Source organism: Terribacillus sp. AE2B 122 (genome assembly GCF_902497585.1).
Classification (GTDB): domain Bacteria; phylum Bacillota; class Bacilli; order Bacillales; family Amphibacillaceae; genus Terribacillus; species Terribacillus saccharophilus_A.
In genome coordinates, this window is sequence record NZ_LR700947.1 from 43526 (window position 1) to 157972 (window position 114447).

Annotated in this window: 127 protein-coding genes, 1 pseudogene and 4 riboswitches (1 of these 132 running past the window's edge); of the genes and pseudogenes, 38 read left to right on the top strand and 90 right to left on the bottom strand. The window is 43.7% G+C overall.

Going from position 1 to position 114447, the window contains the following annotated elements; genetic code table 11:
- Position 1: 1 nt before the first annotated feature.
- Positions 2 to 205 carry a helix-turn-helix transcriptional regulator gene (locus AE2B122_RS14160; RefSeq protein ID WP_095269555.1) on the bottom strand — a complete coding sequence of 68 codons (204 nt, stop codon included), beginning with the start codon at positions 203 to 205 and terminating at the stop codon, positions 2 to 4.
- Positions 206 to 508, bottom strand: coding sequence for a hypothetical protein (locus AE2B122_RS14165; protein ID WP_095269557.1), 303 nt, complete (start codon positions 506 to 508; stop codon positions 206 to 208). It lies immediately after the preceding gene.
- Between the two features lie 156 nt (positions 509 to 664).
- Here AE2B122_RS14165 and AE2B122_RS14170 point away from each other — a divergent pair, with 156 nt between their 5' ends.
- Positions 665 to 1111, top strand: a complete 447-nt coding sequence (locus AE2B122_RS14170; protein ID WP_175074484.1) for an NUDIX domain-containing protein — start codon at positions 665 to 667, stop codon at positions 1109 to 1111.
- 40 nt (positions 1112 to 1151) lie between these two features.
- Positions 1152 to 2702 carry a glycosyltransferase gene (locus AE2B122_RS14175; protein ID WP_175074485.1) on the top strand — a complete coding sequence of 517 codons (1551 nt, stop codon included), beginning with the start codon at positions 1152 to 1154 and terminating at the stop codon, positions 2700 to 2702.
- Here AE2B122_RS14175 and AE2B122_RS14180 read toward each other — a convergent pair.
- Both AE2B122_RS14180 and AE2B122_RS14185 read right to left on the bottom strand, forming a co-directional pair.
- Complete coding sequence (locus AE2B122_RS14180; RefSeq protein WP_095220104.1) at positions 2668 to 3336, bottom strand: class I SAM-dependent methyltransferase; 669 nt, start codon at positions 3334 to 3336, stop codon at positions 2668 to 2670. The two genes, AE2B122_RS14175 and AE2B122_RS14180, sit on opposite strands and share 35 nt — an antisense overlap.
- A 114-nt stretch (positions 3337 to 3450) precedes the next feature.
- Positions 3451 to 4164, bottom strand: coding sequence for a TraR/DksA C4-type zinc finger protein (locus AE2B122_RS14185; RefSeq protein ID WP_095269563.1), 714 nt, complete (start codon positions 4162 to 4164; stop codon positions 3451 to 3453).
- Positions 4165 to 4270: 106 nt separating this feature from the next.
- Here AE2B122_RS14185 and AE2B122_RS14190 point away from each other — a divergent pair, with 106 nt between their 5' ends.
- On the top strand, positions 4271 to 4936 hold the full coding sequence (locus AE2B122_RS14190; RefSeq protein WP_175074486.1) for a Type 1 glutamine amidotransferase-like domain-containing protein: 666 nt from the start codon (positions 4271 to 4273) through the stop codon (positions 4934 to 4936).
- A 17-nt stretch (positions 4937 to 4953) separates the two neighbouring features.
- Here the strand turns inward: AE2B122_RS14190 and AE2B122_RS14195 are convergent, their stop codons facing one another.
- Positions 4954 to 7170, bottom strand: a complete 2217-nt coding sequence (locus AE2B122_RS14195) for a ribonucleoside-diphosphate reductase subunit alpha (protein ID WP_095220101.1) — start codon at positions 7168 to 7170, stop codon at positions 4954 to 4956.
- Between the two features lie 480 nt (positions 7171 to 7650).
- On the opposite strand from AE2B122_RS14195, the gene AE2B122_RS14200 reads away from it, so the two are divergent.
- Positions 7651 to 8529, top strand: coding sequence for an NAD(P)-dependent oxidoreductase (locus AE2B122_RS14200; RefSeq protein WP_095269568.1), 879 nt, complete (start codon positions 7651 to 7653; stop codon positions 8527 to 8529).
- Between the two features lie 26 nt (positions 8530 to 8555).
- Here the strand turns inward: AE2B122_RS14200 and AE2B122_RS14205 are convergent, their stop codons facing one another.
- The 4 genes from AE2B122_RS14205 to AE2B122_RS14220 all read right to left on the bottom strand — a co-directional run bounded on the left by AE2B122_RS14205 (position 8556) and on the right by AE2B122_RS14220 (position 10639).
- A complete protein-coding gene (locus AE2B122_RS14205) occupies positions 8556 to 9458 on the bottom strand; it encodes an AEC family transporter (RefSeq protein WP_175074487.1) in 903 nt (300 codons plus the stop codon).
- A 19-nt stretch (positions 9459 to 9477) separates the two neighbouring features.
- Complete coding sequence (locus AE2B122_RS14210; protein WP_175074488.1) at positions 9478 to 10053, bottom strand: xanthine phosphoribosyltransferase; 576 nt, start codon at positions 10051 to 10053, stop codon at positions 9478 to 9480.
- Position 10054: 1 nt separating this feature from the next.
- On the bottom strand, positions 10055 to 10360 hold the full coding sequence (locus AE2B122_RS14215; protein ID WP_175074489.1) for a hypothetical protein: 306 nt from the start codon (positions 10358 to 10360) through the stop codon (positions 10055 to 10057).
- 81 nt (positions 10361 to 10441) lie between these two features.
- Positions 10442 to 10639, bottom strand: coding sequence for a cold shock domain-containing protein (locus tag AE2B122_RS14220; RefSeq protein ID WP_038558067.1), 198 nt, complete (start codon positions 10637 to 10639; stop codon positions 10442 to 10444).
- 462 nt (positions 10640 to 11101) lie between these two features.
- On the opposite strand from AE2B122_RS14220, the gene corA reads away from it, so the two are divergent.
- A complete protein-coding gene (gene corA, locus AE2B122_RS14225) occupies positions 11102 to 12070 on the top strand; it encodes a magnesium/cobalt transporter CorA (protein ID WP_175074490.1) in 969 nt (322 codons plus the stop codon).
- Between the two features lie 114 nt (positions 12071 to 12184).
- Complete coding sequence (locus AE2B122_RS14230; protein ID WP_095269577.1) at positions 12185 to 13147, top strand: rhodanese-related sulfurtransferase; 963 nt, start codon at positions 12185 to 12187, stop codon at positions 13145 to 13147.
- Here the strand turns inward: AE2B122_RS14230 and AE2B122_RS14235 are convergent.
- Positions 13121 to 13543, bottom strand: a complete 423-nt coding sequence (locus AE2B122_RS14235; RefSeq protein ID WP_175074491.1) for a VOC family protein — start codon at positions 13541 to 13543, stop codon at positions 13121 to 13123. The genes AE2B122_RS14230 and AE2B122_RS14235 overlap by 27 nt on opposite strands.
- Positions 13544 to 13647: 104 nt before the next feature.
- Between AE2B122_RS14235 and AE2B122_RS14240 the strand changes: the two genes are divergently transcribed.
- On the top strand, positions 13648 to 14136 hold the full coding sequence (locus tag AE2B122_RS14240; protein WP_175074492.1) for a glutathione peroxidase: 489 nt from the start codon (positions 13648 to 13650) through the stop codon (positions 14134 to 14136).
- A gap of 61 nt (positions 14137 to 14197) precedes the next feature.
- On the opposite strand, the gene AE2B122_RS14245 is transcribed toward AE2B122_RS14240, so the two are convergent.
- Positions 14198 to 14401 carry a hypothetical protein gene (locus AE2B122_RS14245; protein ID WP_095220092.1) on the bottom strand — a complete coding sequence of 68 codons (204 nt, stop codon included), beginning with the start codon at positions 14399 to 14401 and terminating at the stop codon, positions 14198 to 14200.
- 172 nt (positions 14402 to 14573) lie between these two features.
- Between AE2B122_RS14245 and AE2B122_RS14250 the strand changes: the two genes are divergently transcribed.
- Positions 14574 to 15344, top strand: a complete 771-nt coding sequence (locus tag AE2B122_RS14250; RefSeq protein ID WP_095220091.1) for an SDR family oxidoreductase — start codon at positions 14574 to 14576, stop codon at positions 15342 to 15344.
- Between the two features lie 28 nt (positions 15345 to 15372).
- On the opposite strand, the gene AE2B122_RS14255 is transcribed toward AE2B122_RS14250, so the two are convergent.
- The 7 genes and pseudogenes from AE2B122_RS14255 to ribE (AE2B122_RS14285) all read right to left on the bottom strand — a co-directional run bounded on the left by AE2B122_RS14255 (position 15373) and on the right by ribE (AE2B122_RS14285) (position 19382).
- Positions 15373 to 15999 (bottom strand): hypothetical protein, encoded by a 627-nt coding sequence (locus AE2B122_RS14255; RefSeq protein ID WP_095220090.1) that lies wholly within the window; start codon positions 15997 to 15999, stop codon positions 15373 to 15375.
- Positions 15996 to 16445, bottom strand: coding sequence for a permease prefix domain 1-containing protein (locus AE2B122_RS14260; protein WP_175074493.1), 450 nt, complete (start codon positions 16443 to 16445; stop codon positions 15996 to 15998). Before AE2B122_RS14260 ends, AE2B122_RS14255 begins: the two co-directional genes overlap by 4 nt.
- Positions 16445 to 16741, bottom strand: coding sequence for a PadR family transcriptional regulator (locus tag AE2B122_RS14265; RefSeq protein WP_255212179.1), 297 nt, complete (start codon positions 16739 to 16741; stop codon positions 16445 to 16447). Before AE2B122_RS14265 ends, AE2B122_RS14260 begins: the two co-directional genes overlap by 1 nt.
- Before the next feature lie 140 nt (positions 16742 to 16881).
- A complete protein-coding gene (locus AE2B122_RS14270) occupies positions 16882 to 17457 on the bottom strand; it encodes a DNA topology modulation protein FlaR (RefSeq protein WP_254593518.1) in 576 nt (191 codons plus the stop codon).
- Positions 17458 to 17533: 76 nt separating this feature from the next.
- Positions 17534 to 17998 carry a 6,7-dimethyl-8-ribityllumazine synthase gene (gene ribE / locus AE2B122_RS14275; RefSeq protein ID WP_095220086.1) on the bottom strand — a complete coding sequence of 155 codons (465 nt, stop codon included), beginning with the start codon at positions 17996 to 17998 and terminating at the stop codon, positions 17534 to 17536.
- A 107-nt stretch (positions 17999 to 18105) separates the two neighbouring features.
- Positions 18106 to 18723 (bottom strand): annotated as a pseudogene (gene ribB, locus AE2B122_RS14280) (3,4-dihydroxy-2-butanone-4-phosphate synthase); the annotation flags it as partial.
- Between the two features lie 11 nt (positions 18724 to 18734).
- A complete protein-coding gene (ribE, locus tag AE2B122_RS14285; protein ID WP_095269591.1) occupies positions 18735 to 19382 on the bottom strand; it encodes a riboflavin synthase in 648 nt (215 codons plus the stop codon).
- A gap of 335 nt (positions 19383 to 19717) precedes the next feature.
- Positions 19718 to 19858: riboswitch (FMN riboswitch) on the bottom strand.
- A 155-nt stretch (positions 19859 to 20013) separates the two neighbouring features.
- Between ribE (AE2B122_RS14285) and AE2B122_RS14290 the strand changes: the two genes are divergently transcribed.
- A complete protein-coding gene (locus tag AE2B122_RS14290) occupies positions 20014 to 20634 on the top strand; it encodes a winged helix-turn-helix domain-containing protein (protein WP_095269594.1) in 621 nt (206 codons plus the stop codon).
- A 2-nt stretch (positions 20635 to 20636) separates the two neighbouring features.
- Entirely contained in the window at positions 20637 to 21905 is a 1269-nt protein-coding gene (locus AE2B122_RS14295) for an MFS transporter (protein WP_175074495.1), read from the top strand.
- Here the strand turns inward: AE2B122_RS14295 and AE2B122_RS14300 are convergent, their stop codons facing one another.
- From AE2B122_RS14300 to ddlA, 10 genes are all read right to left on the bottom strand, one after another.
- A complete protein-coding gene (locus tag AE2B122_RS14300; protein ID WP_095269598.1) occupies positions 21906 to 22478 on the bottom strand; it encodes a VanZ family protein in 573 nt (190 codons plus the stop codon).
- Between the two features lie 148 nt (positions 22479 to 22626).
- Positions 22627 to 23577 carry an ornithine carbamoyltransferase gene (argF, locus tag AE2B122_RS14305; RefSeq protein WP_175074496.1) on the bottom strand — a complete coding sequence of 317 codons (951 nt, stop codon included), beginning with the start codon at positions 23575 to 23577 and terminating at the stop codon, positions 22627 to 22629.
- The gene (gene carB, locus AE2B122_RS14310; protein ID WP_175074497.1) at positions 23574 to 26777 is read right to left on the bottom strand and encodes a carbamoyl-phosphate synthase (glutamine-hydrolyzing) large subunit; all 3204 of its coding nucleotides are present in this window, start codon (positions 26775 to 26777) and stop codon (positions 23574 to 23576) included. The genes argF and carB overlap by 4 nt, the downstream gene beginning before the upstream one ends.
- Positions 26770 to 27855, bottom strand: coding sequence for a carbamoyl phosphate synthase small subunit (locus tag AE2B122_RS14315; protein WP_175074498.1), 1086 nt, complete (start codon positions 27853 to 27855; stop codon positions 26770 to 26772). Before AE2B122_RS14315 ends, carB begins: the two co-directional genes overlap by 8 nt.
- Positions 27856 to 27944: 89 nt before the next feature.
- Complete coding sequence (gene argH / locus AE2B122_RS14320) at positions 27945 to 29360, bottom strand: argininosuccinate lyase (RefSeq protein ID WP_175074499.1); 1416 nt, start codon at positions 29358 to 29360, stop codon at positions 27945 to 27947.
- Positions 29357 to 30616, bottom strand: coding sequence for an argininosuccinate synthase (locus AE2B122_RS14325; RefSeq protein ID WP_175074500.1), 1260 nt, complete (start codon positions 30614 to 30616; stop codon positions 29357 to 29359). Before AE2B122_RS14325 ends, argH begins: the two co-directional genes overlap by 4 nt.
- Positions 30617 to 30802: 186 nt before the next feature.
- Complete coding sequence (queE, locus tag AE2B122_RS14330; RefSeq protein WP_095228799.1) at positions 30803 to 31534, bottom strand: 7-carboxy-7-deazaguanine synthase QueE; 732 nt, start codon at positions 31532 to 31534, stop codon at positions 30803 to 30805.
- Positions 31524 to 31961 (bottom strand): 6-carboxytetrahydropterin synthase QueD, encoded by a 438-nt coding sequence (gene queD / locus AE2B122_RS14335; protein ID WP_095228796.1) that lies wholly within the window; start codon positions 31959 to 31961, stop codon positions 31524 to 31526. Before queD ends, queE begins: the two co-directional genes overlap by 11 nt.
- A complete protein-coding gene (queC, locus tag AE2B122_RS14340) occupies positions 31958 to 32617 on the bottom strand; it encodes a 7-cyano-7-deazaguanine synthase QueC (RefSeq protein WP_095220073.1) in 660 nt (219 codons plus the stop codon). Before queC ends, queD begins: the two co-directional genes overlap by 4 nt.
- 105 nt (positions 32618 to 32722) lie before the next feature.
- Positions 32723 to 32767, bottom strand: a riboswitch (PreQ1 riboswitch).
- 293 nt (positions 32768 to 33060) lie between these two features.
- Positions 33061 to 34167 carry a D-alanine--D-alanine ligase gene (gene ddlA / locus AE2B122_RS14345; protein WP_095269613.1) on the bottom strand — a complete coding sequence of 369 codons (1107 nt, stop codon included), beginning with the start codon at positions 34165 to 34167 and terminating at the stop codon, positions 33061 to 33063.
- Between the two features lie 143 nt (positions 34168 to 34310).
- Here ddlA and AE2B122_RS14350 point away from each other — a divergent pair, with 143 nt between their 5' ends.
- Genes AE2B122_RS14350 through AE2B122_RS14360 form a run of 3 tightly spaced genes read left to right on the top strand, consistent with a single transcriptional unit; the run spans position 34311 to position 36595 of the window.
- Complete coding sequence (locus AE2B122_RS14350) at positions 34311 to 34766, top strand: DUF4385 domain-containing protein (protein WP_371809655.1); 456 nt, start codon at positions 34311 to 34313, stop codon at positions 34764 to 34766.
- A gap of 58 nt (positions 34767 to 34824) precedes the next feature.
- Positions 34825 to 35451: a metal-dependent hydrolase gene (locus AE2B122_RS14355; RefSeq protein ID WP_095220069.1), complete on the top strand. Its 627-nt coding sequence runs from the start codon at positions 34825 to 34827 to the stop codon at positions 35449 to 35451.
- A 13-nt stretch (positions 35452 to 35464) separates the two neighbouring features.
- Positions 35465 to 36595 carry an MBL fold metallo-hydrolase gene (locus AE2B122_RS14360; protein ID WP_175074501.1) on the top strand — a complete coding sequence of 377 codons (1131 nt, stop codon included), beginning with the start codon at positions 35465 to 35467 and terminating at the stop codon, positions 36593 to 36595.
- A 39-nt stretch (positions 36596 to 36634) separates the two neighbouring features.
- Here the strand turns inward: AE2B122_RS14360 and AE2B122_RS14365 are convergent, their stop codons facing one another.
- Entirely contained in the window at positions 36635 to 37813 is a 1179-nt protein-coding gene (locus AE2B122_RS14365; protein WP_175074502.1) for a pyridoxal phosphate-dependent aminotransferase, read from the bottom strand.
- Positions 37814 to 37919: 106 nt separating this feature from the next.
- Positions 37920 to 38022: riboswitch (SAM riboswitch) on the top strand.
- A gap of 76 nt (positions 38023 to 38098) precedes the next feature.
- Here AE2B122_RS14365 and AE2B122_RS14370 point away from each other — a divergent pair.
- From AE2B122_RS14370 to AE2B122_RS14380, 3 genes are all read left to right on the top strand, one after another.
- Positions 38099 to 39193 (top strand): iron-containing alcohol dehydrogenase family protein, encoded by a 1095-nt coding sequence (locus AE2B122_RS14370; RefSeq protein ID WP_175074503.1) that lies wholly within the window; start codon positions 38099 to 38101, stop codon positions 39191 to 39193.
- A complete protein-coding gene (locus AE2B122_RS14375; protein ID WP_175074504.1) occupies positions 39190 to 39972 on the top strand; it encodes a carbon-nitrogen family hydrolase in 783 nt (260 codons plus the stop codon). The genes AE2B122_RS14370 and AE2B122_RS14375 overlap by 4 nt, the downstream gene beginning before the upstream one ends.
- 94 nt (positions 39973 to 40066) lie before the next feature.
- Complete coding sequence (locus tag AE2B122_RS14380; protein WP_095220064.1) at positions 40067 to 40360, top strand: DUF3817 domain-containing protein; 294 nt, start codon at positions 40067 to 40069, stop codon at positions 40358 to 40360.
- A gap of 29 nt (positions 40361 to 40389) precedes the next feature.
- On the opposite strand, the gene AE2B122_RS14385 is transcribed toward AE2B122_RS14380, so the two are convergent.
- From AE2B122_RS14385 to AE2B122_RS14400, 4 genes are all read right to left on the bottom strand, one after another.
- Positions 40390 to 40878, bottom strand: coding sequence for a DUF456 domain-containing protein (locus tag AE2B122_RS14385; protein ID WP_245840401.1), 489 nt, complete (start codon positions 40876 to 40878; stop codon positions 40390 to 40392).
- Between the two features lie 63 nt (positions 40879 to 40941).
- Complete coding sequence (locus AE2B122_RS14390; protein ID WP_175074505.1) at positions 40942 to 42018, bottom strand: glycosyltransferase family 2 protein; 1077 nt, start codon at positions 42016 to 42018, stop codon at positions 40942 to 40944.
- 66 nt (positions 42019 to 42084) lie between these two features.
- Complete coding sequence (locus AE2B122_RS14395) at positions 42085 to 42447, bottom strand: hypothetical protein (protein ID WP_254593519.1); 363 nt, start codon at positions 42445 to 42447, stop codon at positions 42085 to 42087.
- A 22-nt stretch (positions 42448 to 42469) separates the two neighbouring features.
- Positions 42470 to 42979, bottom strand: coding sequence for an NUDIX hydrolase (locus AE2B122_RS14400; protein WP_175074506.1), 510 nt, complete (start codon positions 42977 to 42979; stop codon positions 42470 to 42472).
- Between the two features lie 71 nt (positions 42980 to 43050).
- Here AE2B122_RS14400 and AE2B122_RS14405 point away from each other — a divergent pair, with 71 nt between their 5' ends.
- The gene (locus AE2B122_RS14405; protein WP_175074507.1) at positions 43051 to 44094 is read left to right on the top strand and encodes a helix-turn-helix transcriptional regulator; all 1044 of its coding nucleotides are present in this window, start codon (positions 43051 to 43053) and stop codon (positions 44092 to 44094) included.
- A gap of 4 nt (positions 44095 to 44098) precedes the next feature.
- Positions 44099 to 45295, top strand: coding sequence for an MFS transporter (locus AE2B122_RS14410; protein ID WP_175074508.1), 1197 nt, complete (start codon positions 44099 to 44101; stop codon positions 45293 to 45295).
- Between the two features lie 49 nt (positions 45296 to 45344).
- On the opposite strand, the gene AE2B122_RS14415 is transcribed toward AE2B122_RS14410, so the two are convergent.
- The 4 genes from AE2B122_RS14415 to thiE form a co-directional block, all read right to left on the bottom strand.
- The gene (locus tag AE2B122_RS14415) at positions 45345 to 46607 is read right to left on the bottom strand and encodes a S8 family peptidase (RefSeq protein WP_175074509.1); all 1263 of its coding nucleotides are present in this window, start codon (positions 46605 to 46607) and stop codon (positions 45345 to 45347) included.
- Between the two features lie 243 nt (positions 46608 to 46850).
- Positions 46851 to 47921 (bottom strand): copper resistance D family protein, encoded by a 1071-nt coding sequence (locus AE2B122_RS14420; RefSeq protein WP_175074510.1) that lies wholly within the window; start codon positions 47919 to 47921, stop codon positions 46851 to 46853.
- Positions 47922 to 47927: 6 nt separating this feature from the next.
- Entirely contained in the window at positions 47928 to 48482 is a 555-nt protein-coding gene (locus tag AE2B122_RS14425; RefSeq protein WP_095220056.1) for a copper resistance protein CopC, read from the bottom strand.
- Positions 48483 to 48597: 115 nt separating this feature from the next.
- Complete coding sequence (thiE, locus tag AE2B122_RS14430; protein WP_175074511.1) at positions 48598 to 49236, bottom strand: thiamine phosphate synthase; 639 nt, start codon at positions 49234 to 49236, stop codon at positions 48598 to 48600.
- Positions 49237 to 49420: 184 nt separating this feature from the next.
- On the opposite strand from thiE, the gene AE2B122_RS14435 reads away from it, so the two are divergent.
- Positions 49421 to 49735, top strand: a complete 315-nt coding sequence (locus tag AE2B122_RS14435) for a YckD family protein (RefSeq protein ID WP_254593524.1) — start codon at positions 49421 to 49423, stop codon at positions 49733 to 49735.
- Between the two features lie 40 nt (positions 49736 to 49775).
- Here AE2B122_RS14435 and thiM read toward each other — a convergent pair whose 3' ends face one another.
- From thiM to AE2B122_RS14485, 10 genes are all read right to left on the bottom strand, one after another.
- Positions 49776 to 50576 carry a hydroxyethylthiazole kinase gene (gene thiM / locus AE2B122_RS14440; RefSeq protein ID WP_175074513.1) on the bottom strand — a complete coding sequence of 267 codons (801 nt, stop codon included), beginning with the start codon at positions 50574 to 50576 and terminating at the stop codon, positions 49776 to 49778.
- The gene (thiD, locus tag AE2B122_RS14445; RefSeq protein WP_175074514.1) at positions 50560 to 51396 is read right to left on the bottom strand and encodes a bifunctional hydroxymethylpyrimidine kinase/phosphomethylpyrimidine kinase; all 837 of its coding nucleotides are present in this window, start codon (positions 51394 to 51396) and stop codon (positions 50560 to 50562) included. The genes thiM and thiD overlap by 17 nt, the downstream gene beginning before the upstream one ends.
- Positions 51389 to 52087: a thiaminase II gene (gene tenA / locus AE2B122_RS14450; protein ID WP_095220052.1), complete on the bottom strand. Its 699-nt coding sequence runs from the start codon at positions 52085 to 52087 to the stop codon at positions 51389 to 51391. Before tenA ends, thiD begins: the two co-directional genes overlap by 8 nt.
- Before the next feature lie 115 nt (positions 52088 to 52202).
- Positions 52203 to 52303, bottom strand: a riboswitch (TPP riboswitch).
- Between the two features lie 60 nt (positions 52304 to 52363).
- Positions 52364 to 53392 carry a spore photoproduct lyase gene (gene splB, locus AE2B122_RS14455; RefSeq protein WP_095220051.1) on the bottom strand — a complete coding sequence of 343 codons (1029 nt, stop codon included), beginning with the start codon at positions 53390 to 53392 and terminating at the stop codon, positions 52364 to 52366.
- Positions 53385 to 53630, bottom strand: a complete 246-nt coding sequence (locus AE2B122_RS14460) for a transcriptional regulator SplA domain-containing protein (RefSeq protein WP_038557971.1) — start codon at positions 53628 to 53630, stop codon at positions 53385 to 53387. The genes splB and AE2B122_RS14460 overlap by 8 nt, the downstream gene beginning before the upstream one ends.
- 190 nt (positions 53631 to 53820) lie before the next feature.
- Complete coding sequence (locus tag AE2B122_RS14465) at positions 53821 to 55533, bottom strand: methyl-accepting chemotaxis protein (protein ID WP_175074515.1); 1713 nt, start codon at positions 55531 to 55533, stop codon at positions 53821 to 53823.
- A 201-nt stretch (positions 55534 to 55734) separates the two neighbouring features.
- Entirely contained in the window at positions 55735 to 56766 is a 1032-nt protein-coding gene (locus tag AE2B122_RS14470) for an EAL domain-containing protein (protein WP_254593520.1), read from the bottom strand.
- Complete coding sequence (locus AE2B122_RS14475; RefSeq protein ID WP_175074516.1) at positions 56766 to 57179, bottom strand: secondary thiamine-phosphate synthase enzyme YjbQ; 414 nt, start codon at positions 57177 to 57179, stop codon at positions 56766 to 56768. The genes AE2B122_RS14470 and AE2B122_RS14475 overlap by 1 nt, the downstream gene beginning before the upstream one ends.
- A 120-nt stretch (positions 57180 to 57299) precedes the next feature.
- The gene (locus tag AE2B122_RS14480; RefSeq protein WP_095220134.1) at positions 57300 to 57764 is read right to left on the bottom strand and encodes a flavodoxin; all 465 of its coding nucleotides are present in this window, start codon (positions 57762 to 57764) and stop codon (positions 57300 to 57302) included.
- Between the two features lie 78 nt (positions 57765 to 57842).
- Entirely contained in the window at positions 57843 to 58046 is a 204-nt protein-coding gene (locus tag AE2B122_RS14485; protein WP_095220048.1) for a hypothetical protein, read from the bottom strand.
- Positions 58047 to 58143: 97 nt separating this feature from the next.
- Here AE2B122_RS14485 and AE2B122_RS14490 point away from each other — a divergent pair, with 97 nt between their 5' ends.
- Together AE2B122_RS14490 and AE2B122_RS14495 are read left to right on the top strand one after the other, a co-directional pair.
- Positions 58144 to 58536: a CrcB family protein gene (locus AE2B122_RS14490; protein ID WP_175074517.1), complete on the top strand. Its 393-nt coding sequence runs from the start codon at positions 58144 to 58146 to the stop codon at positions 58534 to 58536.
- Positions 58533 to 58877 (top strand): CrcB family protein, encoded by a 345-nt coding sequence (locus tag AE2B122_RS14495; RefSeq protein ID WP_175074518.1) that lies wholly within the window; start codon positions 58533 to 58535, stop codon positions 58875 to 58877. The genes AE2B122_RS14490 and AE2B122_RS14495 overlap by 4 nt, the downstream gene beginning before the upstream one ends.
- Before the next feature lie 35 nt (positions 58878 to 58912).
- On the opposite strand, the gene AE2B122_RS14500 is transcribed toward AE2B122_RS14495, so the two are convergent.
- The 7 genes from AE2B122_RS14500 to AE2B122_RS14530 all read right to left on the bottom strand — a co-directional run bounded on the left by AE2B122_RS14500 (position 58913) and on the right by AE2B122_RS14530 (position 64236).
- Complete coding sequence (locus AE2B122_RS14500) at positions 58913 to 59338, bottom strand: DUF4064 domain-containing protein (protein ID WP_175074519.1); 426 nt, start codon at positions 59336 to 59338, stop codon at positions 58913 to 58915.
- Positions 59339 to 59359: 21 nt separating this feature from the next.
- Complete coding sequence (locus tag AE2B122_RS14505) at positions 59360 to 59773, bottom strand: DUF4064 domain-containing protein (RefSeq protein WP_175074520.1); 414 nt, start codon at positions 59771 to 59773, stop codon at positions 59360 to 59362.
- 26 nt (positions 59774 to 59799) lie between these two features.
- Positions 59800 to 60222, bottom strand: coding sequence for a DUF4064 domain-containing protein (locus AE2B122_RS14510; RefSeq protein ID WP_175074521.1), 423 nt, complete (start codon positions 60220 to 60222; stop codon positions 59800 to 59802).
- A 20-nt stretch (positions 60223 to 60242) separates the two neighbouring features.
- The gene (locus AE2B122_RS14515) at positions 60243 to 61166 is read right to left on the bottom strand and encodes an ABC transporter permease (RefSeq protein ID WP_175074522.1); all 924 of its coding nucleotides are present in this window, start codon (positions 61164 to 61166) and stop codon (positions 60243 to 60245) included.
- Entirely contained in the window at positions 61159 to 62085 is a 927-nt protein-coding gene (locus AE2B122_RS14520; protein ID WP_095269662.1) for an ABC transporter ATP-binding protein, read from the bottom strand. The genes AE2B122_RS14515 and AE2B122_RS14520 overlap by 8 nt, the downstream gene beginning before the upstream one ends.
- A 126-nt stretch (positions 62086 to 62211) precedes the next feature.
- Positions 62212 to 63576, bottom strand: a complete 1365-nt coding sequence (locus AE2B122_RS14525) for a processed acidic surface protein (protein ID WP_175074523.1) — start codon at positions 63574 to 63576, stop codon at positions 62212 to 62214.
- 153 nt (positions 63577 to 63729) lie between these two features.
- Positions 63730 to 64236 carry a GNAT family N-acetyltransferase gene (locus AE2B122_RS14530; protein WP_095220040.1) on the bottom strand — a complete coding sequence of 169 codons (507 nt, stop codon included), beginning with the start codon at positions 64234 to 64236 and terminating at the stop codon, positions 63730 to 63732.
- A gap of 160 nt (positions 64237 to 64396) precedes the next feature.
- Between AE2B122_RS14530 and AE2B122_RS14535 the strand changes: the two genes are divergently transcribed.
- Positions 64397 to 64774 (top strand): hypothetical protein, encoded by a 378-nt coding sequence (locus tag AE2B122_RS14535; RefSeq protein ID WP_095220039.1) that lies wholly within the window; start codon positions 64397 to 64399, stop codon positions 64772 to 64774.
- Positions 64723 to 65505 (top strand): membrane protein insertase YidC, encoded by a 783-nt coding sequence (gene yidC / locus AE2B122_RS14540; RefSeq protein WP_175074524.1) that lies wholly within the window; start codon positions 64723 to 64725, stop codon positions 65503 to 65505. Before AE2B122_RS14535 ends, yidC begins: the two co-directional genes overlap by 52 nt.
- A gap of 46 nt (positions 65506 to 65551) precedes the next feature.
- Here the strand turns inward: yidC and AE2B122_RS14545 are convergent, their stop codons facing one another.
- From AE2B122_RS14545 to AE2B122_RS14575, 7 genes are all read right to left on the bottom strand, one after another.
- Entirely contained in the window at positions 65552 to 65968 is a 417-nt protein-coding gene (locus AE2B122_RS14545; protein WP_175074525.1) for an organic hydroperoxide resistance protein, read from the bottom strand.
- Between the two features lie 99 nt (positions 65969 to 66067).
- Positions 66068 to 67012, bottom strand: coding sequence for an ABC transporter permease (locus AE2B122_RS14550; protein WP_095269672.1), 945 nt, complete (start codon positions 67010 to 67012; stop codon positions 66068 to 66070).
- The gene (locus tag AE2B122_RS14555; protein ID WP_095220132.1) at positions 67005 to 67925 is read right to left on the bottom strand and encodes an ABC transporter ATP-binding protein; all 921 of its coding nucleotides are present in this window, start codon (positions 67923 to 67925) and stop codon (positions 67005 to 67007) included. Before AE2B122_RS14555 ends, AE2B122_RS14550 begins: the two co-directional genes overlap by 8 nt.
- A 43-nt stretch (positions 67926 to 67968) precedes the next feature.
- On the bottom strand, positions 67969 to 68658 hold the full coding sequence (locus AE2B122_RS14560) for an ABC transporter ATP-binding protein (RefSeq protein WP_095269674.1): 690 nt from the start codon (positions 68656 to 68658) through the stop codon (positions 67969 to 67971).
- Complete coding sequence (locus AE2B122_RS14565; RefSeq protein WP_095220035.1) at positions 68651 to 69028, bottom strand: GntR family transcriptional regulator; 378 nt, start codon at positions 69026 to 69028, stop codon at positions 68651 to 68653. The genes AE2B122_RS14560 and AE2B122_RS14565 overlap by 8 nt, the downstream gene beginning before the upstream one ends.
- Before the next feature lie 3 nt (positions 69029 to 69031).
- Positions 69032 to 69817: a hypothetical protein gene (locus tag AE2B122_RS14570; RefSeq protein WP_095220034.1), complete on the bottom strand. Its 786-nt coding sequence runs from the start codon at positions 69815 to 69817 to the stop codon at positions 69032 to 69034.
- Positions 69818 to 69941: 124 nt separating this feature from the next.
- The gene (locus tag AE2B122_RS14575) at positions 69942 to 71051 is read right to left on the bottom strand and encodes a glycerol dehydrogenase (protein ID WP_141233220.1); all 1110 of its coding nucleotides are present in this window, start codon (positions 71049 to 71051) and stop codon (positions 69942 to 69944) included.
- A gap of 156 nt (positions 71052 to 71207) precedes the next feature.
- On the opposite strand from AE2B122_RS14575, the gene AE2B122_RS14580 reads away from it, so the two are divergent.
- On the top strand, positions 71208 to 72110 hold the full coding sequence (locus AE2B122_RS14580; RefSeq protein WP_175074526.1) for an SDR family oxidoreductase: 903 nt from the start codon (positions 71208 to 71210) through the stop codon (positions 72108 to 72110).
- 44 nt (positions 72111 to 72154) lie between these two features.
- On the opposite strand, the gene AE2B122_RS14585 is transcribed toward AE2B122_RS14580, so the two are convergent.
- Together AE2B122_RS14585 and AE2B122_RS14590 are read right to left on the bottom strand one after the other, a co-directional pair.
- Entirely contained in the window at positions 72155 to 73321 is a 1167-nt protein-coding gene (locus tag AE2B122_RS14585; RefSeq protein ID WP_095220031.1) for an iron-containing alcohol dehydrogenase, read from the bottom strand.
- 99 nt (positions 73322 to 73420) lie between these two features.
- Positions 73421 to 74278 (bottom strand): dimethylarginine dimethylaminohydrolase family protein, encoded by an 858-nt coding sequence (locus tag AE2B122_RS14590; RefSeq protein ID WP_175074527.1) that lies wholly within the window; start codon positions 74276 to 74278, stop codon positions 73421 to 73423.
- Between the two features lie 131 nt (positions 74279 to 74409).
- On the opposite strand from AE2B122_RS14590, the gene AE2B122_RS14595 reads away from it, so the two are divergent.
- Positions 74410 to 74832: a pyridoxamine 5'-phosphate oxidase family protein gene (locus AE2B122_RS14595; protein ID WP_175074528.1), complete on the top strand. Its 423-nt coding sequence runs from the start codon at positions 74410 to 74412 to the stop codon at positions 74830 to 74832.
- Between the two features lie 13 nt (positions 74833 to 74845).
- Here the strand turns inward: AE2B122_RS14595 and AE2B122_RS14600 are convergent, their stop codons facing one another.
- The 7 genes from AE2B122_RS14600 to AE2B122_RS14630 all read right to left on the bottom strand — a co-directional run bounded on the left by AE2B122_RS14600 (position 74846) and on the right by AE2B122_RS14630 (position 79073).
- The gene (locus tag AE2B122_RS14600; RefSeq protein WP_175074529.1) at positions 74846 to 75607 is read right to left on the bottom strand and encodes a hypothetical protein; all 762 of its coding nucleotides are present in this window, start codon (positions 75605 to 75607) and stop codon (positions 74846 to 74848) included.
- On the bottom strand, positions 75594 to 76241 hold the full coding sequence (locus tag AE2B122_RS14605; RefSeq protein WP_175074530.1) for a B12-binding domain-containing protein: 648 nt from the start codon (positions 76239 to 76241) through the stop codon (positions 75594 to 75596). The genes AE2B122_RS14600 and AE2B122_RS14605 overlap by 14 nt, the downstream gene beginning before the upstream one ends.
- Positions 76242 to 76253: 12 nt before the next feature.
- Entirely contained in the window at positions 76254 to 76631 is a 378-nt protein-coding gene (locus tag AE2B122_RS14610) for a hypothetical protein (RefSeq protein ID WP_175074531.1), read from the bottom strand.
- The gene (locus tag AE2B122_RS14615; protein ID WP_095220025.1) at positions 76628 to 76933 is read right to left on the bottom strand and encodes an antibiotic biosynthesis monooxygenase; all 306 of its coding nucleotides are present in this window, start codon (positions 76931 to 76933) and stop codon (positions 76628 to 76630) included. Before AE2B122_RS14615 ends, AE2B122_RS14610 begins: the two co-directional genes overlap by 4 nt.
- A gap of 127 nt (positions 76934 to 77060) precedes the next feature.
- Positions 77061 to 78236, bottom strand: a complete 1176-nt coding sequence (locus AE2B122_RS14620; RefSeq protein ID WP_371809662.1) for an MFS transporter — start codon at positions 78234 to 78236, stop codon at positions 77061 to 77063.
- Positions 78237 to 78317: 81 nt separating this feature from the next.
- Positions 78318 to 78722: a MarR family winged helix-turn-helix transcriptional regulator gene (locus AE2B122_RS14625; RefSeq protein WP_051747913.1), complete on the bottom strand. Its 405-nt coding sequence runs from the start codon at positions 78720 to 78722 to the stop codon at positions 78318 to 78320.
- Positions 78723 to 78839: 117 nt separating this feature from the next.
- Positions 78840 to 79073, bottom strand: a complete 234-nt coding sequence (locus AE2B122_RS14630) for a hypothetical protein (protein WP_095233479.1) — start codon at positions 79071 to 79073, stop codon at positions 78840 to 78842.
- A gap of 110 nt (positions 79074 to 79183) precedes the next feature.
- Here AE2B122_RS14630 and AE2B122_RS14635 point away from each other — a divergent pair, with 110 nt between their 5' ends.
- The gene (locus tag AE2B122_RS14635; protein ID WP_175074533.1) at positions 79184 to 79681 is read left to right on the top strand and encodes a GNAT family N-acetyltransferase; all 498 of its coding nucleotides are present in this window, start codon (positions 79184 to 79186) and stop codon (positions 79679 to 79681) included.
- 174 nt (positions 79682 to 79855) lie between these two features.
- Here the strand turns inward: AE2B122_RS14635 and treR are convergent, their stop codons facing one another.
- The 3 genes from treR to treP are packed head-to-tail and all read right to left on the bottom strand — an operon-like array spanning position 79856 to position 83685.
- A complete protein-coding gene (gene treR, locus AE2B122_RS14640; protein ID WP_095220021.1) occupies positions 79856 to 80569 on the bottom strand; it encodes a trehalose operon repressor in 714 nt (237 codons plus the stop codon).
- 13 nt (positions 80570 to 80582) lie between these two features.
- Positions 80583 to 82256 carry an alpha,alpha-phosphotrehalase gene (treC, locus tag AE2B122_RS14645; RefSeq protein ID WP_175074534.1) on the bottom strand — a complete coding sequence of 558 codons (1674 nt, stop codon included), beginning with the start codon at positions 82254 to 82256 and terminating at the stop codon, positions 80583 to 80585.
- A gap of 19 nt (positions 82257 to 82275) precedes the next feature.
- Entirely contained in the window at positions 82276 to 83685 is a 1410-nt protein-coding gene (gene treP, locus AE2B122_RS14650) for a PTS system trehalose-specific EIIBC component (RefSeq protein WP_095220019.1), read from the bottom strand.
- Positions 83686 to 83896: 211 nt separating this feature from the next.
- On the opposite strand from treP, the gene coaA reads away from it, so the two are divergent.
- Positions 83897 to 84820, top strand: a complete 924-nt coding sequence (gene coaA / locus AE2B122_RS14655) for a type I pantothenate kinase (protein ID WP_095269692.1) — start codon at positions 83897 to 83899, stop codon at positions 84818 to 84820.
- A 24-nt stretch (positions 84821 to 84844) separates the two neighbouring features.
- Positions 84845 to 85711 (top strand): MurR/RpiR family transcriptional regulator, encoded by an 867-nt coding sequence (locus tag AE2B122_RS14660; RefSeq protein WP_095231848.1) that lies wholly within the window; start codon positions 84845 to 84847, stop codon positions 85709 to 85711.
- A gap of 9 nt (positions 85712 to 85720) precedes the next feature.
- Here the strand turns inward: AE2B122_RS14660 and AE2B122_RS14665 are convergent, their stop codons facing one another.
- Genes AE2B122_RS14665 through AE2B122_RS14680 form a run of 4 tightly spaced genes read right to left on the bottom strand, consistent with a single transcriptional unit; the run spans position 85721 to position 90295 of the window.
- Positions 85721 to 86365 (bottom strand): lysozyme family protein, encoded by a 645-nt coding sequence (locus AE2B122_RS14665; RefSeq protein WP_175074535.1) that lies wholly within the window; start codon positions 86363 to 86365, stop codon positions 85721 to 85723.
- Positions 86349 to 88961, bottom strand: a complete 2613-nt coding sequence (locus AE2B122_RS14670; protein WP_175074536.1) for a YfhO family protein — start codon at positions 88959 to 88961, stop codon at positions 86349 to 86351. The genes AE2B122_RS14665 and AE2B122_RS14670 overlap by 17 nt, the downstream gene beginning before the upstream one ends.
- Entirely contained in the window at positions 88951 to 89355 is a 405-nt protein-coding gene (locus AE2B122_RS14675) for a GtrA family protein (RefSeq protein ID WP_095220011.1), read from the bottom strand. Before AE2B122_RS14675 ends, AE2B122_RS14670 begins: the two co-directional genes overlap by 11 nt.
- Complete coding sequence (locus tag AE2B122_RS14680; protein ID WP_095220010.1) at positions 89333 to 90295, bottom strand: glycosyltransferase family 2 protein; 963 nt, start codon at positions 90293 to 90295, stop codon at positions 89333 to 89335. Before AE2B122_RS14680 ends, AE2B122_RS14675 begins: the two co-directional genes overlap by 23 nt.
- A gap of 156 nt (positions 90296 to 90451) precedes the next feature.
- On the opposite strand from AE2B122_RS14680, the gene AE2B122_RS14685 reads away from it, so the two are divergent.
- Complete coding sequence (locus tag AE2B122_RS14685) at positions 90452 to 91300, top strand: Cof-type HAD-IIB family hydrolase (RefSeq protein WP_175074537.1); 849 nt, start codon at positions 90452 to 90454, stop codon at positions 91298 to 91300.
- 9 nt (positions 91301 to 91309) lie between these two features.
- Here the strand turns inward: AE2B122_RS14685 and AE2B122_RS14690 are convergent, their stop codons facing one another.
- Positions 91310 to 92311, bottom strand: coding sequence for an NAD(P)/FAD-dependent oxidoreductase (locus AE2B122_RS14690; RefSeq protein ID WP_095220008.1), 1002 nt, complete (start codon positions 92309 to 92311; stop codon positions 91310 to 91312).
- A gap of 127 nt (positions 92312 to 92438) precedes the next feature.
- Between AE2B122_RS14690 and AE2B122_RS14695 the strand changes: the two genes are divergently transcribed.
- Positions 92439 to 94499 (top strand): bifunctional diguanylate cyclase/phosphodiesterase, encoded by a 2061-nt coding sequence (locus tag AE2B122_RS14695; RefSeq protein WP_175074538.1) that lies wholly within the window; start codon positions 92439 to 92441, stop codon positions 94497 to 94499.
- A gap of 15 nt (positions 94500 to 94514) precedes the next feature.
- Here the strand turns inward: AE2B122_RS14695 and AE2B122_RS14700 are convergent, their stop codons facing one another.
- The gene (locus tag AE2B122_RS14700) at positions 94515 to 94985 is read right to left on the bottom strand and encodes a nucleoside deaminase (RefSeq protein WP_095220006.1); all 471 of its coding nucleotides are present in this window, start codon (positions 94983 to 94985) and stop codon (positions 94515 to 94517) included.
- A 180-nt stretch (positions 94986 to 95165) separates the two neighbouring features.
- On the opposite strand from AE2B122_RS14700, the gene AE2B122_RS14705 reads away from it, so the two are divergent.
- Both AE2B122_RS14705 and AE2B122_RS14710 read left to right on the top strand, forming a co-directional pair.
- Positions 95166 to 95498, top strand: coding sequence for a helix-turn-helix domain-containing protein (locus tag AE2B122_RS14705; protein ID WP_095220005.1), 333 nt, complete (start codon positions 95166 to 95168; stop codon positions 95496 to 95498).
- Positions 95499 to 95650: 152 nt separating this feature from the next.
- Positions 95651 to 95953 carry a hypothetical protein gene (locus AE2B122_RS14710; protein WP_095220004.1) on the top strand — a complete coding sequence of 101 codons (303 nt, stop codon included), beginning with the start codon at positions 95651 to 95653 and terminating at the stop codon, positions 95951 to 95953.
- A gap of 218 nt (positions 95954 to 96171) precedes the next feature.
- Here AE2B122_RS14710 and AE2B122_RS14715 read toward each other — a convergent pair whose 3' ends face one another.
- Entirely contained in the window at positions 96172 to 97533 is a 1362-nt protein-coding gene (locus AE2B122_RS14715; protein ID WP_175074539.1) for an FAD-binding oxidoreductase, read from the bottom strand.
- A gap of 349 nt (positions 97534 to 97882) precedes the next feature.
- Between AE2B122_RS14715 and AE2B122_RS14720 the strand changes: the two genes are divergently transcribed.
- Together AE2B122_RS14720 and AE2B122_RS14725 are read left to right on the top strand one after the other, a co-directional pair.
- A complete protein-coding gene (locus AE2B122_RS14720) occupies positions 97883 to 99574 on the top strand; it encodes an NAD-dependent malic enzyme (RefSeq protein WP_095220002.1) in 1692 nt (563 codons plus the stop codon).
- 106 nt (positions 99575 to 99680) lie between these two features.
- Complete coding sequence (locus AE2B122_RS14725) at positions 99681 to 100646, top strand: AEC family transporter (RefSeq protein ID WP_095220001.1); 966 nt, start codon at positions 99681 to 99683, stop codon at positions 100644 to 100646.
- Positions 100647 to 100683: 37 nt separating this feature from the next.
- On the opposite strand, the gene AE2B122_RS14730 is transcribed toward AE2B122_RS14725, so the two are convergent.
- The 6 genes from AE2B122_RS14730 to AE2B122_RS14755 form a co-directional block, all read right to left on the bottom strand.
- Complete coding sequence (locus AE2B122_RS14730) at positions 100684 to 100830, bottom strand: hypothetical protein (RefSeq protein WP_170937651.1); 147 nt, start codon at positions 100828 to 100830, stop codon at positions 100684 to 100686.
- 154 nt (positions 100831 to 100984) lie between these two features.
- Positions 100985 to 101584, bottom strand: a complete 600-nt coding sequence (locus AE2B122_RS14735; protein WP_095220000.1) for a nitroreductase family protein — start codon at positions 101582 to 101584, stop codon at positions 100985 to 100987.
- Positions 101585 to 101746: 162 nt separating this feature from the next.
- Positions 101747 to 103309, bottom strand: a complete 1563-nt coding sequence (locus AE2B122_RS14740; protein WP_175074540.1) for an AbgT family transporter — start codon at positions 103307 to 103309, stop codon at positions 101747 to 101749.
- Positions 103310 to 103331: 22 nt separating this feature from the next.
- Positions 103332 to 104771: a M20 family metallopeptidase gene (locus AE2B122_RS14745; protein ID WP_175074541.1), complete on the bottom strand. Its 1440-nt coding sequence runs from the start codon at positions 104769 to 104771 to the stop codon at positions 103332 to 103334.
- Between the two features lie 220 nt (positions 104772 to 104991).
- Positions 104992 to 106707 carry an ABC transporter ATP-binding protein gene (locus AE2B122_RS14750; protein ID WP_175074542.1) on the bottom strand — a complete coding sequence of 572 codons (1716 nt, stop codon included), beginning with the start codon at positions 106705 to 106707 and terminating at the stop codon, positions 104992 to 104994.
- Between the two features lie 144 nt (positions 106708 to 106851).
- Entirely contained in the window at positions 106852 to 107736 is an 885-nt protein-coding gene (locus AE2B122_RS14755; protein ID WP_249275153.1) for a Cof-type HAD-IIB family hydrolase, read from the bottom strand.
- A 188-nt stretch (positions 107737 to 107924) separates the two neighbouring features.
- Between AE2B122_RS14755 and AE2B122_RS14760 the strand changes: the two genes are divergently transcribed.
- Complete coding sequence (locus tag AE2B122_RS14760) at positions 107925 to 109271, top strand: sugar porter family MFS transporter (protein WP_175074543.1); 1347 nt, start codon at positions 107925 to 107927, stop codon at positions 109269 to 109271.
- 30 nt (positions 109272 to 109301) lie between these two features.
- On the opposite strand, the gene AE2B122_RS14765 is transcribed toward AE2B122_RS14760, so the two are convergent.
- The 3 genes from AE2B122_RS14765 to AE2B122_RS14775 form a co-directional block, all read right to left on the bottom strand.
- On the bottom strand, positions 109302 to 110006 hold the full coding sequence (locus tag AE2B122_RS14765; RefSeq protein ID WP_175074544.1) for an ABC transporter permease: 705 nt from the start codon (positions 110004 to 110006) through the stop codon (positions 109302 to 109304).
- Positions 110003 to 110848, bottom strand: a complete 846-nt coding sequence (locus AE2B122_RS14770; RefSeq protein WP_175074545.1) for an ABC transporter ATP-binding protein — start codon at positions 110846 to 110848, stop codon at positions 110003 to 110005. The genes AE2B122_RS14765 and AE2B122_RS14770 overlap by 4 nt, the downstream gene beginning before the upstream one ends.
- A 155-nt stretch (positions 110849 to 111003) precedes the next feature.
- A complete protein-coding gene (locus AE2B122_RS14775; RefSeq protein WP_095219992.1) occupies positions 111004 to 112020 on the bottom strand; it encodes a LytTR family transcriptional regulator DNA-binding domain-containing protein in 1017 nt (338 codons plus the stop codon).
- Between the two features lie 79 nt (positions 112021 to 112099).
- On the opposite strand from AE2B122_RS14775, the gene AE2B122_RS14780 reads away from it, so the two are divergent.
- Genes AE2B122_RS14780 through AE2B122_RS14790 form a run of 3 tightly spaced genes read left to right on the top strand, consistent with a single transcriptional unit; the run spans position 112100 to position 114086 of the window.
- Positions 112100 to 112543 (top strand): YueI family protein, encoded by a 444-nt coding sequence (locus AE2B122_RS14780; RefSeq protein ID WP_095219991.1) that lies wholly within the window; start codon positions 112100 to 112102, stop codon positions 112541 to 112543.
- 59 nt (positions 112544 to 112602) lie between these two features.
- Positions 112603 to 113223, top strand: coding sequence for a flavin reductase family protein (locus tag AE2B122_RS14785; protein ID WP_175074546.1), 621 nt, complete (start codon positions 112603 to 112605; stop codon positions 113221 to 113223).
- Positions 113224 to 113243: 20 nt separating this feature from the next.
- Positions 113244 to 114086 carry an SDR family oxidoreductase gene (locus AE2B122_RS14790; protein ID WP_095269727.1) on the top strand — a complete coding sequence of 281 codons (843 nt, stop codon included), beginning with the start codon at positions 113244 to 113246 and terminating at the stop codon, positions 114084 to 114086.
- Here the strand turns inward: AE2B122_RS14790 and AE2B122_RS14795 are convergent, their stop codons facing one another.
- Positions 114087 to 114447: the 3' portion of a transcription repressor NadR gene (locus AE2B122_RS14795; protein WP_095219988.1), read on the bottom strand. 182 nt of this gene lie beyond the right edge of the window; 361 of the gene's 543 nt are visible here — the last part of the coding sequence; its start codon lies off the right edge, out of view; the stop codon is at positions 114087 to 114089.

The window sequence follows — 114447 nt, forward strand, 5'->3', positions numbered from 1 at the left end:
ATCACTTGCTTAAAGAACCACTGATGAAAAGCTCATCTACTGTGGTCTGCAATACAGAAGCTATATCAAACGCTAATTGTAAAGTGGGGTCGTATTTATCATTTTCAATTGCATTTATTGTTTGTCTGGAAACCTTGCAGCGTTTAGCCAATTCCTCCTGGGATAATTTCGCGGATTTTCGTAATTCCTTAATGTGATTTTTCATTTAATCACCATATTTTTTTCTGTAAATTAGCAGTGTTATCAAATAAGTAATTAGAAGCAATGTCAGAGAAATTAACGGTGAAATCCCATTACCATTATAATAAGTATTCCCCTGAACAGTTAAATAAATTGTTTCTACAACATGTAAGAGTAGCGTACCTATAACTATTGTAAACGCATATGATTGAGCTTTCATCTTGATAAACTTCTTTCTTTCATCATCTTTCTTAGAAAATGTTGCAACAATAATCCCAATTCCGCAAACTAACAATATGAGTGAATACACAAGTTTTACCCAATCCATTTTTAAGTTTCCTCCTCATTAAAAATGTAAAAAGTATTTGACATTAATTATTGTAGCATCAGCTTCAAAAATGTCAAATACTTTTTACATCACAACATATTTCTATACAATTCAATTTCTTAGAAAACAATTATATATTAAATGAGGTGAGATAATTTGGTCGAAAAAGTTCTAGCTTACATCATATCTATCCGTAACAATACCTATCAGATGCTTGTCCATGAACATAAGGATATTCCCGAAGCAGGGTTACAGGTTCCAGGAGGCACAGTTAACCCAGAGGAAGACTTGGTAACCGCGTTGCAGCGGGAAATCTATGAAGAGTCTGGATTGTGTAATCTGCCTCTCGGTGAATTAGTTGCGTGTGCACCATTCCTTCATCCAGACAAACAAGAGCTCCAGCTTCGGCATTTCTATTTGATTCAAACAAAGCAGCAGCACCCTGCCACATGGGAGCATCATGTCCTTGGAAATGGAGTAGACAACGGATTGGTGTTCCGTTACACATGGTACGATCTCACTTCTATTCCGCCACTTGCCGCTTCACAAGATCAGTTTCTGCATTTGGTCAGGAAAATAATACAGGCACATCCTCGCTCCTAATAAATACATTATTAACAGACTACATAAAGGAGCATGGTGCATGTATAAGGTATTGATTGGCACAACAGTGAAACAAGACCCCGACATATTAGAAGCCTATTTGGATTCCCTCAAACGTCTGCAAGCAAAGGATAATCCGATTTCCTACTGTTTCATTGATGATAATGATGACCCTAAATCCAGTTCCCTAATTTCCGCTTTTGCCACTGAACATGATGCTGTCATCCTGCCATCGGAAGCTGCCGATACCTACCAGAAGGATGAACATACCCACTACTGGACGGAAGCTCTTATTTGGAAAGTAGCAGCTCTGAAAAATAAAATAATCTCCTATGCAATCGAGCAGAAGATGGATTATATCTTTTTCATCGATTCCGACATTGTGCTCCACCCCGCTACATTGGAACAATTGCTTGCCAGTCAAAAAGATATTATCTCCTGTGTTTTCTGGACCCAATGGCAGCCCGGTACGCAAGCTCTGCCTCAAGTCTGGTTAAGGGATGAATATGAACAATTCATCCACCATCGCGGCGAATCGTTATCAGATGCTGGACGCGCAGAGCGGCACCAGGAATTTCTAGAACAGATGCGGAAACCCGGAATATATGAAGTAGGTGGTTTAGGTGCCTGTACGCTTATCAGCAGTGAAGCTTTATATAAAGGCGTCCATTTCGGAGAGATACCTAACCTCTCCTTTTGGGGAGAAGATCGCCACTTTTGTATCCGTGCAGCGGCACTCGGGATCCCCCTTTATGTTGATACACATTACCCTGCCTTCCATCTTTACCGCCAGACTGATCTGGCAAAGCTTCCTGCATTCAGATGGGAGCATAATTGGCCAGGATATAACCGTCGCAGTACGGAGGAAACGAGGAATACCCTCACTCTATCCATGATTGTTAAAAATGAATCTGGACGCTTTCTGGAGCGTTCGCTAAGATCCGCTTTACCCGCGGTTAATCAAGCCATCATCATTGATGATCACAGTACAGATAATACGATAGCCATTTGCCAGAACCTGTGTAAGGAATACAATGTTCCACTGAAATTGATTGAAAACCCTCAGTCTGAATTCAGCAACGAAGTGCAACTGCGGAAACAGCAGTGGCAGGAAACTATTGCAACACACCCTGATTGGATTCTAAATCTCGACGCGGATGAAGTACTGGATAGCGTTTTTCTCATAGAAAAAGACCAGCTGTTGAACCAAGCTGGCCTCGATTTATATTCGTTCCGCTTATACGATTTCTGGGATGAAGAACATTACCGGGAAGATCAGTACTGGCAAGCACATAGATTTTACCGCCCGTTCTTGCTGCGCTATCAGCCTGCTTTCCCGTATGAATGGCGGGAAACGCCGGTTCATTGCGGCCGCTTTCCCGAAAATATCTTTCAGCTGCCAAATAGTATAAGCACCATTCGTATCAAGCATTTTGGCTGGGCCAGAGCGGAGGACCGTCTCCGAAAATACGAACGTTATCGCCAGCAGGATCCAGAAGCAATCTACGGCCAAAAGGAACAATATGAAAGTATCTTGGATCCTAACCCGAATCTAATCAAGTGGATGGAGGTTTCTTCTTTCGAAAGATAGCTCGGTAACAATACAGTCTTCCCCACTGATCATTGAATAGCGCATCTGCAGGCATTTCCGTTTCAACTGGTCCGGCATAGTCAAAGCCACCCAGTTCTGCCAACGTTTCAAGAATGCTAATATCAACTGTTGGGTAGTCGAATGTCATGATGACATAACCATCCGGTTTCAAGATACGGCTGAATTGCTCCCAAGCACGTTTTTGCACGCTAACATCCAAGTGCTCCATTACTGAGATACAGAAAACTTTATCGAAAAAAGCATCTTCGTATGGCAGCGAAGTCAGATTTGCTTCAGCACGATGGATATTCCGGAGCAAGTCTTCAGGTAAACGCGCCGATTCCTCTGGGCCAAAGTCTTTGATCACATCCTCCATAATCGCCTGATCATCTGTAATCCGGCTATCTATATCACATGCATAGACTGTTTTAGCTGAAGTCGCCAAATGAAACTTAAACGGATGACTGATTCCTGATGCAGCATCCAATACGATATCTTCTGCTTCCACAAAAGAAGCTGCCCATCCATATTCATAGCTGCGGCTCCACCAAGCATCCGGTAATTTCAGCACAAAATCGCGCTCCTTGCGATCATCATGCTTGAAAAATCTCGAAGTCCATGCTTCTGTCAACATGCTTCAACCCCTTTTTTAGAATACGTAGCTTGTAGTACAACGTATTCCGCTGGATAAGCATGTATGCAAGTTTCTCTGTACAGCAAAAGAGCCGGGCATGGAAGCCCGGCTCTTTCACTCGTCGTAGAGAATTGATTTAACGTCTGCATCCTCCAGATAATCCTCATACTTTTCATGATCCTCGTTTACACCGTCAAACTTTCCGTTAATGTCCGCAATCAGGAAATTCTCGATATCTTGTGCTCCGCCTGTCTCTTCATCGGAATTTACCGCCATATAATCATAATCCTTTTCTGTGTTGACAAAATCGGACGGAGTTTCGGATGAGCCATACGCTTGCAGCTCCTGCAAGGTGTCTTCTCCGTCATAAAAATTATGCTCCGTGTCCTCTTCATCATCTTTCCCTTCCAAATCTTCAAGTCGGGGATGGATGACAGCTTCCTCAGCTGGACGGTCATGCAGTGTCATTCGCTGCGGCTTGTATTCTACAAGCGTTTCTGCTGTCGGCATCGCCAACAGCCGTTCTTCCGGAATCGGTTTTCCTGACTTCTTACAAATCCCGAAAGATCCATCTTCTATTCGTTTTAAAGCTGCTTGAACGTCCTTCATCTCCTGCTCTAGATGATCATTCAGCGCAATATCCTTCTCCCGTTCAAATAACTCTGTCGCTGTATCCCCAGGATGGTTATCATAGTTGCTCAATTCGCCCATAGCATCCTTCGTGTAGGACATCTCGACACCAAAATGGTCTTTTAGCGCCTGTTTCAATTCCTGCAAACGATTCTCAAGCATTTCCTTACAGGCATTCACTGTCTCTTGTCTAACCATGCAATTTCCTCCTGTTCATTTCCTGCTGTCAGTAGTATGTGACAGAAATCGCATCTCTATTAAGACGGTACCTATTGTATAATCAGGAAAATGGAGGCGACATTTTATGCAAACCCGAAAACTGTATCTGCTCGGAGGGAATACCTCACAGGAAGAAGCAAATAGCCACTTTGCCAAAGCAACAGGCGGAGAAAACGCCCACATCGCTTTATTGATTGTATATCGGGAAGGCTATGAAGCATTCCTGCCCCGTTATACGAGTCATTGGATCGCTCAAGGAGTACATAAGAAAAATATATCCGTCATCGTACCGAATGAAAGGGGTGAATTAGCTACAGAAGAAGCAACTGATATTGTTTCAAATGCTACAGGAATTTTCATCGGAGGCGGTCATTCGGAAACATATTATAGCTTATATGCCAAAGAGCCATTTAAGCAGCTATTAAGAGAAAAATATGCTGCGGGTACACCGCTGGCAGGTAATAGCGCTGGAGCATTGCTTATACCAGAAACTGTCCTGCTTTCCCCACACGATACGGACAATCAGCAAGCTTGGAGCGGGCCAGGTCTCGGTATCCTCCAAAACCAGCTGATTAGTGTCCATTTCTCCCAATGGCAGGATGAACCGAACCTCATTTCCGGCTTACATCTTCACAATATCCCATTCGGATATGGCATAGACGAAGATGCTTGTTTATATCTAGAGAACGAGAAGCCAACAGCCGTTTTCGGAAACGAACAAGTAAAACGCATAGAAAAAGGGACCCTGTAAACAAGGTCCCTTTTGTATTAGTTGGATGTAGAACGCAAATAGTAAGATGTCTTGATACCGGAATCCCAAACAGCAATATGCAAATCAAGCAATTCTTTTGCTTTGATGGAATTCGGAACATACATGTTGAAAGAGATTGCCTGGTCAATATGCTTTTGGCGCGCTGCATTTTGCTTCACACTCCACTGCTGATCGATTTCATAAGCGGATTTATAGAAACGATCTGTTTCTTCATTCAAATCAGGTGCAGTGACCGGAATCTTGTAATCCTTCTTCTCTTCAGAATAGAACTTACTGAAGATCGGGTCTGTTGTAGCTGTGCTTCCTGCAATCAACGCAGTAGAAGAGTTCGGCGCTACCGCCATCAAGTACGCGTTACGCATACCATTTTCTTTTACTTGCTCCTGCAGACCTTTCCAGTCAAGCTCAGAATCGCCAGTTGTATAGCCTTTATTATCGAAGTAGCTTCCATTTGCCCAATCAGAACCTTCGAAAACAGGGTAAACACCTTTTTCCTTTGCAATTTCCATACTGGATTGAATTGTCAGGTAAGCGATTTTTTCATATAGTTCATCTGCATATGCAACAGCTTCATCACTTTCCCAATCAATCTGTTTCAATGCAAGCAAGTGATGCCATCCAAATGTTCCGAGTCCAATGGCACGGTATTTCTGGTTAGTAATCTGCGCTTGTAATACAGGAATCGTGTTCAAATCAATAACATTATCCAGCATACGAACCTGAATAGGAATCAGGCGCTCCAAAACGTCTTCTGTAACTGCCTTCGCCAAAGAAATGGAAGAAAGGTTACATACGACGAAATCACCTGGTTCTTTTGTAATGATGATTTTACCGTCTTGAGTTACTTGCTCTGTCATGATAGTCGGACTTTGGTTCTGCATGATCTCCGTGCAAAGGTTACTGGAGTAAATCATACCAGCATGCTTGTTGGCATTCTGACGGTTGACTTCATCACGGTAGAACATGAACGGGCCGCCTGTTTCCAGCTGGCTGCGCAGGATACGCTTCATTACGTTGATAGCTGGAATCTCTTCTTTGTGCAAGTCCGGACTCTCTACACATTCCCAGTACTTCTCACGGAAGGAACCATCGCCTCTAGTCTCATCATAGAAATCTTCCAAAGAGTAACCCATTACTCGACGGACTTCATGCGGATCGAAAAGATACCAATTACCGCGTGATTGTACTTGCTCCATGAAGATATCAGGCAGACAGACACCTGTAAATAAATCATGTGTACGCTGACGCTCATCACCGTTATTCAGCTTCGCATCAAGGAATGGGAAAATGTCTTTATGCCAAATATCAAGATATGTGGCAATTGCTCCTTTACGCTGGCCAAGCTGGTCAACACTTACAGCTGTATTGTTAAGCTGTTTCATCCAAGGAAGCACGCCTGAAGAAGCACCTTCGAAGCCTTTGATTGCACTGCCGCGGCTGCGGATCTTACCTAGATAGACACCGATACCCCCGCCATTCTTAGATAGATTCGCGATGTCTGTATTGCTGTCGAAGATTCCTTGCAAGCTGTCATCAACCGTATCAATAAAGCAGCTGGAAAGCTGACCATAGCTCTTTCCGGAGTTGGACAATGTTGGTGTTGCGACTGTCATGTAAAGATTGCTCAATGCCCAGTAAGCTTCTGTTACAAGCTCTTTGCGCGTTTCTTTAGGCTCTTTGCTCATGACTGTCATTGCGATAATCATGAACCTCTCCTGCGGAAGCTCGTACGTTCCGCCTTTATGGTCAGTCGCCAGATAACGATCTGCCAGCGTACGCAGACCAATATATGTGAACAGTCCGTCTTTCTTATAGTCGATCAAGCTATGGAAATGATTGATCTCATCTTCACTGTATGTGTCGAGAAGGAATTTGTTATAGATACCGATCTCAGTCAATTGCTGAATCAAGCTGTAGAATGATCCGTATTTCTCTTCGAAATTGTAACCTCTGTTTTGTGAAGCTTGGAAATAAAGCTGTTCAAGATACAAGCTAGCAGCGATATATGTCCATTGTGGCTCTTCTTCATCCAGCTGTGACAAACCTTCCAATATAAGTTGGTTCAACCACTCTTTATCGGATGACCAGGCCTTCTGCTCTATCAGGCGCTCACCATATTGAATCAGATGTTTTGCATCAGCTTCTGCAAAGCGTGATTCGAGCACAGCTGTCACGTGCTCTTTCCAATTGACTGTTTGTGTCGTATCTAACATGTTGAAACTTCCTCCTCCAAAATACAGGTGTAATTGTAAGTACTTCTTTCCCTTAAACGCACAAAGTGAGCAACTACCAGGAAACTGCCTATTCTGTCCGTCCTACTAGATACAGTAGTAACATAGATCAGAATCGACAAATAAAAAGTGTCTGAGAACACTGTCTATCAGGCAAATGAAGCGATTTCTCATCTACCTGTCGATACCCGGCTTGCTCGCCTTCGAAACTATATATAGTATTAAATTATGCCTTCGCTAACAAGATGTTGTATAAATGACTTTACCATATATCCATAACTCTTTCAATCTCTACTTTTTTCACCGGCCGTATTTCACAATCTATCGCAAAAAAGAAACTGCCATCTTTCGAGGTTTTTTGCTGTCGAAAAATTGTTTGTGATTTTTGGCGATTCTATCTCCAGCACTCGACATTCCAGAAGCATAAAGGTACGATAAAAGTGCATGCTAAGGAGGGATTATATGGGAACTATCAAAAAGATAGGATTCATCGGTACAGGCGTTATGGGAAAAAGCATGAGCCGCAATTTAATGCAGGCAGGCTTTGAACTGGCAGTCTATACACGAACGCAAGCGAAAGCAGAAGAATTGATTGATGCTGGAGCAGTTTGGCACGATACACCTGCGAGTCTCGCTGCCAGTGTGGATGCAGTAATTACGATGGTCGGCTACCCAAGCGATGTTCGGGAAGTCTACTTTGGCGAAAACGGCATTATTCATCACGCACGCCCAGGCACTTATGTAATTGATATGACGACCTCGAAGCCAGCGCTTGCCGAGGAAATCCATTCTGAAGCGAAAGATAAAGGTATTTTCGCATTAGATGCTCCTGTTTCAGGTGGGGATATTGGTGCGCAGAACGGAAAGCTGGCCATCATGGTCGGTGGTGATGCAGATGCATTTCAAGCTGCCCTTCCAGTATTCGAAGCAATGGGTGAAAACATTATCCTTCAAGGGCCTGCTGGTTTCGGGCAGCATACGAAGCTGATTAATCAGGTAACCATCGCAAGCAATATGGTCGGTGTTTGCGAAGCGATCGCTTATGCAGAGCATGCAGGCATGGACCCATCAAAGGTGCTCCAGTCGATAACGACAGGTGCTGCCGGTAGCTTTAGCTTGAGTAACCTTGCTCCCAGGATGATCAAAGGAGATTATGATCCTGGTTTCTATGTGAAACATTTCATCAAGGACATGAAACTCGCTTTGGAAGCAGCCAATGAAATGGGCATGACTACACCAGGACTGGAACTGAGTCTCTCCTTATATGAACGGCTTGCCGAAAATGGCGATGAGGATCTCGGGACACAAGCACTGATTAAATTATTTACTAAGAAAGCATAAGAAAAGAGGCCAGGAAACTGGCCTCTTTATATTAATATATACAATAAGACAGGTAAGGTAATAAGACTAAGCACCGTACTGATTAATGTTGCACTCGACACATAATCAGGTTTAGCACCAAATTCGAGTGCGTATAAAGTTGTATTCGCCGCTGTAGGCATCGCAGCGACCAGAATCATGATCTGTTTGACCATGTCATCCACCGGCAGAATGAGTGTGAATAAATAAGCGATGACCGGTGAGATAAGCAACTTCAAAACGAGCGCATAAGAAAGACGCTCATATTCAAAGGATTTTAATGAGATATTAGCAAGCTGCATACCAAGCACGATCATTACTGTGGGGATTGCCGCATCCGCCACAAGATGGACAGCCTCGGTAATCGGTCCGCTAAGCGGAATCGATAAGACTTGGAACAAAATACCGAGTATCGCTCCATAGATGATCGGTATTTTTAAGACAGAAAGGAAGGTGGCACGAGGCGACAGCACAGCCCCTCCGCCCTTAGCTGCTATAAAGACACCAATCGTCACCATCACGAGTTGCTGCAATACAAGCAGAATAACCGCATAATCAAAGCCGGCTGCACCGAATACAAATAAAACAAGCGGAGTTCCGTAATTGCCATTGTTCATGAACGAAGCGCCAAGCATTAAGCTATATGTATCCTGTCGGTCATAGCCGCGCAAAAGACTAATCACATAACAGATCAATACCAATGCCAGACAAATACCGACAACGAAAATGGCCAAATAGATATAATCTACACTTAGCCGGTTCTCATAAAACGTTTGGAAAGCCAATACGGGTGACAGAAGATAAACCGACATTTTCGAGATGCTTCGGATGTCGAATTTCAAAAGCTTCTGTCCAACAAAACCAAGAAGAAAAATACCGAAGATTGGCAATAAGGTTAATATGTAAGCCACAAACTATCATCCTATCAAGTTATGAATTCAAGAATTCTATTTTCCCTTCACCAATACGTGCAATACGAGCAAGGGATACTACTTCAATACCTAGTTCTTCCAGACGCGACCTTCCTCTTTGAAAGCTTTTCTCGATAACAATCCCGATACCAGCAACCGTAGCACCGGCCTGATTAAGAATACTAATTAAACCAGCAGCTGCTTCTCCGTTCGCAAGGAAATCATCGATAATCAACACGTGATCTTCTGGCGATAATCTATCCTTTGAAATCGTCACATTTGAATGTACCTGTTTTGTGAACGAATAGACAGACTCGATATAAACATCACCCTTCATTGTCAGCGACTTTTGTTTTTTTGCATAAACAACGGGGACGTTGAAAGCAAGACCAGCCATAAGCGCTGGAGCAATTCCACCCGCCTCAATCGTTACGATTCTCGTTACAGGCTTGTGCTGGAATTGACGACGGAACTCCTGGCCTATCTCATATAAAAGGGCCGTGTCCATTTCATGATTCAAAAAGCTATCTACTTTGACGATTGTATCCCCGATAATCGTTCCTCTTTCTTGAATTGCTTTTTGGAGCAGTTCCATCTTATTGCTTCCCCCTTCGTTCCTCTGCCACAGATGCTGCAACGAATGCCAAATCATCATTACCAAAGAACTGAAGCACTTCCACTACCATCTCATCTGAGATATCAGAGGCTTCTTCTTTAGGAAGGACTTCTTCCAACGCTTCTTTAAGTGCTTCATTTTTTCCTTGGTTCGGATAAGCTTGTTCATATAAGGAAACAGCATCAAGATTATGATTCGTACACCATTGGGCAAAGATCCGGATCATCATCCGTTCATCTTCTTGGTATTTTTCAATGATCTTCCTTGAAAGCTCGTCTTGACTCATCAGCTCTCATCTCTCCTTAAAAATGATAAAAGACGCATCCTGGAAAATTCCAGAATGCGCCTCTGTCGTCGTTGTATGAAATTACAGACGAGTTACGTTAGCAGCTTGTGGGCCGCGGTTGCCTTCAACGATTTCGAATTCAACTTCTTGACCTTCGTCAAGAGTTTTGAAACCTTCAGATTGGATAGCAGAGAAGTGTACGAATACGTCGTCTCCGTCCTCTCTTTCGATGAAACCAAAACCTTTGTCTGCGTTAAACCATTTTACTTTTCCAGTCATTTAAATGACCTCCTTACAATAGAAGTACAAAAGTACAGGTATTGAATCGTTATACCTTTACACCACTTATTGTGAAAGAGATCGTAAAGATTATTCAACCGTACCGTTTCCTTTTGCTACTTAAGAGTACCTTTTTTTGAATAAGAATGCAAGTCAATTACAACTATTTTTCCAAAAATAGTTCATAATGAGTCGCACGCCCTATAAAAACGCTTTCTTTAACGATATTACTCGCAGAATACGCTTACACAGAGACGTATAAATACCTGTGACTATAGTCACGGTTTTCGCTCCAGAATTCGACAAACAAGCTTATTCACTTCCAGTTTAACCACTGCATTTCTTTTTCATACCCGCTTTTAAGAAGAAATATTCCTGTTGACAGTTCTTACCCCATTTTTTTATAGTGACTATAGCTTACGAACATTGTGAAAGAATAAACGTAACGGAAGGGGTGGCACTATGATTAAGACGTATCTTTATGATCATCAGACTGACACGATGCATACAAATATCTCTTTGAAAAACAGTAATCGTCATTTGGAGGATCCTGACAACCTTCTGTGGATTGATGCCTATGATGTACAGTCTCATGAATTGCATGAAATTGCGGGGATATTCGATTTCCACCCGCTTGCAATCGAAGACTGCCTGCATGACAGCCCTCGCGCTAAAGTCGATGATTATGATGCATACAAATTCTTCGTCTTCCATGCCCTGCGTTACAACGAGGAAAGTGACAATGAAATCACCACACTGGAACTAAATGTTTTCCTGGGCCCGAATTATGTAGTGACTATCCATAAGCATAAGCTTCGCTGGCTCGGGCAGATGGATGCCATTTGCTCGCGTTCTTCCCGATTCATGAATCAAGGAGCAGACTTCCTTCTGTATGCACTCGCAGATGGCATTACAGATGAATACTTTCCTGTTTTGGATCGTATCGGAATCCGGATCGAGGAACTGGAAGATGAAATGTACAGTGAAGGTGTTAAAGAGGTAACGGAGGAATTCCTTGCCTTAAAACGGACGATTATTCTGATCAGAAGGGTAATTCTGCCGCAGCGGCGGATTTTCCTGAATGTGAACAACAAATGGAAATTCGATATTAAAGAAGAGAATGTGCCCTTTTATACAGATCTGATTGATCACTTGGAACGTATTGTCGACTCTACCGAAACATTCCGTGATTTGGTAAACAGTGCACTGGATACGTATTATTCCATTATCAGTGCCAAATCTACGGAGAAGTTGAACGTCCTGACAATTATCTCGACAGTCATGCTTCCGCTTACGTTCGTAACAGGCTTCTTCGGGATGAATCTGCCAATACCGTATGCTGATAGTCCATGGACGACAGCTGGTGTAAGTGTCCTTCTTGTTTTGATTACTTTCGGCATGTGGCATTATTTTAAGAACAAGCTGTTTTAAAATTCCATTTGTACTGGGCTTCCTTTCGTGTTAAAATATTTGATTGCAAGAGTATAAATAACGACATATCGCCTAATTTTGTATCTTGCAAATATAAATGACAGGTGGAAAAAGATGATGAGTGATTATCGTGTATTGTTGTATTACAACTATGTAGATATTGAAGATCCGGAAGTTTTTGCCCAAGAACATCTAAAGGCATGTAAGGAACTCGGACTTAAAGGCCGTATCCTTGTAGCAAAAGAAGGTATAAATGGTACTTGCTCCGGAACAATCGAACAGACACAAGCTTATATGGACATGATGCATGCGAAACCAGGTTTTGAAGAAATGGTCTTCAAAATCGACGAAGCGGATGAACATGCTTTCAAAAAAATGCATGTGCGCGCACGTCCTGAATTGGTAACGCTGCGTCTTGAAGATGATATAGACCCTCGCGAGGTGACAGGTAACTACCTATCTCCGCAGGAATTTTACGAAGCGATGCAGGACGAGAACACTGTCGTTCTGGATGCACGGAATGATTATGAATTTGATCTTGGTCACTTCCGCGGCGCAATCCGCCCTGACATTGAAACATTCCGCGACCTGCCAGACTGGGTCCGCGAAAACAAAGATATTTTAGAAGGCAAACGCGTTCTGACATACTGCACAGGCGGTATCCGTTGCGAGAAATTCTCCGGCTGGCTAGTGCGCGAAGGTTTTGAGGACGTCGGTCAATTACATGGTGGTATTGCCACTTACGGAAAAGATCCTGAAGTACAAGGCAAGCTTTGGGACGGCCGCATGTACGTGTTCGATACACGTATCTCCGTACCAATTAACCAAACAGAACACGTTATCGTTGCCAAAGATTACTTCGATGGACAGCCTTGTGAACGTTATGTTAATTGTGCAGATCCTTCCTGTAACCGCCAGATTATCTGCTCTGAAGAAAATGAGCACAAATATCTTCGCGGCTGTTCCGACAGCTGCCGCCGTTCTCCTCGTAACATGTACGTTGCAGAACACGGCTTGACTGAAGAAGAAGTGGAAGCGCGCCTTGCAAAACTAGATAACGAAACAGTAGCAAACTAAAAAGAACCCCCCAGTGGGGTTCTTTTTTTGATGCCATTCCAAGAATTCCAATCTGTTGCCGAAAGGGTCATTCACATAAATTCGATCAGCACCCGGCAGGTCAGCATCATCAATGAAATCCACATTGCGTTCGTCCAAATGACGTCTGAGAGACAGCAGCCCTTCAACTTCAAAAGCAGGATGGGCTTTCCGTGCAGGTGAAAAAGGTTCCTCAACACCCATGTGAACGATGATATCGTTACAGGTGAACCAAACACCGCCTCTTGCTCGTAAATTAGCTGGCTTCTCAATTTCTTCAAAACCGAAAATACCCACGAAAAACTCCCTTGCTTGCTCTTCGCTGCTCTTTGGACAAGCAAGCTGCACATGATCAAATCGCTTCAGGAAAAACTCCATCGAAACACCCCCCTTTTTTACATTCTACCATTAAAGGGCTGATTGTTATCTCTTCTTCACTGTTTGTGCTACATTGGAAATGCAGACAAGAGGAGGAGAACGACATGACAGTATACGATTATTCAGCTGTTACTATAGACGGGAAAGAAGTTAGTTTAAAGGATTACGCTGGAAAAGTACTCGTCATCGTAAATACAGCAAGCAAATGCGGATTTGCACCTCAGTTGGAGCAACTGCAGGAGCTGTATAAAGATTATCAGGACAATGGACTCGTGATACTCGGTTTTCCATGCAATCAATTTATGAACCAAGAACCCGGCAGCAGTAAAGAAATTGCCGCTGTATGTCAGCGCAATTACGGCGTCAGCTTTCCAATGTTCGATAAAGTAAAAGTGAATGGACCAGACGCTCACCCACTTTACAAGCATTTGACCAGCCAGGCAGGCGGATTATTCTCCAAGAGTATCAAATGGAACTTCACAAAGTTTCTCATAGATGCGGATGGAAATGTCGTAGAGCGATTTGCACCTAAGACCAGTCCAATGGATATGAAACCCGCCATCGAAAATTTGCTCCAACAGCCTAGCAGATGATGTCTACATGACGCATCTGCTTTTTTTTACATAAAAAAACCCGCATCCACTTGATGCAGGTTCATTCTTCCGGATCAGAATTGGAAGCTTGCTTAGTCCGATGTTTATGTCGATCATCTTGTAGATCTCGCTCTACTTCATCCACAGGTACATCGTCTACCAGCATATCCTGTTTATTTTCAAGCTGCTTTTCCCGATTCTCACTTTCAGCCTTAGAGAAGCCATGTTTGTCTTTGTCGCCTCTCGCACCGTTTTTCTGTACCATCAGTTTCCCTCCTTCTTCCTTTGTAAGCCCTTTCCCTTTCTTCAGTAAAGAAAAACCTCGCAACCAGTTGGTAACCAAACGGCGCAAAGGGTATACTAAAAGCATATAGCGTTTCTTCCGCCCGGCAACAGGGTACATATTTATAAAGATTGTCAAAATGAGGTGAAGCACAATGAAACCAACCGCTCTAATTACAGGAGCTTCCAGCGGAATTGGCTACCATATAGCGAAATGGTTCGCCAAAGCGGGCTATGATCTAATCATCGTAGCGCGTTCCAAGGATAAACTCCTATCCCTGCAAACAGAACTGCAAGATTCGAATGTGACTGTCATTCCTCATGATTTGTCCGTACCTAACAGTGCATATGAACTGTATCAAAAGATTCGTGATGAAGGAAAAACTGTTGAAGTGCTTGTGAATAATGCTGGCTTCGGACTTAGCGGCAAATTCGAGGATACGAGCTTTGAGACCCAGCAAAAGCTGCTGCATCTGAATATGGTTTCATTGGCAAACCTGACTCGTCTGTTCATCGATGATATCATTCACTCCCCATTCAAGAATGTACCGAATGGGATATTGAATATTTCCAGCATGGCCGCCTTCCTGCCTGGGCCATATATGGCTGCATATCACGCATCCAAAGCATTCGTGCAGCGGTATTCAGAAGCACTTTCAGAGGAATTGAAAGATAGTGGCGTAACAGTTACGGCACTTTGCCCTGGTCCTACGCAGACCGAGTTCTTTAAACGTGCCGGCAACGACAAAATCATGTCATCGTTCCGTGATGCACCCGAGGATGTTGCAAAACAAGGATTTCTAGGATTCGTAAAAGGTAAACGGGTCGTGTTCCCATCTGCGAACATCCACGCAGCCGTTCTACTCATGAAACTAATGCCAAGCAGTCTGCTGGGCAAGATAACCAAAAGTATGTATTCAAAATAAGTAAAAGACACCCTTCAGGGTGTCTTTTTTAGTTACTGATATGGCGGCGATAACTGTAAAAATAAGCTGCTAACGGCCACCATGCTGCGGCGAAAATAGGGTAGATCGCCCAGATTACCGAAGGCGAATAGGCTATATTCACAAACAGGAAGAACACACTGAGTGCACCAAAGCCCAATACACTGAAGAATAAATTGGAGCTGCGATGTCCTATGATAGACAGCGGCCACCAGCTCATCGCGAAGATAACGAAGCCATACCAAGGTGTTTCATGACCAAAATACTGATGCAGGCCGAAATAATATATACAGATTGCCAAGCTGACAACAAGAGCTACTCCCATATTCGCCAAATGTCTTCGAAGCATAACAGCAGTCACCCATAGCCCCAAGGCACCTAATGTGTATAAATACCAAGGTGTAGAAGGTGAATCAGACATATTTTCATTCACCAGCACTGCACCCACAACAATTGCCGACAGCCACGTTACCACAGTCAATTGATTCGGGAACAGAATCTGTAAAGCAACGATAACACTGACACCTAAACTATACGTATACCAAATCTCCTCTGGTGTGGTCATCAAGTTAATATAAACGGAAAATCCACCTAGACTGAGCAGCATAAATGCAAGGAACAATCTCCATGGCTTCATCGCTGCATCACCTTTCTTTTCCTAACCTTTAGCCAGACGAAAGACATACTTACGGGCCACCAAAGGATGGCGAATGTTGGGAAGACAAACCAAATCTCTTGTGGTGTATAATACATGTTAACAAAAACAAGCAAGGCAATAATCAATCCGCTTCCACAGATTGAAAACCCAAGATTCAATGTGCTCATATCCTCTTTCTGCTTCTTCTTTTTACCTGACGTTTCTTGCGGTGCATTCTGAAGCTGGAACTCCCTCTTGATTTCTGCTAAATTCCCGAAATCAACGATCGCCTTGTTGACTGCATCCTCTTCCGCTTTTCCCTCCAGCATGAAATCCGCAGCCTTCTCTTCCATCGAATCCTTTATCTCTTCCTTCAAAGCCACAACTTGTTCCGTTTCCGGCAAATCAGCAAACTGTTCTTCTACATACGTATCAATCTTTTGCATCAAACACCCTCCATAAATACATCGATTAATTGTTTCGCTTCTTTCCACTCTTTCGCCGCTTCATGAAAATACGCCTTTCCAAGCGTCGTGATCGTATAATATTTACGCTTGCCCCCATGGGATTTTTCCCCTTGATAGGACTCAATTAATTCTCGGCGTTCCAGTCGCTGGAAAACCGCATAAAGCGTCGCTTCCTTGATTTGAAATGCTTCGTGCGTCCAAGCTGCTATGTCTTTCGATATCTGGTAACCATACTTATCCCCATCCATCAGCAGACGAAGGATAATGGAATCCAAATGTCCTCGAATTGTATCACTCCGAATGTGCTATCCCTTCTTTCACGATTACTCTATCTGATAAAGTAATCATAAAACATATTACTCTGCGTGTCAAAGTAATTTCTGCATCTTTTTACCAAAAATAAAAAAACAGGCTATTAACCTGCTTCAAACTTCCTTTCTATAAAGGACAAATATTCGATTACATCTAATTTACTTTCCGCAATGATTATCTTATGACCGTATGCAGAGAACCTGTCAAAGATAAATGGCTTAACCGTACGCTCAAAATAACGATTCCACTTGAACATTCTCAGAAAAATACGAATTGAAGGCTTGTAATTAGCCATCTCCATTTTTAATTTTTGGCGCAGAAATCGTTTGATAATCCGGATATTTCTTATCCCATAAGACGGATCCAGCAAAATAATCAATTCTGCATTCAGAAGGCTGTCTTCTATCCAATCATCTGTATGGACACCCTCGATAATCCAGGCATCCGAATCGATGATATCTTTTATGAACTCCATCTTCTCCTTGTCAGAGCGGCGGGTGTCTCCCTCCAAAGAACGCTTCCAAACTACGTTATCAAGCTCGTGATGGGAAGCACCAAGAAGTTGCGATAAATCTTTGGCAAGAGTCGTCTTCCCGCTGCCCACAGAACCGATGATATGTATTTTGCAGGGTAATTTGACTTTATTCATATCACCCATTAATTCATAGTGCATTTTCATGCAAGCACCCCCACCAAAAATATACATTATTTTCTTAATACAAAAAAGAAGCAGAGGTCACCCTCTGCTCCTTTGCTTAGATTTGTTTTAGTAAATTAGCCATTTCGATCGCGGAAACCGCTGCTTCAGCGCCTTTGTTGCCTGCTTTCGTACCTGCACGCTCAATTGCTTGTTCGATTGTATTAGTTGTCAGTACTCCAAAGATAATCGGAATACCGGCCTTACTGGCAGCACTTGCTACTCCTTTTGCCACTTCATTGCTCACATAATCAAAGTGAGGTGTAGAGCCTTTGATAACTGTGCCTAATGTAATGACAGCATCGTATTTTTTGCTTTCAGCAAGTTTGTCAGCAACAAGAGGTATTTCAAATGCGCCAGGTACCCACGCTACATCTACCTTCGCTTCATCGACACCGTGACGCTTTAACGTATCAATCGCGCCGCTCAATAGCTTGCTCGTGATGAATTCATTAAACCTTCCTACAACAATCCCAATCTTCAAATCAGATCCTACTACATTTCCTTCTAATACGTTAACCATATGATTACTCCTTTGTATAAGGGACTTTATTTGTCCTCATCTTTTTTTATTTCTAGGTATGCTTTACTGATATTGCAAGCTCCACAGCCGTTTCAGCTTACTGTTTATTTCTCTACCTTAACCTCATGCAGTTGTCTATACGTAATCAAATCAGCAATCGTGATGATTGGCAGTTCGTGCATTTTTGCTAGTTTCTCGAGTTCCGGCATACGTGCCATTGTGCCGTCCTCATTCATGATTTCGCATATATAGCCAGCTTCTGCGCTCTCGGCCAACCTAGCCAGGTCAACCGCGGCTTCCGTATGTCCAGGACGCTCTAGCACACCATTTTGCTGGGCAATTAGAGGGAATATATGTCCCGGACGCTGGAAGTCAGATGCAATGCTCGTGGTATCTGCTAGTTTCGCGATTGTATGGGCTCGCTCGAATGCACTTATACCAGTGGTAGAATCGATATGATCAACACTTACAGTAAAAGCTGTCCCATGTGGATCAGTATTATTAGCTACCATCGGGGGCAAATCTAATCTTTCGGCAATTTCCCGGGAAATAGGCGCACAGATCAGACCTTTTCCGACAGAAGCCATGAAATTCACTGTATCGGGGCTTGCATACGCCGCTAGAGCCAGCAAATCTCCTTCGTTCTCTCTTGCTTCATCGTCTGTGACAATGATCGGCTTACCACTTTTCAGGTATTCTATGGCATTATCTATTGTCGTCTTCATTCATTTTCCTCCTAATCCAGGAATCCGTGCTGTGCTAATGTCTCTGTCGTAATGCCTGAAGGCTGTGGGCTTTTTCGATGCTCCAGCAGCCGTTCCATGTATTTGGCAAGCTGGTCAAATTCGATATTCACTAAATCTCCAGCCTTTTTATCGCCTAAGATTGTCGCTTTCCTCGTTTCCGGAATAAGCGAAATAGTAAATGTATCTTCCCGAACTTCAAACACAGTTAACGAAACACCATCAACCGAAATGGAGCCTTTGGACATCAAGTACTGCAGTCCTTTTGTTACAGCAATGTCAATATAACGAGCATTTGACTCATCTCGTATTGATAGGATAGATCCTGTCGTATCTACATGACCACTCACAAAATGGCCGCCCAATCTTCCATTAGGCTGCAGTGCAGGCTCCAGATTCACAGCTTCGGAACTTTGCAAATTGGACAAGGAACTGTAGTGAAACGTTTCCGGCATAACATCTACCTGAAAAGTATGTGGAGTAAAGCTAGTAACCGTAAGACAGACACCGTTAACAGAAATACTATCTCCAACGTGCATATCTTTCGTCAGTTTTTCACTGGCAATTGTTAGTTGCATCGCCTTATCCTGCCTTTTCACGTCAATCATGCTGCCTACTTCCTGAATAATTCCAGTAAACACTTTTCTCCTCCTTTACTTCTAAGAGCTTCTCAAGGATACAAGAAGTTATCTTATGCTTTGTCATGCTTTACGAATGGGAATATTACCGCCTCGGGGCTGTGTGACGGTTAATCGGGGATGTAACTTTCTAGAATCTCTTTTATCAAAATTCTTAATAAAAATAAATGACTCGAATAAGGTGCAAGCTGGTTGCTGCCAATTTGCTCCTTCATAGCGCTAACTTCATATAAAAAGCCCCAGAATATTGGATTCTGGGGCTTTGGCTTTAAAAGTATAGCGAAACAAGCTATCGTTCATTGACGAAATAGCTGCTTTTGGCATGTGGATAGTACGCCGTTTCCTCTTTCCCATCCAGACTATACTGTCGGCTTTGGAATCTCACCAAATCCACCGTTATAATAACGGGTCACGGACTGAAGACAGCTAAGCTGCCTATCACCGCCGGTCGGGAATTTCACCCTGCCCCAAGAGAAAACCTATTCGATTGCTACCACCTTAACATATTTTTTATGTCGTTGTACAGCAGGAAAAAAGTCTGAAAATTGGATTGACAATATGTGGAACTAATTATAAACTTAAGCCGTAAAATAAATCTGACCGTTCAAGAATTGTTAACCGAGGAGGAAATCAAATGAAACAGGCAATGGCATTAACAACCTTTGAGCAGCTAAAAGCAATTAGTGATCCGCTACGCGCGGAGATGATCATGAAGCTAGTTGAAACCTCTTATACTGGTCAGCAGCTTGCTGTCTTGCTGGAAACAAGCAGACCGAAGATTCACTATCACTTGAAAGAGCTCGAGAAAAACGGTTTGATCGAAGTGATACGCACCGAGGAGAAAAATGGCATCGTGCAAAAATTTTATAGAGCTGCGGCTAGAGGTTTCTTTCCATCAGAGAATTTACTTCCCTATGCAGAAGAATTAAGCGAATCTACGAGACAGCTTTTTGTACAAATGTCTCATAAAACACGATCAGCCGTCCTTACAGCACCCGAGTCATCCTTTGCCAAAGCAGCCGGCTCTACCGATCCAAAAGACTGGGATGCAATTGGGAGCATTTGGGAAATTAGCGCTACCGAAGATGATTTCAAGGAGTTCATACAGGGTTTATTCGGTTTGATGCAAAAGCTACGCGATAAAAGTGAGGCAGCTGAAGATGATCCCAATGGTAAGCTGTATCATTTTTCCGCCTACGGTTTCGAAATTGACACACCGTCATTTGATCACGTAGAGATGGATGAGGAGGATTGAAGATGTTCGCTATCCTGAAACAGCGCAATTATGGTTTGCTTTTCTCCGGGCGAATTGTCAGCAATATTGGAGACAGTATTTATTTCATAGCCGCGATGTGGCTCGTTTATGATCTGAGCGGCAGCGCATTTTATTCCGGTCTAGCCGGGGCACTGACACAAATTCCGAATGTATTGCAGTTCCTCATAGGTCCGCTAGTTGACCGATGGCCGATACGCAACACACTGATTTGGACCCAAGCTCTCCAAGCAGTGCTTATACTGCTAATTCCACTTGCAGCTTGGCTGGACTTTCTGTCTGTTACGCTGTTGCTCGTCATCATGCCGATTCTGACCTGTATTAATGCATTTGCATATCCGACAGAAACAAAGGCATTGCCGCTCGTTCTTAAGAAAGAAGAATTACCTGCTGGTAATGCATTATTCTCATTTGCTTACCAAGGTGTCGATCTTATCTTTAATGCCATCGCAGGTGTTATGATTGCTGTCTTTGGAGCGACATTATTATTCATCATCGACTCTTTTGCCTTCTGTATTGCTTTCCTTTTATTCAGCTTCTTAAGAATTCCACACCAAAAAGCGCAAACCGGTGAATCCGATACTACGCGTTCTGTCTTCAGCACTTACATCACTGAACTAAAAGAAGGACTCAAAATCTTATTCACAACCATACTGTCTGCTGCACTCATGGGAGCAGTATTATGTAATCTGGCAATAGGCGCAGCCATGGCTGTTATGCCTGCTTTCGCGGATGAGCGTCAAGGGCCTGCTGTATATGGTTTGTATCTGGCCGCTATGTCTTGCGGCGCTTTAATAGGTGCGCTACTAGCATCTTCCTTCAGTAAACTACCCATTGGGAAAGCGACAATATGCTCCATGTTTCTGGCTTCTGCAATCTGGGCAGTCGCTGCCTTCGTTCCATGGACTTGGTTGAGTGTGATTCTTTACGGACTCGCTTGGATACCAGTCGGCTGTATCAATGTCACCTTCGCAATAATGTTACAAACTTTGGTTCCCGTTTCCTTGATCGGCAGGGTGACAAGCGCAAGTGCAAGTTTCAGTACAATAGCAATGCCCATCGGTTCATTAGCTGGCGGATATGTAGCTACGCTTATTCCTGTATCTTGGGTCTTTTGCGCTGCGGGTAGCGGTCTTGCATTGCTTTCTGTAACATGGCTTCTGTATCCGAAGCTTCGCAAATTGGGACCGCTTGGCTCCCTGTCACCGGAACTGCTCGGATTCAAAGACTATTCCCAGCAGGAAACAAGCTGATTATAGCTTGCCCCTTTTCAATAACGGACGCAGAGCAATCCAGTAAAATGCATAGCCCAGCATAGCTCCCAATACATTCAGGATAATGTCGTCAATATCGACAGAGCGGTAATTATAGCCAACAAAATAATTAAGCAGCCCCTGTGTTGATTCAATTGCTGTACTGAATACAAGACCGCAGAGAACCACGATAAAGAACGATCTGGTCCGGCGAACGAGCAAAGGCAAATAAAAGCCGAGCGGCACGAATAAAAGGATGTTACCGCCTAGATTTTTAAGGGCAAGTCCATAACCGAAGCCATCGATTTGTGTTGTATGCCAGATTTGCATAATGGAAGTGAGCGGCGATGTGTTCCAGCGGTAGCTTGTTTCCAGCTGCTGATTTTCTTCGATAAGGTTCTGATCCACAGGCAATGGGAAAAATGTAAGGCAGATGACAGCGATCACATAGATAGCGAAGGATGCCATCAATAAATGTTGTTTCTTGGTAATACCAACCGTCTGATGAAACGGAATAATAGACAATAAATAGACAAACGCCAGGAATATAGCTGGCGCTACGTAAGTTAACATAGTAATTATTCTCTCCTGTATCCTAGAAGTCCCTTACGTAGAGTAAGTGGACATATACTCTTTAGTCTACATGATTTTCCAAGCCTTGTGAACGCATAGATAAAGAAAAGAAACCGCCTTTTTTCAGACGGTTTCTTTTCATTCCCTTTTATTTCCCCATAACTGCAAGCATAAGCGCTTTTTGGGCATGCAGGCGGTTTTCAGCTTCCTGGAATACTGCCGATTGCGGACCATCAATAACAGCTGCTGCCACTTCTTCACCCCGATGTGCCGGCAGACAGTGCAGGAAGATAGCATCTGACGCAGCAGAATCCATTAGCGTTTCGTTCACTTGGAATCCCTGGAAAGCTGTCAGTCTAGCCTGTGCCTCTTCCTCCTGCCCCATACTCGTCCAGACATCTGTATAAAGTACATCTGCACCTGCGGCAGCTTCTTCCGGACTCTCTGTAATAAGAAGAAAATCTGGATCATCGCTGATTTCTCTCGCTTTTTCAACGATTTCAGTCAGCGGCTGATATCCAGCAGGAGATGCAATTCGAATTTGCATCCCTGTTTTCGCTGCTGCAATCATTAAACTATTAGCAACATTGTTAGCATCACCGATATAAGCTAGCTTCACGCCATCCAATGTTCCTTTATACTCCAAGATCGTCTGCAAATCAGCCAGAGCCTGACATGGATGGAACAAATCGGTTAAGCCATTGATCACCGGGATAGTAGCATGCGCTGCCAGTTCTTCCACCATCTTATGGGAATTGGCACGAATCATGATAGCATCCAGATAACCAGATAGAACCTTCGCTGTGTCGGCAACCGGTTCGCCCCGACCAAGCTGCAAATCTTTGGAGTTCAAGTAAAGCCCCATACCACCAAGCTGATAAATACCTGTTTCAAAAGAAACACGCGTCCGTGTCGATGACTTTTCAAAAATCATTCCTAAGGTTTTCCCTGCCAGCGGCTGAATCAGCTCGCCTTTTTTATTCTGTTTTTTCAACTCGGCAGCCAGATCCAGCACATACAGAATTTCTTCCTTCGTCAAATCCTGCAGTGATAATAGGCTTTTGCCTGCCAGGGATTGCTGTTCTATCGTCTGTTTCATTGCACATGCTCCTTTTCCGTTTGCTCCAAGTAATCCGACATCGATAGACTGTCAGAGAATTTTTCCTGACTAGCCAACCAGTAGCTTTGCATCGTCGACAAACTTGTCATACACGGTGTTTCTGTCTTCCATGCCGATTCGCGAATACCTTGGAACCCTTTTCTCGTACTGCATACAGCTGTCATCTTTTGATCTTCAATCAAAAGGATAGCTTCTTCATAGGAAACGACCTTGAATGAACCACTATCAGGAAGAAGTGCTGCAGTCTGCTCTGTCAGTACAACATGCGCTTGCAGCTGTTCAAGTAATTCCTCCAGACCTTCCAAATCGGAGGATTCTACATCTAAAAGGACTTGGGCATCTTTTGTCAAAGACCGGAGTGTTTTTTCCTTCCAGCCAAATGCCTTATTCAATGCCTCCGTAACCGTCTTGCCTAATCCAATTGCCTCTCCTGTCGATTGCATATCCGGTCCAAGAAGCGGATCAATACCTGCCAATTTAGTAGTGGAAAAGACAGGCAGCTTAACCGCATAAAACGGTATTTCTTTTTGCAGGCCGAGTGGATAACCAGAATCCTGCAAAGCTTCTCCCATCTGTATTCTGGTAGCTAAGTCTACCAATGGGATTCCCGTCACTTTACTGGAAATAGGAACGGTACGGGACGCGCGCGGGTTAACCTCCAAGACATATAAAATGTTACGGTCTTCACTAAAGACAAACTGAATGTTCATGATGCCTTTCACGTTAAGAGAATCTGAGATTCGACTAGCATAGCTGACAATCATATCTTTCTCTGATTCACTCAAGCTAGGTGCAGGGAAAATTGCTGTACTGTCGCCGCTATGGATTCCAGCTGGTTCGATATGTTCATAGATACCGGGGATAAGGATGTCAGCACCATCACAAACAACATCTACCTCTACCTCCATGCCAGGGACATATTTATCAAGAAGCAGCGGAAACAGGCGTGATGTGTGAATCTGCTGCTGAAGCGCTTCTAAATAAGATTCCAGCGCATCTTCTGAATGCAAGATGACCATCCCTTGACCACCAATCACATAAGATGGGCGAATCAGAATCGGATAACCGATTCTGCGGGCTTCGTCATGCAAGGAAGCGGTATCCATCACAGTCGTGCCCGGAATATGCGGGATGTTCAGCTTATGCAGCAAATCATAGAAGGCTTCTCTATTCTCTACGCGATCTATGGAAGATGTACTCGTTCCAGCAATTGTTACACCTGCTTCCTCCAAATCTGCCGCTAAATTAATCGCTGTCTGCCCTCCGAACTGAACGAGCACCTCGTCTGCTTGTTCTTTTTCAATAATGTGCAGCACATCTTCTTTTGTGAGAGGCTCGAAATACAGATGATCAGCTGTATTGAAATCCGTACTGACAGTTTCGGGATTATTGTTAATAACAATAGATTGAATACCTTGCTCTCTCAAAGATAAAGCCGATTGTACAGAGCAGAAATCGAATTCCACACCTTGCCCTATCCGTATTGGACCAGAACCGAGCACCACTACTTTCTTATTTGCTGCAGATAAGGCTTCGACCTCATCTTCTTCCTGCCAGCTGGAATAGAAATATGGAGTTTGCGCAGAGAATTCAGCTGCACATGTATCAACCATCTTGTAGGAAGGCTTGATTTCCTGCTCCTTAATTAATCCTTCCACTGCTGCTAAAGGCTGATTGAGGACTCTGGCAAGGGCAACATCGCTGAACCCAAGAGTCTTTGCTTTTCGGAGAAGTGCCTCATCCGGCTGCCAGCCGCCTTCTTTTAACTCTTGCTCAACATCGATAATCCGCTTCATCTCATGAAGGAAGAATGTTGTAATCTCTGTCCAGTCATGCAACGTCTCGATTGAGACTCCCCGGCGCAGTGCTTCAGCAAGCAAAAACAGTCTGCGATCATCTGCATCTTTAAGACCTTGTTCCAGTTCAGCATCAGTCCATGCTTCAGCGGATGGCAAACGGAATTCCTCCAAGCCGATTTCCAAGGAACGGATCGCTTTATGCAGACCGGCTGGCAGGTTACGGGAAAGCGCCATAACTTCGCCTGTTGCTTTCATTTGTGTTCCAAGCAGACGATCAGCCTGCGTGAACTTATCAAATGGCCAGCGCGGTATTTTCACAGCTACATAGTCGATAGCAGGCTCGAAGCTGGCAAATGTATCTCCTGTAATCGGGTTCGGCACCTCATGCAGATGGTAGCCAAGTGCTAGCTTTGCAGCAATACGAGCAATCGGATAGCCTGTCGCCTTGGAAGCTAAAGCACTGGAACGGCTTACCCGAGGGTTCACCTCGATGATGACATACTCATCACTATGCGGATTTAGCGCGAACTGGATATTACAGCCTCCAACGACACCTAGCTCACGGATGACTTTACATGATACAGTCCGAAGCATTTGATACTGCCTGTCTGTCAGTGTTTGGGAAGGTGCGACAACGATACTGTCTCCTGTATGTATTCCGACAGGGTCGATATTTTCCATATTGCAGACGATGATGCATGTATCATTGGCATCCCGCATCACTTCGTACTCAATTTCCTTCCAGCCCTTCACACTCTGCTCGATAAGCACCTGATTTATCGGGCTTGCCTGCGTTCCGCTCTTTACATAACGCAGCAGTTCCGGCAGGTCGTTTGCGATTCCTCCTCCAGCTCCGCCTAATGTATAGGCAGGACGGATGATGATTGGAAATCCTGTACTCTCTGCAAAAGCTTTTGCTTCCTCAATTGAAGTAATCGGAAGACTTTCCGGGACAGGCTCATTGATATCCTGCATCATCTGCTTGAATAGCTCCCGATCTTCTCCGCGCTGGATTGCATCAAGCGGCGTACCTAGCAATGTAACGCTGTATTTTTCCAATACGCCTGCCTGATCCAAGCTTACCGCCAGGTTAAGGCCGGTCTGGCCGCCTAAAGTAGGCAGCAGGCCATCCGGTCTTTCTTTTTCAATGATATTGGTCAAGGATTCACAGGTGAGCGGCTCCAAATACACCTGATCGGCAAATGCCTGATCCGTCATAATTGTCGCAGGGTTATTATTGACGAGGATGACCTCTACGCCTTCTTCTTTTAAGGCAAGGCATGCTTGTGTGCCCGCATAATCAAATTCTGCTGCTTGCCCTATTACGATCGGGCCAGAACCGATAACAAGGACTTTCTTGATGTGAGCTTGCTTAGGCATATGCTGTCACTCCTCTATTACGTACCGAATTCAAAAATTGTTCGAACACATCATACGTATCGCTCGGGCCAGGATGTGCCTCTGGATGGAATTGAACGCTCATAATCGGTTTTGAGCAATGCTGCAGCCCTTCTACCGATCCATCATTCACATTACTGTAAAGGATATTCCACCGGGACTGAGAAATAGAAGCTTCGTCGACGACATAACCATGGTTTTGGGAAGTGATCGATACCTTTCCGCTAGGCAAATGCTGGACCGGATGATTGCTCCCTCTATGCCCATAAGGCAGCCGCATTGTATTACCGCCGAATGCAAGCGCCAAAAGCTGATGCCCAAGACAAATTCCTAAAGTTGGGTAATATTCTGCTATCCGTTTGATTTCGCCGGCTAAATAGTGCAGAGATTTTGGATCTCCAGGACCATTCGACAGCAGCACACCATCTACTTTTGCATCTCTCAGCTCTTCAAGAGTCGTTTCAAAAGGAAAGACTGTGACGTCACATTTATTATCTAGCAGCATATCCCGAATCGAATGCTTATAGCCGTAATCAATGATGGCCACATGAGCTGCCGACTGACCTTCTGCCGGGTGGAACTGCGCCTTTTTCACCGATACACTTTCTACAATCTTTTCAGATACTTTCACTTTCTCCGGAACAGCTCCTGGTGATTTGGTCATCTTTCCATAAACGTCCCCATGCTTACGGATGATTTTCGTCAGTTTACGTGTATCCACCTGCGCCAGAATCGGAAAGTTATGCTCATTGGCAATATCCTGCAATGTCTGGGTTGCTTGGTAATGAGCCGGTGTTTCACATGGAGTTGAAATGACAAGCCCATGAATAGACGGTGTATGACTTTCTTTATCATGCGTATTGAAACCATAGTTTCCGATCAATGGGTACGTCATCGTAACTATCTGGCCGGCATAGGAAGGATCAGTCATAACTTCCTGATAACCTGTCATTGCTGTATTGAAAACCATTTCCCCATCTGATTCTGTTTTTTCCCCCAGCCAGACACCTTCCAAAATATCTCCTGTACTGAGCATCAAATAACCCTTTGTCTCTTCCATTCATGCTGCTCCTTTCCGAAACGAACTTTATTTTTATTCTTCGAAACTCATAAATATACATCAATAACAAAAGAAAGGTGAGCAGCTGCTCACCCCTCCAGTTTAGCAGCCTGCTCTTCTGTCCACTGTCTATTCGTTTCCAGCAAGGCTTCTATATCATCTACTTGCTCTTGAACCCGAACTCTCGCCGTACCACCAGGGATATTCCTGGCTGCAACGACCGTCTCCGGTGCAAGTGCTTCGTAGATATCTTCTTCTATCAGATTAGAAAACTGCTGAAGCTCTTCAAGTCCAAGATCCAGCAAATATTTCCCCTGCTCGATACTATACAGCACTGTCTGCCCGACAACAGCATGCGATTCCCGAAACGCCATCCCTTTTGCTACAAGATAGTCAGCTAAATCTGTTGCATTCGAGAAATCATTCCGAACAGCTTGATACATATTATCCTGCTTCACATGCATCGTCTCGATCATTGGCGCAAAAAGACCAAGTGCACCCTTCAATGTCTCAACTGTATCGAACATACCTTCTTTGTCTTCCTGCATATCTTTATTGTAAGCAAGAGGCAATCCTTTCAAGGTTGTCAGCATCCCCATCAAATGTCCGAAGACACGGCCGGATTTACCGCGGACAAGCTCCGCTACATCAGGGTTCTTCTTCTGCGGCATCATGCTGCTGCCTGTAGAAAATGCATCATCCAATTCTATGAAATTGAACTCTGCGCTAGACCATTGAACCAATTCCTCCGAAAGACGTGAAAGGTGCATGCTGATCAGACTCGCAGCAGACAGGAACTCCACTACGAAATCACGGTCACTTACACTGTCCAGGCTATTTTCGGTAATTCCATCAAAATGCAGCTGCTCTGCTACGAAATGCCGATCAATCGGGAAAGTCGTACCAGCTAAGGCACCTGCTCCAAGCGGCATTTTGTTCACACGCTTCCAGCTATCCTGAAGCCGCTCCACATCACGCTGCAGCATATATGCATATGCCATAAGATGATGGCCGAACAGCACCGGCTGAGCCCGCTGCAAGTGCGTATAGCCAGGAAGAATTGTATCCAGATGCTGTTTTGCCTGTTCTGTCAGCGCTGACTGAACAGCACCAAGCAGCCCGATAATTTCTACAATTGCTTCCCGTAAATACAGACGCATATCCAATGCTACCTGGTCATTACGGCTTCTGCCAGTATGCAGCTTCCCCCCTACAGGACCGATTTGCTCAATCAATAATCGTTCCACATTCATATGAATGTCTTCATCTGCCTGCGAGAGCGTTGCCTCTCCTGCCTGGATTTTGTTCAGAACATGCTTTAATCCATCAGCAATAGTTTCTGCTTCATCTTGTTCGATGATGCCGCATTTGCCGAGCATTGCTACATGCGCCAGGCTGCCTTGAACATCGTATTTAGCCAGTTTCTGATCAAATCCGATGGAGGAAGTGTAGGCGTCTACTAATTCATTGGTCGGCTTCGTGAATCTTCCTCCCCAGAGCTTCATTGTTTCACAGCTTCTTTTTTATCAATTTTAAGCAGCGATGGTGCCTCCGTTTGTACTGTCAGCTTGCGGGCAACTTCTGCCTGAACCTTTGTTGGCAGACCCCAAAGCTGGATGAAACCGAGTGCTGCATCATGATCGAATTTATCTTCTGGTTTGTATGTTGCCAGATCAAAGCTGTATAGAGATTCAGCAGATTCTCTGCCGACAACAAGTGCATGTCCTTTGTACAGCTTCACTTTGACATTACCGGAGACTGTCTGCTGCGTTTCCTCAATGAATGCTTGCAGCGCTTTTGTAAGCGGAGAATACCATAGACCATCATAAATTGTCTGTGCAAGTTTTTGCTCGACAATCGGTTTGAATTGGGAAATTTCACGTGTCATCGTCAAAGCTTCCAATTCCTGATGTGCAGCAATTAGAGTCACTGCTGCCGGGCATTCATAGATTTCACGAGATTTGATTCCTACCAATCTATTTTCCACATGATCAATACGTCCGACGCCATGCTTACCTGCAACTTCGTTCAATTTCAGGATAAGTGCATCCAATGGATAAGCTTCCCCGTCAATTGCGACTGGTTTTCCTTTTTCAAAGGTGATCGTTACGATCTGCGCTTCATCCGGCGCATTTTCCGGATCAACTGTCAGTCCAAAAGCATCACTTGGCGGCTGCTCCCATGGATCCTCTAAAATACCGCACTCATTGGAACGTCCCCATAGATTCTGATCGACACTGTATGGGCTCTCTTTCCCAACAGGAACCGGTATACCGTGCTTTTCCGCATATTCAATCTCTTCATCACGGCTCATTGCCCATTCACGGACAGGAGCAACAATCTTCAGATCTGGATCCAATGCTGTGAAGCTCACATCAAAACGTACTTGGTCATTTCCTTTACCAGTACAGCCATGTGCTACTGCTACGGCTCCTTCTTCTTTCGCAATGTCTACCAGCACTTTTGCAATTAAAGGACGGCTAAGTGCAGAAACTAGCGGATACTTCCCTTCATAAAGCAGATTCGCTTTCAAAGCTGGAAGCACATATTCCTCTGCATATGCAGCTTTTGCGTCCACTGTATAAGATTTAATAGCTCCAACTTGAAGTGCCTTCTCCTGAACGAAATCCAAGTCCTTGCCTTCACCGACATCCAAACCAACTGCGATGACATCATAATTATATTTATCCTGCAGCCATTTGATTGCTACAGAAGTATCTAAACCACCAGAGTATGCGAGTACGATTTTATCTTTTGCCATTATGAATCTCCCTCTCCGTGCTGAATGATCGATTTATTTATGTGAATTATTATGCATTATTATTAATATAAATTCAAGCATTTTTTATTAATTTAACGACTTGGTATACTATTAATCTAAAGAATAGAAGGTGCCTGCCCACTTTTAGGCATAAAAAAAGACGAGTCTAAAAACTCGTCTTTTCGTTTATACACCGCGTTTATTTCCCCATACAAGTGTATGAAGCTGCGGCAGGACACGCACATGATTCAGCTCATTGGAAGCTGATACCTGGTCAATCAGCCATTCATACTTAGACAGCAATGCATCCTTCAATGCTGCATCATCCAAAGTAGCTGTATCATGATTACCGACTTGTACATAAAAACTCACATCTGGATAACGTTTATGAACATTCGTTGCATAACGCAAGTCTTCTTCGTCGAATATAACAACCTTCAGGCTCACATGCATGAGACGCCCTGCTTCTCTCAGATTGTTAATTATCTCATCAAGACGATGAAAATCGGTCTTCATCAACGAACTTGGCGGTTTAGGAGATATAGTGAGATCGTCGATTTCCAGGAACCACGGCTGATACCGGCTTCCCTGAGTCTCCAAAGCTACTTTCACTTCTTTCTTTTTCAGAAGCTCTGTGAACTCTCCTAGATTCTTAAGTAATGCAGGGTTTCCTCCAGAAATAGTCACGTGACGGAAACGATCTCCGCCTACTTCCTCCAATTGATTCCATATCTCTTCGGCAGTCAATTGCCTAATGTCATCCTTGGCTGATCCATCCCATGTAAAAGCAGAATCACACCAGCTGCAGCTATAGTCGCAGCCTGCTGTACGTACGAACATCGTCTTTTGTCCGACAACCATGCCTTCCCCTTGTACGGTAGGACCAAATACTTCTAAAACCGGAAATTTACTTGCCATTCTCTGTTCCTCGCTTTGGTCGATATACGCAATAGCTGGTCGGCGTCTCACGCAAGAAGACTTGCAGGCACTTCGGCTGATGAGGCAGCTGATCCAGCTCTTGTTGAATCAATTCATATATTTTACGTGCCATCACTTCTGTCGTCGGAAAATCGTCTTTCCCGAATACGTCTGTGTGATCATTTAATAAGGTGTGGTCAAATTTCTTATGAATCAATGCTTTGATGGTGGAGAAATTGAATAAAAATCCACTGTCATCCAATTCATCTCCGGCAATCGTAACATTGGCAAAATACGTATGGCCATGCACTTGCTGACATTTACCGGCATCCGGATGCTGGATACTGTGTGCTGCAGCGAAATGCAGATCCTTATTCAATTCATAGCTATAGTCATGCTGCACTTGCGGATAAATTTGCTGAATCATACTTGTGCCGCCTTTTTCGCTTCATATTGGTCAAGTCCGTTTTGGCGCAGCTTACAAGCCGGGCACTCTCCGCAGCCTTCGGCAACGATGCCGTTGTAGCAAGTAAGTGTTTTTTCTTTTACATAATTAAGCTGACCTAGCTGATCTGCCAATTCCCATGTTTCTGCTTTATCCAACCACATAAGCGGTGTATGGATGACAAAATCTTTATCCATTGATAGATTGAGAGATACATTCAATGATTTCACAAAGATATCCCGGCAATCTGGATAGCCACTGAAGTCTGTTTCACAAACACCAGTCACAAGATGCTTCGCCCCTACTTGATGCGCCAAGATCGCTGCAAAGGATAGAAATACTAGATTACGCCCCGGTACGAATGTGGACGGTAGTTCCCCTTCTTGCTGTTCAATTTCGATATCGTCTCGGGTCAATGCGTTTGGTGCAAGTTGATTCAATAAAGACATATCCAATACGTGATGTCTGATGCCTTGTTCCTTGGCTATCTGTTCGGCTACCTCGATTTCCAAACTGTGGCGCTGATTATAATTGAATGTAACAGCTTCCACTTCCTCAAACTGCTCCATTGCCCAAAACAAACAAGTTGTACTATCTTGGCCGCCGCTAAATACGACGATGGCTTTACCCTTCTTCATTACGTTTCTCCTTTTTTCCAGACAATCCAATAAAAAAGCCTCTTCCAATAGGAAGAGGCTGCCAATTATCCATAAAAAAATAAAAAAGACTATACCCAAGGATATAGTTCCTTAGTTTTTTATAGAGGGTTGTGCTAGAACCTCTCCCAGGATGGCCTGGATTTTTTATTCTATTCTGCAGTTCATTGTATCACAAGCAAACGCTTTTGCATATGGAAATAGCTTTGGGCAAAAGTGTTATGGTCAAACAAAAATCCGAACGAAGCAAATTTCACAGTGAATTTACATCGTTCGGATTTTTTATTTGAATTGCGAGTAAGAATCCCGCTCCGGCAGAATACTTCGCTTCCGCGGGCACAGCCTCAGCCTCCTCGCGGAAAGCGCAGTGTATTTTTGGAGCGGCGATTCAAACTCCTAACTGGAAAGTCTTTGCCTTTACTCTATCAAAACTGCTGAAAAGCAGCGTTGCTAAGTTCGTTATCTCGTTTATGACGTTCAATTGCCAGCTGAATCAGACGGTCGATTAGATCAGGGTAGGAAATACCAGTGATGTCCCAAAGCTTCGGATACATACTGATTTTCGTGAAGCCTGGTAGTGTGTTTACTTCGTTTACGACAAATTCGCCTTCTTCTGTCAGGAAGAAGTCAACACGTGCAAGCCCTTCGACATCGAGTGTCTGGAATACTTCGACTGCCAGCTTTCTTGCTTGTTCTGTAACAGACTCGGAAAGTTGGGCTGGTATTGCCAGCTCTGCTCCTGATTCGTCGATGTACTTGGATTCATAAGAATAAAATTCTGTTTTCGGCAGAATTTCTCCCGGTAAGGAAGCGATCGGCTCTTCATTGCCAAGTACAGCCACTTCGATTTCACGGCCGACAATTGCTTCCTCGACAAGAACCTTCGTATCATAGCGGAAAGCTTCTTCCAAGCCTTTGTAGAACTCATCTTCTGTCTTCGCTTTGCTTACGCCGACAGAGGAGCCTTGGTTTGCAGGCTTGATGAAGACTGTAGTGCCCAACACTTTTGCTACCTCTTCATAACGGATAGATCCAAGCTGGCGTTTTTTGAATGTGAAGCCATTCGCTACTCGAATGCCCGCTTCCTTCAGTAAACGCTTTGCAACATCTTTATCCATGCATACAGCTGAACTTAGTACATTCGGGCCTACATATGGGAGATTAGCGATACGCAGCATTCCTTGCATGCTGCCATCCTCACCAAGTGTACCGTGGAGGATACTGAAAATAACATCCACTTGATCAAGGACAGCACCTTGACTTGGATTGACGAGCTGTTTCTCCTTCAAACCAGGTACAACAGCGATTCCTTGCTCGGAAGGCTTCAGTTCGATATTTTTTGGATCATGTGCGTTCAGCAGGTAGTCTGCCTTGTCATTCAGCTGCCATTTTCCATCTTTATCGATTCCGATTAGGACAACATCATATTTATCTTTATCAATTGCATCGGCAATATTTTTTGCAGATTGTAAGGACACTTCATGCTCCGCGGATTTTCCGCCGAAGACGATTCCTACTTTTGTTTTACCCACCTGTAACCATTCCTTTCTGACGTGAAACCATTGCTTTCATTTTATCACAAACGAGTACGGCTGCCTCTATGTCCATAAGAAAAAATTGCGTTTCACATGGAGCACATTCGGTAACTATATACATTAACAACAGAGACAGGAGGATGGGAATGGGCTATTACGATCATTTTGATGCCTCGACTGATTTTCGTAAACATCCAGAAAAGTACCGCGTCGGCCGCGGTGAGCAAGGTGTGCTGATGGTCGAGCCTTATAAAAGTGAAATCCTTCCCCATTGGCGCTTCAAGACACCAGAAATTGCTAAGGTATCCTGCCAGAAAATTTCGGAGATGTTTGAGGAATACCGTAAGCAAGACGATTTCGTCGGAATGGATATGGCCAGGAAGTACATCCAGATGGGCTATACCCGTGCTCGCCGCTACGCTAATTATAAAGGCGGCAAAAAATATAAGGATGCAGACAAGACAGAAAGGCATGACCGCCAAATTGATGAAGAAAAAGCAGCTTCTGCACAGATTTTCAAAAAAAGATGGGACGAAATAAGAGAAGATGAAGATTATCTTTCCCGTAAGAAAGCGCATCAGAAACAATACGGATAGCCATGACATAAAGATTCTAGTATGCTTTTAAAGACTAACTTTTGGAGGCACAGCTAGAATGAAAGGAATCACACATCTATTAATCGGAGCTGGCACAGGTTTCGCCAGTGCCACCGCCTTGAATGCAGAAGGCGCTGTGACGGTCACAATGACTTGTACGGCAGCTGTCGCAGCTCTTGTACCAGATTTGGATACAGGCGGAATCCTCTCTAACCGAATTACTTTTTCTCACAAAGCCATCCGCAATATTACAATTTTTATCGGATTATTGCTCATTCTATATAGTATGTGGAATTTATTCGGCCAAGATCGTTATATCGGGTTAGCGATTGGAGCAGGAATTATGGTTCTCTCCCGCGTAATCAATAAGAAGTTCATGCTGCTGATTACAGGCATCGCTGTTCTGCTGACCGGATTGTACACGGGGCATACATGGGTTGTCATGAGCGGATGTTATATCGGAATTGCATCTTTCCTTGCCCACCGGTCATACACTCACTCCTTGATCGGACTGATCTATTTCTACATATTGATGACATTCTTTGAACAAGAGACCGCTCTATTCGGCACCCAGCTTGCCGGCACAGCCGGTTATGCAAGCCACCTGCTCGCTGACAGCAGAATATTCCCAGTGAATAAGAAAGGAGTCAAACTGCTCCTTCCTATAATCAAAAAAGATTTCTAAAGGAGACGATTGCATGAATCCATTGCACACAGCAGAACTGGCAGAAAAAATAAAAGCGAAAGATACCGTTCATCTTCTTGACATCCGGCAAGAAGCGGATGTTCAGGACTGGTCAATTACAGCCGATAGCGTTAAAAGATATGATATTCCGTTTGCCGCTATCAAAGCAGACCCAAATAAGGCCCGTAAAGAACTGCCAGAACAAGATCCTGTCTATGTCATGTGCTATCGGGGCAAATCAGCTCAGACAGCCGTCTCCCTCTTACAAGCAGCCGGAATGGATAATATCGTTCATGTCGTTGGCGGCATGCAAGCTTGGGGAGAAACACTCAGTCCCCATAAAGTCGGCGATCTCACATATGGCGGGGAGATTTATCAATTCATGCGTATTGGGAAAGGCTGCCTATCCTACATGGTCGTCTCCAATGGAGAAGCAGCTGTAGTAGATCCGGCAAGGTTCACCGAAGCCTATTCAACCTTCGCTAAAGAAAACGGATGGACGATCAAACATGTACTTGATACCCATCTTCACGCGGACCATTTGTCCGGCGGACGGAGACTGGCAGAAGAAACAGGAGCGACATATTGGTTCCCTGCTGATGATGGAAAAGAAGCGACTTTCACCTTTTCTCCTTTACAAGATGGTATGACGATTCCATTCGGAAAAACGGAAGAAGGCATGCGCAGCATTGCCTCACCAGGTCATACAGAAGGAAGCATCAGTTTTGTCGTTGATGACACTTTCCTGCTGTCTGGAGATACGCTCTTTACCGAATCAATCGGCCGCCCAGATTTAGCCGGTCAAGCAGAACAATGGGTAAAGAATCTGCACAACACTTTATATGAAAAGTTTCCATTATTGTCGTTGGACTTGATTGTCCTTCCTTCCCATTTTTCCGAGCTGTCAGAGATCGAAACGGACGGTACAGTTCAAGCTCGTATGGAAGATTTATACAGAAAAAATCCCCGATTGCAGCTGCAGGATGTGAGCCAATTTGCTTCCTCCGTTTTGGATAGCATTCCTTCCCAGCAGCCGAATAGCTACCAGCTGATTCGGGAAGCCAATCAAGGAAAAGCCACCATTGATAGCACAGACGAAGCCGATATAGAATCCGGCCCAAATCGCTGCGCAGTGACAAGCTGACAGACAAAAGAGCCAGTCCCATATAGGACTGGCTCTTTCTTATGCTTTTGAAAAGATACCGAGCTTTTCGATTCGTTTTGCCGCTTCCAGCAATCTTTCCTCCGTATCCAATAAACCTGCGCGAACATATCCTTCTCCATATTCGCCAAAACCATTCCCCGGAGCAACTGCCACATGCGCCTTTTCCAGCAGCAAATCAGCGAATTCCTCAGAAGTAAATCCGTGCGGAACTGGCAGCCAAACGAAGAAAGTACCTTTTGGTTCGGGTACATCCCAACCGATAGCACGTAAATGGCCGATGAAAGCATCTCTTCTGCTTTCATACGTGCGGACGAGTTCTTCCACGCATGTCTGATCCGTTGTCAGAGCGTAAGCAGCCGCCTCTTGCATGCCGCCAAACAAACTTACATAAATATGATCCTGGATTAAATTGATGCTTTCAATCACAGAGGCATTACCAACTGCAAAAGCGATGCGCCAGCCGGCCATATTATACGTTTTGGATAAGGTGTACATTTCAATGCCAACTTCTTTGCTGCCTTCGGATTGCAGGAAGCTTTGTGGTTTTTCACCGTCAAAGCCTAGTGCACCATAAGCGAAATCATGCAGCACACAGATTTTATGTTTCTTTGCCAGTTCCACTGTTTTATCGAAGAACTTCTGATCCGCTGTTGCAGCAGTGGGATTGTTTGGATAGTTCAAGAACATCAGCTTTGCTTCTTCCAGATCACGAGCAGGAATAGCATCATAATCAGGCAGAAATTCATTTTCAGCGGTTAATGGCATGAACGATGTTCGTGCTTGCGCAAGTTCGATACCGGACATATAATCCGGATACCCCGGGTCCGGAAGCAGTGCCAAATCACCAGGATTCAGCAGACATTGGCTGATTTCCACCAAACCTGTTTTAGAGCCGAACATGATGGCCACTTCTGTTGCGGGATCCAATTTTACACCGTATTCCCGATCATAAAAGTCGCAAACTGCCTGCTTAAGAAAATCAAAGCCTCTGAATGGTGAATATTTATGATAAGCCGGATTATCGGAAGCTTCCTTCAGTTTCTCTACGATATGCTGCGGCGTCGGCAAATCAGGGTTTCCCTGTCCGAGCTTGATGATATCGTGCCCCTCTTTCTCCAGCAGACCTACCTTATGTACTAAGCCGGCAAAAAACTGTTCCGGCAGTCGTTTCAATGCATCCGAAAACGGAAAATCCATCTTACTCACTCTCCTGTTGTTTCACTCTTCTTATTCTGACTATTACCAATCTTGACAGTCTTGGAAATAGAATGCGATAATGAACAAATCATACATGAATCACACACTCTTATCAAGAGAAGGCGGAGGGAATTGGCCCTATGAAGCCCGGCAACCGGTGCATTTGCACACGGTGCTAAATCCAACAGCGAAACGCTGAGGGATAAGGGGACTAGACACCGCCTTTCCCTCTTCCATATTCGTCTGGAAGAGTTTTTTTATGTAAAAAATCAATGAGGTGACAACATGACCATCAACATAAAAGGCGCTCCGAATTATTACGTCTGTGAGGATAATATACTGGAAAGTCTTCCAGCAAGGCTTTCGGAATTGAATTGGACAAATGGTTTGCTTATTCACGGAAATGCTTCCTGGAAAGCGGCTTCCCCATTCTTGGATCCGATTGATTTGCCAGTAAAACGAGTCGCTTATAACGGCCAGTGCACACATGCAGAAGCAGCTAGATTAGCAAACATCGCAACAAACGAAGCTGCTCAATTCATAATCGGTGTCGGCGGCGGAAAAGTGTTAGATACTGCCAAAGCCGCTGCCAATGATGCAGGGCTGCCAGTCATTCTAATTCCGACAATCGTTTCTAACTGCTCCCCATGGGCTTCACTCAGCGTTTTTTATGATGAAGCAGGTAATTTTGTCGAATATACCGTATTCCCACGCAGTGCATTTATGCTGCTTGTTGAGCCGAAACTTTTGCTCACAACACCTGTACCTTATCTGATTGCCGGAATCGGAGATACATTGGCCAAATGGTACGAAGCAGATGCACTTACCGAAAATATGACGGATCAGCCGCTTGCTGTTCAGATATCCCGCAACGCAGCTAAGTTATGCCGGGATATCCTTATTGCCGAAGGAGATGCAGCTATTTGTTCTTTACAAAGTGAACGTACTGACAGTGCATTTACCCGGGTTGCAGAAACTATCATTATGGCTGGCGGTATGGTAGGAGGTTTCGGTGATGAATACGGCCGAATTGCTGGTGCACATTCCATTCACAATGGACTGACAAGACTTGCAGAAACACATGAGCAGCTGCACGGAAATAAAGTAGCTTACGGCATTCTTGTTCAGCTTGCATTGGAAGAGAAGTTTGACGAGATTCGCACTTTGCTTCCAATTTATCAAAAACTCGGATTACCAACAGTACTTAAAGAACTTGGCGTAAAAGAGGATTTGGACAAAGCGATGAAAATTGCTGCAGACGGCGCTGTCGCACCAGGTGAATCCATTCATTTCATGCATGTTTCCGATTCAGATCAAGTCGTGGACGCCATGCGAAGTGTCGAGACATTCGTTGCGGCGAATAAGGGAGTGACACAATGAAACTTGCCTTAATTCAGCATGATATCGTTTTTGGTGATCCGGAAGCCAATTACAGAACAGTGGAAGCATTAGTTAATGAGGCACAGGAAAATGCCGATGTCCTCGTGCTGCCGGAGCTTTGGACAACTGGCTACGACCTGTCTAGGCTTGAAAGCATAAGTGATGCAGAGGGAGAAACAACGAAGCGATTCATCAGCAGATTGGCTAAAACACACCAAAAATATATCGTCGCTGGTTCCATTGCCAAGCAGACCGAAACTGGTGTCTATAACACGATGCTTGTCTTCGGACCAGCTGGTGAGCTGCTACATGAATATGATAAAGCGCACTTATTCCGGTTGATGGATGAAGAGAAGTTTATGACCCAAGGCGACAAATCTGCTTCCTTTTCCATTGGAAATAAGCGAGCAGCTGGCGTCATCTGTTACGACATCCGTTTTCCCGAATTCATCCGCACGCATATGATTCACGATCAGCAAGTGCTCTTCGTTGTTGCCGAGTGGCCGAAAGCGCGACTGGATCACTGGCGTGCGCTTTTGCTCAGCCGGGCAATCGAAAACCAATGCTATGTAGTTGCTTGTAATCGGGCTGGAAGCGATCCTGCCAATGAATTCGCCGGGCATAGCATGATCATCGGGCCATGGGGAGAGGTCATTGCTGAAGCTGGCGAGGAAGCTACCATTCTGTATGGTGAAGCAGTCCTTGACCAAGTGGATGACGTTCGCAGCCGCATCCCCGTGTTTCAGGACAGACGTCCGTCCATCTATGATGTAACATGATATTTTGACAATGTTATGACAAGTTCTCCCGATGAGTGGTAAATAGGGGCAAGCTTGCTTATACTATTTATAAATAGTTTTTGGGAGGGCTTTCATGCAAGCGACATTGAAATGGTTCCGTATCATCGGATTTCTCGAGGGGACTTCCTTGCTTTTGTTATTGTTCCTGGCAATGCCTTTGAAATATATGATGGATATACCGATCTTCGTCACCTACATAGGTGCCATCCATGGCGGTTTGTTCGTCCTGTATGTCATTTGGACTGGCTATACGACCCTGAAAGTTGGCTGGGGAATGAAATGGGCAATCTTAGCCCTGCTCGCATCCGTCATTCCATTCGGTTATTATATTTTAGATATGCGATTGCAGAAAACAGAATACGCATAAGAAAAAGCGAGCAGCGATGCTCGCTTTTTTTATACGAAAGCTGCTATAAAGAACCATACAATCATGATTAATTGAATTACAATCTTTGCTATCGATCCGCCAAGGAAACCTAGAAGTGAGCCAATTGAAGAATAGATAGCTTCCTTCGGTGTTCTTCTTTGGATAAGTTCTGTTATAAGCACAGCAACAAACGGCACGATAATGATACCAAAAGGCGGGATGATGAAGGAACCAACAATTACACCGATTGCTGCAATTCGTTCTCCCCACTTACTGCCGCCGAATTTTTTAACAAAATAACTGTTCGCGATAATATCCGAGATAATCAGAATCACCGTCAGGATAACCATCGCAATCCAGAAGAATACAGACAAATCTCCATCACTGAGCATGAACTGGAAAACTAGGAATCCAATCCAAAGCATAAGCGGAGAGGGAATGACCGGATAAACAATTCCCGCGAAACTAGCGATGAATGCCACCGCAATAATGATCCAAGCAATTATATCTAATGCCACAACCAATCCTCCATATCTTACCTTGATAGTACGTATTATGACATATGAAACAGCAAAAGGAAATTAAAGACTGAGCTTCTCGAAGAATGATGTGTTATGGCGGACACTTGGGTGATCCGGGTTATAGAACACAGCTTTTTCATGAGCTGATTTTGCCTCGTCAAGCAGTCCGATCCGGGAATAGCAAAGCGTCAGCTGCAAATACGGATACCAAGTCGTATAAGCAGGTACACTGAAGCCCGGCAGCTCCTTCCCTTCATAATCCAAGGCCTGCTCATACCAATATGCAGCTGCATCATAATTCCGATCCTCTGTCAGTAAGTCACCGATTAAACAGCAGAATTCCGGTCGCGGCCGGTCATAACGGAAGGAACGGAACAGGTGCATGCGATACCCTTCTATATCTCCTTCTGCTTTGCAGCAATCCGCCAGATATTGGCATGCCCGGATATTGTCCTCCACCCAGCCCTTTTCTGATTGAAGAAGCTCCATATAGTAAGACTTGGCAAGTTCGAACTTCCCGTGATCCTTCAGCTCATTTGCATAATAAAACATATCGCGTGGTGTCAGTTCCTTGCCAGAAGCGACAAAGGACTCATAAATCCTCATATTGCGGTCTGAAATCGTATGGTTTTTTTCGCTTTTACGGTGTGTGACAGCTATTTCCGATGCCACGATATTTCCGCCGAATTCTAAGTATTCATGGACGGCACCATGCCAGCGAAAATTCTTGCTGCGCTTTACTATTCGATTGCGCCTATATAGGTATAGCGGCCGGCCCTCACCATCCAAGCTTGTATGATAATACATCGACACGACATCCACTTCATCAGTCAAGCCACTCCATAAATCACGAAAAGCATCCTGATCCTTTGGCAGCAGCACATCATCAGCATCGAGCCACATGATGTATTCGCCCGTCGCCTTACTGAAGCTGTAATTTCGGGCAGCGGAAAAATCATTTATCCATTCAAAATCAAAAATACGCGTAGTGTACTGTGCTGCGATTTCCTTTGTCCGGTCAGTGGAGCCTGTGTCCACAATGATGATTTCATCTACCAGATTCTGGACGCTATCCAAACAGCCAGCCAGCACTTCTTCTTCATCTTTAACAATCATACACAAACTGATGGAACGCATAAGTCACCTCGGCATACATGATATCCTCACTATATGCGAAGCCTTTTGAAGAATTGCAGATGCGTTTTATCTCGTAACCTTCCAAATCCACCAAACCAGTACCGGCTGTGCAAGGAGCCTAGCATAAAGAAGTGCTTGGTCGGTCTCCTCAAAGCCTGGCGCAGGTATATCGTAGACGGCACTGTATATGTTTGCCGGAAAAATAGCAATCAGGTAGATGACAGTGATAATAGCCGTTAATTTCCTGGTAGCAGGCACCAATAATCCGATAGCTAGGAGAAACTCTGCTATACCGGTCAGATAAATCAACGTATAGCGCAGAGGTACGTACGCTGGCAGCATGGCCGCGAAGCCATCATCTAATACAAAGTGCAAAATACCAGCAACAACAAACATCAGACTAAATACATATAAGCCTACTTTTCTCACCTAAGCCGCTCCCTCTTTTTTCTTATGTAATACCCTGATCTCCTTCCCGGAAACTCCCCTCTCTGATTTCCCACTCTGAATAAACGACAGTTCCTAGCGGCAGTTCTCCCGACACTTGCCAATTGATTGCTTGCATGACCAAAGGTGAACTGTTCGAAATGGTTAAATTATCAATAGAAACCCATTCAGCTCCCAACGCATCCTGTCCTGCAAACTGCTCTGGAACCCGTAATTCTCCAGTTGCCTCTGCTATATAAAAAACTGCTGTATGGTGTACATGGGTAAAATCCTTCCACTGCCACGGAAGCATAAAATCGACAACACCAATCTGCTTCTTCACTGCTGCATTTAAACCTGTTTCTTCCTTCACTTCACGAATGACAGCCTCCAGTAAACCCTCCCCGCTTTCCAGACTTCCGCCTGGCAAATCATAGCGATTGATATATGGGCCCCTTCCTTTATGTATGACAAGCAGTTTACCTTTTTTATGTATAACAGCATAAACACCGAATGCACGATGATAATTATTCATTCCATCACTCCGTTCTATTTTTGTTGAATTTAATATTCTAATAATATAGAATTATTTACGAGGTGATAAATATGCAAATAATTCAGACGGGTTTTAAAGCAAAGCATGATTATACCATTCGTTTTGAAACATCGTTACTATGGGAAGCAGCTTTAGGAATTGCCGCAGTAACGAATGCTTCACTTGCTGGAACACTCGAGCATGTAGAAAAGATGTGGGATGATCCCGAAAATGGCTTTTCGGAAGAGCTTCAGCTCGAACTGCAAGAAATTCATCAATCCAACACCTGGAAGACGCTGCTTCAGCTGCTGCACCACTCAAATGCTGCAACCTTGGATGAGTGGACAGCTGAGGTCTTCAACATGCCGGAACAGACATTACGGGAACAAAGCTTTCCCTACATTGGAAGCTCATTCGAAAAACATCGAATAAAGGCTGCTAAGGGGAATGAAAGCGCATTGGCCACTCTGCAAAAGGTTACTGCAGATAACCCTTTCTTCCCAGATTATATCGCTTTTATTGCCAACGCAGATATCTCTTTCCTGAAGAAACACTTGATCTCCGTTATGACAAAATGGTTTAAGGAAGTGATCAGACCGCAGGAAGGGATTTTGCAGGATATGCTGGATCGAGATGTATCGAATAGAGAACAAAAGCTGGATGCAATGGATAAACTGACCTTTATTCGTTGGGTTACAAACAGTACAAGCTACAAACCCGATGATGCTATAAATACAATATTGTTTATTCCCCATTTCCACTACAGACCGTGGACCATCAGTGCAGATCTGCCTGGTACGAAGGTTTTTTATTATCCAATTCACGCTAATAGCATCGATCCAGAAAACAGATATAATCCGGATACGATGCTTGTAAGAAAGTATAAAGCATTGGGTGATGCAACCAGACTTAACTTGCTAAAACGTTTGTTGGAAGGTGAACAAACGCTCCAGCAATTAACAGAGCAGCTTCCAGTTGCGAAATCAACACTGCACCATCATTTGAAGATGCTCAAATCAGCCGGACTTATCGGGTCAGATAAACAGGCTTATTACGCAAATAAAGATAGTATCACTTCCCTAGATCATGATCTACAGTCATTTTTGGAAGAGTGATCACATGATTGTGCAGAAGATCACGCTAACCCATCCGCTATCACGCCTGATGATGAGTACTACAATGGCTTCCATGGCCGGGCAGGTTTACAGCATCCTGCTCCCGCTACTGGTGCTTGAAGTAACCTCTTCCACTGTTGCCGTTACGATTGCTATAGCTGCAGAGCGGGCAACGATGCTGCTGCAGCCTCTTATCGGTCCTTTTCTCGACCGTGCAAACTGGAAGTATGTACTGCTATTTGCTGACTTTGCCCGATTTCTCTGTTTTTTGCTGCTAAGTATATTCGCTGTAAACGGTCAGATAAGTCTCCTGCTTATCTGTATCATATCCATGTGTATCGGATTCGCTGGTCAATTCTATCAGGGTGCTCAGTTTACTGCCATTCCACATCTAGTTGCCGATCGACAGCTTCATTTCGCTAACAGTCTGGAAAGTGCTATATTTCAGCTTACCATCGTGATTGGTCCGAGCATAGGCGGTATTTTTCTACTATTCTTTAGCATCCATTACAGCTTAATAGCAGTATGTGGACTTTCCTTACTCGCCGTGTGGTTAGTGCTCCTGCTTCCATACGAGCAACAAACAACCAGCTCCAGAACTTTCTCCATATCCCAATACATACACGAGCTGAGGGAAGGATTCTCTTTCATTTATCAACAGAAAGAAATTTGGTACACCAATCTTATATCACTAATCTCCAACTTCGGAATACAATTTCTCATTGTTTTACTGGTCATCTATGTAAACCAACTCACAAAAGATCCTTTGCTGCTTGGCATCGTATTATCTTCTGGGGGAATCGGGGCCATTCTAGGTACATCTCTGGGTTTCTTTGCCGATCGGTTCTCTACATACAAACAGATATTATTCGCTGCTAAAGTGATTGGCGGTTTATCCATCATCTGTGTTGGGCTGACGGATACTATCTGGCTGACGGCTTGCTTCAATATGATTGGAACAGCAGCTGCAGGTGCCGTTAACCCGATCATCAAAACAATTCGACAACGCTATACACCACGGCATTTACTAGGTCGTGTCCAATCCACATCCCGCTTCATAACATTTACCTTACTTCCAGTTGCTTCTGTTTGCGCCGGTCTCTTATCAGAGTGGATTGGTATCGGGGGAACAATTGTAATTGGAGGATGTGTTGCTAGCATCTCTGGTCTGCTTGTATATAAATTGCCTCAGAAACTATAAAAAGAAGGCTCCTCATATTATAGGAGCCTTCTTCATTCATTTCTTTGTATTATTGAACACGAGGGAAACCGAAACCGGAGGCATAATCATCACCTCTAGCAGCACCATAGCCGCCAAGAATATCGTTACCACGAGCACGGGTCTGCAATGTCTGTCTCACTTGGGAGCTGCTCAAGCCAGTGTTTTCTGACCAAATCTTAGCTGCCAAACCAGAGATATGCGGTGTAGCCATAGATGTACCAGTCAGTGACGCATATGTGTTCCCTGGATAAGTGGATAGGATAGCTGATCCAGGAGCTGATACTTCCACATCACCTTGCTGCACAACATAATCACCATCTGTACGACTGTAGCCTCGGGAAGAAGAATCGGCAACTCGGTATGTACCGTTTTGCTGACGGTTCTCCAAGTTTGCTACTGCAACAGCTTCTGGCAGTGCAGCAGGATATCCGATTGAACCTTCATACGGGCCGGAGTTACCCGTAGCTGCGATGACTAATGCACCTCTGTTATTTGCATAACGAACTGCACTAGAGATGAGAGAATCCTGTCCCCCACCAAGAGACATTGAAATGACGACTTTCTCTCCACGGTTTGCTCCATCATCAGCAGCTTTCCGGATACCGTTTGCGATGTCATCGGAATAGCCTCGCCCATCATCACCGAGTACTTTATAAGCCCAAAGATCTGCTTCCGGTGCTACACCAAAGATACCCGAACCATTTCCGCCATTGGCAAGTGCAGAACCAGAGACGTGGGTACCATGTCCATCACGATCGACACAAGTGCCATTCACTTGTCCACTGGATGCTTGGGTAAAGTCAACACACTGCTCTACATTTGCAGCAAGGTCAGGGTGGTTAACAGACGTGCCAGTATCTAGAACAGCGATGTTGATATTATTTCCACCGCTTGTTTTAGTTATGGATGAGTTATTATAAATTGCATGAATTCCCCACGGTGTACGGTCTGATACAGCTTGTGTCGATACATCCCGTTTTTCAGACACTTCCTGCTTCGTATATACACTTACTTCGGTTACTTCCAGGGCTTTGTCAGCTTTTAGCTCCTCGAGCTCTTTTTCAGATACCTCAGTTGTAAAGCCTTCATTACCGAAGCTGTTGCGGACGCCATGCTCTTCCTTGACCTCGTCGGTTGCTTGAGTGGAAAACACACCATCCTTCTGCTTAACGAGAACGCGGACTTCCTCATTCTTTGCCGTTTCATCAGGTGCGGCACCAGCTTGTAACGGCTGGAATACAGATAACCCTATCATTGCAACAGCAGCGACACTTACCAGTTTTCTTTTCATTCAATCACCTCGCTAGATTTTATAGTCACTGAAGTGGAGTCCGACTCTCTGCCCTTCTAGACTCTCAGAAACTATTACAGTAAATCTAGCATAGGCTATCCTGGAAATGTATTGGGAAAACAGACGACAGCAATACACAAAAAAAGACATTATTCCAATTTCTATTTCCTTTTTCCAGCAGAATGTTTGCCTAATAGAAACTTTCTGTGATAAAAGGTGGAATAATGCCGTTCTGTGAATCTATTAAAATTGTAAACTAGTCATTATGGCAGTGTACAAAAGTGCCGAAGCAACGAATGCGGCCGCCAATGCGAAGCTTGCTGCAGCTCTTTTTTTGAAAAAATAAACGATACTTGCCAAAAACAAGCCAAATCCGATAAAGCAAGCTACCCCAAGCACTCCCCAGTGCCAGGTTGCGACACTTTCAGCTGTCACACTAGGAAAAATGCTGCCGAAAATCAAGGCAGATCCCTCATTGCTTAAGGTCGCTGGAATATCAGCTGGTGTAGCAGAAGTGCCGAGTATCGCTGTGCAAATAAATATAATCGCTAGCAGGATCGCTTCGGCCCGGATCCAGTTAAGCGGTCGAAATGCAGGATCACGATGAGCTTTTCTTGCCAAAAAGCCGTTAATGACAGCAAATACAAGTACTGGTATGAACACGACATGCTTCACGAATAACATTTGGCCATACGTCAGCATCAAAGCATTTCCATAGTTCCGTATATCCATTGCAAACAGCATGACCATTATGCCACTAGCTATGACTGACATGACAAGCACTATGGCGAATGGTGTAAACCATTTTAGGAAACTTTCCCAACTGAATTGTTCTGAAGTATAGAAACATACTTGAATCAGTACACCAACCCAGAAAACAGCAGCACCTAAATGGACGAAATGGGCAAAAGCACCGATCAACCCACCTTCCACTGCTGAATGGCTGCCATACGCACTAAGAAATAGCATACCTAGGAATAAAATTAGCGTGAGAAGCGGAAATTTGTTGAAATAAAGCAACAACCAAACACAGATAGCCAGGAGAAAGATACCGACCCAGACTCTTCCAGCTGTAAATTGGAATAATACTTGGCCTAGTGCCTGACCATATCCATTCTGTGCGCCAATTATAGAAACGAGATTAATAACAGGACCGCTCGTGACAAGTGCAGCAGAAGCTGCAGCAGCTAATACGTCACTTCGCGGTGTCCGGATTGCTGCTTCTTCCTTGCGTACAAAACTGAAAACAAGATGACCGGCGAGAAAAGAAAAAGCGATATACGACAGCAATTCCAACAATGGAACTAGAATCACGGCGAGTTAATCCTTTTTACGATAAGTGAAGAACAAAACAGCGGCACAAAGTAAAGCGATGATTACCAATCCCGTCACTATGAAACCTGTATCGGAACCTTCCTCTTCTTCATGTGATTCTTCTGCTGCTTTTTGATCCTGTTCATTCACTTGTTTATTTTGTTCACTTTTGACTGCCGATCCCTGTTCGCTATCGCTTTCCTCGGAGGTCAGACCTTCTGCTGTAAAGGAGACTGTGTTACCGACTTCGTGTCCATCTGCTGAAATTACTTTATAGCTTAATTCATAATCCCCATCAATCATTTCCTGAGCTAATGGAACAGTAACAGTCGTTCCATCAACAGCTGCAGAGTCAGTGGCGAGTGCTTGTCCATCTACTGTCACTTTCGTCTCTACTGCATCCTCCACATCCGAATTGAATGTGAGAGTGAAAGCATCCATGCTCTCTGTGACCGTATCACCTTGTCCTGGATTCGATGCCGTCAGTACTGCATGGGCGGACACAGCCTGCGGCAGCATATATAAGAACAATGCCAGCAAGACCAACATTGGCTTCTTCATATTTACCACTCCAATTTTTAAATGTCCCTTTCATCGTATAAGAGAATAGAGATAGCGTATAGAACGAATTGTGACCAAATCCTTACATTTTGATTCCACCCAAAAAAAGATGCACTCACGTGTGCACCTTTTCCATCTTCAGTTCATTTACTGCTTTCTGGATATCCGTCGCTTTGGTTAGGACGGAAATGAACGAGATACCATCTGCTCCCGCTTGCCGGACAGCCTCGGCATTTTTCTGATTGATGCCTCCGATTGCAACCATCGGGAAGTCACCGACTTGCTTCCGAATCTCGCGCAGTCCTGTCAGACCGATCGGGAATTTGGCATCAATCTTCGTCCGAGTAGCTGCAATTGGCCCGACACCGATGTAGTGGGCTCCGTCCTGGATTGCTTTTTTAGCTTCCTCGGTGTCTTGAGCACTCACCCCAATAATCAAATGCTCTGGACAGCGTGTTTTTACTTGCTGCATCGCTTCGTCTGTCTGTCCGATATGCACACCATCTGCCCCAATCGCAATCGCAAGATCTACATCATCATTAACGATGAAAGGGATGCTGTGCGCTCGACACCTTGCCTGCAGCCGTTCAGCCAGTTGCCTTTTTTCCTGTCCAGTTGCAGCTCCTTCACCTTTTTCACGAAGCTGGAACATGGTAATACCAGCTTCAAGCGCCTGTTCCAGTATTTCCTCCGGATCCTTGTCCTGGCAGTTTTGACTGCCCATTATGAAATAAAGCTCCAATTCTTCTTTCATGTTTATTACTCCTTTTCCATTTAAGACATTCCACATCCCCATTTTGTGTTGAACATGTTCTCATTCCTCAGGTCGAAATTCTTATTCTCCTAATTTAGGAAAAAGTGTGGAAGATGGATAGCAATCCCAAAACTGCGTAAAGTAAGCCCAAGCTTTGAACAAGGAGATGATAAAGTTGAAATGGATGAAAGCTGGGGCAGTAGTAATCGCTCTATGTGTCGGATTGGTCGTTTCCAATCCAGCTGCCGGTTTTGCTGCTGACAAAGCTGTTGCCGATGTGCTGACAGATGAGCAGAAGCAAGAAATAGCAGCTTTGCAGAAGCAGGCATTAGAGCAGGAAAAGCAAATTATTGAAAAGTACGTAGAATACGGTGTCTTTTCTGAAGAGAAGGCAGACCAAATCGAAAAGCATTTGGATCAAAGGTTTAAACAATTAGAGCAAGATGGTTTCATCCCAAAGCCACATCGGCATGGCCCTCACCCTCATCCAGAAAAGTGACATCCTACAATCAGCAGACATACTTCTGCTGATTGTTTCTTTATACTTCTAATTCGAATTGTTCCACTTTTTCCGAATCAATTGCTTGATCTCCTAACAAATAAAGCTGATCCAGAAAAGCGATCTGAAAGCTTCCTGGAGCTTTTGCTGTCTTAGCTGCTTCCTCTGCTGCAATACCATAGAAACAAAGGGCACCGATGCATGCTTCCAGTACATTGTCTGCCGCTCCCGCACATGCTGCCACAACGGCACCAAGCAAGCAGCCAGACCCTGTTATGTTACTGAGCATCTCATGTCCATTAGCAATACTATACGTATGGTTCCCATCCGAAAGGATATCTATTTTCCCTGTTGCAATCACAATCGTATTCAATTCTCTGGCCAGCTGCTGAACAACTCTTGGTGAAATACCATCCTCGGATCCATCTACACCTTTCACTTTGACTGATGTACCGCCAAGAACAGAGATTTCACCTGCGTTTCCGCGAATGACCGTTACATCCACCTCCGCCAAAATGCGGCGGGCCGTTTCTGTCCGATAGGCTGTGGCGCCCACTCCGACAGGATCGAAAATCACTGGTATCCCGAGTCTATTCGCTTCCTTACCGGCTAAAATCATCGCTTCTACATCTGCTGCGGAAAGTGTGCCGATATTCAATAGGAGGGCCTGTGCATGCTGAACCATCTGCGCTGCTTCTTCCTTAGCTGACGCCATCACCGGGGAAGCACCAAGTGCAATCAAACCATTCGCTGTAAAATTAATCACAACATCATTCGTAATGCAGTGAATCAAAGGGTTTGCTTCCCAAACTAGCTTTATCACATCAGTATACTTCATCATGCTGTTCCTCCTGAACTGGCACACCTTGCAGGCGGTATCCCCAGTGATTTGTCGGACCATTTCCTTTTCCGAGCTGAAGCGAATACGAAATCGCATCTGTTACAAAATCCTTACCGATCCTGACTGCTTCTTGCAGAGATCTTCCTTTAGCCAGTTCTGCGGTTATAGCTGCCGAATAAGTGCATCCAGTACCATGAGTATGCTTTGTCTGAATACGTTCGGCAGTGTAGGCCGTGAAGCTGCTTCCATCGTAGAGCCAATCTGCTGCAGATGTTCCTTCCATATGACCGCCTTTTATCAAGACAGCTTTGGCCCCATACTCCCGGACGATTATTTTTCCTGCTGCTTTGATGCTTTTTTCATCTACGATATGAATTCCCGTAAGTTCTTCCGCTTCCGGAATATTCGGTGTAATAAGTGCTGCTAGCGGAACAAGATGCGTCTTCAGTGCATCTCGTGAATCCTCTCCCATAAGTGCATGCCCACTTTTAGCATACATAACAGGATCCATCACATATACACCTTTTGTTTTACTCAAAACAGCAGCGATGCAGCGCATCATCTCTTCTGATGCAATCATTCCTGTTTTTACCGCAGCAGGGGTGATATCTGAGAAGATTGATTCCAGCTGTTGTTCAAGAAATTCGACTGGAACATGATGAACTGCCTGCACTCCTAGCGTGTTTTGGGCAACGAGGGAGGTGACCACACTCATTCCGTATACGTCACGCTCCTGAAAAGTCTTCAGATCCGCCTGAATTCCTGCTCCTCCTGACGGATCAGTTCCGGCTATTGTCAAAGCGCTCTTGATATCAGGCATGAACGGACGCCCCTTTCAATGGGATCATCCAGTCCTGCTGAGTAGCGGCCATCTCCCAGAAACTATGCTCCAGCATACAGCTTTTAAGAAAAGCTTTCCGCGCACGTTCTTTTGCAGCAGATCCCGCTGTCTCGGCCCACTTATCCAGTCGCTTGCTAAGCTCTGCTGTCACATCCGGCATACCATCTTCCCTGCTGCTATAAAACTGAATCCACTCCAAGAACGGATTGGATTCGTCGGGTGCCTTCGTTTCGATAATATGAGCTGCCAGCGCTTGATACGTCCATGGACAAGGGAGAAGCGCTGCCATCAGCTCGCCGATGTCTCCTTGTACAGCACTGTTCATCATATGTGAAATATAATGGTCAGCAGCAGGCGGTGGTGTCATGCGCTGCAAGTCCTCGTATCGCACGCCCGCCACCTTGCAAAAGACATTATGCGGATGAATCTCGCTATGCAGGACAAAATGAATTTGGGACTGATAAAACTCCATCTCTTCACGCGTTTCGCATTTGCTGACTGCCAAGCCGTAGATACGGGCAAATGCGGTCAAATACTCATAGTCAGCTTTCACATAATGGATCAATGCCTCACGCGGCACATAGCCATTCGCAACTCCTTCTACGAAAGGATGTGCATAGATCGCTTCGAAAATCGGGTTTGCTTCTTCTCTCAATTGTGCAGAAAACATGTTTTCTCCTCCTATTGGAGAAAGCCCCGTCGGAAAGGGTGATTGGCGCCGGCCATATAAAAAAGCCGCTCCAGAAGTATGGAGCGACTCGTATAGTCAAGTGTTCAGAAAATACACGAATCCGGCTCCACTTCCCTACGCTGGTGTTAACCAGATCAGGTTCAAAGGGATAAAGATTACTCTTATCTCAGCCAAATGGCACCCCTAGTGGACTTCCTCAAAATTCAATTGTCCCCTTAACTATCACATGCACAGATGTGATTGTCAACCAATGAATCACGTGAAATATTCAATTCTGGATTGCGGGAACATTTTATAGATTGTGCTTCCTATTACATCCTTAATTTCTTCTTGCTCTTCATTCTGGTAGACGTATTTTCCGATACCATAGCGCCCCCATTTATATTTCCGTTTGCTTTCATCCAGCTCAAGCTTCGACATCGGATAATTTTTCTCGATAACGCGCTTTGCTGGCTTCGTGAATCGATGCTGAATCAATTCGAAGGTTAAGTTCTTTTTGGCATGTTCAGGCAAAGCTGCTTCAAGATGTTCGAGCATTTCCGGATAGCCCGTCTGCCAGCCGTCATGCAGATAAATCGGAGCGACGATGAATCCAAGTGGATACCCGGCCTCGGCTACCTTCACCGCAGCTTCGATGCGATCTTTCAATCTGGAGGTGCCTGGCTCGAAGTATTTGATCACATAATCATCATTAATGCTGAAGCGGAATCGCGTCCGTCCCTGATGGTCTGCGTCCAACAAATGATCCACATGAGCGAATTTCGTTACAAAGCGCAGTTGTCCGTGCTTGGAGCGGCCGAAATATTCAATCGCATGTTTCAACGTGTGCGTCAGATGATCAATACCAACGATATCTGATGTACAGGAAGCCTCAAACCGTGTTTCTTCTGGCGCTCTTTCCTGCATGTACTGCTCAGCTGCATCAAATATTTCATCTGTATTTACATACGTGCGGATATAAGGTTTGGATCCCATCGTCGTTTGCAGGTAACAATAATGACAATGCCCCATGCAGCCTGTCGCAAATGGAATAGCATATTCTGCTGAAGGTTTGGATGTATCGAATTTCAGAGTTTTACGCACACCTACAACTAACGTTGATTTGGCGGTACGGTACTTCTGGAAATCATTATCGCCCGGTAGATTACGTACCTGGTTGTGGGAAGTTGTTTCACGTATTTCTACTCCCATGTCCTGGAACTTGTTCTTCAGCTTCACTCCAAGCGGGTATTCCAATGCTCGAGGCTCTATATACACAAGCTGCGGCACAAACGGCTTAACCATAATAACCACCATCGGCTAAGCCAAAAGCGGACACATATGCTTCTTCCGCCTCTCCGAGATCCTGATAAACCGCCACCTCATCATTGAGCGGATAATAGGTTTCATACACAAACAAGGCCAGTTCACCTGGCTTTTCCGGGTTATGGACGACCGCCGCTTCCTGTATATTGGCTACTCCCTGTGCATGGGGATTGCGGATAATTACATAGACGATTTCTCCTGCTTGAAAAGCATCCATTTCATTGCCTCCTTTGTACATACTGCGACTAGTATGCACGGCTTGGATGAAAACAATGTAAAAAAATGAACCCTTTTCCAGGAAGTATACGTCTACTTCTTAGAGGAGGGTTCAAATGTGAAATGGATGATATACGTTTTTCTGTTATTAATCTTATCCTTTATCGGTTACTATCTGCTAGTCAATTAACTTACACCCTAAAGCGAGCAATTGCGGTTTGGAGCTCCTCTGCCATAAATGCAAGTGAACTGGATGATGCAGCTATTTCCTGCATGGCTGCGAGCTGCTGCTCTGTCGCAGCTGACACACTTTCCGTTGAAGCTGCTCCTTCTTCTGCTACCTCGTTCACATCACCAAGTGACATATTGACTGAATCCGTGCCTTTAATCATACCTTCCAGCGCGACTCTCACCTCACGGAATTCATCAACCAAACCAGCTACTGCAGTTTCAATCTGATGGAAAGAACCGCCAGCTTGATCTACAACTCGTGTACCAGCCTGTACTTCATTCGTTGCATGCTCCATCAAATCAATGGTTTTCGTCGTATCCTGTTGGATAAAGCCTACCAAGTCAGCAATTTGACCTGCCGCTCCCTTTGTTTCTTCAGCTAATTTACGTACCTCATCGGCAACTACTGCAAACCCTTTACCATGTTCCCCAGCCTGAGCAGCCTCGATAGTAGCATTCAGTGCAAGAAGATTTGTCTGTGCAGAAATATCCGTGATAACGCTTGTAATGTCACTGATCTCCCTAGACCGCTTGTTCAGGCTGTCAATCGAAGCAGAAAGCTCTTGCACATGAGATGTAATTGTATTCATCTGTACGTTTACATCCTTAATTGCATGTCCTCCCTGGACAGAAAGCTCGGATGTCTTTTGTACTGCTCCTTCAACATTTTGAACGTTCGAAGCCAGCTGGTCCGTGTGCTGCCCCATATTGCCCATTGTACCTGTTGCTGTCGTAACTAGCTCGAGCTGCTGAACAGAACCCTCTGCCAGCTCCTGTATCGTTCTTGCTACATGTTCGGAAGATGAACTGCTTTGTTCTGCACTAGCACTCAATTCCTCTGCAGATGCAGCCACTTGCTGTGACGTATCATTCACAACTCGAATAATAGATCGCATGCCATCTGCCATAGCATTATAAGAAGCTGTCAATTCTCCCATCTCATCCTTGGATCGATACGAACCATCAGAGCTGAAGTCTCCATCTGCCGCTTTGCCCAATAAGTTTCGCAGTTCTTTCACTGGAGAGACAATAAGCTTCGATATAAGTAATCCGATCGCTATTAATAGTATTAAAGCGACTCCTATAACGCTTGATAATATTATAGTGGCCTGCCTAACATCCTCGGTTGCCTGCTCATATGTTTGTTCTGCTTCCTTCGTATTCTGTTCCTGCAACTCTTTCAGGATATCGTTCACAACTGTACGTTGCGGAATCTGTTCTTCAACAAAGAGATCGTACGCTTCATCATTTTGATTTTCTAAAGCAAGCCGCATAACACGGTTTCGGATTTCATGTAAACCTTCGCGCTCTTGTTTATAGTTTTCAAATATATTTTTACCCTCTGCGGACATAAAACTATGCTCCAATTTATCCATCTCATCATCAATTCCGACAATGGATGAGGTAAGCATGTCATTGAGCTCATCATTTCTTGACTCGTCCTCAGTGAGCATCATCTCCAAAATGTATGCATCGTTTGCCTGATTGTTCTCGCTAATTTGACTTAAAGATAAGTTGGGCAAAAGCTTATCTTTGTACATCAATTCAGCCTCTCGCGCCATTTCTCGTGTATAAAATATACCAGCCGCCCCTACAATCCCTAGTGCTATAGCTCCTACCAGGATTAAAATAAGCATTTTTGTCCTGATTTTCACATTTTTCAATAATTTCATTCCAGCATCCCCCTGATGATAGCTATTACACAGCCACTTCCATACGATATATCGACTTTCAATATATCGGCAGGGTTTCCAGAACTTGAAGTTATTTTTAAGAAAATGTAAAATATTTAGTTCTATTTTGTATATAAAGTTAAAAACCCATTATCGATTGGATGCATTCCAATCGATAATGGGTTTTCTGTGGAAAATATATTACCTCGAAGGAAATAGGGTATCTCCTGAGGCAGCTTCAGAACTTGGTTTCCCGATAAAATAGCCTTGGGCCAAATCCATTCCAATCTGCTTGCAGAATGAAAGCTCCTCCTGCCTTTCAATCCCTTCTGCTAGCACCTTCGTGCCAAGAAGGCTGGCAACCTCAATTACTTTATACAGGAATTCTTGTTTCTGTGTATCACTGTCGCAGTAAGATATGTATGCTCTGTCAATCTTGACGAAATCGGGTTCTAATTCTTTAAGCAGTTCAAGCGTGGAATAGCCTGCTCCTACATCATCCAGGGCAACCATCATGCCTTCTTGCTTATACCGTTTAAAGATGCGCTGCAGGCGGGCAACGTCATCCAGTTTTTCAGTTTCAACTACCTCAAATACAAGGTCTTTCGGATCTACTCCATATTCATCGACTGTGCGGAATGTCTGTCTTAGGCAAAAGTCTGGATTATAGATGGTTGATGGCAGAAAGTTGATGAAGCTCTTCACTCCAGCAGGTATAGCTTCCTGCGCCCTTTTCCTGACTGCAGTCTTTCTTGCACGCTGGTCTAGCATACTAGTGAGGCCTGCTTCTGCTGCAAAATTAAATAGAGCAGCGGGCGAGACTTCCTGTTTATCTGCCCGCAGCAAATGCTCGAATCCGAAGATTTTCTCATCTTCCATGGTGATGATTGGCTGCAGAAAAGATCGAAATGCTCCCTTTTGGACAATTTCTGTGAATTGTGGGTATTGAACACGTTGGAGCAATTCTTCAACAGATACCATTGGGTAACTATTGGTCACTTTCTTTGCGACGGTACACCTTACACCTGATATACTTTGACTACTTATAGACAAGAGCATCTGCTCTAGCTGCTGTACGCTGAAATATTGGTAAATCGTATATGTATCTTCCTGTTTGAGCGGATTACCTAGAGATAAATTTCTGTATGATTCTGGTGACCGCATCAGCAATTCACCCTTTTCCGGTATATCAAGAACTGTCCCGCACATTGCACATACAGACAGCTGTTCCATCACGCACCATCCCTTCCAGACAAAAGTACTTGAACTGCGTATTTCCTTGATCTGGGCCCATCGAACTCACAAAAATAAATACCTTGCCACGTTCCTAATACGAGCTTGCCATCTGAGATAATCACAGTCTGAGCATGTCCGACTGTACTTGTTTTCAAATGAGCTGCCGTATTACCCTCCGCATGCAAATCCTGTTCGTGTTCCCAAGGATATACCTCTTTGAGTCTGCGGAGGAAATCCTGCTTTACATCGGAATCAGCATTCTCATTTACTGTGATACCCGCTGTTGTATGCAAGGAGGAAATAACCGCTATCCCCTCTTGAATGCCAATTGACTGAATATAGCGCTGAACAGAGTCAGTAATCTCAACCATCTCATCGTGGTTCTTTGTTACTATCTGGAATATGCCCATAGTCCTACCTCCTGTCCGTCTCTATACCCGAATTTATTCGACATTATTCTACATAACCCCTTTTAAATTTAAAAAATTTCAAGAAATATAAAAAGCAGTCTGCTTGAAGCAGACTGCTTTTTATAAACTGCGCTCTTTCTCTACTTCAGAGGCAAATGAAGCAGCGAATTCCTGACAGTTACGGATATCCTCGTCTTCTGGTGATAAGTCAACTTTCAGAGTCTCAAGAACGATCTCCGCTCCGCGCTCTTTGAATTTTTCCTGGAATGTATCAATTGCAGCACCATAGCTTGCATAGATAGAATCACAGGATCCGAAAAGGGCAACCGGCTTGCCATCCAGTTCGATGTCATCCAGCTCATCGTAGAAATCCTCGATTTCGTAAGGGATATCTCCATCTCCCCATGTATAGGTGCCCATTAAGATACCATCATAATCGGTCATCGTAAAAACATCTAACTGATCTATATCAATTTGGAGCTTTGTTACCTCGACTCCTTTTTCTTCCAAAGTCTTTTCCATAATGTCAGCCATTTCTTCCGTATTACCTGACATACTGGTGAATGCTATCAGTACACTTGCCACCTTCATTCACTTCCCTTCATCTGCTCTCATTTTAATTGATAACCATTCTCAATGTCAAATGGAGCATTTCAGGAAGCCTCAGTTTCCTTTTATTGCTTGATAAGCAAGTTTGAAATTCTTTTTAGTATCCTCGCCAAAGAGATTGATATCTCCTTCGAAAATCTGCTCGACTGTGAGCTGATACGCTTGTTCTTCAGTACAGCCGCGCGTGTTCATGAGCAGGCGAAAGTAGGATAAGAAATATTCCTCACTCAGTATCGCCGCGTTTTTCATCATAATCATACTACCTTTCCTTCTAACTCCATCCTAATAGCGTATCACAGATAATGGGGTATAATACAGGCATACAGCATTATATGCAGAAAAAGAAGGTTTGTGTATGAAAATGTATTTCGCAATTGGCTGCGGTGGCAGTATTGGTGCGCTTCTCCGTTATCTTGTTGGAGCATTGGTGCCTCAGATCGGCAATTTTCCTTTGGGGACGCTTTGCATCAATATTATTGGCTGTTTCGCTATGGGGTACTTGACTAACTTTGTGAAAAGGCGCTACTTTGCAGACAAACCCGCTCTAGCTAAAGCACTGACTACAGGAATGATCGGAGCTTTTACAACTTTTTCTACTGTAAGTCTGGAAACAGCCCTTTTTGTCCAAGATGGTATGACATATATCGGATTGATTTATCTCGCTAGCAGTACAGCAGGCGGTTTAGGTGCGCTTCTCCTCGGTCTTCGACTTTCGCAGAATCCAGTCCAAAAGGAGCAATCCATATGAGTCTTATTTTTGTACTTGTGGGCGGATGGCTTGGAGCAATTTCTCGTTACGAAATAAGCAGAAGAGTAGAGACATTCTGGAGGAACGACTTCCCGCTCGCAACCTTCTTGATTAATATCACTGGTTCTTTTCTAATTGGACTCGTATTCCAAGCAGATTGGGGAACAGGTTGGCATAACTTCCTCGCTGTCGGATTTCTTGGCTCATTTACGACCTTCTCTACTTTCCATTTAGAAATTGTCCATTTGGGAAGCAGGAGCAAAATCGCACTCGCCAGCTGCTATTTATTTTCCAGCTATTTCATCGGCATACTGCTAGCTCTCCTAGCAATATCCATGTAAAAGGGACACTGCTATTAACAGTGCCCCTTTTTCATTTAGTAGCTTTCTATCGTGTTATCATTTGTATCAATCGGTTTCCGGACTATTGCAAGAATACCTGCAACCAGATAAAGAATTGCGGGAACAGTAGCAACGAAAATAGTTAATAGTGCTGATAATACTGCCGTTACGATGAAAATGACGCCGGAAACTGTGGATTTATTGTTACGACGTAAAAGTACAAGAGCAACTACGCCTAGAATAGCTGCAATAGCACTGACTATTACATAATACCAGCCAATGCCTCCGAAAAGGTTGCTGACGATATCGGCTTCTTCTGCTGTAAATTCAGGGTCATTCCGAATATCTTCTGCTATAAAATCTCCGGTTGCTCCAATGAATACACCAACTAAAATCGCACCTAAGGCATTGAAAGCTACACCTATAATTCCTAAAACTAATTCCGCAGTACGCTTGATCAATCTTTTTTCCCTCTTTCTCTCTTATTGTCTGATCTCATCGGCTGGTCTTCTTGCCAGCACCATGACGCCCGCAATAATATAAACCATGCCACCGATAAAGCCCGATAGGAAAGTACCGATAGAACCTACTAATGCCACGATTATAAGCATGATACCAAGGCCAGTCTGCTTACGATCCGTCTTCAGCTTAACTGCTGCCACAATTCCTAAGATGGCACTAATGACACTCACGATAATGACAAAGATTCCGATGGAGCCTGCGATATCGGCAATCATACTAGTATCAACCGTCTGATCTACTCCGTTTTCTAGAATCCGTTCGCGAGCAGCTTCTGGATCGTATGTAGCAACCTGAACTGTTGTCATGACCGCAGTAATGAGGAAGACAATTGCACCAATGATGGCAAGTACCTTCTCTGCTGTTCTTTTCAACATGTCAAACCTCCTTCCTGCGTTACTTCTTAATACATTTCTCCTCTATCATTATATTGCTCAACAGGCTTTCGCACAATCGCCATGATACCTGCGATCAAGTAAAGGATGCCCCCGACTATACCTAGAAAGACAGACAAAAGCGTACCAAGCACTGCTGTAATGATTAGAAGAATGCCTGCTCCTGTTGCTTTTTTATTTGGTTTCAGCATAGCAAGAGAAACAAATCCAAGAATTGCACAAATCACGAATAGGATAATGAACCAGATAGACATTCCTGTCACGAGATCAGTAAACATAGAAGCATCCTCTTGCGTTAAACCTTGGTTTACGAGTTCATTAGTAGTTGCTTCATCAGCTCCTCCAAGACCTATACCTGACCAAACCGCAAAGATAAGAAACAAAACCGCTCCAATAATTGCCAACACTTTTTCTGCCGTTCTTTTTACCATTTAAATTCCCCTCTCTTATTTTAATGACCTGCTACATCGCGTTTTACGAACAATACCCATCCTACGATCAAAAAGATAAGATAATACACAATTATGGTCACTACCGCGAATGTAAGCGTCAAATCATCAATTAATTTCATACCCGTTGTGAATTGAGTCAAATCCAAATTTGAAAATAGAACATACTTCGCAAACGGCTTATCGTAAATAAACGGGATGACGGTGGTTCCGGCGAACATAAGGAAAATAGCCGTTCCGATTGCTAAGGCACCATTACGAAGCGCAGCAGATATCATGAAGGCGAACGTTGCCCATACGACCAACTTGACTAGCTGCAGCCCATAGTCCTGCGCAATTCGCGTCCATACAGATATCTCGACGACTTCCCCATCCTTTACTTGCAGCATGGAACCATCGCCTCCAAGACCGAAGAACAGCATCCCGAATAGCCAAGAAAAGATGAATAGTACAATTAATGCAGTTAAAGCAAATAAAAGTACACTTGCATACTTCGCAAAAAATATTTTCGTCCTGGTTGCTGGCCGAATCAATAATAGCTTGATCGTTCCCCAACGGTACTCATTTGCTATTATTCCGCCAGCAACTATGATTGTCAGCAAGCTGAGCACACTTGTCATATAATTACCTTGGTAAAGGAATTCCCAAGCTGTCATCCCTTCAGGCTTTAAGTCATTCTCAATCCGATAGTTATTGATCAATATATTCGAATCAGCCGGGTCGAATTCCGCAAGTGATTCGTTCTCCTCTTGTAATTGCTGCTTCCACGTCGCATCATCATAATCTGATACAAACCCATCTGCTGTCCGCATCAAAATAGCAAATCCAAGTACCACCACTATAAGAATGCCAAGCATGATCCATGTTGCCAGCTGGCTATACAGCTTGGTTTGCTCGTTGCGCACAAGCTGGAAAAAATTACTCAATGACATTCTCTCCAATCACATGTAAGAATTTATCCTCTAGTGTCTTCCGTTCCACTGAAATACCATACAGCTCGATATCGGCGACAGCCAGTGCTTTAATGATGGATGGGATTTCTGCCCGTGTTATCGGGAATGTGAGTTTCTCCCCGCTCGCCATTGCTATAATCCCGAATTCTTCCTGTAAAAGCCGCTGTGCTTTTTCGTGATGTTCCGCTGGACAATCGATTTGCACGACTTCAGCTGGTGTTTCTTCTTCGGTATTTTGAATTTGCTGGATGGATATAAGTTCACCATTCTTTAAGATACCGATCCGGTCACACATCAGCTCCATTTCCGAAAGCAAATGACTGGAGACAATGACTGCCACATTCTCTTGTTCTGCTAACCTGCGGATATACTGACGGATCTCCCGTATACCTGACGGGTCCAATCCATTTGTAGGCTCATCTAATATCAAGATAGAAGGATTATGTAATAATGCCTGTGCAATACCTAGCCGCTGTCGCATACCTAAGGAATACCGCTTCACTTTCTGATGTATGCGCTTCTCCAACCCTACGAGCTCCACCACTTCATCAATGCGTTCCTTTGATATCCCAGGAATCATCCTTGAAAATACAAGCAGGTTCTTGTACCCAGACATGAACCCATATAATTCCGGGTTCTCAACAATTGCTCCAACATGTCGGATTGCCTCTTTATAGTCTGTCTTGATGCTTTTTCCTTGTATCCGCACGTCGCCTTCTGAAATACGAATCAAGCCTACCATCATTCGGATTGTCGTTGTTTTACCTGCACCGTTTGGTCCGAGGAATCCGAATACCTCACCCGGCTGAATGTCGAAGTCCAACCCCTTCACAATCAGTTTAGAGCCAATCTGCTTCTTCAGCCCGATCAGCTGCATAGCCGGTTCTGTCATCTCGTTCACCCTTTCCCTGTAACATTTTTGTCAACTTCCATAATATGTACGGAGCACCTTGTCAGATTGTTTCATTTTTATATAGAAAAAACACCACGAATCAAATGATTCATGGTGTTTTCGTTATCAATTACTATGTTTCTTCCGTCGGTTCCATGTATATAATGCTGCTCCAGTAGCCATCAATACGGTACCGGCCACGAGAATATTACCAACAGGAGATGCTGTATCCGGAAGACGTTTGCCCTCTTCTTTCACTGTCTCTGTTTTAGTCTTAGTTGGTGTTACTTTTTCTTTTAATAGAGGTGCTTCGTGCTTCTGTTCTGATTCGGTAGGTTTTTCCTGTACAGGTGCTTCTACAGTAGGCGCACTTGTGAGCAATTCAGATCCAAATAATTCACCAGTGATAGTAAAGTTCAATAGATGTTCACCCTGCAAGTCGAACAGTTCAACAAGTAGAATACGATTCTCAAGATCCGTAATCTTCAATAGTTCTTCAAACGTTACAGGCGTTTTCGTATTGCCATCTACCAAATAGAATTCAGCTTTCATTTGGAAGATATTCATTAAATCATTCCAAATTGAGATGAGTTCTTTTCCTTGCTCTTCTGTTAATTCAGTGGAGGTTTCAAAGTCTCCCAGCGCTTCTGCGCGAAGTGCAATATCTTCCAGACCAGAAATGAATGCTTCTGGATCGTTCGATACTACGCTTTCCAAATGATCATAAGCTCGGAAAAACTCATCCTGGCTCACACCGATTAGATCAAGGAATGGACTCATCATTTCCCAATAATCTTCGCGAGAAAACTCATAATAACCTGATGCCTCATAAACGAACTCTGAAAGCTCTTCATAGCTCGAGAAATCTTCCAGCTTTACACCATTATCCGCAAGCAGCTGGTCAAACTCCTCCTGGCTCAATTCCACTTCCTGCAGTAGGAAATGCAATGATACACCGTTAATATCGTTGTAAATCACTTCATATAATTCTTCCATAGTTCCATAGCTGTAAAGATCAAATCCATTTGCAGCGAACAAATCAGCCAATTGTTTTTCTGTCAGACCGACTCCCTCTGCTAATTCCTGCAGATTTTGAGAAGTAGCTGGGTAATCCATTACCCAGGACAAGTCAGTATACAGTATAATGTCCTCTGCTGTATATCCTTTATCCGTTAAACCCATTACTTCCAAACTAGCATTTATATCTTCAACTGTATAACCTGTCTCATCCAAGAAATCCTGTAATGTTTCTTTTGTTACTGGCTCACCAAGCCATTCACGCAATTCGTCTACAGAACCTACTTCCATTTCCTCAATTGTTCCCCACTCAAAATCAACTAGATAGCGGTTCAAACCTTCCAAATCTGTACCTAGCTCAGCCGCGTAGGCTTCAAGGTCTTTTTGTTTAATAGCAGCAGACGCAGTCTGTGGTGCTACTGCTTGCAGGCAAAGCAAAACCATGATTATTCCAACCAATAGCTTCTTTGTCACTTATGTATCCTCCTGGAAATATATTTATGTAATTCCAGATTATTATAATTGGAGTAAAAAGGCTTGGCTACATAAATATTTATAAAAATTAAACTTTTTTACTTGACATAGAAAAACCCCTTTATTAAAGGGGTTAATTCGACATTTATCTACTTATTTCAATGATATTCCCATCCGTTTTGAGCGTGTCTTCATGCCCATCTTGACATAGAAATCTTCTGCACGATTATTGAAATTCCACACATTCAGTTCTATTTCAGTTGCCCCTATCTTTTTTCCATGGCGCTTGATTTTTTCGAATAGGTGGCCGCCGATCCCTTTGCCGCGCATATCGGAACGGACACAGAATTCTTCGATGAAAATGTGTGCATTGTGCGAGATTGTCTCATTCGTTACCCGTATCGTGGCAAATGCCATAACTTCCTTTGTTTTTTCCACTAAAAACACTTTTTTATTATCCAAGTATATATTGCTTTCAAACACGTGCTGGTCAAGCGGTTCTGTCTTCTTGGCAAAATGCTCCGGCTGATTTGTATAATGCGTATTATATAATTCCTTGTACAGAACAGCGACTTGGTCATAATCCGAGACCTTTGCTTCGCGTATCTTGAACATCGGTTTCACCTCTGCAGCTTGTAGTCTTGTTAACCAGTTTATCATGTTCGTCCCCCTCCGTCATAAAACTGTCCAAATAAACCGCTGTTAGCAGAGAAAACGCTTATCCTAGCCATTTCTCCAAACGAAACGAAAATCCCTGCGCAGCTTTGACAAGTTTCTATTTCTATAGGAAAATAGAAGGAACGAAAGGAGGTGTATACAGATGCTGTATGCTTTTTGGAATATGTTTGCCGATGATTTTACTTCGTTGGTCTTTTATATCGGTCTGACGATGACTTTTATATTGGCGCATAGAACAACAACGAAAGTTACGAGTCGTTTTCGTGCTAGTGATGCGATGCAATGGCAGCATGTCTGTACATTAGACAGCTGGCAATCGCATACTCCTACTACTGTTTCTTACAGCAAGCCGATCGTTCATTGGCTCGCTCGCACTACCATGCGGAAGGACGGTCCGGATGATGATAGCGAAGCAGCTTCTTGTTTGTATCCAGATAACCAATCGATACAACAAGGAGGAAAAACAAATTGCAACGCACATCTGTATCCACATTCTTTAAAAAGTACGGTATTATTTTAAGCTCCATCACTCTGATAGTCTTGCTTGCTGGCTGCCAAAGCAGCAGCGGGGGTGCATCTAGTGAAGGATGGTTCAATCATTACTTCATCAGTCCATTCTCTTACTTAATCAAATGGATTGCTGGTAACTTCAATGATGATTACGGGATCAGCGTTATCCTGATCACGTTAGCAGTACGTCTCATATTGATGCCTTTCATGCTGATGCAGCTCAAGAAGAGTTATGAGACACAGGAGAAAATGAAGCTATTCAAGCCAGAGCTTGATGCTTTACAGGCAAAATATAAAGACAAAACCGATGTTGAGTCCAAACAGAAACAGCAGCAGGAAATGATGGAACTGTATCGAAAACACGGAATGAATCCATTTTCCGCGATGGGCTGTCTGCCGCTGTTGATTCAGATGCCTTTCTTAATCGGCTTCTATTCAGCTATTCGAAATACACCTGAAATTGCGACACATGATTTTCTTTGGTTTAATCTTGGAACACCTGATATGGTCCTCATGGTTATTGCGATGGCAGTCTATTGGCTGCAATATCGCGTGTCCCAAATCGGGGTAGACCCAGCTAGAAGACAGCAAGCCCGCATGATCGGTATCATTTCTCCGCTCATGATCGGCTTTATTTCCTTCAGTTCACCAGCTGTACTGCCACTGTACTGGGCGGTTGGCGGTCTGTTCGTAATCTGCCAGACATTGCTGGCAAAGTTTTTATTCCAGCAGAAAAAATGAGCATAGAAAAACCACTTCCTGCATAGGGAAGTGGTTTTTTTAGTTATTATTCTACAACGTTCACTTTCAAATCTACATCGATGTTGCCACGAGTTGCTTTGGAGTAAGGGCAGAACTGGTGTGTTTTTTCCAAAAGCTCTTCCGCTTCTTCCTGTGAAACGCCTTTTACATCTACAGAGATAGCAACGCCTAGTTTAAAGCCATCGCCATCTTTCAATAGGCTGACATCAACAGAAGTTTCTGTTTCAACACGCTTGCGCTCAGCTCTTGCTACATGGTTGAATGCTCCATCGAAGCAAGCAGAATATCCTGCTGCGAATAATTGCTCTGGGTTGGAACCTTCAGCATCTTTTTTACTGCCTGGTTGCACAAGATTAAGGTCGATCAAACCATCATCAGATTTTACATGGCCTTCACGTCCGCCAGTTGCTTTTGCGTGAGATGTGAATAATACGTCACTCATGTTAATTCACTCCTATTTCGTTTATTAGTTTGATAAAGCTGCATTCAGTATTACTAATTCCTTTTTACCGTTATTTTAAACATAAAGCAAACGAATTGCTTAGGCTGTGACGTCTCGTTTCATGAAACTGAACCATGTGATAACGGTGATGACGACAAAATAAACTGCCATTACTACAACAGAGAAGCCCAATGTCATGCCGTCCACGGCTGGTACGTTACCTGGGTTATATACTGTCAGGTCCACGTTATTGAATAAAATATACTTCGACCAATCATATCTGGAAAGTATGAAACTGATGGTCGGGAAGAACATTGAGATGAAGATGGAAAATCCAATTGCCAAGGCTGTGTTACGGAATATGGTAGATAGAGCAAAAGCAATTGTCGCATAGATTAATGTTTGGACAAAATTCAGCCCGTAATCTCTCATAGTTGAAGCTAGTAAATTATTGGTCACAGTCTCTCCATTGTCAAAAATCACGCTTTTCGCGTCAAATCCATTGAATCCGAAGAAGATTCCGCCGACAACAAAGGAAAATCCAATAAAGAATACAAAGAAGATAACTGTCGTGATGAACATACTTACATACTTGGAAGTTAAAACACTGAAACGAGAAGGTGTTTTAGTAAGTAATAGTTTGATTGTACCTGTCCCGAATTCAGTAGAAACAAGTCCACCTGCAATGATAGCGATGAACAGGATTAGAAACGGTGCACAGTAGTACATGACGCTTTCCATATAAGAAGCAAGTGAGTCGCTTTGAACTGGTGCGATGTCTTGGTCCAGCTGGTATTGCATTGTAGCTATATCCTGCTGGACAGCTGCGGCTTCCACATCACCACTTTCCACTTGCTTCTGTAAATCTTGTATCTGCTGCTCTGTATCTGCTCGCCAGTCTCCACTGCTGTCTTCAGCGTAATATGCTGTGAATGCAGCAATTGTAATCAGTAAGGCTGCTGCAATCCCAAACATAATCCACGTCGACAGACGACGGAATGTTTTCATATGTTCATTTTGTACCAAACCAATGAATTTAGACAATTTCCTTCCCTCCAGTCAATTCCAAGAATGTATCTTCTAATGTTTTCGTTTCTGCCTGAATTCCATAGATACTGATGGCTTCCTTGGCTAACTTGGCAGCAGCTGCTGGTATTTCGTCACGTGTCAGCTCAATGATGATTTGTTTATCCTTGATCTCTGGTTTCTTGCTGCCCATATCTCGGAGCACAATTGCCGCTTGTTCCAATGGTTCAACCTGGAAGCTGACCATTTGTGTCTGTTCACTCGACATCTCATGGACTTGCTGTACACCTAGCATCTTACCTTGCTGAAGAACTCCGATTCGGTCACACATCAATTCCATCTCGCTCAGCAAATGGCTAGATACGATAACGGCAAGCCCCTCTTTTTCTGCAAGGTTGCGAATATAGTGACGCATCTCTCTAATACCAGCTGGATCCAAGCCATTTGTCGGCTCATCCAGAATTAGTACATCCGGACGATGCAGCAACGCTTGCGCGATTCCGAGACGCTGTCTCATTCCAAGGGAATATGTTTTAACCTTATCGTTGATTCGATTCTTCAAGCCGACTAGCTCGATAACTTCATCAATTCTCTTCTTGTCTACGCCATCACTCATTCTCGCAAAATGCACAAGATTCAGATATCCAGAAAGATACTTATACATTTCCGGGTTCTCGACGATGGCACCGATATGTTTCATTGCCGCTCCATGTGACGTTTTGATACTATTGCCTTTGATTAGAATATCTCCATCCGTTATGCCCATCAGTCCGACAATCATCCGGATTGTCGTTGTTTTACCGGCCCCGTTCGGCCCTAAAAAGCCGAACACCTCACCGGGATAGATGGAAAAATTGACACGGTCGATGATTTTTCGTCCACGTATCACTTTGGTAACCTGCTTGATTTCAACTGCTGGCTGTTTTTGCATGCTTTTTCGCTCCTTTGCTTGTAATAAAAGTTGTAATGCTTCCTTACTCATAGATCGAGCTCATCCATTCCAATATGCCCTTCTGCTCGTCGTAGCGCAGTTCTTCAACATTCCTGTGATCTACTAGCTCCCCATCTTTGATAGCAATCACTTCATCAAGAATCATTTCAACTTCCATGATTTGATGCGTGGAAAGGAGAACAAGCTGCTTCTCCGTATCCACGAAAGTGATAAGACCTTTTACAATGGAGTCCCGCACAAGTGGATCCAATCCTGAAAGCGGCTCATCCATCAACAGAACAGGTACTTCCCTGGAAAGTGTAAGGATAATTTTCAGCCTGCCGCGATTCCCTTTCGACAGATGCTTCACTTTTGTATTGGCATCCAAGTTCATATACGCACGAATTTCTTCTGCCTTTTCTTTATTGAAATCAGGAAATTGCGATGCAAAGAAATCAATTGTCTGCTGGACAGTATAGAAGGAGTAATACTCATCCAGCTCGGATAGATAACTGACTTTCGATGCTATCCGGCGTGTCACTTTCTCTCCATCCAGCTCCACAGATCCTTTGGTCGGATTGATTAGCCCGGCAATCAACTTCATGGTCGTTGATTTACCTGCCCCATTCAATCCGACAAGACCGATGATTTTACCTTTATCGAGCTTTAGGTTCACGTCTCGCAATGCTGTTTTCGTCATATACCGTTTTGTCACATCTTTGAATTCAATCATCTGCTGTGTCCCCTTCCAAATAGGTTTGCAGCCCTTTTGTAATCTCTTCATTTTGATAGCCCATGTCATGCATGACTTGGATGAAATTCTGAATCTGTTCTTGTTTCAGCTTCTCACGTATAGAAAGGAGAATATCCTCATTTTCCGTCACGAATGTTCCTTGTCCTCTGCGTGATTCCACGATTCCCGATGCCTCCAGTTCGCGGTACGTCCGCTGTACCGTATTCGGATTTACTTTCGATGATACTGCCGTTTCCCGAACGGAAGGCAGTTTGTCGCCAGGCTTCAGCTCACCACTGACAATTTGTCTGTTCAGCCGATCTGCCAGCTGCAGATAAATCGGCTGGGATGATTGAAATGTATCGGTCATGCTCTACACCTCTACTTTTTTGTCTAATAACCAAGATGCGATGAAATAGATGATAAGAATAGTAATTAGTTCAATGACATAATTACCAGCATAGATGAAGGTGTCTTCACCTTGAAAATTAACTATTGCCTGCCTGACATCCATATCGAATTGAAGAGAATTGGCGACAAAACCTAAATCGATTTTCCCCCATTCTGTAATAGCATAATAAAATTTTGAATCTGCAAGGAGTCCAAAGTAAAGATAAGCGAACACCCACCAGCCAATGAATACTGATACTCCGCTAAGGAATGCCGGCATATATCTTTCCAATAATAGAAAAACAATATATGCAAGAATGACGTAAACAGAGAAATCAATTGAAAACGAAATGACATGTAAAAATGCGATCATACCAATTCTGAACCACGTGCCATCTGAAAACGGCACAAAATGCAGACCGCCCACATAAGCCGCAATACTAATGATTAGCAAAGAGATGATCATGTATATGGTACCTGTCACCAGCTTTGCTGCGAGAAGCCCTGAAGCATGCATTGGATTATGCAGCCAAAGATGTAATCTTTTTCTCTCCACCCCAAGACTGTAGAGCATGTATATAGCCATGAAGAAGAAGTGCCCGCCACCCCAGGCTAAACCGATGATACCGACAGCATCCCATGCGTACCCAAATCGATAGGTAGCAACGGTAACGATAACCAAGCCGACAAGGAATAATACGATTGCCAAAAGTAGAATTGGCAATCCGATACGGAATTCCTTCTTTACTAATGCTAGCCACGCTTTCATGAAATAAACCCTCCTGATGTATTACTGTATTAATCACATAGTACACTAGTACAGAAATACACGTCAATAGGCAAAAGAAAAAAGCTGGAACATTTTTTCCTGTTCCAGCTTTTTATTGTATTAATTAGTTTTCGTAACCAACTAATTGTTTATATGCTTTTGCATACTGATCTGCAGCTTTAATTGCATCCACGACTTGATCTGCTGTGATTGTTCCAGGCAGGTTATGGATTGATTCACCTTCCTGCACTGCCAGTTCAGCCACCTTCAGCAAGTCTTCATCCGAAACATCTTTAAGTTTGATGTCTTCTAGTGTGACTGGGAGGCCAAGAGCAAGATAGAAATCAATATACGTGTTGATTTCATCAAGTGTACGATCCTCCAGCGCAAGCTGTGTTAGCGTACCAAATGCGACCTTTTCACCATGGGTTAGGCTATGGATTTCACCATGCAGTGCGGTGAAGCCATTATGGATAGCATGCGCCGCTCCAAGTCCGCCACTTTCGAATCCTAGTCCGCTAAGCAGTGTATTTGCTTCGACAACCGCTTCCAATGCAGGTGTAACGATTTGTCGTTTGTTAGCCTCATAAGCAAGCAATCCATACTCGAAGAGAACTTCTTCCGCTTTTTCTGCTATCGCTTGTCCAGCAATTGTAGCCAGTCCGCCAGCCATGTTTGTGCCGCGCCCTTCAATAGAAGCACGTGCTTCCACCCAAGTAGCCATTGCATCAGCAATTCCGGAAGCTAAGAAACGTGGTGGTGCCTGCGCGATTATTTTTGTGTCGACAAGGACAAGGTCCGGGTTCTTGTCGTAGAACTTATAGCTTTCAAAAGTTCCTTCCTCAGAGTAGATAACACTCAATCCACTCGTCGGCGCATCAGTTGATGCTGTTGTCGGCAGGATCACAACACCAACTTGCAGCTCGTCTGCTACCGCTTTAGCAGTATCAAGTGTCTTTCCGCCTCCGATACCGATGACAACATTACTTTCCTTACCATCAGCAGCAATACGCTTGATTTCCTCTGTTGATGCTTCTCCGCCGAATACGACTCTTTTCGTTTGGATACCGCTCTGCTCCAGATTCTCAAGCACTGTATTACCTGCCAAGTCCCATACAAATTCATCCGCAAGGACAAGTGCATTATCCCCGATTTTTTTAACATACTCCCCAGCTTTCTGGAGTACATCTTTTCCTTGAACATACCGGCTTGGACTGATAAATACTTTTTCCATGAATAAGACCCCTCTCCAAATCGTATTAAATCACATTCTAAATCCTTTTCCCTTTCTGTTCTGTTTCCTAACGTAAAATTCCTCTTTTTTGGCAAATCAAGGGTTTCTTTTGCATATATTTCATTTGGAGCCAAGAATGAAGAGGAGGACACGGAATTGACGCAGCAGTCTTATAGCAAAAACCGGCCGGTCCAATCCGGTACGAACTTTTACTTCCCGCCTCAGCACCAAGACCAGCAGCCTGGAATAGAGGGATTGATGCGGCCAAGGCCAATTATCGAGACCGATACGTACAGAGGTTCAGGAAAGCTGAAAGGAAAGATAGCGATAATCACTGGAGGGGACAGCGGAATTGGCGCAGCTGCAGCCATAGCTTTCGCCAAAGAAGGTGCCGATGTTGTCATTGCTTACTATTATGAATACGAAAACGAAGATGCCCGACGGACAAAGAACAGGATTGAGCAGCTGGGTCAGCGCTGCACACTGATTGTCGGTGATTTGCGGAGCGAAGCACATTGCCAGGCTGTTGTCGCCCATACAATCGAGACTTATGGAAAATTAGATATTCTCGTAAATAATCATGGTGTCCAATTCCCCCAGGATTCGCTGACCGACATTTCCACAGCCCAGTGGGATGCAACGTTCCACACGAATATTTTTGCTTTCTTCTATCTTACAAAAGCTGCACTGCCGCATTTGAAAAGGGGTAGTACTATCGTTAATACAACATCAGTAACTGCATATGAAGGAAGACCTGATCTGATTGATTATGTTTGCACAAAAGGTGCCATTGTCGGCTTCACAAGAGCTCTATCCCAGAATCTTGCAACACAAGGGATTAGGGTTAATGGTGTGGCGCCAGGTCCGATCTGGACGCCGCTCATCCCTTCCAGTTTCTCAGCAGAGGACGTTGCCACCTTTGGGCAGGATGTACCGATGAAACGCGCAGGCCAGCCTTATGAGCTTGCTCCAGCCTATGTTTACCTTGCTTCTGAAGACTCATCTTATGTAACTGGTCAAATCATTCATGTGAACGGCGGGACGATGGTAAGCTCCTAAAAAAAGAGCCTGCGCAATTTATGCGCAGGCTCTTTTACTGGTTATTAGAAAGATGCTTTGTAGATCTCAAGTGAATCTTCTTTATTCAATGTGTGATATCCACCGAACTCGCCGTTCGCATATGCTTTTTCAGCCATCAATTCCAAGCTATCTTCGGAAATATCGTAGTCACGAAGTGTAGCTGGTGCATCAATGCTATTCCAGAATGCGCGCAATGCATCAATTCCTTCGAGTGCTGCTTCTTTATCTGTTTTGCCTGTCGGATCAATACCGAAGACACGGACAGCAAGCTGCTTGAAGCGTGGTGCAGTCTCATCATTGAGTACATGCTTCATCCAGTTAGGGAATAGAATCGCCAGACCGCCGCCATGAGGGATGTCATGAACTGCAGATACAGCGTGCTCAAGGTTATGTGTTGCCCAGTCGCCGCGATAGCCCATGTTTAAAACACCGTTCAACGCCATCGTTCCGCTGTAAAGAATAGCAGCACGATTGTCGTAGTTTTCCAGATCCTCAAGCAGTTTCGGTCCTGTTTCCATTACCGTTAGCAATAGGGACTCACAGAAGCGGTCCTGCAATTCTGTATTCGTCGTTGTATGGAAATAATGCTCCAATACGTGAGACATCATGTCGACGATACCGTAGATAGTCTGGTCACGCGGTACAGTGAATGTGTTTTGTGGATCCAGAATAGAGAATTTCGGGAATGTATACGCACTTCCCCAGCCATACTTTTCATTTGTTTCCCAGTTCGTGATAACAGAACCAGCGTTCATTTCAGAACCTGTCGCAGCAAGAGTAAGTACAGTACCGAAAGGAAGAGCATCGTCTGCGAATGCTTTCTTCGTTACGATATCCCATACATCTCCATCGTATTTGGCACCAGCTGCAATTGCTTTTGTACAGTCAATTACGCTTCCGCCGCCAACTGCAAGCAATACATCGATACCTTCTGTTTTGCAGATTTCTACACCTTTACGCGCAGTAGAAACACGCGGGTTTGGTTCTACACCAGAAAGTTCGAATACTTCCGCTTCGATTTCCTCAAGTTCTTTCAGCACTTTTTCATACAAGCCGCTGCGCTTGATGCTTCCGCCGCCATAGACAAGCAATACTTTCTTGCCATATGCAGGAATTTCTTCTTTTAATTTATCTAATTGGTCTTTACCGAAAATCAATTTTGTTGGGTTATAAAACGTAAAATTATCCAATCTGATCGCCTCCACATTTTATTATGCTAAAGGCTTGGAACAGAAGTAAAGCAATCCGCTCATGCCTGCCAAGCCTTAGGATATATATCTATAACTATTTTATTGGCGCTGCAGCGGCAGAGAGCAGCATCGGAATGATCCCCCGGACTTGATGATCTCTGAGAAATTCACTTCAATGACCGTTACTCCTTCTTTACGAAGCGCTTCATTTACCCGCTTATTGGAAGGCAGGCTCAATAACTTATCCGGCGCAAAAGACAGGATGTTCGTTCCCATATAGAACTGTTCTTCCTCAGAAATCTCGATTGTTTTATACAGTTTACGGAACCGTTCCAAATCTTCTTGTTCGAAAGCATCTGGATAAAGAATCGCCAAGTCTTCCCGAACCAAGTTGAAGACACAATCCAAATGAAGAATATCCTCACGAATCCTTACCGGAAGCACCTCATATTCCGGCAGCAGCTCCTGTACTTGCTGTACGGCTTTCTCATCTGTCCGTTTACTCAGGCCGATCCATACACGTCGACCGTCTACGACGACATCACCGCCTTCGATCGTTCCCTCTGTAATACCTTTATATGTAAGGTCCTGTTCCTCCAGCCATTCCTTTAGTATTTTTGTTTCACCTTTGCGGATATCATCTTCCATATTCGAAACAAATAATGTATCTCCTATGCAAAAACCGATATCCCGGGTATATACTTGTTCATTAAACTCCTTATGAGCCGGCAGTGACATCACATCCACTCCATGATCACGCAAGGCTTTTACAAAATCACCATGCTGCTTCATAGCTAAATCTGCGTCAATATTATGATTCAAATAATGCTTTTGTGTTTCGTTGATGATTTTGCGTATCTCCATATAGGCTGGCGGACATACGACGACATGCCTCAACTGTCCAAATTCTGACTGGCACTTTGTTTGGGGTTTTTTCTCTTCCTGCATCTTAGTCATACGATTCCCTCCATATAGTTGGCTTTTAGACGATTCTTCCTTCCACTCCTTATACACTTCCCTGTTTTGGGGTTTAATAAGCTGCCAAAAAAGGGATACTACCTGTAGAAATTCAGAAGGAGGAGATCATAATGGAACAAGCAGAAGTCAAAAAACACGTAAAACAGATTTTGGAAAATCAGAAGATCGGCACACTTGCTACCGTTCAGGGTGGTAAGCCTTATACTCGCTACATGGCCTTCTTCAACGAAGGGTATACATTATATTGCGCAACAAGCGGCAACTCACACAAGGTGGACGATATCGAGAGCAATCATAACGTCCATATCCTGCTAGGATACAACGGCGATGGCGTCGGAGACGAATATGTTGAAATTGAGGCTGAAGCAAAAGTCAGCGAGTCTTCGGAACTGAAACAGCAGCTCTGGAAAGATAGCTTCAGTGCTTGGCTTGACGGTCCGAATGATCCAGATTACGTAGTACTGGAAATCAAACCTGACAAAATCTATTTGAAGAATGTGAACAAAAGCGACGTTTATACAGTCGACGTATAAGGAAAAAGCAGAACTACTTGTGGTTCTGCTTTATTATATATTCGGAAATTGCCTGTTTTAAGCTAGTCATCGAAGCCGCCTTTAATGTCCCTTTCGACTTAAGGCCTCTAACTTGTGATGGAGATAGTCCTACAATTATTGTTTTCGTACCCATCAGCTGAATTATTTCAAATAATTGACCCAGCTGCTTTTCCCCATCACCCGTTATCTCTCCAACAGCATGGAAATCGAAGAAGACCTGCTCGTAATCTCCTTCATCAATTCGATACAAGATGTTCTCCTCAATCACCTGCAGCTTATCCGCTTGCAGATCTCCGAACAGAGGGACAAGTCCTGCTTCTGCATAAAGAGGAATGAATGGACCGCTCAGTTTATGGATTCGCTCTATTGCGACCTCCAGCTCTTCCTTCTTTTCGAGTAATTCAAAATCTGTTTCTGACAATCTACTTCGGAGCTTTGTCAGCTGGTCTGTGAGATTATCTATTTCTTTCGTTTTTTCCACACATAGTATATGCACTTTATTATCTTCCCATTGCGCGGAAATACCGAACACGGCCAAGGGATCGTATGTCGTTTTCATATTTAGTTCTATTTCTATTTCCGAAAAATCAGGCTGTATATACTGGCTGACTTTCTGCCGGCTCTCTTCATCAACTAAAGTTCTAAAATTATCGCCAATTAAAAAGATATCACTGGCTGAGCGTGAATAATCCAATATCGCAAGCTCTTCATCAAGTAAGAAATACGGAAGTGGGAGAAATTTACCGGACACCATCAGCTGGTGCCTCCTTTTTTTCCTCAAGCCATGCAGAGACCTCATCAAGATCGTAAATTACGCGGGTCTGTGTGCCGCAATAGGCTCTTAAATCATGCATAGCTACTACCCTTCCCCCGACAAGAATCCAGGGTTCCCAAGATAATTGCTCAAAGGCAGCAATATATTCTTTCAGCGCAGTAATTCTGTATGGAATTGCCGCAGATAAACCCACTACATCCGGCTGCCATTGCTCAGCACTTTGCAACGCATGAGACAATGGGAGATTCGGCCCCAGATGTCTAACCTGCCAATGATTCTCCTCAAATAGAGCTGCTATCATTTTCGAGCCGATAACATGATGTTCATCCTCCAGACATAGGAACATTGCTTTTTTCTCCGATTGTCTGTTTCGCCGCTTAAATGGAAAGATATACTGAGCCAACGCAAAATCACACACACTCGTCGCCAAATGCTCATCCGCTACAGTGATTTCATTACGCAGCCATTTTTCTCCTATATCATACATCGCCGGTGTTATGATTTCCTTGTACACACGTATACTCGGTCTAGTATCCTCTTCTAAAACTGTGTACGCCTGCCGCTCATCGCCCGCAAGCAACGCAGCAGCAAAACGCTGCCATGCTTCTGTCATCACGTATCACCCTCAGTTGTCTTCATCCTTGTTCTTTTCTGCAATCAAAACCTGAATTCCTTCCTCCAGACATGCTTTGTAAAAGAGGTATTGCTCTTTGTTCATGTAATTATCCAGGAGCGGAATGAGCCGCTCATAATTATCGATAATGATCTTTTCATTCATACCACGGGCAGACAGCAGCTCATGCAGCCATATGGTGTAGTCCACGAACAGCTTTGAGTCATCTGCGTCATATGCTGACTGCAGATAATCAAGATGATGCTGATTATCTTCCCGCGTCCGCTTCTTTCCGTTCTCGCCGTATCGCTCATATAAAGAAGGATAAGCGCTGAAAATTCCCTCCACTATCTTATCAAGCATTGCATTTTTTGCTGACTGCTGGTTCACTGGGCCACCACCTCGAACATTTTGACGATAGGCCGGATAGCTGCAAGCTCTTGATCCGGATACTTTTTCTCCAGATCATGGATACGCTTAAAATCTTCCCCGCTCACCCAGTTTAGATAGCTCTGCTTGTCCTCCCAGGTGATTTCTACCGTCAGCTCACCTGGCTTTTTCTGATTATGCAGCAGCTGGAACTGTCGGAAACCAGGTGCTTGATCCACCAATTTCGATCGATTTCGATAGATAGCTATAACTTCTTCTGCCTTTTCTACTGGAACATCAAAGATTGAATGGACGATATACATGGAATCCCCCCAAATGCGATAGTTTTGAATACTTTAAGCGTATCATAAATTCAATATGCGTTTATAGCATTTCACCTTTGTTCTTCCATACAAAAAGAGCCATGATCAATTGATCATGGCTCTTCCTTTAACTTAAACGATCCATCGCACCTCTTCTGGCGGTGAATAATAGCAATCCAACAAGTACTGCCGCTGCTGCGACATAGTATGGAGCTCCAATCGAGATATGTTCAGAAACTTTCCCAGCGAGCCATGGCGAAATCGAGCCACCCGTGAATCGCAGGAAACTATATGCAGCTGATGCTGTAGAACGCTCAACCGGGGATACTTCCATAACAGCCGTCGTCATGACAGTATTGTTAATACCAAGTAATAATCCCATTAGTGCAATCATCACTATCAGGAATACTGGCCAATCTGCGCCAATCCCCATCAAAGCCAAAGTAATAATGATACAGATCATTACCAAACTAAGTGATTTTTTCGTACCAAGCTTTGTTTCGAAGGATGGTGCAATAAAGATCGATCCGATTGCCAGCATAACACCCCAGACAAAGAAGACGAATCCGATACCGAATTCACCAAGGTTTAAAACAAATGGTGAATATGTCAGTAAGGTAAAGAAACCGAAGTTATAAAATAAAGCTGTCAGCCCTATCGTCAAGAGTCCCGGGTGACGTAATGCCTGGAATGGTGCTGAAAGCGGGGTTTTTTTTGCCGGTTTAGGCATATCTGTGAGTAATATCCACACCGCAAGCAATCCAATCAGCATTAATACTGCCACACCAAAGAATGGTGCGCGCCAGTGGATGGATCCGAGCAATCCGCCCAAAAGAGGTCCGACTGACATTCCTAATCCAAGAGCTGCTTCATAAAGCATAATGGCTACTGCTGAACCGCCACTGGCAACACTGACGATTACGGCAAGTGCAGTAGAGATGAATAATGCATTACCTAGTCCCCAGCCTGCACGGAGTCCGACTAGTTCATCCACACTGCCAGCTAGCCCTCCTAAAGTTGAGAACAAAATAATAATGACCAAACCAATGAGCAATGTCATTTTCGGACCGATTCGGCTGGATAACCAACCTGTGATCAGCATCATAATTCCGGTAACGAGTAAATAACTCGTGAATAATAACTCAACTTGACTTGGCGTTGCATCCATCTGCGCTGCGATGGATGGAAGTATCGGGTCAACAAGACCAATCCCCATAAAGGCAACAACACATGCAAAAGCAACCGCCCATGCTGCCTTCGGTTGCTGGAAAATCCGTTTTATACTATGTGCATCTTCTTTAATTTCATTGTCTGCCTGTTCAATTTCGTGTCCATCGGGTATCGTTTCATTACGAATGTCCGACATACACTCATCCCCTTTCTATTAATCAGCGAGCATCTTACGGCTTAGCCGGATGAACTCATTTTTCTCTTCTTCCGTCAATTTATCCAGGAAAGAACCAAAAGCTTTGTCCCTTGCTCCAGAAAAACTCACATAAAAATCAGACCCTTTTTGCGTGATCGCAAGCATGACCACCCGACGGTCCTTCTCTGAATGAATACGCTCCAGATAGCCTTCCTTGATCATGCGGTTCCCTAAATTCGTTGCCCCGCTAAAGCTGATCCCTACTTCTTCAGCTAAATCAGACATGCGCATCGGACCATTATTTTTCAACAACCTCAGCAATACGAGCTGCGGCCCGGAAATCTGAAAATCCCATTCCTTACGCAACGCTTTATTGACATTACGTACTAATTCGATAAAATCAACCATATCTCTGCTTTCCACTTACAGACCCCCAATTACTGCTTTCTACTAGTATTAGTATACATTAATATTTCATACATGTGAAATAAATTTTATCAAAAAATTTCAGCTGCTAGGAATAACAGCCGAAATTTCTTATTACACTCTTTTTTTCAATGTCTTTTCTGTCTGTTCATTTACTGCTTGCCTTATATGATACAACTCCGCATACATACCTGCCGCAAATGCTCCAATGATACTGAGCAGTACACTTAGAATCATAGCCATAAAGTTTAAGTCAAAGCCGAGCATGGCGACCATGCCGATGATAAAGCCAATCACTAAGCCGATAGCAGCGAATTGCAGCAATTTACCGAATGTTACAGAATACATCTATCCACATCCTCTCATCTGCCTGTTCATCTACTTATCTTGTACCCCAAATTGAACTAGACTATGCTTCTATCCAATCGTTTAGTATAATAAGCCAAAAACATGGGGGAATGGACATGCACTACCGCATCGCAGAACTTCACGATCTTCCTGCAATTGTTTCCATCTATAATTCCACGATTGCCGGCAGAATGGTAACTGCAGATCTGGAAGAGATATCAGTAGAAAGCAGACTGGATTGGTTCCAGCACCATACGGAACAGCGACCGCTTTGGGTCGTGGAAGAAGACGAGAATATACTAGGTTGGATTAGCTTGGAGCCGTTTTATGGTCGAGCTGCTTATCATAAAACCGTGGAAGTCAGCATCTATATTCATCAAGATGCCAGAGGCAAAGGACTTGGAAGAAGTATGCTGCAGTTCGTCCTTGACCAGGCCGAGATATTGGATTTCAAGACAGTTTTAGGTTTTGTTTTCGGCCATAACGAACCGAGCATCAAGCTCTTTGAACGCTTCGGATTTAAGCGGTGGGCTGATATGCCGAATGTAGCCGAACTGGATGGACTTGAGCGGGATTTAGTTATTTTAGGCAAGCGAATCCGCCCTTAATCGTTATCCACTTGTGGATAACGTGCAGCGCACCAGCATTCGTCAAATTTTTCTGTGTATAACTTATGTTACACACAAATTATGTGAACAAACAGAATCTTTCTGTGTACAAGCTTCTCTTTACCCACAATAAAATGTGCATAGCCTTGAAGCTATGCACATTTTATTATTTTCTTATTTTGTTCTTCGAGCAAAATCGACAAATCGAAACTTGTCCGGTCGATGCTTCGACTCGGTATATTGGAATAAAGTTGTATCCTCAAGATAAACAGCACTGCGCACGACTACAAGCTGTTGATAACTTCCCAAATCCATAATCGCTTTATCTTCCGCTTGAGCTTCTTCAACGACTACTTCCTTTTTTGCATAACTGATGGACAATCCTAGTTCCTGTTCCAGATAATCATAAATCGAATCGGCTGCTATTTCTTCTGTTATACCAGGAGCAAGTTCTTTCAATAAAAAATCTTTATCATAGATGACCGATTCACCATCCAGTTTACGTAAGCGATGCAGCTCCCATATAGGTGTACCTTCCTCACATTGCAGCACCTGTTGTATAAAACCACGCGCTTTTTTACAAGAAAGTGACGTTACACATGTCTCCACCTTCTGCGACATCGAGCGGGACAGCTCCTTGAAGCTCGTAAGTCCGCTGACCGGCAAAGGTAGTTTGTCCTGTTCAAGCACGACCGAGCCTTTTCCTTGCAGCTTTTGAATGTACCCATTCTGGGACAGCAATTGCAAGGCTTTGCGTACTGTTTCCCTGGATGTCGCGAATCTCTCCGTCAGCTCATTTTCAGAAGGAAGCAGCTGCCCTGCCTTAATTTTTTCTGTCTGGATTTCTTTTGCTAACAAATCATAGATTGCTTGAAATTTCTTCTCCATCCACATCAGGCCTTTACGCTTTACTATGGTAAATGACCGCTTCGAACGGACGAAGCCGTATCTTTCTGAAATCCGACGGACTATTTTCATAATTGGAAAGCAGGATTTCTGCTTTTGCCATGTGTTCTTTCGGATAGGAAAATTCTGCTGTCTCACCGAAGAAATTCGCAACGACTAGCAGTTTTTCACCATTCCACTTCCGTTCATAACAGAAGAGACGCTCATCATCCATACATATCGGTTCATAGTCTCCATAGGTTATGATAGCATATTCCTTCCGTAGGCGAATCAGCTTTTGATAATGATAGAAAATCGAATCATCATCCTGCAGCGCCTTTTTCACATTAATATCTGCATAATTCGATGCCACTGCAAGCCACGGCTTTCCATTAGTAAAGCCCGCATTTAACCCTTCATTCCACTGCATCGGAGTTCGTGAATTATCCCTGGAGCGGCGCTGAATAATTCGCAAAGCTTGTTCACTGTCCAGACCATCCTCTTCGAGGGCTTGAAAGGCATTATGGGTTTCTACATCATTATAATCTTCGATGCTAGAGAACTTCGGATCGGTCATTCCTATCTCTTCTCCTTGATAAATATAAGGAGTTCCTTGCATCATGTGCAGAACGGTTGCCAGCATCTTCGCTGATTCTTTCCAATATTGATCGTCATCTCCGAACCTGCTGACAATACGCGGCTGATCATGATTGCACCAGAAGAGCGCATTCCAACCGCCCACTTCATGCATACCGATTTGCCAATCAGATAAGATCTGCTTCAGCTTAATAAATTCAAGTTTTCCATCTGTCCATTTCATTCCGTTCTCATAATCAACTTTCAAATGATGAAAATTGAAAGTCATACTCAACTCCTCGGCATCCGGTTTTGTATACTGCTGGCAAGCAGCCAAGCTTGTGGACGACATCTCGCCAACTGTTACCAGACTATGAGGTGTAAAGACTTTCTGGTTCATTTCATGCACAAATTCGTGGATTCGAGGTCCGTCTGTGTAGTACTCTTTCCCAAATTGACCACCAGGGGCATCGTGATCATAGGGAAAGCTCTGGACTTTTGAAACGAGATTGATGACATCCAGACGGAACCCATCAAGCCCCTTTTCCGCCCAGAAATTCATCATCTTGTACAATTCTTTCCGTACTTTCTCATTCTCCCAGTTAAGATCCGCCTGTGTCTGGTCGAACAGATGTAAATAATACTGATTCGTGTGTTCCTCCAAACCCCAGGCACTGCCGCCAAACTTGGACACCCAGTTGTTCGGCTCGGCACCCTCTTGCGGATCTCGCCAAATATAATAATCACGGTAAGGGTTATCCTTTGAGGATTTTGCTTGTTGGAACCATTCATGTTCTGTTGATGTGTGATTGATGACAATATCCATCATCAGCTTCATGTCTCGATCATGCAATTCCCCGATTAATCGTTCCACATCTTCCATCGTGCCGTAAGCAGGCTCAATCTCGTAATAATCACTGATATCATATCCATTATCACGCTGTGGAGATCGGTAGATCGGCGTCAGCCACACCATATCAATACCGAGCTCTTTCAAATAATCGAGCTTTTCGATTATTCCCTGCAAATCTCCGATTCCATTGCCTGTCGTGTCATGAAAGCTTTTCGGATAAACTTGATAAACTGTACTTCTTTTCCACCATGGTTCGTGCATTATAATCCCCTTTCCTTAATTACACATTCTTTTTTCGTTTAGCTACTAGATAAGTTGTGACGAACGGTACAACAATGACTATCACCATACCGATTGCAAATGCTCCCCAGCTTCCCGGCAGAATAGAAAAGATACCGGGTACGCCGCCGATTCCTACCGAACTTGCCTCCACGCCTCTCCAGGCTATAAACGTTCCCGCAACAGCTGAAGCTCCAAGAGCAAGGAAGAATGGATAGCGGAATCGCAGATTAACACCGAACACAGCCGGTTCTGTTACCCCGAGCCAAGCACTGATCCAGGAAGTCAGAGATAATCCTCGCAGCTTCTCATCCTTCGTAGCCAGCATCACACCAAGCGTCGCAGAACCTTGGGATATATTAGACAGTGCCAGTATTGGCCATAGGAATGTTGCGCCCGTATTAGCAATCAGCTGTAGATCCAGAGCAAGGAATGTATGGTGAAGTCCGGTAACAACTAAAGCTCCATACAAAGCGCCATACAGCAAACCACCGACCGGAGCGACTGTATCGAATACAGCTACGAATCCATCTGTAATGGCATTCCCGACGATGAACATAATTGGTCCGATCACGATGAAGCTTACAATACCAGTAAGCAAGAGCGCGACAGGAGCGACAACGAGCAGCTGAAAACTATCAGGTACTTTGCGACGAAGGAATATTTCTATTTTAGCTAAAACCCATGCTGCGAAAAGCACCGGCAGCACTTGTCCTTGATATCCGATACGCTGAATCTCCAGTCCGAACAGATTCCAGACCGGTGCATTTCCTTCCAGGGCAGCACTAGCATAATCAGTCGGATTCAATAGGGATGGATGAATCAAAGCCAAACCGAGCACCATCCCTAGAAGCGGACTTCCGCCGAATTTCTTAACTGCCGACCACCCTATCAGTGCCGGCAGGAAGGCGAAGGCTGTGTTAGCGATTACATAAATCATATCAGCAATGCCTGCCCACTGTGGATAAACCTCGATGATTGATGCACTGTCGAAGAAAATACCTGGATTATTTAAGATGTTATGAATACCTAGCAATAAACCCGCAGTTACAATTGCTGGCAAAATCGGAATGAAAATGTCGCCAAGCGTTTTTAATGCTCGCTGCAGCGGATTACCATTCTTACTTACCGTTTCCTTCACTTCATCCTTTGTAGATTCCCCGACTTCGGCAACCTGAATAAACTCCTTATATACTTTATCGACTGTACCTTGACCGATAACAACCTGATACTGGTTATTTGCTGAAAAAGAACCTTTTACAACATCGATATTCTGCAGTGCCTCTTTATCGACCTTACCTTCATCTGCCAACGCCAGCCGCAGCCGCGTGACACAATGTGTCGCAGCCTGGATATTTTCTTTTCCTCCAAGCGCTGCCACTATCTCTTCTGCTTGCTGTCTAAGATCCACCTCTGCCACCTCACTCTAGTTTTGTAATGTAAGCGAATACAATGATAGCATAACTTGTATATACAAGTTATGCAAGATATACCTACTCTTCTATACCCCAAGATTCAGCTCTGGATTATTAAATTTTGTCGTAGTAAAATGGAAAAGTATTTGTAAACGTTTTTACTTTGCACTAATTTCTCAAATTCGCAGACAAAAGTTGAGGGTAATCATGCATACATACAAACCTTACTATCATTTCCCCCGGGAGGCGTGGGCTGCTCTTTCGGAAACGAAGACACCACCCCTGACACAAACAGAGCTAGAAGAAATCCGGGGAATAAATACTAGAATTTCTTTATCCGAGGTGGAAACTGCTTATATGCCGCTGACCAAGCTTATCTCCTACTATCTGGAGGCAGCAGAAATGCTTCATGCAAAAGCAGGTAATTTCCTTGGTACCAACGAGAAAAAAGTTCCTTTCATCATCGGCATCGCCGGAAGTGTAGCAGTTGGAAAAAGTACTATCGCCCGATTGCTTCAATTACTGCTTTCCCGTGCATTACCTGATAAGAAAACAGAGCTTGTAACGACTGATGGATTCTTGTATCCAAATGCTGTTCTTAAGGAAAAGCAAATGATGCAGCGCAAAGGGTTTCCGGAGAGTTACGATATAAAAGCATTGATCGATTTTATGGGACAGGTGAAAGCCGGAAACACAAATATTATGGGGCCGCAGTATTCTCATCTCACCTACGACGTACTGCCTGAGCAAACTGAATTGGTATCCAATCCAGATATTCTAATTGTTGAGGGCGTTAATGTACTGCAAGTGAAGAAAGAATACCAATTCTTTGTCAGCGACTTCTTCGATTTCTCAATTTATATCGATGCTGACGAACCTAACATTGAAAAATGGTATAAAGAACGTTTCCTCATGCTGCGCGCGACAGCCTTCCAGGATCCCAAATCCTACTTCCGGCATTACGCAGAAATTTCTATTGACGAAGCATTGGAATCTGCGGATACGATCTGGGAGGAAATCAACGCGAAGAACTTACATGAGAACATATTGCCGACGAAAGGTCGTTCCGATCTCATTCTCCGCAAGGGAAACAATCACGAGGTTGAAGACGTATATTTGCGTAAACTCTGAAAAGTGAAAGGGGTCTTTTCCGTCATGCCGGATATATACCATCGTATTTCCAGTCAGCGTGAGCAGATGTCGAAGTCCCAGAAGAAAATTGCCAATTTCATTATCGAACATCCGAATCAGGCACCTTTCCTCAATGTAGAGGGACTGGCGAATGCTGCAGATGTGAGTGATGCAACAATAGTTCGTTTTGCTGCTTTTATGGGGTATCGCGGCTTTCCGGAGATGCAGCTTGCCTTGCAGAACGCTATGCAGGAGCAGCTGAATGCGACCGAACGGTTCAAGCATCCTTCAGAAGAAGCCCAGTCAGAGGACCAGGACCTGTATGCCATCTTTCTGCGTGATCAAGCGAACATCCAGGAAACGATGGAGGCAATTGATATGCAGGCCTTCCATGCAGCAGCTGATACGGTAATCAACTCTAAACGAATTTTCATTTTAGCTAATCGCAGTGCAGTCAGTGTAGCAGATCTATTGCATTATCATCTTTCTTTTATTTTCGAGAATGTAGAAATTGTCGAACCATCTGACAGAGCGATAGACCAAATCTCTACGATACGGGAAGACGATGTGCTTATCGCTTTAAGCTTCGTGCGTTATTCCAATCACACGCTGCGATTGTTCCAAATGGCTAAGGACCGCGGCGCTAAAGCAATTGCCATTACAGATGGGCTGTCATCCCCATTGCTTACAGCAGCCGATTATTCTTTCATGGCTTCGAGCAAATCTCCATCACTGACACATTCCTTGACTGCTCCGATCAGCTTGATTCACGCATTTATCGCTTTGATTGGAAAAGAAAAGGCAGCCGACGTAAAAAAACGCCTCCGAACAATCGAGGAGGCGTGGCGTGATTTCAATGTATTTTCTAATTTTAAACCCCCATCCGCTTAGGCGTGGGGGTTATTTTTCTTTATAAGCTTCTTCAGCAGCCGGCAAGTAGCTATATACTGCCTTCACGTAATGAATATCGCCATAACATGCATCCAGCTCTTCTGATTCTGGCCGTATACAGCGATAAGTCTCTGGATTTTCGACTCTCTTATATTGCTCCTGAGCAAATCGAACAGCCAGATCTTCACTGAATGCACCACCGTTCTCTTTGACAAAATCGATAAATCCGGCACCGAAATTATAGGCCTGGATGGCTACATCTTCCTCTCCATCCGCTTCCTCCAGCATACGGAGAAAATGGTCAATACCGTAAGCAACCGATTCCTCCGGATCCTCGATACAGCCGACTTCTCCACACTTGCTTTCAGAGGCTTGCATCGGGTCATCTCCTCTGCCGCCTGATTCCTGCATTATGACAGAGAGAACGAGTGGCGCAAGAGACTCCTGATCTGATTTGGCCAATTCTTGTTCAATCGTATCTCGATAAGCTAAGACATCCTCAGAGAGTACTCTGCCTTTCTGCTGCTCATTGCTGTCTCTCTCTACCACAACAGATAGAATGAACAACAGAAAGAAGAGGCCCAATCCGAATAAAAGTACTGTTCCGATTGCTTTAAAAAGAGGTTGCTGTTTTCTTTTATGCTTCTTTTTCACCTTTCTCACCCGCCATATGACGTTTTCGCAAGAAGACTCCCCATCCCAGTGAGACTAGCAGGCTTCCGATACACAGAACAAGCAGCAAATTCCAATACGGTGGCCGATAAGTGAAGACAATGTGGTTCTCTCCACTTTGCAGCTCTACGCCAAGGAAAGCATAATCTGCTTTCAAAAGTTCTTGCTCCTCACCATTGACTGACACTTGCCAGCCTTTTTCGTAAGGTACTGGTATTTTTAGATAGCTGTCTTCCCGTTGGTTATTATAGTCTACTGTAACTTGACTGCGGCCGATAGTAAACGGAATGTCCTCCGCTTGAGCTGCAGCAGAATCAAGCTTTTGGTAATCTTCATGCTGCAGACCGAAATTTTTGATGGTATAACTTCCTTCCGGCAGGCGTATCCGGATTGTATCAGCCGCTTCGACTCGAATTGTCAATTCATCGATTTTCGTACGATAAATCGACTGTTGCGACTTTCTGTCTGTTTCGAACTCATTAACAGACAAATCATATAATGGTGCGCTCACATCATTGTTTTTCAGATAGAAACTGACGTAATAATCTCCAGTCTGCGGCAAGTCCTCATCAAGTTGCAGATCCAGACCGCCTTCTGTTTGTTCTACTTGGAGCTGCCCATCTTGATAAGTACCCCCCGCCGCTTCCACTGACACTTTATCCATCAGATTCGGAAGTGATTCTGCCTCTTGAGTGGATTTGCCGTCTGTAAGAACAACACCATCAAGCATTGCATGCTCCCGTTCAAGCGGTGAATGATTTTCCAAGTCATTCTCCTGAAATACATTAGCAGTAACTCTCGCAAATGGCAGTAAGTTGTCATTCCGGTAAACAATATAATCTCTGCTTTCCATGTACGGTCTAAACCCATATGGTGCAGCAATTGCCTTTTGTTTATCGAACATAATATATTTTCCGTTCAGCATACTGTATAGATTCGCTCTGTTCCCAAAGCCTGAATAGCGGCTGACGCTTTCCCGTTTCATATCAATATTCAAATCATGATAATAGAAAAACAGCAGCTCCTTATTCAGGATGCTAGAATAAATACTGATTCCCGGAAAACCTTGGACCATATTTGTATTATTACTGTCATCTGTTTTCCATTCGAGTCTGGTAAAGCTATCATCTGACGTAAGCACATCATGTATCAGTTCCTGCTGTTCATTGCTTGCATATTTGTCACTTGTCAGGAGCTGGAGCGTGGAATTATCTACATTCCCAGCATCAGAGAGCTGCTTTTCCTGATGGGAATTGATCAGCGGTATATACGTTGAAAAAACAACTACCAAACAAATTCCTAACATCCATGCTTTCCTTTTTAAATAGTAGAAAAGGAATGCCAGCAACACAAGCGCTACTCCTGTCCAGACATACTTCGCCCAGTCATCTGCCCAATCAAGTGTCAAATCATGGTGCAGATACAGACTATATAAAAGAACTGTAATCCCTATCGCAGCCAGCAGATGCCACTTCTTCACCTTGTACAGTTGAGTAATTCCCACAGCGATAGTTCCTGCAACAACGAACATAGATAAATACTCAAATCTGTATTGCGGAGCTGAAAAACCATTGAATATACTCGCTATGCGAGGGCTTCCCTGAAAGAAAATGAACAAGATGCTTAACATTGCAAACAAGCGGAACAGCTTGTTTTTATAAAGTCCTACTACACACATTAAAAAGACAAACAATACCGGCAGAAGTAAGGTTCTGCTTGTGAATAAGATGTTATCCTCGTTCCCATAAAAGGGGATCGGGTCTTCGAATGCTGGTCGGTAATTATTCAAAAAAGCATATACAGACGGAATGAATGAAATGGAACCAATCCCGAACCCAAGCAATACTGCCGGGATGAAATAGAGCAATTGGGATTTGATAGGTAATTCATCTTCTGATAACTTGATGAACCACCGAGCTATCACATAGATTCCAATAAAAACAAAGCTTATGTATGAAAAATAGAAATTATCGAAAACAGATACAGCCACTGCGGCAATGAACCAGTAAGGTTTCCGCTCTCGAATAATCTTCTCCACTCCCAGTACTAGGAGCGGCAGCCAAAGAAAGGCGTTGGCGAAAAACTCCCAATATACAACATGCCTGAAATAGATGGCACTGCCGGCATAAAAGCACGCTCCGATAAAAGCAGGCAGAAGCGGTATCCGTAAGTATCGGAACACACCCACCGCCAGTAAGAGCGCCGCTGTAAGCCTGATGATACTAACTGGCAGGATGGCTTTTGCCCATGTGACGACATCAGGACTTCCAATCACATTGGCAATATCCAAGAGCTTTATCACTAGCAATGTGAGCAGATAAACGATGCTCGTAGAGAAATAATAAGCCAGCTGACTGTAAATACCGCCGCCCAGCCCAAAGGAGAATGAATAGAAAAAATTCCCCTGCGTATATTGTTCATACAAATGCTGCTTAAATGGCAGCATTTGCGCCATTCCATCATTTGGTCCCAGCATGAAACGACCGTCAAAGTATTCCCGGATGAAATGCATATGTACCAAAACAGCAAATGTGAGTGCTGCTAAAACGAGCAGTACCACTTTCCAACTACGCTTCATGTGTTACATCCTCACGTCCATTCTTCATGATTTTACTTGTGATAACAAACGTGATCGGCACGGTGAAGAAAACAGCCGCGATCGGCGCCACTGTACCACTCCAGCCGAAGCCTTCAACGAATATGTACACCAAAACAGAAGATACGGCTATATTGACAGCCTGTGTCAGCGGGAACTGGAAAAACTTCCGCCACGTCGGCCGTACACCGTACGTGAAATAACTGTTCAAGAAAAACGAAAAAATCATGCTGATAATGATCCCGATCCAATGGGATACAAGATAATAAACATCTGCAAGCTGATAGAAGAGCAGATAAACCAGGTAATAGCAGATGGTATTCAGCACACCGACGATGATAAAACGAGTGAATTCAAGCTTCCATATTTTTTTCATAGCGTTTCCTTGCCTCGATATTCGTATCTTTTACTAGATAATGCGGTCTGCGTTTTGTTTCGTTGTAGATCCTTCCGATATACTCCCCAATTACACCTAGACTTACAAGCTGCACACCGCCCAGGAAGAGGATAGCAGTAATTAAGGTGAAATATCCCGGTGTGATGACTCCTCGAACCAGCACCTCAACAAATGTATAAAGGATATATGCCAGTGAAAGAAATAGCACAATGAAGCCAGCATATAAGCATACACGCAATGGCTTTGTATTAAAGGAAACGACCCCATCAATTCCATAGTTGATCAGTTTCCCGAATGACCATTTCGATTCCCCGTTTTGACGGCAAACATTGTCATAATAAACCGTCTTCTGCTCAAAGCCTATCCAAGAGAACAATCCTTTAGAAAAACGATTGCCCTCACTCAGGATTAACAGGGCATCGATAGCCCGGCGGCTGAGCAAACGGAAGTCCCCGACCCCATTTTGGATACGGACATCGATGAACCGATTAATGATCTTATAGTACATTGTCGAAAGCACTTTGCGTGGAAGGCTTTCACCTTTTCTGTTTCTTCGTGCGATAACCTGATCATAACCTTCTTCAAAACCTGCCAGCAATTCATGCAGCAGCGCAACCGGATGCTGCAAATCTGCATCGATAACGACCGCACAATCTCCTTTGGCATGTTGGAAGCCAGCCAATATTGCCGCCTCTTTTCCGAAATTTCTCGTAAAGGACACATACTGCACATTGTAATGCATATCAGCCAATTCTTTTAGTTCCAATAGCGTGGTATCAGAACTGCCATCATCCACATAAATCACTTCGTAGTCATAAGGTGAGTATTGTAATTCTTTGGCAAGTTCTTCATAAAAGAGCTTAACATTTTCCGCTTCATTAAACGAAGGCACAATTACGGATAGTAATTTCCCAGCCATTCTTTTCCCTCCATTAGGTATGAACCATTCTATATGTATTGTTAAAATTGTGAGCGGCTTGACTCCTTATTATACTTTACTACCCTAATTTCGTCAGTTTACATCCTATCCGAAAGAGGGAATGTATGTAAAAAAGGAGTAAAGGAGCAAAAAAAAATGCGCAAATTAGTAGCAATAGACCTAGATGGAACATTTCTTAATCAGTATTACACTATATCCTCCCTGCATGCCAGCACAGTAAAAAAAGCGCAGCAAAAAGGAGCTGAAATCGTTATAGCAACAGGAAGGGCAAACTTCGATGTACAGCGTCTCTTTCAAAATGAACAGCTTTCCACTTGGGTTATCGGAGCAAACGGAGCCACCACTTATGATCCAGAAGGGCATCTGACCGTTTCCTTGCCAATGGAAACAATTTACGCAAAAGAAATAATCACATGGCTAAATGAAGAGAATTATTATTATGAAATAGTCACGGATAATGAAATATTCATAACGAGTAAAGCAAAACAGCTGCTTCAGGATGAAATGGATATCGTCCAGAGTGCGGAAAGAAGTGAGATGGAAAGAGCTCGCGAACGCCAGCTTGGTCAGGCAAATCTCCAAGAGATAGAGGACTATATCGATGTCTTCCAATCCGAAAAGAAAATTTATAAAATAACGATTGTAAGCTTTGATGAAGAAAGACGACGTGTTGCGGCTGATACATTAAGCAAGAAAGGACTGAATCTATTTTCTTCAGCCGATTTTAATTTAGAAATTGTTGATAACAAGGCCTCAAAAGGAAACGCATTGAAAAAACTAGCAAAAAAATTAGACATGAAGCAAGATGATATCATTGCAATCGGAGACAGCATGAATGACTTGCCGATGCTGGAGATTGCAGGCACGAAGGTAGCGATGGGCAATGCAACCGAAGAGGTAAAACAACATTGTGACTATACAACCGAAACGAACGAGAAAGATGGCGTAGCCCATATGCTCGAACGTGAAATACTACAAAAATAGAGGCTGCTATCAGCCTCTATTTTTTTGGTACTCAATTGTACTATAAACTTGTGCACTTGCTGAAGGATCCAAATACAGCTTCGCACTATTCACTGCAGTAATTGCTTCCGCGAATCCTGTTGCAATCAGCATATTTTTATTTTCATAATGTACAGCATCTCCTGCTGCGTAGATGCCAGACACATTAGTTGCCATACTATGATCCACTATAACCTTGTTTTTATCCGTTTCGATTCCCCAGCTGGCAAATGGAGTCTGCGTGAGATTTACATTTTCATAATATAACAGCGCATCCGTTTCATACATCATCTGCAGACCATCCTGTTCCACCAATAATGTGTGCAATCCTTGGCTGTTTCCTAATAGCTTGGTGACTTTATGATTGTATATCACGCGTATTGATGTCTCCTCAAGTGCTTCAATTACTTGAGGCGGCGTATACAGGAAATAATCCCGTTGATTAATTAATGTCACTTCCTTCGCCGTCTTCTCAAGTGCCCTTGCCCAATCAATGCCTGTCCGATTCATTGCATAAACCGTGACACGCTTATCCCGGAATTTCTCAGGTGACTTCAAATAATAATGCAGATTCTTTCCTTCATATAAAGGCGCTTCCTCAAGCCGCAGCGGTTTCATCTGGTAGGTTCCCATTCCGCTAGTAAGAATAATTGTTCGAGCCATATAAAGCTTGCCGGCAGATGTTTTGATTTCAAATATTCCATTTTCCTGTTTTCTTATCTGCTCGACAAACTCATCTGTTATAATCTCCGGTTCTGCCTTCCTGCTTTGCTCAAGCAGTTTATCGACCATTTCTTCTCCAGTTGCAACGGGATAAGCACCCACATCATAAATGTGCTTTTCTGGATAAAATTGCGCCACTTTCCCGCCGAAAGCCGAAGTAGCTTCAATCAATAAAGTCGTCATCTTCCGTAGCTTTGTATAAAAGGACGTATACAGTCCGGTTGTTCCGCCGCCAACGATAATCACATCGTATATAAAATCATTTCGCAATGGAAAATCCTCCCTGTTGCTTAAGAATTATTTACTATAATTTCACTGAAATTGGTTTGCTTTTTCAAACCTCGGGTATACAATATCCCTATGACTATTTGACTACATAACAACTCGGAGGTTTTCCATGCAGGAAGTCACTGGTACATATAACGTCACCTTTGTTGTCGTTTCTATATTTATTGCCATTCTTTCATCCTATATCGCCCTGGACATGTGCTCCAGGATAAACCGTACGACAGGCTGGCGGAAATTCTTTTGGTTTATCTCCAGTTCACTTTTGATGGCACTCGGCATCTGGTCGATGCATTTCATATCCATGCTGGCTTATAAGCTGCCCGTGGAAGTCACTTATGATCCCGGTCTTGTCATCTTATCCGTGATCTTCGCTTTTACTGGTACTTCCATTGCATTTTATCTTGCTACTATAAGAATGACTGCATTCCGTCTGTTTGCAGGGAGTATCTCAATGGGAGCAGCAATTGTAAGTATGCATTACATAGGTATGATGGCCATGCGCTTGGACGGTATGATGCATCATGGCGGTCCGTATTACTACTTATCTATCATAATTGCTATTATAGCATCCTGTGTCGCTTTGCTATTGTTTCACTACTTCCAAAACCAGACTGGCCAAACACAGCATCTGTTTAAATTTGCCAGCGCAATTACAATGGGTACTGCCATTTGCGGCATGCACTATACAGCAATGAAAGCGGCTGTTGTTCATGTGAATAGCAGCTCCATTTTGCCAGAACCGGTGTTCACACCAAATAATATCAACCTTGCTATTAGCGTGATGCTCGTCATCCTGCTGACACAGGTATTGGCTTTTGTCTCCACGTCGACAGATCAGAAGCTTGCCGAACAAGCAGACCGATTACAATATATCGCAAACCATGATGAATTGACGAATATTCCGAATCGCCGTTACTTTGAGCAGCAGCTGCTTGGCTATTTAGAAGAGCGTACAAGTGAACCCGCAGCTCTGTTCTTTATGGATCTGGATCGTTTTAAAGCAGTCAATGATACGCTCGGTCATAAATTCGGCGATAAACTGCTTCAGCTTGTGACATTGCGCCTTTCAAGAATGCTTCCAGAACGAAGTATGCTTGCTCGACTTGGCGGAGATGAATTCACGTTGCTTTATCCAGATGCAAAAAAGGAAGATGCAACAATGTTGGCACAAGCAATCATACAAAGCGTAGAAGAGCCATTTTTCATTGAAGGCCGGAAAGTGACTGTCAGCACAAGCATCGGTATTGCTTTGATTCCTGATAATGGGACAACAAGTAAGGAAGTGATGCGATTTGCAGATATCGCCATGTATTTGGCAAAAGAAAGCGGCAGGTCAAATTACAAGTTCTTTGCCAATGACAGCTTGCATGACTCACAGCCGCTTTTGCTGGAATCAGAATTATGTAGCGCTATTGCCAATGGAGAAATACAAGTTTATTTTCAGCCAAAGATGGCAAGTTCCGGCGACCAAGTATATGGTGTCGAAGCTCTATGCCGCTGGGTTCATCCTACGCACGGCATTATTCCGCCTGGCCAGTTCATCCCTCTGGCAGAAAAGAACGGAGACATCATCGCACTCGATAAGAAGATGATTGAACTTGTTTTCGCCGAAATGAATAAAGAAGCGTTCCGGGATCTTCATGTTGCGGTTAACATCAGCACCCAGCAATTTTATAACAATCGCTTCTTAAGCTTCATTCGCAAACAAATGGAGTTATATCCTGAAGTAGATGTAACGAAGCTGGAAATCGAAATAACAGAGGAAACCGCAATTCAAGACGTAGAAGGTGCTGCACACACAATAATGGAGCTGAAGAAATTAGGAATTCGTATCGCACTGGATGACTTCGGCAAAGGCTTCAACAGCCTCAACTATTTAAAACAATTGCCTGTTGACACACTAAAGATTGATCGTGCTTTCATTGCGAACTTACCTGAGGACTTCCAAGACCAGGCCATTGTCTCTTCTATCGTAACATTAGCGAAAAAACTTCAACTTTCTATTGTCGCAGAAGGAGTAGAAAGCCAAGAACAGCTGACTTGGGTGCAAAACTTAGAATGTGATTATGCACAAGGTTATATGTTCAGCAAACCGCTGCAAGTGTCAGAGTTCTTAACCTATCTCAACACTTTCAATGCAATACATAAAGAAAAGGCGACCCTTATATAAGGGTCGCCTTTTTCTTTAATATTCCACTTTATCTTCTTTTTTTGACCATGCTTTCATCGGATCTGCCGTTTGAGTATCACGAAGCTGCACCGTATGAATTTTTCGTTCCTCATATGGTTTTTCAATCTCCTGATAGATGAAATCATCATCGAATCCAATTTCTGCCGCATCCTTTTTCGTATAAGCGAAGTACAATGCTTTCGGGCGAGCCCAATAAATCGCTCCTAGACACATCGGACAAGGCTCACAGCTGGAATAAATGATACAATCCTCCAGTTCGAAGTGACCCAGATTGCTCGTTGCGTTACGTATAGCCTGTATTTCCGCATGTGCTGTTGGATCATGCAAGGTTGTTACCAAGTTTGTCCCCTCGCCGACGATTTCTCCATCCTTGACGATGACAGCACCAAATGGACCTCCCTTGCCGTTGTTCACATTCGCTACTGCTAATTTACATGCATAATCTATGTAATAATGATGATCCATCTTATCTCCTCCTACATCATACTTTCCTTATAATTATAGAATTTTTCTTAATATTTAGCCAGAATGTTAGTATATAATCCTCTGCTTATAGGAACAATATACTTGTTACTTTTCGTAACCTCATATATAATGAAAAACAATAGATGAACTATACAGTGTTTTTTACAGAGGTGATGTTAGATGAAATCCGAAGAATTATGTCCGCGCTTTGAGTCAGGAATGGAGCTTTTAAGCAAACGTTGGACTGGCCTTATCATTTTCCGCCTCTTAGAAGGATCACAGCGATTTTCTGAATTGGAATCGTCCTTGCCGATCAGCGGGCGTTTGCTCTCTGAACGTCTTAAAGAGTTAGAAGCAGCAGGCATTGCAACAAGAACAGTATATCCGGACACGCCAGTCCGTATTGAATATGAACTGACTGAAAAGGGTCGTGCATTGCACCCTGTGATTACTTCCATAAGAGAATGGGCGGAAAAATGGGTTACTCCGGATGAACCAGCCCCAACAAAATAATATTCCCTTCAGACAACCTGCCCTTTTGATAGGACAGGTTTTTTTACGTGACTCAATTTCCGAATAGTAAGAATATTGATAAATAACCATTTACATTCTCACAGAATGGGTATATAGTAAAGAAATCAAAATGGATAGGAGGTGGGGAGGAAATGCAACGTAAAGCTGCTCTTTTATTTATCGGACTTGTGTTGTCAATCATGGTGCAAGTAATGGTACTGCATCCAATGTATCAATTGGGAACAAATGATATTCAAGCACAGCACGTCATCATCCACAAGGCTGATTTGCCGGATGATGAGAAACACTGGTTCCCGATCATTTCACAAACAGCAGTCCTGATTTTTCTGCCTGTGTTGCTTGTCACAAGTATGATGCAAGCACGCATGATGCAGACTAAGCAGGCGGTCCGGCATTTCCTGCTGGCCGTCTTCTATCAATCGAGTTACCGCTGAATAGTCTTCCCTTTTGCTTGAAGGTTTCTTAGCATTCCAAAGGAGGGGACGAAAATGTTTGTGGCAAGAGCGATCATCGTCGTAGCATTTTCCATTAGCGCGTTATCTATCTTTGCTTTCCAAGGCATTGAATTGGTTCACGCAGTTACAGACCTATTCAGCAAAAAAGGATAAATAAAAAGAGCGTATTCTTGAGGGGGAATACGCTCTTTTTTTATTTAATCAACTAATTTACCAGGATTCATAATTCCGCGTGGATCGATTGCCTGTTTAATTGTTCGCATCAAATCATAAGCTGTACCGTGTTCTTTTGACTGATAACTCTTCTTCCCTATCCCCACACCATGCTCACCTGTACATGTACCGTCATGAGCAAGCGCATAGTCCACTATTTCTTTATGGAGCTGCTTAGCTGCAGTTACTTCATGTGCATCCCCAAAATCTGCCATCGCAATGATATGGAAATTGCCGTCACCTACATGTCCGACAATGCCTGCCTCCAAGCCGCTTTCCTCTACTGCTTGTCTTGCATGAAGGATTGAATCCGCAAGCTCTGATATCGGCAGACATACGTCTGTGACGAGCATCCGTTTTGTTGGTGCAGCTTGTATGTAATAATAAGCAAGATTATGCCTTGCATCCCATAAACGTTCCTGTGATGCCTGATCGGTTTCTGTAAGGAATTCAGCCACATGAAATGGCTTTAATAACTCCTCCATCCGTTTGATTTGATTCTGAAGATGCTCAACCTCACCATTCAACTCGAAAAAGATTGTCGGCTGTTCGATGTAAGAAGCATTAGCGAATCGATTGACATGTGCAACGGAGGCCGCATCAACAAACTCAATCCTAGCCAAATCCAGCCCTGCTGTACGAAGTCTCACCACAGCAGTTACAGCTTCTTCAAAGTCATTGAATACAGCACGAGCTGCTACACTCGCCTCCGGTATTGGATACACACGGAGAGTGAGTTCTGTAATGACACCAAGAGTACCTTCTGAACCTGTAAATAAACCAGATAGATGCAGTCCTGAAGAAGACTTCACGGCTTTCGAACCAGTATGTATTATTTCTCCGCTCGGCAATACTACCTCCATGTCCAATATGTTATCCCGCATTGTGCCATACTTAACGGTATAAGATCCACTAGCATTCGTGCCCGCCATCCCGCCAAGTGTTGCTTCCGCCCCAGGATCTACACTGAAGAATAATCCATGCTTTTGTAGGGCAGCATTCAATTGGAACTGTGTGAGACCTGCTCCGACAACGACATTACCGTCCCTATCTCCAATTGTCTTAAGATCATTCATCAATCCCAAATCAAGAGAAATACCTCCGTCATATGGAATTGCATGACCTTCTAAGCTGGAACCTTTTCCAAAAGGAGTAACCGGTATTCCATGGTTGTTAGCAAACGAGAGAACCGCACTTACTTCTTGTGTATTTTCCGGAAATACGACGACATCCGGATCGGCCGCAGGGTGATAGGATGCATCATGGTTATGCTGGCTTATGACTGCTGCTGTTGTTGATATCCTCCCTGGATGAATCAATTTGCTCAATTCTTTCACAATATCCATGCCTAGCTCCCCCTTCTATCTTATACAAACAAGCTTAACATGAAGGTTCTGAATTAAAAAGCCGAACAGTCAGAATAATTAAATATAATAAAACAAACCGTAAGATGTATATTTTTATAAGTAAAAAAAACAATAAATAAGTAAAAACCCAATTTATTTCACATCAGTAAAATACTTTAATACCGCGGTTTTCCGGACGGTCACTTAGTATGTGAAATATCACACAAACTCAGTAAAAGCAATAGTTATTTTAAATACTTTGTTAAAATTGATTAACATTTGATTAGTGATAGAATTGGTTGTGGCAGTTACAAAAGGTAAGTAATTATTCGAAAAGGTGGAATCAGATATGAACACATATCGAAATAATGAAGATGGATCTATATCCACTTCTCTAAGAGGTAAGAACTTAATTTCAAATCCTTTTCTAAATAAAGGTGTCGCTTTTACAAAAGAAGAACGAGCTGAGCTTGGTCTTGAAGGTGTTTTGCCAGCGACCGTTTTAACATTGGATGAGCAAGTAAAACGTGCTTACGAGCAGTTCAATGCACAGCCTAACAATTTGTTGAAAAACAACACATTAAACCAGCTGTACAACCGTAACGTTGTTCTTTACTATCGTCTATTGACTGATCATCTTAGCGAAATGCTTCCAGTCGTTTATACTCCAACTGTAGGACAAGCTATCCAGGAATACAGCCATGAGTACCAACGTCCAGGCGGTGTTTATCTTGATATCAACAACCCGGATAACATTGAGCAAGCATACGAAAACACATTGCTTAACACAGATGAAATCGACTTGATCGTAGTAACTGACTCTGAGAGCATTCTTGGAATTGGTGACTGGGGTGTCGGCGGTCTGAATATCGCTATTGGTAAATTGGCTGTTTACACAGCAGCTGCTGGTATCGATCCTAACCGTGTACTTCCAGTGGTAATTGATGCTGGTACAGATAACGAAGCATTGCTTAATGATCCACTTTACGTTGGTAACCGTCATAAACGTGTACGCGGCGAGCAATACGACCAGTTCATCGATGCGTTCATCAGCAAAACTGTTGAGAAGTTCCCTAACGTACTTCTTCATTGGGAAGACTTCGGTAACCGCAACGCACGTAACATCATCGATAAGTATGGTGATAAGATCCTTACTTTCAACGATGACATCCAAGGTACTGGTGCCATCACACTTGCAGCTGTTATGAGTGCTTCCAAAGTTACTGGAACACCAATCTCAGAACAACGCGTAGTTGTCTTCGGACCTGGTTCTGCAGGTATCGGTAACGCAGACCAAATTGCAGCCACTATGGTACTTGACGGTATCTCTAAAGAAGACGCATTGAAAAACTTCTGGGCAATCGACCAACGTGGTCTTTTGACTGATGACATGGACGGCATTGCTGAATTCCAGAAACCTTACCTTCGTTCTGCTGATGAAGTAAAAGACTGGAACAAAGAAGATGGCATCATCGGTCTTGCTGAAGTTATCCGCCAAGTGAAACCAACTATCTTGATTGGTACATCTGGCCAAGCTGGTGCTTTCAGTGCAGAAATCATCAAAGAGATGGCGAAACACGTAGAGCATCCAGTTATCATGCCTATGTCCAACCCAACACCACTTGCGGAAGCAATTCCAAAAGACTTGCTTGAGTGGACAGACGGTAAAGCTCTAATCGCAACAGGCAGCCCGTTTGACCCTGTTGAGTACAAAGGAACAACTTATCACATCGGACAAGCAAACAACGCGTTCGCGTTCCCAGGTCTTGGACTTGGATCCATCGCTGTTAAAGCAAACTTGATCACAGCTTCTATGTTTGCAGCAGCAGCTAATGCAATTGCAGACATGGTTAACAGCAATACACAAGGTGGCTCTTTGCTTCCAGCAATCGATGAGCTTCAACCAGTTTCAACCGCTGTTGCAGAAGCAGTTGCTAAAGCTGCAATCGAAGATGGCGTATCTGATGCAAAACCTGAAGAAATCAAAGACCTAATAGCTCAATCTGTTTGGAAACCAGAATATAAATCCATCAGAGGCTAAGCCTTTAAAGAATTTCTCATGGTGCAGGTGACTCCTTCCAAAAGGAGGCACCTGTATTAATTTTGACAACAAGAGCAATATAACTACTGTAGGGAGTGGAAAGAACATGAGTTTTGGTGAAATTTTCATCATACTAGTCCCGATTTTCTTCGTTATCCTTCTTGGATTCATCGCTGGGAATCGTGGCATTTTCAACAAAGAAACATCTAAAGGGATTAACACACTTGTAACAAAAATCGCATTGCCAGCACACTTATTCGTTGGGATCACAACAACTTCCCGCGAAACCATCTTTGATAAAGCTTCATTCCTTGTAGCTTTGCTGATTGGTGTTATCGGATTCTTTATCGTTTTACTACTTATTACAAAATGGACTACTAAATATGACTTTGTTACTTCAACGATGTTCTCACTGAATTCAACACAGCCGACTTTCGCCTTTATGGGTATCCCAGTAATGGGAAGTATCTTCGGTGCAGATGCAATTGCAATTCCGATTGCCCTTATGGGTATCATCGTAAATGCTGTACTTGATCCAATGTCCACTATTTTCGGTACAATTGGAACACGTAATAAAGATGCTGAATCTGCAGAAAACAAAGAGAGCCTTTTCAAAGTAACAATGAAATCTATCGCACACGGTCTTACAGAGCCGCTTGCATGTGTACCGATTATTGGTCTGATTCTTGTGCTTGTCTTTAACTTCCACCTACCGGAACTAGGCGAGAAATCACTTGACCAAATCGGTGATGTTGTATCTGGTGTTGCACTATTCGCAGTTGGTGTGACAATCGGTATCAACAAAATCAAACTTAGCCTATCTGCATTTTCAATTGCTATTCTAAAAGCAGTTGTTCAACCGCTTGTTATGGTTGGTATCGCACTTGCACTTGGTTTGACACATAATGATTTCGTACAAGCGGTATTACTTGTATCCTTCCCTGGTTCTGCCGTTGCAACTATGATTGCAATTCGCTTTAAGACCTTGGAAACAGAGGTTGCATCTGCTTTCGTAATCAGTGCAATTCTGTCTATCGTCACTTTGCCATTCTTAATTACGGCAATTATGTAATATAAAAGGAGTATCCCTTATTGGGATACTCCTTTTTTTATTTAACAGCAGGAAGGTCATCTGATTTCGACAATTCATCTCGCAAGTAATCCATGTATCGCTCCAAGGTAGTCAGAATCTCATCTCGTTCATCATCTGACAAGTCACCGGCATGCTGCAACTTCTTATATGGATATGCACTCACTTTACTTCCTTCCTTTCGTATTAATGATGTTGGTAGCTAGTATATACCCCGGCTTTCAACAGAGGAAACGTATGTAATATAATTGTAACAGAATTTTCAAATAATTATATCTAAAAAAGGTGCTATTGTCCATACGGGCAATAGCACCTTTTTCTTATTTAATGATTTTAACGCGCTCTTCAAGCGGCTGGAATTCTTTATCGCCAGCAGGCATCGCGGGTTTACCGAAAGGCATTTGTCCGCGAAGCTTCCAGTTAGAAGGGATATCCCATTCTTTTTGGATTGCTTCATCCACTAGTGGGTTATAGTGCTGCAGGCTCGCACCAAGACCTTCCATTTCCAATGCCGTCCAGACCACAAGCTGGTGCATACCAGAAGTCTGCTCAGACCAGATCGGGAAGTTATCCGCATAAAGCGCGAATTGCTCTTGAAGACCTTTTACAACTGTTTCATCTTCAAAGAATAGAACCGTACCATATCCATTACGGAAAGATGCGATCTTTTCTTCTGTCGGCGCAAAGTTATCCGCGGGAACAACTGCACGAAGCTGCTCTTCGGTAAGATCCCAGAAGCGATCATGCTTTTCTCCAAGAAGCACGATTACACGTGTGCTTTGAGAGTTGAATGCGGATGGTGTGTATTTAACTGCAAACTCCACAATTTCTTGAATGCGTTCATCAGAAACTGGAGATTCTTTTGCTAGAGCATAGATGGATCTTCTGTTTTCTAAAGCTTTGAAAAAATCTTGAGTCATTATATATCCCTCCAAAAATTGTACTACCATTTGATAGCATACCCGACTCAGCAATCACCTATTAGTTACTTATGATTACAGGGTTACTTTCAGTAATTAATGTATCGCATTCTAAAGAAAACGTCAATAAAAAAGGGCGCTGCATAGGCGCGCCCCCATTTCTTATAAGCGAATATCAACACCTGGACCAACCTGCAGTCCAAGCAAACTCCATACAACGAACATGATGATCCATGCAATTAAAATGATAACTGCAAATGGCAGCATGAGTGACATCAGTGTTCCTAGACCTGCTCGTTTATCGTACCGCTTCATGAACCCAAGCAGCATGACAACGTAAGGACTCATCGGTGACAGAATATTGAAGGCAGAATCCCCCATACGGAAGGCTACCTGCGTATATGCTGGATCATATCCCAATTGGTAGAACATCGGCAGGAATACCGGCGCAAGTAGTGCCCAAAGCGCAGAACCACTTGTGATGAACAGATTAACAATCGCACTGATCAACGTGAAGCCGACCATCGCTCCAACACCTGTTACATTCATATTTTCCAGTGCTACACTTCCATTCACAGCAATGATGGTACTGATATTCGTCCATTCAAAGTAAGCAATGAATTGCGCAGCTGCAAATACGAGGACAATGAATCCGGACATCTCCTTCATTGCAATGCCCATTTTCTCCGGGATATCGGAGATTTTCTTCAATGTACCTGCAGTAAACCCATAGACTACAGCCAATATGATGAAAAGAACTAAAATTAGCGGAACGATATTACTTAAGAACGGCGATGGGATGATTGTTCCCTCTTCCCCGCGAAGTATAGCGTTGGATGGAACGATAAGCAGCGAAACAAGGATGATATAAACTCCCGCAGCAATCAGTGCATTCCGAACACCGCGTTTCTGCTCCGGACGAAGTTTTTCGATCTGCTCGTTCAAGATACCTTTATCCGCAAAAGAGGGATCATAATTACCCAGACGCGGTTCGATTAGTTTTTTGGATACAAACGAAACTACAACAACGAGCATGATAGTAGAAGCAGCCATGAAGTACCAGTTATCTAGCGGCGAAACAGCTCGTGCATCACTATACTGCCCTTGAATGACTTCTGTCGAGATACCAGATAGCAAAACATCCGTACCAGCAATGAGGAAGTTCGCTGTAAAGCCAGCAGATACAGCAACAAAGGAGGTCAGGAGTCCTGCAATCGGATGCTTACCGATAGAATAATAAATCATTGCAGCAAGCGGCGGTATGATTACCATTGCAGCATCCGAAGCAATATTCCCCAAAATACCTGTGAAAATGATCATATACGTAACAAGACTCTTCGGAATGTTCATAACCATCCCGCGCATCACTACCTCAAAGAATCCAACATGCTGCGCGAGCCCGATACCGAACATCATAACCAGTACAAGACCAAGCGGAGCAAATCCCGTGAAGTTTTCCAGCATAGAGGATAAAGCGAAAATCAATCCTTCTTCTGAAATCATGTTGTTGACTTCCACAACCTCATTCTCCGGTGTGGTAACGGATACGCCAAGCATACTCATGATCCATGAAACAATGGCAATAAAAATAGCCAAATATATGAAAAGCATAAATGGATCAGGCAGCTTGTTACCAGCCCGTTCTATTGCCGAGAGAAACCTTAGAACCTTCCCCTCTTCTTTTTCGGGCTTCTGCGAGCCGCCATTCTGTGTCTGATTTTCCATCTCTTTACCCCCGATCTGTTAGTTAGGCTAATATGGTTGGCTTTACACCTTCCGGGATAGGACTTGTATAACCATCTGGACCTAAGCGTTTTTGCAGTTCAAGCTTCGCAGCTTCCAGTTGTTCCGGCTTATCAAATAGAGTAAGTGCAGTAGCAGCCATCACTTCACTTGCATAGAGCATCCCTTTTTGAGCTAGAGACGTTTTCCCTTGGGATACTACCTGCCATGTATGCAGCGGCGTACCAACAGCAAAGCACGCTGCATGGAACTGGATAGTAGGCGTGATTCTGCTTACATCCCCTACATCAGTTGAACCGTATTGGAAATTCTCTGCATCATGGTACGGAATTGGTGTTGTTAGAATTGGTGATGTATCCATCTCTTCTTCCCACAGTGCCGCATCCTTGCCAATTAGCTGCAGGATGGATCGCTTATCGGAGGAGATATCCTCTTCACTTAGCGTCGTTTGAATACCTCTTGCAAAATTAAGTTCTTCTGCTGAATATTCGGGTACCTGGACACGTTCAACCTGATCTTGCATCACTTGTTCAAGAATTGTATTACGGATGAATCCGGAACAAGCCTTATCAAACGTTATCTCCAGCTCAGTTTCCGTCATAAGCGCGGCTCCTTTGGCAATCTTCACGACACGCTGGTAGATGCTCTCAACCTGCTCGGTTTCCGGGGCCCTAACTAGGTAGAGCACTTCGGCTTCCGGCTGCACCACGTTCGGAGAAACACCACCGGCATTCGTAATCGCATAATGCAGACGCGCATCTTGCACAACATGCTCCCGCAGGAAATTAGTTCCGATATTCATCAATTCAACAGCATCCAGTGCACTGCGCCCTAGATGTGGTCCGCCTGCTGCGTGTGCACTTTTTCCTTTGAATTTGAAATACACTTGATAGTTGGCCAGCGTCTCGGCTCTTTGCACCCCGCTATGAGTAAATGGATGCCATGTAATAGCCGCATCTGCATCATCAAAAACTCCTTCTTTAGCCATGAAGGTTTTACCTGATCCACCTTCTTCTCCTGGACAGCCGTAGTAACGTACAGTACCGCTCATTCCGTTTTCCTGCATGTATTCCTTTACCGCCAACGCAGCTCCCAACGCACTTGTGCCTAGCAGATTATGCCCGCAGCCGTGACCTGCTCCTCCTGAGACAATCGCTTGTTGTTCTGTCACACCTGCTTCTTGACTCAAATCAGATAGCGCATCGAATTCACCCAAAAAGGAGATGACAGGTTTGCCTGTACCAAAGTTTGCTACGAATGCGGTTTCGATACCTGCAATACCACGCTGGACATCAAATCCTTCCTCTTCCAGTACATTTGCAAGAAGTGCAGCAGATTGCTTTTCTTGAAAACGCAGTTCCGCGAACTCCCAAATTCGCTCACTTACCGCGCATAGTTTTTCCGCTTTATTTCTTATAAGACTATCCATCGAAATAGTGCTCATTAGCCCTTCCTCCTATGTATGCAAAATCCATGTTAGCTTTCCTCACCTGTGATGTTACAGAAAGATAAAAGAATCTGCAATAGATTATCTTCAAAAAAATCTAATAATTCAAATTTTATTGTAAACTATTCTAACATACAATTTAAGAAAACGCTTACATTTATAACAAAAAAACAGGAAGCTATTCTCCCTAATGGAAGAAAACTTCCTGTTACATGCATCAATGAGCAAATTGCGCGTCATAAAGGCGACGATAAGCTCCCTCTCTTTCCAATAGCTCGCTATGCTTCCCTTCTTCTGTAATGCCTTGCTTAGTTACCATGATGATTTTATCTGCATGCTTGATTGTAGCCAGGCGGTGCGCAATCACTAAAGTGGTACGCCCTGCTGACAACTCATCCAGCGCTTCCTGTATCTTAACTTCCGTTTCTGTATCCAAAGCGGATGTTGCTTCATCCAGTATGAGAATTGGCGGATTCTTCAGGAATACACGCGCTATTGATATACGCTGTTTCTGACCGCCGGAAATCATTACACCGCGCTCCCCAATGACGGTATCCAATCCTTTCGGCAATTCTGCAAGAAAATCAGTCAGCTGCGCTCTTCTGGCTGCTTCCTCAATTTCAGCATCTGTTGCACCCAACTTGCCATAAGCAATATTTTCTCTGATAGTGCCGCCGAACAAATAAACATCCTGCTGCACGATTCCAATTTGACTTCGCAAAGATGCCAATGTCATCTCATCCGTTGAAATACCATCAATGCTGATTTCCCCAGCATTCCGCTCATAAAAGCGCGGCAGTAAACTGCATATTGTAGATTTACCAGCTCCAGAAGGACCAACAAAAGCAACCGTCTCCCCGGCATTTATGGAGAAACTGATATCTTTTAGGATCGAACTGCCCTCTTTATATCCGAAAGAGACATTATCGTACCGTATGTTCCCGGTAAGAGCTTCCACCAGCTTGGCATTTGGTGCATCCTTTATATCTGGATCAAGCCGCATGATATCCATATAACGCTGAAATCCGGCAATTCCTTTCGGGTATAGCTCGATAATTGCACCGATTTTCTGTATTGGCTGGAAGAATACGTTTGTTAGGAGAATAAAAGCTACCAGATCTCCGTAAGACATTCTACCCTGAATTATGAACCACGCTCCTGCAATTAACTGGAATACAGCTATGAATCGCATCAACATGTACGTGACAGAAAGATTCAAAGCCATGATCTTATAAGACAATAATTTTGTTAGACGGTAACGTTCATTGTTGACCTTGAATCGTGCTTCTTCATGCGCTTCGTTCGTAAAAGCCTGAACAACGCGGATACCGCCAACAGTATTTTCGATTCGAGAACTGAAATCTGCTGTATCTTCGTTCATCCTTCTGGAGGCTTCTGTCATCTTCTTGTTACAGTAAAGAACAATCCAGAACAGAATCGGAACGACGAGCATTGTCATGAGTGCAAGCGGCCAATTGATGAAGAACATGATTGTTAGTGCTCCAGCAATGGTCATTAGAGCGATGAACAGATCTTCCGGACCGTGGTGAGCCATCTCTCCAATCATGAACAAATCGTTCGTCAACCGGGAAATCAAATTCCCTACCTTTGTATTATCGAAGAAACGAAAGCTCAGCTTCTGAATATGCTCAAATAGTTGTTTGCGCATATCCCGCTCAATATTGATGCCAAGCTTATGTCCCCAATAGGTGACTATGTATTGCGTGACTGTACTCAGGCCATAAACAATGAACAACAAAATACACGCTGTCACAATCCAGCTCCAGTTTTCCGTCGGAAGCAATTGGTCGACCATCATATTAACGCCAATTGGAAAAGCCAGCTCCAATATGGCTACAAAAACAGCACTGCCGAAGTCCAGCATGAACAGCCGTTTATACGGTTTATAAAAAGCGAAAAACTCTTTTAACAAGACCCACACTTCTTTCTGAGAATGATTATCACTCTATTTTACATGTAACCGGTAGCTGGCGCACCCCTTTATTAGATAATTCTTAACAAATCAGATGTAATAGAATAAAAAATAAACCCGACGCATCTCTGCATCGGGTTTTCCTTACACGCCCTCTTCGACTCGGCGCAGTTCTTCTTGCTCTCCAGCAATCAGCTTATCAATAAAATATGCTACGCCCAGTTCATCATTTGTTTTTGTTACATGCGTAGCAATTTCCATTAACTCCGTCATTGCATTCTTCATCGCAACGCCGTTACCAGCAACCTCAAACATACTAATATCATTCGGGCTGTCTCCAACTGCGTAGATATCTTCCTTCTGAATTCCATATTTTTCAGCAAGCATCGTTACTGCATAGCCTTTACCAGATTTCTCGGGCAAAATCTCAAGAATATGCTCCCCAGAAGAAGTAACCGCGATCTTCGTATTCTGGATTATAGCTTTATACACCTTAGCTAGATTCTGCAGATCGAAACTAAAAACAAGAATTTTGAATATCGTATTTTCATCGGTGAAAATATGGTCGATATTCGGTACGAAACGAATACCGGATTGTTTGAATTGAGACATGGCACCAATCCAAAGCTTCTCCAGACTTTCATCCGGGTTGGCAGATATTACTTTGTCCAATTCCGCCTGTAGCTTTTCTTCCCCATTATAAGGAGAAAGCAGCTCTGTTTCTGTATACACTTCAAAGTAGATATCCCGTTCAATGAGGAACGTCGCTATCTCCTTTGCTAGCTCTTTTTCAAATGTGATTGTATTAAGTAATTTATATCCAACATCATGAATCGTACCACCGTTAGAAGCGATGATAGGGATATCCAAATCATCTCCAACAAGTGACTTCACATCGAATGTTGCACGTCCAGTACTAATTGAAACAAGCATATCCGCATCAATAGCACGCTTGATAGCTTCTTTATTTTCTTCGGGGATTTGACTTTCAGTATTCAGTAATGTTCCATCCAGGTCTATTGCTATCATTTTTTTAGCCAAGCAAAATCCTCCTAATAACATTTTTAGGTAGTCAATTCTGGTACTATTAAATTATAATGGTTTATTGTGGGACTTTTCAATCGAGAGCAGATGGAAAGGTTTCATCTTATACCGAAAGAGGAAAAGGCTTACATAATTATAACATAGTTATCGCACAACTTAGGAGGTAGCAATATATGCAGAAAAAGCAATCCAATGGCTTATTGTATTTTTTTGGTGCACTTGGCGGCTTGCTGTATGGATATGATACTGGAGTCATCTCCGGTGCACTACTATACATCGATGAAGATCTTGGACTGAATTCCTTCACGGAAGGGCTCGTCGTAAGCTCACTATTAGTAGGGGCTATCATCAGCGCTGCCATCACTGGCCGTGTTACAGATAAAATCGGACGTAAAAAAACGATAATAGCAGCCGGTATCTTATTCCTTATAGGTGCATTGTCTGCTGGACTTGCTGCCAATGTAACAATGATGGTTGTTGCTCGTGTCATTCTTGGTTTAGCAGTTGGATGTTCCACGACAATCGTACCACTTTATTTATCAGAGCTTGCTCCAAAAGAAAAGCGCGGCTCTCTCGCTTCATTAAACCAACTATTAATTACAATTGGTATTTTGTCTTCATACCTTGTTAACTATGCTCTGTCAGATGCAGGCGCATGGCGCTGGATGCTTGGACTGGCTGTTATCCCAGCAATCATCTTAATCGTCGGTATGTTCTTCATGCCGGAAAGCCCACGCTGGCTCCTAACGGCAGGAAAAGAAGATCAAGCACGCACTATTCTAAAACGTGTACGAGGAGAAAATGCTTCAATTGATGAAGAAGTCTCCGAAGTTAAGAAAGCAGAAAAAGAAGATGAAGGCGGCATGAAAGAGCTGTTTTCCAGTTGGGTACGGCCTGCATTAATTGCTGGAATAGGTATTGCTTTCTTCCAACAGTTCATCGGAATCAACACCATTATTTATTACACGCCAATCACATTGGAGAATGCTGGATTCGCAGACTCCGCTGCCATTCTTGGTACTGTCGGTATCGGCGCAGTCAATGTATTGATGACAATCATCGCCATCCGTTTTGTAGATAAAATCAACCGTAAAACATTGCTAATGGCAGGTAACATCGGAATGGTTATCAGCTTGGTAGTTCTATCTACCGTTAACTTGCTGGCACCTGATTCTACAGCTGCAACATGGGCGATCATCATTTGCCTCGGTACTTTCATCGTCTCGTTCTCGACAACTTGGGGACCTGTTGTTTGGATTATGCTTCCAGAGCTATTCCCGACAGCAGTTCGAGGAATCGGAACAGGTGTAGCTACATTTGCTCTGCATGGCGCTAACTTGATTGTGTCCTTGCTATTTCCGATCTTGCTTAATGCGATCGGTATCAGCTACCTATTCTATATTTTCGCCGCCATCGGCATCCTTGCCCTTCTATTCGTCAAGTTCTTTACGACTGAGACACGCGGGAAGAGCTTAGAACAAATCGAACAAGATCTGCGCAAACGAAGCAGTGTAGGATAAATGAAAAGCCGCCCGTTATGGGCGGCTTTCTTAATTGGATAGACTTTTCTTTTTGAAGGTAATAAAGGTTACAACTAAAGCAGCTACCATCCATCCAACAAGCCAGATGATGTCTTCTCGATAAGCGGAGAACGCCTCGCCGTTAATTGCTGCCAAACACGCTTCCATCATGAAGCTTCCTGGCGTATAGCCTAAAACGTCCCCTACTATACCCTCCGAAAAATACATTTGAATCATCGGACCAAATCCTATTACGAAGCTTAATGGCAATAAATACACAGTAGTTTGAACCAAGTTTTCACTAAGCAAACCGACTAAAGTACCCAAAGCAACAAAAAGAATAAGCGCGACTAGCAGGATGACAGAGAGCATGATAGGATTTTCCACATTAACGTCAATAATCAGCATGGATACAACTAGCACAATAACCGTTAAGATAACGGAAATGATGCTTTTACCGACCATTATATCAGCAGAACTAGCAGGTGAAAGCAATAAGACCTGCAGCGTGTTTTTTTCCTTTTCTTCTGCCAGCAGCAACGCCTGCACATACATTGTGACAAATGTAACCGCCATAATGAAGACAAAGGACGCCGCAAAGTCCAGTTCACCATCCATTCGACTATAAAGAATTGCCAAGAATATAGGTACAATTACAACAGATAAAACCTGAACATTCGATTTTGCATCATGGTATTCTTTCACAAGCATTGCGGATATTCGTGCAGCATTCATGCTAATTTCCTCCCTGTCACTTCAATAAATATATCTCCTAGTGTCGGCTGATCGGAATGCACAGCAAGGACTTCCTCTGCCTGCATGTATTGATACAGTCGTTCTGCTCCAGTCGGATTATTCTCGATAGTTTCGTTTCGACCATTTTTCAGTTCTAGATGAATGGTATTTTTCGCATATTTGCGCTGCAATTGGTTCGGCGCATCCATTTCTCGTATTTGTCCTTCATGCAGGAACGCAACGCGATCACAAAGCTGTGCGGCTTCCTCCATATTGTGCGTGGTCAGGAAAATCGTCGTTCCTTCGCGGTTTAAGTCCCGCAGAAGATCATGCATCTTTTGAACATTTCCGGGATCCAAAGCAGAAGTCGGTTCATCGAGGAAAAGCACTTCTGGTTTGTGCAGGACAGCCCGAGCAAGAAGCACACGCTGCTTCATTCCTTTTGACAGTTTTTTCACTGGTTTTTTCTTATCTTCTGCCAAGCCTACCAGCTGCAAAACTTCTTCCACTCTTCCTGCAGCAGCTTTATATAACTTCGCATAGAAATCCAGATTCTGCTGAACAGTCATCCGATCATATAACCCACTATTGTCTGTCAGAATACCTATTCTGCCTAAGTCAGCATCTTTCATTTTAGATGCCGGTTTACCTAGTATATTCACTTCTCCTGCCGTCTGAAGAAGCTGACCTGTGAGAATTTTGACTGTGGTTGTCTTTCCAGATCCGCTCGGTCCCAGGAAGCCGAAAACCTCTCCTTTTTTTACATTGAATGAGACTTGCTGCAACGCCCGTTGCTGTCCGAATACCTTGGATAAATCCTTCACTTGTAATGCGTAGTCCATGTTATGATGCTCCTTTCCGTTCGTAACGGTTGATAATCAAAGCTTACTAATCTTTTAAGCGAAACGCTGTAAAATCAGGCTTAACGGAATTCTAAAACACTGAATGGAGCAAATAATAGGCTGAATACTGCACTATTCAGGCTGAATGGAGCAGGCTACAGACCGAGCATACCCTTTAATTCTTCAAAACGGTTTTTAGACAACGGAACCGAACTGCGTGAATGATCATCAAGAATCAAACTGAAGCTGTTTCGCGTCCAGGTTACCACTTCCTTTACCTGCTGCAGATTCACAAGATAGGAACGATGACAGCGAAAGAAACCAAAAGCCCTCAGCCGCTCCTCCAATTCCTGGAGTGTGTATGTACATGGGTAAACCCCATCGTGTAAATGAAGCTGAGCAACTCCTTCACTGCTCTCGATAAAGTTAATATCAAAAGGATTGAAAAGTATGATCTTATCATCGATTTTTGCTGGGATCTTCTCCAGCTTGACCGGCTGAATAGTTTCTTCTGCAACTGCCGTTTCTTCGTTCTCCTCTTCAACTGCAATCCTTTTACAGCCTTTATCCGACAAACTATAGACATAATTGGTGAGCGCTAATGCATTTTCCAAGTCTATAGTAGTAAGAAGGATAGTTTTACCCCTCTTCTTCAACTCACCAATGATGCGGTGAATGATTAAGCTGGTTTCAAGATCAACATTCTGTTCTGGCTCTTCCATTATGAATATAGGCTGATCTTGCACTATTAGCCTGCCAATTTGCACCCGTCGCTCCTGTGAATAAGTCAGTTTGCTGATTTTTGTACTTTGACACTCTCGCAGTCCGATTTGCTGTATCACCTCTTCCACTTCAACCTTGCTGCGGTAAAGCTTCCGAAAGAAGGTCAGATACTCACCTACCTTCATCCTTGTATACGTTGCATCATTAAGATAAAAGAAGCCAATACGATCATTAACAGAATGCAGGTTTTCGATATTTTCACCGAATAGTAGTACACTACCGGTAGATGGATTTTCTTGTTTCATGACTATGTTAAGCAGCTGACTTCCAATCACTTTATTGCAGCGAATGACATAGCATTCACCAGCTTTTAGCTCAATATCGATTGGAGGTAGGAGCATCGTATTGTGAGAAGTTTTACTGAGATTTTCGAATTGCAGTGTAGCCATTATGTATTCGCCCCCTGTTTTACTTTTATTGTAAAGCTAACTCCATGAATTGGAAATACCGAATCGGAGATGAAGACCATTGAAAAAAGATATAGATGATTATCTAAACGAAGGAATATATGGAATAAAAGAAACGAAGGCAACTGAAAGGAAAGAGTATCTGGGAACATTGCGGGAAAGAACGATACTCGCATTAACAGAAGGAGAAGTCGTCCAGCAAAAAGGATTAAAACAGCTGGAGGAGGCTATGAAAAGCCACCCCGATGCATGCTTACGATTTTCCGGAGAAGTTACGATGCGTTTCTTCAAGCCCTACAAGACACTTGCTTCATCACGACATATTCCTTACACATCCGTCACTAATCAAGGTGCAGATGTGGATATTGCGCTCGTCCTGCATGTCGATCATGCGATTGATAAACCGGATATCTTCCTACCCGAGGAGAAAGAGAAGGCAACAGAAATAACCGAAAAACCAGAGCACTCCCTTACATCCGTGCTTAAGAATATCTTTAAACGGTAATAGAACTGTTAAGTGCATGTAAGGTTACTATGATAGCCTGACAGAGAGGAGCAATAAACTTGTTTACATTCAATGCAAATGACCTATCAGCAAAGACTCATTACAAAATTCTCACAGGGAGCATCATCCCGAGGCCAGTAGCTTTCGTCACGACCAAGTCAGCAGATTCAGAAGTAGTCAACGCAGCACCATTCAGCTACTTTTCAATTGTAAGTGCAACGCCGCCTCTAATCAGCATTTCGATCCAGCGTGCAGGTGGCAACCAAAAGGATACAGCCCGTCATGCTATTCGCACAGGCGAGCTGGTAGTCCACATCTGCACAGAGCCAATCGTAGAGGAAATGAACAAAACCGCAGCAACGCTGCCTTCTGAAGAAAGCGAGCTTGATCACACCAGTTTGACACTCGCGCCAAGCACATATGTCTCGGTTCCCGGAATTGCTGAGGCTTCCATCAGGATGGAATGCACCTTGTATGATCATATCGAGATAAAAGATGATGATGGAGCTGTTACAGCAGACCTATTGCTTGCAAAGGTGGCTGGGTATCATCTATCCCCGGAAGTCTATGATAACAGCACCGGCTATCTGGATGCAGAGGCCATCCAGCCAATCAGCCGTTTGGCAGGTAATGATTATAGTAAGCTTGGAGAGCTATTCACACTGAAACGACCCGAATAACAAGGAGAGTGGTGTACAACATGCAGAAAACAGCCGTAATCACCGGCGCGAATTCCGGTATGGGCTTTGCCACAGCTGTATCGTTAGCCAGAAGAGGATACGCCGTATGTATGCTTTGTCGTTCTGAAGAACGCGGCACGCAAGCATTGAAGGAAGCTAAACAGCAAAGCGGCTCGGAGAACATACATCTATATGTATGCGACTTGGCGTCATTTACTAGCATTCACACCTGTGCAGAAGCATTGAAAGCACAACACCCTACTATTGACGTACTCATCAACAATGCCGGCATCGTTACAACAAAAAAACAATTCACTGCTGATGGTTTGGAGATGATGATGGGTGTGAATCATCTCGGACACTTCCTCTTGACCAATTTACTGTTAGAACAAATCAAAGCAGCACCTCAAGGTCGTGTAGTCGTTGTATCTTCCGGCGCTTACAAAATCGGAAAAATAAATCTGGATGATCTAGGTGGAGCTGAATCCTTTACGCCTTGGCAAAATTACGGTCACAGCAAGCTTGCTAATCTTTTATTCACCAAAGAGCTTTCTCTGCGTCTGCATCATTCCAATGCCACGGTAAATGCAGTACATCCTGGAGCAGTGAGCACAAGTCTTGGCGTGGACAGGCAGTCCGGCTTCGGCAAAAAGATTCATCAGTTACTCCGTCCATTTTTCCAATCGCCTGCTGATGGGGCAGATACTGCTCTGTATCTAGCCGAAAGCTCTGAAGTACAGCATGTATCCGGAGGGTACTTCTATAAACGGCAAATCCAGGACGTGAGAGGACAGGCAGATGATGCTGAACTAGCCAAGCAGCTCTGGGCAATCAGCGAAAGAAAAGTGGGATTGACTGTATAATCAATCCCACTCTGGTACTAAGAAGCCATAATGGCTCAACAACTCGATTGCTTCCTCCATTATCGATTCATCATTTGCTGCCAATGTATGAAGATGGATACCATCCGTCAATTCAGATAAATAACCTGCTTTGCTGTTTGCTATCCTTTCGATGAACTTTTTTACTTCCCTTCGGCTGGATACCATGATAGAAGCTGTTATCTGTCCATAAACCGGATGCTCCACTCGGACATCCTTCACTGTCACACCCAAGTCTACAAGCAATTGCAGCTCTTCCTCCGTCCGTTCAGGTGCATGCTGACAAGCTACGATCCTTTCGACTGAATAGACAGGATGCTGCTGCAGTACATATCCCTCACTA

Bases quoted from the DNA above. Each gene is read 5' to 3' on its own strand.
- treR (WP_095220021.1), bottom strand. From the start codon at position 80,569: ATGGAGAAGAAATTTCAAGCAATCTATGATTTGTTAGCAAAAGAAATC.
- AE2B122_RS14315 (WP_175074498.1), bottom strand. From the start codon at position 27,855: ATGGAAGAGACAAAGGGTTATTTGATGCTCAGTACAGGAGATATTTTG.
- AE2B122_RS14510 (WP_175074521.1), bottom strand. From the start codon at position 60,222: ATGGTAAAAAGAACGGCAGAAAAAGTGTTGGCAATTATTGGAGCGGTT.
- thiE (WP_175074511.1), bottom strand. From the start codon at position 49,236: ATGAAAGAAGAATTGGAGCTTTATTTCATAATGGGCAGTCAAAACTGC.
- AE2B122_RS14470 (WP_254593520.1), bottom strand. From the start codon at position 56,766: ATGGAACAGCTGTCTGTATGTGCAATGTGCGGGACAGTTCTTGATATA.
- queE (WP_095228799.1), bottom strand. From the start codon at position 31,534: ATGGCAAGTAAATTTCCGGTTTTAGAAGTATTTGGTCCTACCGTACAA.
- AE2B122_RS14380 (WP_095220064.1), top strand. From the start codon at position 40,067: ATGCAAGCGACATTGAAATGGTTCCGTATCATCGGATTTCTCGAGGGG.
- AE2B122_RS14735 (WP_095220000.1), bottom strand. From the start codon at position 101,584: ATGACTCAAGATTTTTTCAAAGCTTTAGAAAACAGAAGATCCATCTAT.
- splB (WP_095220051.1), bottom strand. From the start codon at position 53,392: ATGGTTAAGCCGTTTGTGCCGCAGCTTGTGTATATAGAGCCTCGAGCA.
- corA (WP_175074490.1), top strand. From the start codon at position 11,102: ATGATTAAGACGTATCTTTATGATCATCAGACTGACACGATGCATACA.
- AE2B122_RS14775 (WP_095219992.1), bottom strand. From the start codon at position 112,020: ATGGCTACACTGCAATTCGAAAATCTCAGTAAAACTTCTCACAATACG.
- queC (WP_095220073.1), bottom strand. From the start codon at position 32,617: ATGAAGAAGGGTAAAGCCATCGTCGTATTTAGCGGCGGCCAAGATAGT.
- AE2B122_RS14390 (WP_175074505.1), bottom strand. From the start codon at position 42,018: ATGCGTTCCATCAGTTTGTGTATGATTGTTAAAGATGAAGAAGAAGTG.
- AE2B122_RS14160 (WP_095269555.1), bottom strand. From the start codon at position 205: ATGAAAAATCACATTAAGGAATTACGAAAATCCGCGAAATTATCCCAG.
- AE2B122_RS14740 (WP_175074540.1), bottom strand. From the start codon at position 103,309: ATGGAAAATCAGACACAGAATGGCGGCTCGCAGAAGCCCGAAAAAGAA.
- AE2B122_RS14755 (WP_249275153.1), bottom strand. From the start codon at position 107,736: ATGATAGCAATAGACCTGGATGGAACATTACTGAATACTGAAAGTCAA.
- AE2B122_RS14695 (WP_175074538.1), top strand. From the start codon at position 92,439: ATGCAGGAAGTCACTGGTACATATAACGTCACCTTTGTTGTCGTTTCT.
- AE2B122_RS14545 (WP_175074525.1), bottom strand. From the start codon at position 65,968: ATGAGTGACGTATTATTCACATCTCACGCAAAAGCAACTGGCGGACGT.
- AE2B122_RS14745 (WP_175074541.1), bottom strand. From the start codon at position 104,771: ATGAGCACTATTTCGATGGATAGTCTTATAAGAAATAAAGCGGAAAAA.
- AE2B122_RS14215 (WP_175074489.1), bottom strand. From the start codon at position 10,360: ATGAGTCAAGACGAGCTTTCAAGGAAGATCATTGAAAAATACCAAGAA.
- AE2B122_RS14670 (WP_175074536.1), bottom strand. From the start codon at position 88,961: ATGAAGCGTAGTTGGAAAGTGGTACTGCTCGTTTTAGCAGCACTCACA.
- AE2B122_RS14325 (WP_175074500.1), bottom strand. From the start codon at position 30,616: ATGGCAAAAGATAAAATCGTACTCGCATACTCTGGTGGTTTAGATACT.
- AE2B122_RS14715 (WP_175074539.1), bottom strand. From the start codon at position 97,533: ATGGATATTGTGAAAGAATTGAGCAAATTGATTCATCCAGGGAGGATA.
- AE2B122_RS14590 (WP_175074527.1), bottom strand. From the start codon at position 74,278: ATGACTAAGATGCAGGAAGAGAAAAAACCCCAAACAAAGTGCCAGTCA.
- AE2B122_RS14165 (WP_095269557.1), bottom strand. From the start codon at position 508: ATGGATTGGGTAAAACTTGTGTATTCACTCATATTGTTAGTTTGCGGA.
- AE2B122_RS14460 (WP_038557971.1), bottom strand. From the start codon at position 53,630: ATGGATGCTTTTCAAGCAGGAGAAATCGTCTATGTAATTATCCGCAAT.
- AE2B122_RS14725 (WP_095220001.1), top strand. From the start codon at position 99,681: ATGAGTTTTGGTGAAATTTTCATCATACTAGTCCCGATTTTCTTCGTT.
- AE2B122_RS14595 (WP_175074528.1), top strand. From the start codon at position 74,410: ATGGAACAAGCAGAAGTCAAAAAACACGTAAAACAGATTTTGGAAAAT.
- AE2B122_RS14465 (WP_175074515.1), bottom strand. From the start codon at position 55,533: ATGAAATTATTGAAAAATGTGAAAATCAGGACAAAAATGCTTATTTTA.
- AE2B122_RS14375 (WP_175074504.1), top strand. From the start codon at position 39,190: ATGAAACTTGCCTTAATTCAGCATGATATCGTTTTTGGTGATCCGGAA.
- AE2B122_RS14180 (WP_095220104.1), bottom strand. From the start codon at position 3,336: ATGTTGACAGAAGCATGGACTTCGAGATTTTTCAAGCATGATGATCGC.
- AE2B122_RS14295 (WP_175074495.1), top strand. From the start codon at position 20,637: ATGTTCGCTATCCTGAAACAGCGCAATTATGGTTTGCTTTTCTCCGGG.
- AE2B122_RS14685 (WP_175074537.1), top strand. From the start codon at position 90,452: ATGCGCAAATTAGTAGCAATAGACCTAGATGGAACATTTCTTAATCAG.
- AE2B122_RS14565 (WP_095220035.1), bottom strand. From the start codon at position 69,028: ATGACCGATACATTTCAATCATCCCAGCCGATTTATCTGCAGCTGGCA.
- AE2B122_RS14575 (WP_141233220.1), bottom strand. From the start codon at position 71,051: ATGGAAAAAGTATTTATCAGTCCAAGCCGGTATGTTCAAGGAAAAGAT.
- argF (WP_175074496.1), bottom strand. From the start codon at position 23,577: ATGAAACAGACGATAGAACAGCAATCCCTGGCAGGCAAAAGCCTATTA.
- AE2B122_RS14505 (WP_175074520.1), bottom strand. From the start codon at position 59,773: ATGTTGAAAAGAACAGCAGAGAAGGTACTTGCCATCATTGGTGCAATT.
- AE2B122_RS14495 (WP_175074518.1), top strand. From the start codon at position 58,533: ATGAGTCTTATTTTTGTACTTGTGGGCGGATGGCTTGGAGCAATTTCT.
- AE2B122_RS14270 (WP_254593518.1), bottom strand. From the start codon at position 17,457: ATGAAAATGCACTATGAATTAATGGGTGATATGAATAAAGTCAAATTA.
- AE2B122_RS14195 (WP_095220101.1), bottom strand. From the start codon at position 7,170: ATGTTAGATACGACACAAACAGTCAATTGGAAAGAGCACGTGACAGCT.
- AE2B122_RS14570 (WP_095220034.1), bottom strand. From the start codon at position 69,817: ATGAAAGCGTGGCTAGCATTAGTAAAGAAGGAATTCCGTATCGGATTG.
- AE2B122_RS14360 (WP_175074501.1), top strand. From the start codon at position 35,465: ATGAATCCATTGCACACAGCAGAACTGGCAGAAAAAATAAAAGCGAAA.
- AE2B122_RS14605 (WP_175074530.1), bottom strand. From the start codon at position 76,241: ATGACAGAAGCATGGCAGCGTTTTGCTGCTGCGTTGCTTGCGGGCGAT.
- AE2B122_RS14530 (WP_095220040.1), bottom strand. From the start codon at position 64,236: ATGATAAACTGGTTAACAAGACTACAAGCTGCAGAGGTGAAACCGATG.
- AE2B122_RS14720 (WP_095220002.1), top strand. From the start codon at position 97,883: ATGAACACATATCGAAATAATGAAGATGGATCTATATCCACTTCTCTA.
- AE2B122_RS14185 (WP_095269563.1), bottom strand. From the start codon at position 4,164: ATGGTTAGACAAGAGACAGTGAATGCCTGTAAGGAAATGCTTGAGAAT.
- AE2B122_RS14260 (WP_175074493.1), bottom strand. From the start codon at position 16,445: ATGCAAAAGATTGATACGTATGTAGAAGAACAGTTTGCTGATTTGCCG.
- tenA (WP_095220052.1), bottom strand. From the start codon at position 52,087: ATGTTTTCTGCACAATTGAGAGAAGAAGCAAACCCGATTTTCGAAGCG.
- AE2B122_RS14560 (WP_095269674.1), bottom strand. From the start codon at position 68,658: ATGATTGAATTCAAAGATGTGACAAAACGGTATATGACGAAAACAGCA.
- carB (WP_175074497.1), bottom strand. From the start codon at position 26,777: ATGCCTAAGCAAGCTCACATCAAGAAAGTCCTTGTTATCGGTTCTGGC.
- AE2B122_RS14490 (WP_175074517.1), top strand. From the start codon at position 58,144: ATGAAAATGTATTTCGCAATTGGCTGCGGTGGCAGTATTGGTGCGCTT.
- AE2B122_RS14370 (WP_175074503.1), top strand. From the start codon at position 38,099: ATGACCATCAACATAAAAGGCGCTCCGAATTATTACGTCTGTGAGGAT.
- AE2B122_RS14355 (WP_095220069.1), top strand. From the start codon at position 34,825: ATGAAAGGAATCACACATCTATTAATCGGAGCTGGCACAGGTTTCGCC.
- AE2B122_RS14190 (WP_175074486.1), top strand. From the start codon at position 4,271: ATGCAAACCCGAAAACTGTATCTGCTCGGAGGGAATACCTCACAGGAA.
- AE2B122_RS14425 (WP_095220056.1), bottom strand. From the start codon at position 48,482: ATGAAGAAGCCAATGTTGGTCTTGCTGGCATTGTTCTTATATATGCTG.
- AE2B122_RS14405 (WP_175074507.1), top strand. From the start codon at position 43,051: ATGCAAATAATTCAGACGGGTTTTAAAGCAAAGCATGATTATACCATT.
- AE2B122_RS14435 (WP_254593524.1), top strand. From the start codon at position 49,421: ATGAAAGCTGGGGCAGTAGTAATCGCTCTATGTGTCGGATTGGTCGTT.
- AE2B122_RS14210 (WP_175074488.1), bottom strand. From the start codon at position 10,053: ATGGAACTGCTCCAAAAAGCAATTCAAGAAAGAGGAACGATTATCGGG.
- AE2B122_RS14235 (WP_175074491.1), bottom strand. From the start codon at position 13,543: ATGGAGTTTTTCCTGAAGCGATTTGATCATGTGCAGCTTGCTTGTCCA.
- AE2B122_RS14600 (WP_175074529.1), bottom strand. From the start codon at position 75,607: ATGGTGTCCGGTAAATTTCTCCCACTTCCGTATTTCTTACTTGATGAA.
- AE2B122_RS14250 (WP_095220091.1), top strand. From the start codon at position 14,574: ATGAAACCAACCGCTCTAATTACAGGAGCTTCCAGCGGAATTGGCTAC.
- argH (WP_175074499.1), bottom strand. From the start codon at position 29,360: ATGAAGCTCTGGGGAGGAAGATTCACGAAGCCGACCAATGAATTAGTA.
- AE2B122_RS14635 (WP_175074533.1), top strand. From the start codon at position 79,184: ATGGACATGCACTACCGCATCGCAGAACTTCACGATCTTCCTGCAATT.
- coaA (WP_095269692.1), top strand. From the start codon at position 83,897: ATGCATACATACAAACCTTACTATCATTTCCCCCGGGAGGCGTGGGCT.
- AE2B122_RS14675 (WP_095220011.1), bottom strand. From the start codon at position 89,355: ATGAAAAAAATATGGAAGCTTGAATTCACTCGTTTTATCATCGTCGGT.
- AE2B122_RS14520 (WP_095269662.1), bottom strand. From the start codon at position 62,085: ATGACAGAACCGGCTATGCAGCTGATCGGGCTGAAGAAGCAGATTGGC.
- AE2B122_RS14200 (WP_095269568.1), top strand. From the start codon at position 7,651: ATGGGAACTATCAAAAAGATAGGATTCATCGGTACAGGCGTTATGGGA.
- AE2B122_RS14245 (WP_095220092.1), bottom strand. From the start codon at position 14,401: ATGGTACAGAAAAACGGTGCGAGAGGCGACAAAGACAAACATGGCTTC.
- AE2B122_RS14290 (WP_095269594.1), top strand. From the start codon at position 20,014: ATGAAACAGGCAATGGCATTAACAACCTTTGAGCAGCTAAAAGCAATT.
- AE2B122_RS14615 (WP_095220025.1), bottom strand. From the start codon at position 76,933: ATGTATATCGTCCATTCAATCTTTGATGTTCCAGTAGAAAAGGCAGAA.
- ribE (WP_095220086.1), bottom strand. From the start codon at position 17,998: ATGGTTAACGTATTAGAAGGAAATGTAGTAGGATCTGATTTGAAGATT.
- AE2B122_RS14765 (WP_175074544.1), bottom strand. From the start codon at position 110,006: ATGAATGCTGCACGAATATCCGCAATGCTTGTGAAAGAATACCATGAT.
- treC (WP_175074534.1), bottom strand. From the start codon at position 82,256: ATGCACGAACCATGGTGGAAAAGAAGTACAGTTTATCAAGTTTATCCG.
- AE2B122_RS14680 (WP_095220010.1), bottom strand. From the start codon at position 90,295: ATGGCTGGGAAATTACTATCCGTAATTGTGCCTTCGTTTAATGAAGCG.
- AE2B122_RS14365 (WP_175074502.1), bottom strand. From the start codon at position 37,813: ATGGATTTTCCGTTTTCGGATGCATTGAAACGACTGCCGGAACAGTTT.
- thiD (WP_175074514.1), bottom strand. From the start codon at position 51,396: ATGCCTGATATCAAGAGCGCTTTGACAATAGCCGGAACTGATCCGTCA.
- AE2B122_RS14770 (WP_175074545.1), bottom strand. From the start codon at position 110,848: ATGGACTACGCATTACAAGTGAAGGATTTATCCAAGGTATTCGGACAG.
- AE2B122_RS14710 (WP_095220004.1), top strand. From the start codon at position 95,651: ATGCAACGTAAAGCTGCTCTTTTATTTATCGGACTTGTGTTGTCAATC.
- AE2B122_RS14700 (WP_095220006.1), bottom strand. From the start codon at position 94,985: ATGGATCATCATTATTACATAGATTATGCATGTAAATTAGCAGTAGCG.
- AE2B122_RS14400 (WP_175074506.1), bottom strand. From the start codon at position 42,979: ATGAATAATTATCATCGTGCATTCGGTGTTTATGCTGTTATACATAAA.
- AE2B122_RS14410 (WP_175074508.1), top strand. From the start codon at position 44,099: ATGATTGTGCAGAAGATCACGCTAACCCATCCGCTATCACGCCTGATG.
- AE2B122_RS14630 (WP_095233479.1), bottom strand. From the start codon at position 79,073: ATGTATTCTGTAACATTCGGTAAATTGCTGCAATTCGCTGCTATCGGC.
- AE2B122_RS14415 (WP_175074509.1), bottom strand. From the start codon at position 46,607: ATGAAAAGAAAACTGGTAAGTGTCGCTGCTGTTGCAATGATAGGGTTA.
- AE2B122_RS14300 (WP_095269598.1), bottom strand. From the start codon at position 22,478: ATGTTAACTTACGTAGCGCCAGCTATATTCCTGGCGTTTGTCTATTTA.
- thiM (WP_175074513.1), bottom strand. From the start codon at position 50,576: ATGATGAAGTATACTGATGTGATAAAGCTAGTTTGGGAAGCAAACCCT.
- AE2B122_RS14175 (WP_175074485.1), top strand. From the start codon at position 1,152: ATGTATAAGGTATTGATTGGCACAACAGTGAAACAAGACCCCGACATA.
- AE2B122_RS14790 (WP_095269727.1), top strand. From the start codon at position 113,244: ATGCAGAAAACAGCCGTAATCACCGGCGCGAATTCCGGTATGGGCTTT.
- AE2B122_RS14555 (WP_095220132.1), bottom strand. From the start codon at position 67,925: ATGCAAAAACAGCCAGCAGTTGAAATCAAGCAGGTTACCAAAGTGATA.
- AE2B122_RS14255 (WP_095220090.1), bottom strand. From the start codon at position 15,999: ATGAAGCCATGGAGATTGTTCCTTGCATTTATGCTGCTCAGTCTAGGT.
- AE2B122_RS14705 (WP_095220005.1), top strand. From the start codon at position 95,166: ATGAAATCCGAAGAATTATGTCCGCGCTTTGAGTCAGGAATGGAGCTT.
- AE2B122_RS14230 (WP_095269577.1), top strand. From the start codon at position 12,185: ATGATGAGTGATTATCGTGTATTGTTGTATTACAACTATGTAGATATT.
- AE2B122_RS14760 (WP_175074543.1), top strand. From the start codon at position 107,925: ATGCAGAAAAAGCAATCCAATGGCTTATTGTATTTTTTTGGTGCACTT.
- AE2B122_RS14535 (WP_095220039.1), top strand. From the start codon at position 64,397: ATGCTGTATGCTTTTTGGAATATGTTTGCCGATGATTTTACTTCGTTG.
- AE2B122_RS14220 (WP_038558067.1), bottom strand. From the start codon at position 10,639: ATGACTGGAAAAGTAAAATGGTTTAACGCAGACAAAGGTTTTGGTTTC.
- AE2B122_RS14475 (WP_175074516.1), bottom strand. From the start codon at position 57,179: ATGGGCATATTCCAGATAGTAACAAAGAACCACGATGAGATGGTTGAG.
- queD (WP_095228796.1), bottom strand. From the start codon at position 31,961: ATGATTCAGCAAATTTATCCGCAAGTGCAGCATGACTATAGCTATGAA.
- AE2B122_RS14485 (WP_095220048.1), bottom strand. From the start codon at position 58,046: ATGATTATGATGAAAAACGCGGCGATACTGAGTGAGGAATATTTCTTA.
- AE2B122_RS14350 (WP_371809655.1), top strand. From the start codon at position 34,311: ATGGGAATGGGCTATTACGATCATTTTGATGCCTCGACTGATTTTCGT.
- AE2B122_RS14240 (WP_175074492.1), top strand. From the start codon at position 13,648: ATGACAGTATACGATTATTCAGCTGTTACTATAGACGGGAAAGAAGTT.
- AE2B122_RS14660 (WP_095231848.1), top strand. From the start codon at position 84,845: ATGCCGGATATATACCATCGTATTTCCAGTCAGCGTGAGCAGATGTCG.